The sequence below is a fragment of the Solihabitans fulvus genome, assembly GCF_008386585.1.
Lineage (GTDB): Bacteria > Actinomycetota > Actinomycetes > Mycobacteriales > Pseudonocardiaceae > Solihabitans > Solihabitans fulvus.
The window spans coordinates 1-105,189 of record NZ_VUOB01000031.1; the positions used below are offsets into that span (position 1 = coordinate 1).

A 105,189-nucleotide genomic window follows, 5' to 3' on the forward strand; every position below is an offset into this window, starting at 1 on the left:
CCGCAAACTTCACGGCCTTGGGTCTAGCACCGGGTGACGGCCGGCCGGGCGCGCGGCCTGCCGCCGATCAGCTCGGCCGGCTCACCCCGACGCGGCGCAGCGAGCCGATGGCGATCACCTAGCTGTTGCTGCCCTTTCACCTTCTCAACGCCCTTCGCTGACCGCTCGGCCCAACCGGGCCCGCGATCGTTGACAGGTGTGACGCCCCACACTAACTTCTCTGGTTCATCTACATGACAGTTGTTCATACATATGAACGTGGGGTTGTCATGCCACTGAACCGCAGAGATCTACTTCGCTACGGCGCGCTCGCCACCGCGGCGACCGCGCTCCCGTTGGGCGGCAACTCGGTCGTGTTCGGCGCGCCGGCGGTCAGCGACTTCGCGAAGATCGTCGCCGCCTACCGCGAGCTCCAGATCGGGCAGAAGCTGTTCTCGCCGAAGCGAAACCAGGCGGTGGCCGCCCTCGACCAGGTCGCGGTCGGCTACGACTCGGCCATGAACGTCGCGGCCGACCAGCTCTGGCCGGACCTGCCGGTCGGGCCGGGCAGCACCTACTTCCCGCTGATGTACTACCGGCTGCGGACGATCGCGGTCGACTGGGCGACCCCTGGTTCGGCGCTGTCCGGCCGGCCGGACCAGCCGCAGCGGATCATCACCGCGCTGAACACGCTGTACCGCTTGCAGTACAACGAGAACACGGCCGAACTCGGGAACTGGTACGTCTACGAGATCGGCGTGCCCTACTGGCTGCTGCAAATCCTCGTCTGCCTCGGCGACGCGCTGCCCGCCGCCGACCTGCAACGCCTCCTACGGCCGGTGCTGCGGTTCGTCGCCGACCCCAACCAGCGCACCGCCACGCGCGGCCTGGTGGAGACCGGCGCGAACCGGGCGGACAAGTCGCTGATCGCCGTGGTGTCCGGGGCGCTGGCCGGCGACGCGGCCAGGATCGCCACCGGCCTCGCCGCAGTGACCGACACGGTCGGCGGCGGCGCGGCCAGCCTGGTCGCCAGGGTGACCACAGGCGACGGCTACCACACGGACGGCTCCTTCATCCAGCACGGCACCGTGCCCTACTCGGGGCACTACGGCCTGGTGCTGCTGACCGCCGCCGCCGGCCTGATGCACGTCACCAACGGCACGGCGACGCCGCTGCCCGCCGACGTGCGGCAGCGGTTCTACGACACGGTCACCGATGTGTACGCGCCGTTCCTGTTCGCCGGCTCGATGATGGAGCCGGTGCGCGGCCGCATGCTGTCCCGGCAGGGCGAGACCGGGCACGACGCCGGCCACCAGTTCATCGCGGCCACGGTCCTGTTGTCCCGCAACGCACCCGAGCCGGTGCGCGGCACGCTCGCCGGCCTGGCGGCCAAGTGGATCCGCGAGGGCACCTGGGCGCCGTACCTGGACGTCTCCGGGGTGCAGCGCTTCTCCGGCGGTCTCCAGATGGTCGGCGTGCCCGAGGTCGAGTACGCCGAACAGCTGCTCGCCTCCCGTCCCCGGCGGCCGGCCACGACTGCCGTGCACCGGCCGTTCCCGCAGCAGGATCGGATGGTGCACGTCACCGAGGACTGGTCGGCGGCGCTGGGGCTCAGCTCGACGCGGATCTGCCGCTATGAGGCCATCAACGGCCAGAACCTGCACGGCTGGTACGTCGGCGACGGCTCGCTCTACACGTTCCTGCCCGGCGACCAGGGCCACTACAGCGACGCGTACTGGCCGACCGTGGACGCGACGCTGCTGCCCGGCACGACCGAGAAGGACGCCGCCCCGCCCGCGTTCCCGGCCAACCCGCCGCCGGCTACCACCTCGTTCGCCGGCGGCGCGCGCTGGGACGACGGGCACGGCGCGTACGGCCTCGACTTCGTGTCCCAGGACGGCACGTTGCGCGCGAAGAAGTCGTGGTTCTTCACGCCGGACGCGGTGGTCTGCCTCGGCGCCGGCATCACCGACGCGTCCGGTGCGCGGGTCCGGACCACGATCGAGAACCGCAACCTCGGCGAGAACGGGTCGGCCGCGCTGATCGCCGACGGCCGCCGGTACACGACACTGGGCCAGAGCGTGACCCTGCCGCGCGCCGACTGGCTGCACCTGGCCGGCATCGGGGGCTACGTGTTGCTCGGCGACGCGCCCGTGACGGTGCGGCGCGAGGACCGCACCGGCACCTGGCTCGGCATCGACATCGGCGCGAACACGCACGGCACCAACGTCCCCTACACCCGGCGGTTCCAGCAGATCGTGCTGGACCACGGGCCGAACCCCGCCGGCGCGACCTACGCGTACGCGGTGCTGCCCGGCGCGACGGCCTGGCAGACGCGACACGGCTGCGAACGGTGGCGCGTGTTGGCCAACACCCCAGGGGTGCAGGCCGTGCGGCTCGGCGACGACGAGGACTCCGGCACCGTCGCGGCGACCTTCTTCGCGGCGGGATCCGTTGGGCCGGTGGGTGTTTCCGCGCCCGCGACCGTGCTGTGGGGCGAGACCGAGCGCGGGTGGCGGCTCGCCGTCGCCGATCCCACCCAGACGCTGGACACCATCAGGGTGACCGTGGACCGGCCGCGCCGGCGGCTCGCGCAGTCGGATCCCACGGTCACCGTGGTCGCCACCGAGCCGAAGCTGGTGCTGGACATCAAGGTCGCGGGCTCGCTCGGCGCGACCCACACGGTCACCGTCCGCTGACCGGAGTCGGCGGACGGTGACAGGGCAGCCCGATCCGGGGCGGGCGAGAGATATCCCCGCCCCGGGTCGGGGATCAGGACGTCGGGGATCAGGACAGGACCAGGGCCGCGTCGTCGATCAGGAAGCTGGTCTGGAGGTTGTCGTCCTCGGTTCCGGTGAAGCCGATCGTCACCGTCTGGCCCGCGTAGTAGGACAGGTCGAAGGTCCGCTGCGCGTACCCGGTGTTCGCGTCCAGGTTCGACCAGGTCGCCAGGGTGGCGCCGTTCACCGTGAGGGCCAGGGTGTCGTACGCCTGCGTGGCGGTGGTCTCGGCCGTGAAAATGTTGAGCCAGAACGACAACGTGGCGCTCCGGCACGCCGAGCCGATGCTCACCTGTTGACTGAGCGTGTCGGTGTGCCGGGAGCCGACGCCGTCCAACCAGGCCGCGTAGGACCCGCTGTGCGCCGTCCTGCCCCACGTCGCCGGCTGCGCGATCACGTTGGCGCTCGCCGACCACGGCGCGGTGCCGCTCTCGAAGCCGGGATTGCCGAGCGCCTGTCCGGCGACGCAGCCCGGCGGCGGCACCGGGACGCTGGTCTGGCAGCCGTTGATCTGGTTACTCCAGGTCGACTGCACCGGGAACTTGCCGGTGTCCAGGGGATACGAGGTGATCGCACCGGGACCACTGCGGATCCACGAGCACTTGTCGCCGTTCTCGCCCCCTGACGTGTCGACCCAGCCGGAGTTCGGGATCGGGTCGGTGACCGACTCGGCGTACTCGTGCCCGACGACGATGCTGAAGCCGTCCAGCGCGCCGCCGAGCCAGTTCGTGCCGCAGCCGCCGTTGCCGTCGGGCATGTACGGCTCGTTGCCGACCGAGATGTCGCCGTACTGGGTGGACCAGTTGTTGTGCCAGGCGCAGAAGCCCGCGCCGGGGAAGCCGCCGGGGTGCGTGCCCTGCGGGCTGAACACGTGGTACTGCACGCCGACGTTCGAGGCGGCCGTGGTGTTGCCGAAGTGCGCGGCCGCGGCCGTCGCCTCGGCCGCGATCTGGTCGTCGGTGGCCTGGTACGGCGCCGAAACGCTGGTGTCGAGCCAGATCCCCGCGTAGACCGAGCCGTCGAAGTGGATGTGCGTGCCGGCCGACCCGCAGCTGACCGCGCCGCTGGCGACTCCCTGGCAGTACTGCTCCATCACCCTGGACCAGCCGTCCTGACCGCCGCCGAGGCCGCGGAAGAAGCTCTGAAGGTAGGGGATGACGCCCTGCGGGTCGCTGCTCCACTGCGATCCCCAGAACACCAGGTATGCCTTGGGGGAACGCTGGATCGGGCCGCCGCCGTAGACCAGCGGTCCGGCCGCGGCAGGACGGGCGGCCGCGGCGCTGCCCGGCGTCGGCATGACGATCTTCCTGCCGTGCTGGTGAATCCGCGTGGTGTAGTCGTGGTAGTCGGTGCTGTCGCCGGTTTGTGGTGCCGGCGCGGCGAGGGCGCCGCCGGCACCGAGTAGGGTGGCGAAGGCGATCGAGGCCGCGAGGAACACGGCTCGCGGTCTGTGGGCGATACGCATCAGGGCTCCTTCCGGAGGGTTGCGATCGAGCCGAGACACTGCTCCGCGCGACTTCCTCCGGACCACTCCCACCTGCCGATAATGTTGTGTTAGGGCTTGCACGCCCCGGGAATCACTTGGTCTCGTCCGCCGCCGAACGGCCGTTGCGGACGCGGAGCGTCGGCTACCGTGACCCCATGAGCCGTGCCCGCCTGAGCGCGCTGGTCCGGGGCGGGCACGGGCGCCCGGCCGTGCTGGTCGAGGCGATCATCCTGCTGGTTGGAACGCTGGTCTTCACGTACTTCCACGCCGCCGCAGGGAAGAGCGCGAGCGCCGCAGGCGCCAACGCCGGGACACTTCAGTCGGTGGAACGCGCCCTCCACCTCGACATCGAGCGGACGGCGAACGCGTGGCTCGCCGGGCATCCGGCGCTGATCCCGCCCGCGGTGTACTGCTACCGCCTGTACTACGCGGCACTCCTCGGGGTGCTGCTGTGGGTTTTCGTTCGCCACGCCGAGGTCTATCTGAGGGTCCGGCGCACGCTGGTCGCGATGTCCCTGCTCGTGCTGCCGGTGTTCTGGGCGGTGCCCATGTCGCCACCGCGGTTCGCCCTGCCGGGGATCGTCGACATCGTCGCCGAACACGACCTCTGGGGCCGCCACGACACCCGGGACCTCGGCAACGGGCAGAACAACTTCTCGGCCATGCCCAGCATGCACGTGGGGTGGTCGCTGTGGTGCGCGTACGCGGTGTGGTCGGCGCTGCGGGCCGCGCACCCCAGGGCCGCGCTGCTGGCCTGGCTGTTTCCGCTCGTCATGACCGCGGTGGTGATCACCACCGGCAACCACTACGTGCTCGACGTCGTCGGCAGCGCCGTGCTGCTCGCGCTCGCCGTCGGGGTGTCACGTCTCAAAGTCCTTCGGCGGAGCGAGACTCAGGGCGATCTTCGCGCCAGCCAGCGCGGGTAGGCCGGATTGCGGGTGGAGGCCGCCGCGTAGGCGTCGGCGGCGTGCCGCGCCATGACCTCGCCGTGGCCGGCCAGCGGGCCGTCGCGGTGCCAGGCGAGCAGATGCCGGTACCACAAGGGATCCCCGGCGATCGGGCGGACGGCGACGCCGGGCACCTCGTCGAAGGTCGGCTGGCAGAGGCTGATCGCGTGCCCGCAGCGCACGATCTCGGCCACCAGCCTGCCCTCCGCCTCGTACGGCACGTGCATGGGCAGGCCGGTGCGGTTGAACGCCGTCGCCCAGTACTCCCTGGTGCGGTCGTTGTCCGGGTGTGGCAGCGCCCAGTCGTCCTCGGCCAGGTCGGCGAGGTGCACCTCGTCGAGCGCGGCGAGCGGGTGTTTGTCCGGCAGCAGCACGAAAACCGGTTCGGTGACGATCGGGCGCAGCACCACGTCGGCGTGCGGCGGCAGGTCGTAGCCGGGGGTGTCGCCGACGACGGCGGCCTCCAGCCGGCCCGCCGCGATGTCCTCGACCAGCGGCAGCGGCGAGCCCTCGGCGCGCGAGGTGACCTCGGCGTCGGGGAACACCGAGCGGAGCGCCGCGATCAGGCCGCCGAGCAGCGGCGCGTTGATCGACCCGAGCCGGAGCCGTTGGGCGGTGGCGCGTCCGGTGCCGGCAGCGACGCGCGTTGAACGCAACAGCTCGTCCATGGTCGGCAGCACGGCGCGCGCCCTGGTGAGAACCAGCTCGCCGAAGTGCGTCGGCGTGACGCCGCTGGCGTGCCGCTCGAACAGCTCGCCGCCGAGCATCGCCTCGATGCGGCGGAGCTGCGCGGTCAGGCCAGGTTGGGACAGCCGCATCGCGGCGGCGGCCTTGCCGAGGCTGCCGCTCTCCGCGATCGCGCAGATGATGCGAAGGTGCCGAACCTCCAGTTGCATAACCCGATGTTATGTACAGCTGAGAGTTCTTCGGTAGGGGTTGGCCACCAGAAGCTGTGCGGACCAAAACCGGACCACGCCGCTGCTCGCGGCCGTGTTGGGAGGTCACGTGGCCAGCAGGACCCGCACCGCGTCACTCGGTGCCAGCCTGATTCTGGGGCTCATCGCCGTCGCAGGCTGCGGCGGCGCGCACGGCGGAGCGGCGGACAGCCAGGCGGCCGGCACGCACCGGGGCGGGACGCTGCACGTGCTGTCCACCATCGACCTCGAACACCTCGATCCCGCCCGCGCCTACGTCACCTCGACGCAGGACGTCGTCAGGCTGGTCTACCGCACGCTGACCACCTACGCGGCCGCGCCCGGCCGGGCAGGCTCGTCGATCGTGCCCGACCTCGCCACCGACACCGGCACGCCGAGCGACGGCGCGAAGACCTGGACGTTCCACCTCAAGGAGGGCCTGAAGTACGAGGACGGCAGGGCCATCACGGCCGCCGACATCAGGTACGGCGTGGAGCGCACCTTCGCACCGGAGCTGCCCGAGGGGCCGCCGTATGCGCGGACCTGGCTGGCCGGCGGCGCGAGCTACCAGGGGCCGTACAAGGGCGGGGACCTCGCCGCCATCGCGACCCCGGACGACCGGACCATCGTGTTCACGCTGAACCGGCCGGTCGCGGACTTCGGCTCCGCCGCCGCGCTGCCGATGTTCGCGCCGGTGCCCAAGGACAAGGACACCGGCGTCGGCTACGACAGCAGGCCGTTCTCCTCCGGCCCGTACAAGATCGACACGTTCGAGCCGAAGAAGCAACTCACCCTGGTGCGCAACGAGTCCTGGGACCAGAAGACCGACGACGTCCGCAAGGCGCTGCCGGACCGGATCGAGATCGACCTCAACCTGGACGGCTCGGTCGTGGACCAGCGGATGATCGCCGCGCAGGGCGAGGACGCGAACGCGGTGGCGTTCGAGCCGATCGGCCCCGCCTCGGTCGCCCAGGTGCAGACCGATCCGACGCTGCGGGCGCGGCTGATCACCGGCGAGTCGGAGAACACCCGCTTCCTGTCGCTGAATACCAGGCGCGGGCAGCTCGGCAACGTCAAGGTGCGCCAGGCCATCGCCTACGCCATCGACAAGGACGCGCTGCGGCTGACCAGGGGCGGCCCGATCGCCGGGGACCTCGCGACCACCATCCTGCCGCCGTCGGTGGCTGGCCACGTCGACGGCGACCCCTATCCCAGCAAGGACGGCAAGGGAGATCCCGACAAGGCCAGGCAGCTGCTGGCCGAGGCCGGCGTCGCAGGCGGGATCGACCTCACCCTGGACGCGCCGGCCACCAACGGCGGCAAGGCCCAGGCGGAGGCGATCCAGTCGTCGCTGGCCAAGGTCGGCATCCGGGTGGCGGTCAACGAGGTGAGCGGCTCGTCCTACTGGTCGACGGTGGGCAACACCGCGCAGGAGCACGACATGGTGATCGACGGGTGGACCCCGGACTGGCCCGGCGCGTCCACCTACCTGCCGATCGTGCTCGACGGCAGGGCGATCACCAAGCAGGGCAACAACAACCGGGCCCAGTACGACTCTTCCGCCGTGAACAGCCGGTTCGACCAGATCGCCGCGCTGCCCGACGCGAACGCGGCGAACGCGGCGTACGGCCAGCTCGACGGGCAGATCATGGCGGACGCGCCGGTGGTGCCGTTCCTGTGGGACAAGGCGGCGATCCTGGTCGGCCCCAACGTGGTGGGGGCGTATGGGCACGTCGGCTACGTCGGCCGCCTCGACCTCGTGTCGCTCGGGTTGAGGGGGTAGGACGTGCGCGCTCCCTCGACGCGCGCCGCCCCGCTGCGCGCGCTGCTGCTCCGCACCCGATCCGTCGGCACCCGATCCGTGCTCGCAAACCGGGCCACCACGGTCAGCCTCGTCGCGATCCTGGTGCTGCTCGTCGCAGCGCTGGCCGCCCCGGTGCTCACCGCGCTGGCCGGGACCTCGCCGACGGCGTTCGACACCGGCGCGCTTGACGCGAACCTCGGCGGCCTGCCAAGGGGCGGGTTCGGCGGCATCAGCTCGGCGCACTGGCTCGGCGTCGAGCCGGGCAGCGGGCGCGACCTGTTCGCCAGGATCCTCTACGGCACCAGGGTTTCGCTGCTGATCGCGCTCGCAGCCACCGCCGTCTCGGTCGTGCTCGGCACGGTGCTCGGGCTGGTCGCCGGCTTCTTCGGCGGCTGGGCGGACGCGGTGATCGGCAGGGTGATGGACCTGCTGATGTCCTTTCCCAGTCTGATCTTCATGATCGCGCTGATGTCGGTGGCCCCCGCCGCCAACCGGGAGCTGCTGCTGGTCGCGGTGCTCGGGTTCTTCGGCTGGCCCTACGCCGGCCGGATCGTGCGCGGCCAGGCGATGTCGCTGAGCCGCAGGGAGTTCGTCGAGGCCGCGCGGGCGCTCGGCGCCAACCGCAGGACCCTGCTGTTCGGCGAGGTGCTGCCCAATCTGGCCGGGCCCGTCCTGGTGGTCGCCACGCTGTCCATCCCGGCCTGCGTGGCCACCGAGGCCGGGCTGTCCTTCCTCGGGGTCGGCGTGCGTCCGCCGACGCCGTCCTGGGGGCAGCTCATCGCCCAGGCGGTGCCCTGGTACGCGGCGGATCCGCTGTACTTCCTGCTGCCGGGCGCGCTGCTGTTCGGCACGGTGCTGGCGTTCAACGTGCTCGGCGACGCGGTCCGCGACGCGCTGGATCCGAGGGGTGGCGGCAGGTGATCTGGTACACCCTCCGGCGGCTCGGCGTCGCCGCCCTGCTGCTGCTGGTGATCTGCGCGCTCACCTTCGTGATCTTCTACGTGATGCCGGACGACCCCGCCCAGCAGGCCTGCGGCAAGGCGTGCGGCCCCGAGCGGATCGCACAGATCCGCGACACCCTCGGCCTCGACCGGCCGCTCTACCACCAGTTCGGCTCGTACCTGGTCGGCGTCTTCGCCGGCCGCACCTACGGCACCGGCGCGCTGTCCGTCCACTGTGGATTCCCGTGCCTCGGCTTCAGCTTCCAGACCAACGAACCGGTGTGGCGGCTGCTGGTCACCAGGCTGCCGGTGAGCGTGTCGATCGCGATCGGCGCCGCCGTGCTCTGGCTGGTGGTCGGCGTGACCGCCGGGGTGATCTCGGCGCTGCGCAGGGGATCGCTGTGGGACCGGGCCGCGATGGCGGCCGCGCTCGGCGGCATCTCGCTGCCGATCTACCTGACCGCGCTGCTGTTCCAGTACGTGCTGGTGATCAAGCTCGGCTGGCTGCCGCACCCGCACGCGGTGTCGCTGTTCGTCGACCCGCTCGCCTGGGTCCAGTCGATGATCATGCCGTGGACCACGCTCGCGCTGCTCTACGCCGGCCTGTACGCGCGGTTGGCGCGCGGCGAGATGGTGGAGAGCCTCGGCCGCGACTTCGTCCGCACGGCCCGCGCCAAGGGCCTGCCGGAACGCACCGTGGTGCTGCGGCACGCCCTGCGGCCGGCGATGACGCCGGTGGTGACGGTGTTCGGCATGGACCTCGGCGCGCTGCTCGGCGGCGCGCTGATCACCGAGTCCGTCTACGGCCTGCCCGGCGTGGGAAAGCTCGCCTCCGACGCGATCAACAGCGCCGACCAGCCGGTCATCCTCGGCGTGACGCTGTTCGCCGCTGGCTTCATCGTGCTCGCCAACGTGGCCGTCGACCTGGTCTACGCGCTGCTCGACCCGAGAGTGAGGCACGCGACGTGAGTCTGCTCGAAGTGTCCGAGCTGAGCGTGGTGTTCGGCAACGGCGTGCGCGCCGTCGACCGGCTCTCCTTCGACCTTGACCGGGGCTCGACCCTCTGCGTCGTCGGCGAGTCCGGCAGCGGCAAGTCGGTGACCAGCCTCGCGATCCTTGGCCTGTTGCCCGGCGCGGAGGTGTCCGGCCGGATCACCTTCGACGGCGTGAACCTGGTGGCCGCGCGGCCCGCCGAGTTGCGGGCGCTGCGCGGCGAGCGGATCGCGATCGTCTTCCAGGACGCGCTGTCCGCGCTGAATCCCTACTATCAGGTGGGTTTCCAAATCGCCGAGGCCTACCGCGCGCACCGCCGCGTGCCCATGGCGCAGGCGCGCCGGGTCGCGGTGCGCATGCTGGAGCGGGTCGGCATCCCGGACCCGGAGCGCCGCGCGCGCGAGTACCCGCACCAGTTCTCCGGCGGCATGCGGCAGCGCGTCATGATCGCGATGGCGCTGTGCCTGGAACCCGAGCTGCTGATCGCCGACGAGCCGACCACCGCGCTCGACGTGACCGTGCAGGCGCAGATCCTCGGCCTGCTCGACGAGCTGCGGCGGGAGACCGGCACCTCGGTCCTGTTCGTCACGCACGACATGGGCGTCGTCGCCGGCCTTGCCGACGAGGTGCTGGTGATGCGCGGCGGGCGCGCGGTCGAGCGCGGGCCGGTGGACCGGGTCTTCGCCGAACCCGCCGAGCCGTACACGCGGGCACTGCTGGCCTGCGTGCCGAGGATCGACCGGCCGGTGCCTGACCGGCTGGCCACCGTCCCACCCATGGAGGCGACGCGGTGACCGTCCTGTTGGAGGCGCGCGACCTGGTGATGGAGTTTCCGGTGCGGCACGCCCTGACCCGCAGGGTGGTCGGGCGGGTCGCCGCGGTGAACGGGGTGTCCCTGCGGATCCGCAGCGGCGAGACGCTGGGGCTGGTCGGCGAGTCCGGCTGCGGCAAGTCGACCACCGGCAGGCTGCTCACCCGCCTGCTGACGCCGACCTCGGGCTCCGTGCACTTCGCCGGGCGCGACCTGGCCACGCTGTCCGAGCGCGCGCTTCGGCCGGTCCGCAGAGAGTTGCAGATCATCTTCCAGGATCCGTTCTCCTCGCTGAACCCGCGTAAGACCGTGCGGCAGATCCTGTCCGCGCCCTACCGCTACCAGCGGGTCGCGGAACGAGAGCCGGTCGAGCGACAGCTGGCCAGGGTCGGGCTGCTGCCGGAGCACGCGGACCGCTACCCGCACGAGTTCTCCGGTGGGCAGGCGCAGCGGATCGGCATCGCCAGGGCGCTGGCGCTGCGGCCGCGCCTGGTGGTCTGCGACGAGCCCGTGTCGGCGCTGGACGTCTCGGTGCAGGCCCAGATCCTCAACCTGCTCAAGGATCTCCAGGAGGAGCTGGCGCTGAGCTACCTGTTCGTCGCGCACGATCTCGGCGCGGTGCGGCAGCTCTGCGACCGGATCGCGGTGATGTACCTCGGCACGGTGGTGGAGACGGCCGACCGCGACACGCTGTTCGCCGGTCCGGCGCATCCTTACACCAAGGCGCTGCTGGCCGCAGTGCCGATCCCGGACCCCGCACGGGAACGCGCGCGTCCCCGCGTGCCGTTGACCGGCGACCTACCGAGCCCGCTCGACCCGCCCACCGGCTGCCCGTTCAACACCCGCTGCCCGAAGGCGGCGGACCGCTGCCGGGTGGAACGCCCCGTGCTGCGCGCGCACGCGACCGGCCACGACGTGGCCTGCCACTACCCCGAGGAGACGACCAGGTGAACCCCCGCCCCGGTTTCACGGCCACCGACCACGTCTTCACCGTTCCGCTCGACCACGCCGAGCCGGCGGGCCCGACCATCGAGGTGTTCGGGCGCGAACTGGTCGACCCGGCGCGAACGGCGGACCGGCTGCCGTGGCTGGTCTACCTCCAGGGCGGGCCAGGTGGGAAGTCGCCCCGGCCGCTGCTGGTGGACGGCTGGCTCACCAGGGCCCTGCGCACGCACCGGGTGCTGCTGCTCGACCAGCGCGGCACCGGCCGCTCCACGCCGGTCACGGCCTGGCTGGCGGCCTCCCTCGGCTCGGCGGAACGCCTGGCGGAGCACCTCGCCGCGTTCCGTGCCGACGCGATCGTGGCGGACTGCGAGCACATCCGCCGGCAGCTGTGCGGCGACGAGCCGTGGGAGACGTTGGGCCAGAGCTACGGCGGCTTCGTGACGCTGACCTACCTGTCGCTGGCCCCCGAGGGGCTGCGCGCCTGCTACGTCGCCGGCGGGCTACCCGATCTGCACGCCACGGCGGAGGACGTCTACGCGCGGACCTATCCGAGGGTCCGGGACAGGACCGAGGAGTTCTACGGCCGGTATCCGGCGGACGCGGCCGGGCTCCGCGCGATCGCCGATCACGTCGAGGAGCGGGAGGTGTTGCTGCCCAACGGGGATCGGCTCACCGCCCGCAGGCTGCGCACGCTCGGCATGGCGTTCGGCATGGGCACCGGGTTGGAGCGGGTGCACTGGCTGCTGGACGAGGCGTGGGACGGCGGTCAGCTGTCCGACTCGTTCCGCCACCAGGTGATGACCTTGACCGGGTTCGTGGACAACCCGCTGTACGCGGTGCTCCAGGAGGCGTGTTTCGCGCAGGGCGGCAAGCCGACGGCGTGGGCGGCCGACCGGGTGCTGGCCGAGTTCCCCGAGTTCGCCGAGGACGCGGACCCGTTGCTGTGCACCGGCGAGATGATCTACCCGTGGATGTTCCGCGAGATCGCCGGGCTGCGGCCGTTCGCCGGTGCGGCCGACCTGCTGGCCGCCCGCGCCGACTGGCCCGCGCTCTACGATCCGGCCCGGCTGGCCGAGAACCGGGTTCCGGTCGCCGCCGTGGTGTACCACGACGACATGTACGTGGACGCGGATCTCTCGCTGCGCACCGCCCGCGCGGTCGGCAACGTGCGCGCGTGGGTCACCAACGCCTGGGAGCACGACGGGATCTCCGCGTCCGGTGGCGAGGTGCTCGACCGGCTCATCCGCCTCGCCGCAGGGCAGCTGTGACGGCGTTCGCCGTGGCGTGCCGCCCGCTCGATCCGTTGCGACTCAGCAGAGCACGGCCTTCGCCCACCGGCCGAGCGACCGGTCAGCGGGTGTGCCGCAGGACGCGGAACATCTCGCGCCCCTCGGACGGATCCTCGGTGCCGCGCAGGCAGTTCGTCAGCGCGCGACGGAGCTCCCCGGTGTCGACACCCGTGCCGATGAGCACGAGCCGAGTCTCGCGCGGCTCGTCCGGTGACCACCGCGAGCGCTGGAACGACAGGTAGCTGCCGACGGTGTGCAGCGTGAACTTCTGCCGATACCCCTTGGCGTCGAAGTGCACGAAGCCCTTCGCCCGGTACAGGCCGGTCGGCCGCCCGTCGAGGAAGTCCATGAACCGGCCGGGATCCATCGGCCGGTCCGAGGAGAACGCGACGCTCAGGTAGGAGCTGTGCAGATGCGGCTCGTGGTCGCAGGGCCCGTCGTGGTGCGCGTGGTCGGCGGAACCGTCGTGGTACTCCGGCAGCGTGTCGAAGGACAGCTGGCGGTCGTCCGCGCCGCCGGCCGGCCGGGGCTCCCGGTCGAACAGCAGCGCGGGATCGACGCGGCCGTGCGAGGTCGGCACGACCGGGACGCCCCCGCTCAGCCGCCCGACGAGCTCGAGAACGCGGCGGCGCTCGGCCTCGTCGAGGCGGTCGTTCTTGTTGAGCACCACCAGGTCCGCCTGCCGCAGGTCCCGGTCCAGCTCGGGATGCGCCGCCCTGGCGCGGTCGAACTCCGCGCCGTCCACGACCTCGACGAGTCCGCCGTAGCTGATCCTTCGGTTGTCACTGGCCAGGATCAGGCGGATCACACCCGCCGGCTCGGCGAGCCCGCTGGCCTCGACGACGATCACGTCGATGCGCCGCGCCGGCTCGGCGAGGCGGTCGAGGAGCACGTCCAGGTCGGCGGAGTCGACGGCGCAGCACAGGCAGCCGTTGCCGAGCGAGACCATCGAGTCGACCTGCCCGGCGACCAGCATCGCGTCGATGTTGATGCTGCCGAAGTCGTTGACGACGACGCCGATCCTGGCGCCCGAGCTGGTGGCGAGCAGGTGATTGAGCAGCGTGGTCTTGCCGGAGCCCAGAAACCCGGCCACCACGACGACCGGAATCCGCCGCTTCGCCACCGTCGAACCTCCACCGATCCCGGGCACCATCGACGCACATCCTAGTGGCGCGGGGGGTGACGATTACTCACCGTGTCATCACCGGTAGTAGTCATTCGGCGAGATGTCGGGCCCGCCCCGTCGACTCGACAAATCGGGTCGACCACGAGCGACTGCGCCCGGAATCGTCCCCCATCAGGGCTTTCCGCCGATTACCGAGACGATGAACAGCGTGCGACGACCGATACACGGTGTGTCGCAGATCACCCTTGACAGATCTCAAACCGGCCACATTTTTCTACTCTCTCACGCTCCGTGATAACGGTCGGTGTCACCCACGCGAAGGACAACCATCGGACCCCGGTGAAGGGATACCCCATGGCTGCGGATCGAGGGCTCTCCCGACGCGGGTTGCTGATCGCCGTCCTCGCCGGCGCCGCGGGTGTCGCGGGCACCAGGCTGTCGGCACTGGCCGCACCGCTGGCCGCGCCGACCGTCCCGAGCGGACAGGCCGCCAGGACCGTCACGCTGATCGGCCACGCGGACCGGGCAGGACACGGCAGCATCACGGTGGTCGACACCGACTCGAACACACCGACCGGCTCGATTCCGTTGCGCACCAGGCCAAACGCGATCACCACCTCGCCGGACGGCAGGACGGCGTTCGTGGCGACCCAGTTCGCGCCGGGGCTGACCGTCATCGACACCCGAGGCAACACCATCAGCCGCGTCGACGCGGTCGGCGGCTTCACGAACTCCATCGTGTTCACCCCGGACGGCGCACACGCCTATGTGGCCTCGGGATCGCGGGCCGCGGACGGGGTGACCGGCGGCGTCGCCGTCGTGGACACGGCGACCGGCGCCGTGGTCGCCAGGATCGCGGCCGGCCTGCTGCCGCACCAGCTCGCGATCACCCCGGACGGCCGTCGGGTCTTCGTCGCCGACGAGCGCGGCAGCGACATCTCGGTGGTCGACACGGCCACCAACGCGGTGATCGGCACGGTGCGGACGGGTCGGGCGCCGCTGCGGATCGCGATGGACAGCAAGGGTTCGCGGCTCTTCGTCGCGTCCTTCAACTCGCTCGCCTCCTACGACCCGACGACCTTCGCCAGCACCGGCAACACGGTGCTCGCGGGATACCCCGGCGGCCTCGCCCTCGGCCAGAGCGGCGCGCTGGCCTTCGTCAGCCTCTACACCGGCAGGAAGACCCCGGCCAGGCTCACCGTGGTGAACACCGCGGCGAACCGGGTGCTCACGCAGGTGGACAACGGCAACGCGCGCGGCCAGCTGGCGATCGCGCCGCGCGGCGACAAGGTCTTCGTCGTCAACCCCGTCGACGCGCAGGTCTCGGTGGTCGACACCGCCACGACCACCCAGATCACCACACTCCCCTCCCCCGCCGCGACGACGCCGACGTGCGTCGCGGTCACCCAGATCACCTGACCGGCGCGGTCCGACCGAAGGGAGTTCCGATGCCCACCAGTCTTTCCATGGCCGTCGGCACGCTCGACTACACCCCGGTGGCCCCGCCGTGGCCGAGCCTGTGGATGGGCGGCTACGGCGCCGTCCCACGCGGCAACCAGGGCGACGTGGCCCGCAGGCTGCGCGCCCACTGCGTGGCGCTCAACGACGGCGTGTCCACCAAGGTGCTGTTGCGGGTGGACGTGGTCGGCGTCCCGCGCGACCTGCACCAGGCGATCAGGGACCAGGTCCTCGGCATGATCAGCAACTCCGCCGACTTCATGATGGTCTCCAGCCACACCCACTCCGGGCCGTTCATCGGCGACATCAGCCCCGACCCGTACATCCTGATGGGGCTGCAACCGGCCGACATCGACGCGATCAACGGGTCGACCCAGATCTTCATGGACGACCTCGTCGGGCTGGTGCAGAGCACGTTGGCGCAGGACCTGACGCCGGTCACCCTCGGGTACGCGGAGGGCAACGTGCAGATCGGCTACAACAGGGCCGAGCTGCCAACCGTGCTCACCGACGTGCCGGTTCTGTTGGCGCGCAACGCATCCACCAACGCGCCGCTCGCCGTCCTGTTCGGCTACAACTGCCATCCGGTCGCCAGAGGCTACGACGAGACCTTCGACAGCGACTACGCCGGCTTCGCCGCAGAGGCCATCTCGGCCGCGCTCGGCGTGCCCGCGCTGTTCCTCCAGGGCACCGCGGGAGACCAGGACCCGCTCACCCCGCACCAACCGCAACAGGTCGTCAGCCTCGGCCAGCAGTTGGCCGACACCGTGCTGAACCTGGTCAGCCACGGCGGTTTCACCGCGGTCACCGGGCCGATCAGCACCCAGCTCACCGAGATCAACCTGCCGCTGGCCGTCGACCTCGGTAACCCCGCCGCGGTGGTCCAGCTGCGCGACAAGTTCCGCCAGCGGCTCGACACGCTGCCGCCGGACGACTACGCCTACCGGCACGCCTCGGTGATGCTCGACCAGATCGCCGGCAACGGCCTGACGCAGACGTTCCCGATGCCCATCCAACTGTGGAAGCTGGGCGGCCTCAACCTCTTCGGGCTCGCACACGAGGTGCTCAGCGAGTACCACGTGAAGCTCAAGGCGTTGGCGGCCGGCCCGATGTGGATCGCCGCCTACGCCAACGAGGTGTGCGGCTACGTCGCGGGCGACGCGACCATCTGGGCGGGCGGGACCAAACACTTCGGCTACGAGGCGGGCTGGACGGACGACGTGACCATCGGCGGCGACGGCACCTGGCCGATGTTCTACGGCTTCCCCGTGCCCTTCAAGGCGTCGCCGAACGGCGTGACACCGCCCGCGCCGAACACCGTCGAGCGGGTCATCGTCGACACCTGCGCCGCCCTGCTGCACGGCTGATCAAGCACGACAGACCGCGGCCCGACAAGGTTTCCGGAGTTGAGCGAGATGGCAGGACCAGGAACTCTCCAGGCGCCGTACGGGCTCGCCCCGCTGTTCACCGTGCACTCGGGCGGCGACCTCTGGATGTACGAGCACGACGATCCGGCGGGCGGCAGCTTCAACTGGGGCGACCAGCAGCCCATCGGCTCCGGCTGGACCGGCCGCACCCTCGCCGGCCCGAGCGGCTACCTGATCAGCATCACCACCGGGGGAAGCATGCGGCTGCTGCACTTCAACGGGTCCAACTGGGACGACATGGGCGGCGGCGCCCAGTACCGCACCATCGCCAGCGGTTGGTCCTACACTTCGGCGCAGACCCGCAACCGCATCAGCATCGACGAGGACGGCGTCATCTACACGCTGGACACCACCGGCGCGCTCAAGGCCTCCTACTACAACGTGGCCACGCAGAACTGGGACGTGGTCGGCGCGTTGTTGGCCAGCGGGCTGACCCAGTACAACAGCATCGTCGCCAGCAGCAGGGGCGCGGTGTACGCGAGAACCCCCGCAGGCGCGCTGTACCGCTACTACATCAACTTCTGGACCAACCCGGCCGTGCCGGTGCTGGTGCAGCCGACCGCGGCGATCGGCAGCGGCTGGAACGGCTTCAAGTCGCTGAGCTCGCCGGGCGGCGACCTGCTCTACGGCGTCTCCAGCTACGACGGCAACCTCTACTGGTACAGCTACGACCCGAGCAGCAACTCCTGGGCGGCGAACTACGGCTACTACATCGGCCAGGGCTGGGGCAGCGAGCGCGACGTGGTCCTCCAGACCAACGCCTGCACCAGGTTCGACACCGCGACCACGGTCAGCAGCACGGGCCCGACCGACGGCGGCGCCGTGGTCCGCAGGCTCAACGCGGTCAAGAAGAACTGACCACCAACGCACATCGCACCCGGCGCCCGCAGGAACCCCCACACACCAGCCGGCTCGGGTGCGCGGGGAGAATCGGCCGGTGCAGTTCGGCATCCTTGGCCCACTCGAGGTGCGGTCGGCCGCCGGTGTGGCGATCCCGGTCGGCGGGCCGAGGCCGCGCGCGCTGCTGGTGCTGCTGGCGCTGCACCAGGGCCGCGTGGTGCGGGCGGCGCAACTCGTCGCGGGCCAGTACGGCGAGGATCCGCCCGCCGGGGCGACCAACGCCGTGCAGGCGCACGTGTCGCGGCTGCGGCGCGGCCTGCCGGCCGGCCTGATCGAGTTCCACGGCGGCGGCTACCGGCTCAACGCCGACCCCGAGGCCGTCGACGCCACGCGCTTCGAGCGGCTGGCCGAGGACGGGCGGCGGCTGCTCGTCGCCGGCAGGCCCTCGGAGGCTGCCACCGCGCTGCGGGAGGCGCTCGGGCTGTGGCGCGGTCCCGCGCTGGTCGACCTGCCGCACGGCCAAAACCAGGCCGCGCGGCTGGAAGACCTGCGACTGGCGGCGACGGAGGACCTCGCGGAGGCGCGGCTCGCGCTGCCCGAGGTCAGCCCCGTCGCCGACCTGCGCGAGCTGGTCGCGGCGCACCCGCTGCGGGAGCGCGCGCGGGGGCTGCTGCTGCGCGCCCTGCACGCGGCCGGCCGGCCCGCCGAGGCGTTGGCGGAGTTCGACGACCTCAGGCGGCTGCTGGCCGACGAGCTCGGCGCGGACCCGTCGCCCGAGCTGGCCGCGATCCACCTGGCGATCCTGCGGGCGGAGCGGCCCGCGCCGCCGGGCCGCCGAGGCCCGACTACCCGGCTCACCAGCTTCACCGGTCGGGACCGCGAACTGGCGCGGCTGGCCGAGCTGCGGGACACCCGGCTGGTCACCATCGTCGGGCCGGGCGGCGTCGGCAAGACCCGGCTGGCCGTCGAGTCGGTCGGGCCGAGGGAAGCGTGCTTCGTCGACCTGTCCACCGTCGACACCGGAACCCAGGTGCCACAGGCGGTGCTCGACGCGCTCGGGCTGCGCGAGCCGGGTTTCCGGTTCCCCGCGACCGATCCCGTCCGTCGCCTGGTGGCCGCGCTGACCCAGGATCTGCTGCTGGTGCTGGACAACTGCGAGCACGTCGTCGCGTCGGTCGCCCGGCTCGCGGCCACGCTACTGGCCGAGTGCCCGAGGCTGGCCATCCTCGCCACCAGCCGGGAGCCGCTCGGCCTGACCGGCGAGACGCTGCTGCCGCTCGGTCCGCTGGACACCGCGCCGCCCGACGCCCCGGCGCGGGACGCCGTGACCTACCCCGCCGTGCGGTTGTTCGCCGACCGCGCGGCGGCGGTGCGGCCCGGCTTCGTCGTCGACCGGGACACCGCGGGCGCGGTGGCCGGGATCTGCGCGGCGCTCGACGGGCTGCCGCTGGCCATCGAGCTGGCCGCGGCGCGGCTGCGGCAGTTCACCGTCGGCGACCTCGCCGTCAGACTGGACGGGGACGACCGCTTCCGGCTGCTGTCGCGCGGCGACCGGACGGCCGCGGCCCGGCACCGCACCCTGGCCGCGGCGGTGGCCTGGAGCTGGGACCTGCTCGGCCCGGCGGAGCGGACCCTGGCCGCGCGGTTCGCGGTGTTCGCCGGCGGCGCCCCGCTGGACACCGTCGCGGCGGTCTGCGCCGTGCCCGACACCGAGGACGTGCTCGCCGACCTGGTGGACCGGTCCCTGGTGCAGACCGACGGCCGCCGCTACCGGATGCTGGAGACGATCCGGCTGTTCTGCGCGGAGCGGCTGGCCGAGGCGGGCGAGTCGGTGTCGCTGCGCCGTGCGCACGCCGGCCACCACCTCGACCTGGCCAGACGGGCGGACCGACAGTTGCGCGGGGCGGGCCAGCTCGACTGGCTCGCGCGGTTGTCGGCCGAGCACGAGAACCTGCTGGCCGCGCTGCGCTGGGCGGCGCGCGAGGACCGGGCCACGGCGGGCAGGCTGATCGCGGCGCTGTCCGCGTACTGGTGGCTGAGCGGCCGGCGCAGCGAGGTCGGCGCGATCGCCGCCGAGCTGCTCGACGACGTGCCGGCCGAACTGGAGCGTTGGCGTCCAGAAACGTTCGGCGGGTCGACAACGCTCCCGGACACCGCACTGGCCGAGGAGTACGTCAGCTGCGTGGTGCACGCCGTGCCGAGGGCGGCGCCCGAGCACGTGGCCAGGGCGAGCCGCTTCCTCCGAGAGATCGGCCCGACACTGCGGCACCCGTTCGGCGCGGCCGTGTGGGGCATGGCCTTCGGGCCGTGGGGGCCGACCCCGGCGGACCAGCCGCCGCTGGCCACCGATCCGTGGAACGAGGCCCTCGGCCTGCTGAGCCGGGGCCTGCACTGGCTGCTCGGCGGGCGGCTCGCCGACGGCGAACGGGAGCTGCGCGACGTGCTGGCGCGCTTCCGCGACCTCGGCGACCTGTGGGGCACCGCGCAGGCGCTGGACTGGTTGGCGCACGCGGCGGGGTGGCGGGGCGAGTGGGGCAGCGCCGACGAGCTGTGGTCCGGTGCGCTGGCGAACTTCGAGCGGCTCGGCGCAGGCGAGGAGTGCGTCGACGTGCTGTGTCGCCGGGCCGAGTGCGCGACGCGACGCGGTGACCTCGACGGCGCGGCCGAGGACTACCGCAGGGCCGCCGAGCTGAGCGCCTCGGCCGGCCGTGCCGGGGCGCCGCCCTCGGTTCAGCTCGGCCTCGGCGAACTGGCCCGGCGACGCGGCGCCACCCGAGAGGCCGCCGCCCTGCTCGGCGGCGCGCTGGAGTCCGCGCAGGCCGGCGACTTCGGCTCCGTGGGAGTCAGGGTGCGGGCGTTGGTCGCGCTCGGCCGGCTTTCCGGTGCGGCCGACCGATTCCGCGACGCGCTGGTCGAGGCGCGACGGTCGCCGTTGAGCTCGGACCTCGCCGTCGCGGTGGAGGGCGCCGCCGACGCGGCCCTGCTGACCGGCCGGGCCGAACGCGCCGCGTGGCTGCTGGGCGTCGCGGTCGCGCTGCGCGGCACGACAGTGGCCGGCCAGCTCGACGTGGCACGGACCGCCGAGCTGGCCAGCGACCTCCTCGGCGCGTCCGCGTCCGCCGAGGCCTTCGCCATGGGCGCGGCGCTGACGCCGGACGAGGCGCTGACCAGCCTCGACGCGGTGTCGCGGGAACCGACGCTGACAACCCCCGACCCGCCGCAGGGCTGACTGTCAGCCAGTCATCGACGGATCGTCAGCGGTGCGGGCGAGGGTCTCCGGCATGAAGAACACCACCGTCCTCATCTCGGGCGCGAGCATCGCCGGCCCGGCGCTCGCGTACTGGCTCAGCCGCACAGGCCACACGGTCACGGTCGTGGAGAGGGCGTCGACGCCGCGGCCCGGCGGCCAGGCCGTCGACTTCAAGGGCGCGGCCCACCGCACGGTCCTGGCGCGGATGGGCATCCTGGACGAGGTGCTGCGGCGGCAGACCGGCGGGCGCGACCAGACCATCATCGACGCGGCGGGCAGGCCGCTCGCGGTCATCCCGGCCGAGTTCACCGGTGGGGAGATCGAGATCCGGCGCGGCGACCTGGCCGAGCTGCTGCACGACCGGACGGCGCAGACCTGCGAGTACGTCTACGGCGACGCCATCACCTCGCTGACCGAGACGGCCGACGGCGTGCGGGTGACGTTCGAGCGCGGTGCGCCGCGCACGGTCGACCTCGTCGTCGGCGCGGACGGCATCCACTCGGGGGTCCGGCGGCTGGCCTTCGGGCCGGAGTCCGACCACGTGCGCTTCCTCGGCCACTACTACGCGCTCGTCGAACTCGGCGACGTCGGCGGCGACGCCGTCATGTACAACGAGCCGGGCAGGATGGTCGCGCTCGGCGGACCTAAGGCGCCGGCCTTCTTCGTGTTCGCCTCGCGGCGGCTCGACTATGACCGTTACGACGGCGAGCAGCAGAAAGCCTTGCTGCGCAACGCTTATCGGGGCGGCGGCTGGCGGCTGCCGGAGCTGATGTCCAGGATCGGCGAGGCGGGCGAGGTGTATCTCGACTCGATCAGCAGGGTCCGGACGAGCCGGCTCGCCACGGGCCGGGTCGCGCTGCTCGGCGACGCCGCGCACGGCAACACGCTCGGCGGGTTCGGCACCGGGCTGGCCGTGGTCGGCGCGTACGTGCTGGCCGGCGAGCTGGTCGCGGCGGGCGGCGACCACCGCGTGGCCTTCCCACGGTACGAGGAGAAGCTGCGCGGCTACGCGAGGATGGCCGGCAGGGGCAACGCGGGCCCGTTCCTCGCGCCGGGCGGTCGGCTGCGGATCCGGCTGCGGGACCTGACGTTCCGGTCCGATGTCCTGTTGCGCCTCATGCTGCGGATGGCCGACCGGGTCGCCAACGACATCGACCTCGACGAGTACCCGGGCCTCACCGAAGCGCGCTCCTCGCCCGTGGACTGAGGGTGGCGGCGGCGAGGCGACCGACCTCGACGAGTGGCGCGGCTGGTGGCGCCCGCGTTCACCGCGCGTCGCGCCGCCGAGTTCCGGCCGAGGATGGAGTCCATCGTCGAGCGGCTGCTCGACGAGCTGCCAGGACACGCCGAGGACGGCGTCGTCGACCTGCTGCCGCACTTCGCCCGGCCGCTGCCGATGGAGGTGATCTGCGAGATCGGCGGCGTGCCGATCGGCAGGGGCGCCCGCGTCACCGCCGCGATCGTGTCCGCCAACCGGGATCCGCGCGCGTTCGCCGACCCCGACCGGCTCGACGTCAGTCGGACGCCGGTCTCCCCCGGCCACCTCGGTTTCGCGCACGGGGCGCACTTCTGCCTCGGCGCCGCGCTGGCCAGGGTGCAGACCGAGGTCGCCCTCGGCGCGCTGCTGCGCCGCCACCCCGACCTGGCACTCGCGGTCACCCGCAGGACGTCCCGCGCGCCCCCGACGGCGGCACCTGGCGACTCGCGGCCCTCCTCGTGACGCTCTGAGGTGGGTAGATGAGGCCTCTCGGGACGCTCTGGCGGTAGCGTCGGGCAGCGTGCGGGATCAGTTCGAGGCGTCGTTGCCGCAGCGGTGGCGGGCGCTGCTGGTGGTGTGTTCGCTGGCGGCGCTGAGTCCGGTGTTCTTCCTCGCCGCCCCGACCGGCCTGCCGGTGGGGGCCGGCCGCGCGCTGGTGGCCGCGCTGGTGCTGGCGCAGGCCGGGGCGATGTGGTGGATGGGCGTGCGCCCCGAACTCGTCACCGCCGTCGTGCTCAGCGCCGGCACCGGGATCCAGCTGCTGTGCCCCGCGATCGGGCCCGGCGTGACGCTGGTGGTGCTGTGCACGTTCGCGTGGCTGCGCCCGGCGCGGGTGTCGATGTGGGGACTGGCCGGCGCGGTGCTGCTCGGCACGGCGGCCACCGCGTCCACGGGTCACTGGGTCGCCGCCGCGCTGTCCGTGGTCGGGGCGCTGCTCGCGTGGAGCTGGGGCGCGTTGGGGCGGGCCAGGTCGGCCCGCCGGCAGGCCGAGGCGCGGCGGGCGGTGTTGGAGGAGCGGGCGCGCATCGCCCGCGAGCTACATGACGTGCTCGCGCACACCGTGTCGGTGATGGTGATCCAGGCGTCCGCCGCCGACGACGTGTTCGACCTCGACCCGGCCAAGGCGCGGAAGGCGTTGCGGGACCTGGAGTCCAGCGGCCGGGAGGCGCTGGCCGAGCTGCGGCGGTTCCTGCTGACGGTCCGGTCCGTCGACGACGAGCGGGCCGGCGAGCCGCAGCCCGGCCTGTCCGAGCTGGACCGGCTGGCCCGGTCGGTGTCCACGGCGGGCCTGGACGTGGTGGTGCGCCTGGACAGTCCGGAACCGCTCGGCCGAGGCGTCGAACTCTCGGCGTACCGGATCGTGCAGGAGTCGCTGACCAACACGTTGCGGCACGCGCGCGCGAGCCGGGCCGAGGTGGTCGTGCGGGTCGCCGACGGCCACCTGCTGGTCGAGGTCAGGGACAACGGTCGCGGCGGCGGCCGGCTCGCGGATCACGGTGCCGGGCATGGCATCCTCGGCATGCGCGAGCGCGCGACCATGCTCGGCGGAACGCTCGACGCCGGGCCGGACCCGGCCGGCGGGTTCCTGGTCCGCGCCCTGCTGCCGACGGCCCAGCGCACCACACCAGAGGACTCCACGTGACCACCACCGTGCTGATCGCCGACGACCAGGTCCTGGTGCGCGGCGGCTTCCGCATGATCATCGAGGCACGGGACGATCTCGAGGTCGTCGGCGAGGCCGGCGACGGCGAGGAGGCCGTCCGGCTCGCCGAGCAGTGCCGGCCGGACGTGGTGCTGATGGACGTGCGGATGCCCGGCACGGACGGGATCGCGGCGACGCGTCGGCTCACCGCGTCGGCGAACCCGCCGAAGGTGATCATCCTGACCACCTTCGACCTGGACGAGCCGCTGTACGACGCGCTGCGGGCCGGCGCGAGCGGCTTCCTGCTCAAGGACGTCCGGCCCGCCGAGCTCGTCGACGCGATCCGGGTGGTGGCGCGCGGCGAGGCGCTGCTCGCGCCGACGGTGACCCGCAGGCTGCTCGACCGGTTCGTGCGAACGCTGCCGGCCGCCGCCCCGGTTCGCCCCGCCGGGTTGGCTGAGCTGACCGACCGCGAGACGGAGGTGCTCGGGCTGGTCGCGCGCGCCGCGTCCAACGCCGAGATCGCCGCCCAGCTGGTGGTGAGCGAGGCGACGGTGAAGACGCACGTGTCGGCCATCCTGCGCAAGCTCGGCGTCCGCGACCGCGTGCACGCCGTGGTGTTGGCCTACGACCTCGGACTGGTGCGCCCGCGCGACTCATCCTGAAGTCGTAGCCGAAAGATCGGTCGGCCGCCCGAGGCGACGGGGCGGGTCCGGCTCCTAGCGTCGGTGCCCATGACGGCACAGCGGGACTCCACGACGCGGGACGCCACAACCCAGACGGCACACGACAAAGCGGTGCGGCTGGTGCTGATCCTGTTGTTCGGCAACCTCGGCCTGAGCATCGTGTTCGCCGCGCTGACGCTGGTGTTCCGGGACAGCGTGCTCGACCACCAGGTCGCGACCACCGGCCAGGCCAGGGACCAGCTGGCGTTGACGTTGTGGACCAGGCCGATCCCGATTCTCCTTGTGTCGCTTGGCTATCTGTGGGTCGCGCGGCAGCTGCGGCGGGGCGTCCGCAGCGCGTATCTGCGGGTGCGGACGATCTCCGCCGTCGGCGTGCTTGCGGTCGGGTACCTGCTGCTCACCGGCGCGTATCCGGGGTGGCTGCGCGCGGTGCAGGTCGGGCAGCTGGCGCTGCTGGCCGCGCTCGTGTTCGCGGTCAACCGGCGGGTGCTGCGAGCCGGCTTCGCGAAGTCCTCGGCCGGGCCCCGCCGCGCCGGCAACCGGTGGGCGGCGCTGACCCTGGTGGCGGTGGCTCCCTCGGTCGCCGAGCTCACCCTCGGCACGGTGCCGATGCGGATGCTGTGGCTGGTGCTGTTGTACGTGCCGATCTACGGGGCCGGGGTGCTGCTGGTCCGCGAGCTGGTCCGGCGGGCAGGCGGCGGCTGGCTCAGCGTGCTGCTGCTCGGCCTGGCCTACGGCCTGGTCGAGGAGGGCCTCGCGTTGCAGAGCCTGACCAGCCCGCGGCTGTACGGCGCGGCGGGCTGGGTGCCCCGGCTGTTCGGCGTCAACACCGCATACACCGAGCTGAACCTGCCCTACCACGCGGTGTTCAGCGTCGCGATTCCCATCGCGCTGGTCGAGTTGTTGTTCCCCAGCACCGGAAAGGCGCCCTATCTGCGGGCGGGCGGCGTGGTCGGCGCCGGGATCGTCGCGCTGCTCGGGGCCGGCCTGGTCCGCGTGTCGGTGCCGCCTGCCGCCGACCCCGGCTACCTGTTGCCGCTGCCCGCCTTCCTCGCCATCCTCGCGTCGATCGCGGTGCTCGGGGTGCTGGCCCTGCGGGTGCTGCCCGGCGTGGTGTCGGCGGCGCGGCCGGGGAACCCGCCCCGGCCGCTCGCGGTGGGGCTGTCCTGCGGCGCCGCCGCGCTCGGCTTCCTCGGCCTGCTGTTCCCGTTCGGCGGGGCGACGCAGCCCGCGTTCACGCACGGCGACCGGGCGCTGCTGCCGATGCTGGCCGCCGCCGTCCTCGCCGGGTGCGCCGGGTTCGCGCTGCGGCGCTGGGCCGCGACGACGGGGTGGACTGGCCGGCACCGGCTCGCGGCGATCACCGGGGCGCTGGTCGCGCACACCGCGTTCGGGGTGGTCGCGCAGACCCACACCGCGCTGGACCGGATCAGCCTGGTCGCGCTCGGTGTCGCCACCGTGGTGCTGCTCGGCCTGCTCGACCGCCGGTTGCGGGCCGAGGGGCCGGCATCGACCGAACAGTCCGCTTCGCGGAGCTGACCGCACCGAACGGCTCTTGACCTTTGTGGGGAGCGTCGCCTACCTTGCGCATAAGTGCTCTGTATCACTCCATAGCAGTCAGTTTTGCGCAGCGTGACTGCACGATTCGTCACCTCTGCCACCGTGACGTCCCCACCAAGGAGCATCTGTGCGACAACGACCACCTGGCGGCCTGCGCGCCGCCGTCACCGTCGGCGTGGCCATCGCGGCGCTGACCGTCTCCGCCGCTGCCGCGATCTCCCCCGCGACCGCCGCGACCCGCCCCGACGGCGGCCCGGTCAAGCCCGTGGCCACCAACGACCCCGGCGGCAAGCTGGCCAGGACCCCACCGATGGGCTTCAACGACTGGGCCGGCTTCGAGTGCAACAGCCAGATGAACGAGAAGCTGTTCACCGACACCGCCGACCAGATCGTCAAGCTGGGCCTGGACAAGCTGGGCTACAACTACGTCAACATCGACGACTGCTGGATGCAGCACGACCGTGACGCGGCCGGCAACCTCCAGGTCGACGCGGCCCGCTTCCCGCACGGCATGAAGTGGCTCGGCGACTACATCCACGGCAAGGGCCTGAAGTTCGGCACCTACGAGGACGCCGGCTACAAGACCTGCCAGGGCGCAGCCGGCAGCTACGGCCACTTCCAGGCCGACGCGAACCTCTACGCCTCCTGGGGCATCGACTACCTCAAGCTCGACTACTGCTACCAGCCGATGGACGCCTTCCCGGGCAAGACCGCCAGCCAGGTCGCGCAGATCGTCTACCACCAGGCCAGCGAGGCGCTGCTGAACACCGGCAGGCCGATGGTGTTCTCCGAGTCGGCGCCGGCCTACGTGTGCTGCACCGGCTCCGACTTCACCGACGAACTGGCCTGGCTGCCTAACGAGGGCCAGCTCTGGCGCTTCGGCAGCGACATCTACGACGCCTGGCCGAGCGTGCTCCAGAACTACGGCGAGGCCAACACTCCCGGCCTGCCCGCGCACGGCGGTCCGGGGCACTGGAACGACGCCGACATGCTGGAGATCGGCAACGGCGGCATGACCACGACCGAGTACCAGTCGCAGTTCACCCTCTGGGCGGAGATGGCCTCGCCGCTGCTGCTGTCGACCAACCTGGCGAAGCTGTCCGCCGAGCAGCTCGCCGTGGTCACCAACCCGGACGTGATCGCGGTCGACCAGGACAAGCTGGGCGTGCAGGGCTCGATCGTTCAGTCCGGCAACGGTTACGACGTGCTGAGCCGGCCGCTGTCCGGCGGCGACGTCGCGGTGGTGCTGTTCAACAAGGGCGACACCGCGCAGACCATCACCACCACGGGCCAGGCGGTCGGGCTGACCACCGGAGCGCCGTTCGCGCTCAAGGACCTGGTGACCAAGCGGACCACCGCGTCGGACGGGATCATCTCGGCCAACGTCGCCCCGCACGGCACCGCGATGTACCGGATCAGCCGGCACGCGCAGAAGAACACCGAGCCGTCCGTCGCCGTGACGGTCAGCAGCCCGGCCCCCGCGGCCGGCAAGAGCACGCCGGTCACCGTGACCGTGGCCGACAACGGTCCCCGGTCGGTCGAGCGGGTCGCCGTCACGCTCACCGGGCCGGACGGCTGGTCGGTCAAGGAGAAGGTCGTCGACCTCGGCCGGATCGACTCGGACCGCAGCAAGGCGGCGACCTTCGCCGTCACCGTCCCGCCGCCACCGCCGGGCAAGGCCGCGAGCACGCTCACCGCGAGCGTCTCCTACCGGTGGGCAGGCGACGGCCGCGACACGGTGCGCGGTCAGGAAACCCTGATCACCAACACGCCGTACGCCTCGCTCGCGCAGGCCGCGAACAACGTGGCCATCACCGACGAGTCGAACACCGCGCCAGGCAACTTCGACGGTGACAACGACAGCTACTCGGCGCAGGCGCTGGCCAAGGCCGGTGCCACACCGGGCGCGACGGTGGCGCACGCCGGCGTGAACTTCACCTGGCCGGCCGCCGCGATCGGCAGCAACGACAACGTGAAGGCCGACGGCCAGATCGTCACGCTGTCCGGGCACGGCGCGAGGCTCGCGTTCCTCGGCGCCGAGGCCGGCTCGACCGACGGCACGGTGACGGTGACCTACACCGACGGCACGTCGAGCACCGGCTCGATCGGCTTCCCGAACTGGTGCTGCGCCGACCAGCACGGCCACGGCGCCGAGCCGGCGATCACCACCGACCACCGCAACACGAGGAGCGGCCCGGCCAACTTCGGCACCTCCTACGACGTGTTCTACAAGTCGATGGCGATCGACCCGACCAAGACCGTCGCGACGGTGACCCTGCCGGTCGCGCCGGAGATCCACGTGTTCGCCGTCAGCATCGCGTCCTGACCAGCTGACTCCGCCGCACCGCCCGTGCGGGAAACCGTTGCCACGGCACGGTTTCCCGCACGGGCGCGGGCTACTCGCCGACGCCGATCGCGTCCGTCGGCCTGGTCCGCAGCGCCAGCGCGGCCGGCAGCGCCGTAGCCACCAGAGCCAGCGCGGCGGCCACGGCGACGACGGACAGGTAGCTCGGCAGCGGCACGTACGGCGTCGGCATGCCGGTCATCCCCGTGCTGTACGCCCACAGGGTCGCCAGCGCGACCGCCGTGCCGAGCACCGTCGCGATCAGCGCGACCGTGCCGGCCTCCCACGCGAGCATCCGCAGCACCTGCCGCCGCGTGGTGCCGACCAGCCGGAGCAGACCGAACTCCCGCGAGCGCCCCAGCGTCGACATGGTCAGCGAGTTCACCACGGAGATCGCGGCGAAGCCGACGATCAGCCCGAGCGCCACGTAGTTGACCGCGGTGCCGCCGTCGGAACTCGCGCTGACGGCCGTGATCCGGTCGAGCACGGCGACGCCGGGCTCGCCGCGCAGCGCCCCCACCAGCGTGGCCCGGTCCACGGTCGGCGCGGCGACCAGGACGGAGTCGTTCAGCGGCACGTCGACGTGCCTGGCGACGAGGTCGTGCGCGAGCGTCAGGTCGCCGAACCCGAGCCCCCTGCCATAGACCGCGACGACCCGCAGGGTCACCGGGGTCCCGTCGGCGAGCGACAGCGGGACGTCGTCGCCGAGCCCCGGGCCGAGACCCTCGCGCACGGCGACGGTGTCCTCGGCCAGCCGGTCGATCGATCCGGCGCGCACGTCGAGGTCAAGGGTCTGCGACAGGCCGGCCGGGGTGACGGCCTGCGCGCTGTGCGAGGTGACGCCGGTCCACACGGTCGTATGCAGCACCTCGGTGACCGCGCGCACCCCGGGCAGCCACCGCACGTCCTCGGCCGCCCCCGACCCGATCCTCGTGCCGAGCACGTAGTCGGCGCGGTTGCCGGCCAACGCCTCGGCGCCGCGCGCGTGCGCCATCGTGGTCTGCGCGAACAGCAGCGTGCACGCCATGCCCACCATCAGGCTCAGCGACGTGACGACACCGGCCAGCCTGCGCGCGTCGGTGCGGAGGTTCGCGGCGGCGAGCCAGCCGCCGATCCGCGACAGCCGCAGCGCAGGACCAAGCGCCGCAACGGTTCCGCGCGCGATCGGCGGGCCGAGCAGCGCCACCGCCGTGATCCACACCAGCGTGGTCACCGGGGTCAGCGGGCCGGAGCCCCTCTCCGTCCTGATCGTCGACAGCAGCACCGTCATCACCACGCCGCCGGCCAGCGCCACCGCCCCGGCCGCGAGCCGGAGCACCGGAACCCTCGGCGGGGTCATGGCGGCGTCGCCGAGCGCCTCGACCGGGCGGATCGCGGCGATCCTCCTCGCGGACACCCGCGCCGCGGCCCAGGCCGCCGCCAGGGTGGCAGCCACGGCGACCAGCGGCGGGAACGGGCCGACCACCAGCGGCAGGTTCACCGGGATCGCGCCGAGGCCGGCGAACGTGTCGCGCAGCCAGAACGCGAGGCCGATCCCGGCGGCCGCGCCGAGCGTGCCGGCGACCGCGCTGACGACCAGCGCCTCGCCGCCGATCATGGCGCGGATCTGCCGAGGCGTCGCGGCGATGGCGCGCAACAGGGCCAGTTCGCGCTGCCGCCGCTGTCCGGAGAGCGCGAAGGTGCCGGCCACGACGAGGACCGCCACCAGCAGCGAGGTGCCGCCGAGGGCAGCGCCCATGCTGATCAGCCTGGTCCGCGCGGTGTCCGCGCCGGGGAACTCGACCCTGCCCCGCTCGTCGCCGGTGAACACCGAGGCTGCGGTGCCGCGCAGCGCGTCGACGACGGCGGGCGCGACGCCGGCCGGATACACGCCGATCGCGCTGTACTGCCCGTCGTGCCCGGCGAGCCTGCGCGCCTCGGCGGTGCCGAAGAACACCGTCGACTGGTGCGGCAGGCTCTGCGCGGTCACGCCGACGACCCGGTAGACGCCCGTCCCCGCGGGGGTCCGCAGTGGTGTCGTCGCGCCGACGGCCAACCGCGCCGCCGCGTCGACGACGATCTCCCCGTCGGCCTCCGGCGCGCGGCCCGAGGCGAGCGTGAAGGGAGTGAGCGCGGCGGACTCCCAGCCGTGGCCCCACGATTCGGCGCCCGGGGCGGCGCCGACGGCCGCGGGGAGGTCGACCTCGGTGACGACCGACCGCACCCCCGGCACGGCCCGGAGCCGGTCCGCGACCGAGGCGGCCACCCAGGCGCGGTCGCCCAGCGGCTTGGTCTTGGTCTTCGTCGAGGTCGAGGACTTCCGCTCCTCGGCGCGGACGTCCTGGTCGCCGGAGACGATGACCGGGGCGCCGACATAGCGTTCCGGCTCGACGACGCCGCGCAGCCCGGTGTCCATCAGCATGCCGCAGGAGCTGACGAGCGCGGCCGCGCAGAACAGGCCGACGAACGCCCCGACGAAGCCGGCCTTGCGGTGCCGGAGCGTGCTCAGCGCGAGACCCAGCATCATCGGACCCACGCACCCAACCGCGTCATGCGGTCCGCGACGGCGACCGGCGACGGCGCGGCCATGGTGTCGACGATGTGGCCGTCCGCCAGGAACAGCACGGTGTCCGCGTAGGAGGCGGCGACCGGGTCGTGCGTCACCATCACCACGGTCTGGCCCAGCTGGTCGACGGTTTCCCGCAGCAGCGTCAGCACGTCCCGCGCCGTCATCGTGTCAAGGGCGCCGGTCGGCTCGTCCCCGAACACCACCTCGGGGCGGGTCACCAACGCCCTGGCGATCGCGACCCGCTGCTGCTGGCCGCCGGAGAGCTGCGCTGGCCGGTGGTCGGCCCGGTCGGCGAGCCCGACCCTGGCGAGGATGCCGGCCAGCCACGGCCGGTCGACGGGTGTGCCGGCGAGCCGCAGCGGCAGGGTGATGTTCTGCGTGACGGTCAACGAGGGCACCAGGTTGAACGCCTGGAAGACGAACCCGATCCGCGCCCTGCGCAGCACCGTCAGCTGCGTCTCGCTCATGGTGGCCAGTTCCGTGCCGCCGAGCCGGACCGACCCCGCGGTCGGCCGGTCCAGCCCGGCCGCGCAGTGCAGGAACGTGCTCTTGCCCGAGCCGGACGGCCCCATCACGGCGGTGAAGCCGCCCCGTGGCAGCCCGATCGAGACCTCCCGCAGGGCCGCGACCGCGTTCCTGCCCTTGCCGTACACCTTGCTCACCACGTCCATGGTGACCGCGTCTGTCATGCCGTTCACTCTGCTGACCTGCGGCTTCGCCCGACACAGACGCCGTCATCGATCACCCGTGACCTCGTCATGGGTGATCGATGACGGCGCGGGGCGGCAATGGTACGAATGGCCGGTGATCCGCCTACTGATCGCCGAGGACCAGCACATCGTGCGAGGCGCCCTGGTGGCGCTGCTCAACCTGGAGGACGACCTGGAGGTCGTCGCCGAGACCGGCTCCGGGGCCGACGTGCCGCCGCTGGCGCTGGCGCACACCCCGGACGTGGCGGTCCTGGACATCGACATGCCGGGCATGGACGGGCTGTCCGCCGCGGCCGCCCTGCGCGAGCGGCTGCCGGCCTGCCGCGTGCTGTTGCTGACCGGGCACGGGAAACCGGGTCACCTGCGCAGGGCGTTGGCCGCACAGGTGAACGGGTTCCTGTTGAAGACGGCGCCGCTGGACGACCTGACGGCCGCGATCCGAACCGTCGCGGCGGGCGGCCGGGTGCTCGACCCGAGCCTCGCCGTCACCGCGTGGGACCTCGCCGACAACCCGCTCACCCCGCGCGAGAAGGACGTGCTCACGTTGACCGCGGGCGGCGCAGAGGCTCCGGAGATCGCCGCCGAGCTGTTCCTGTCGGCCGGCACAGTCCGCAACCACCTGACGGCGATCGTCGGGAAGCTCAACGCCCGCAACCGAACCGACGCGGTCCGCATCGCCAGGGAGGCCGGCTGGATCTAGGGGGCGGCCCGTGTAAGACACCTCCTAGGCCGTATCCCCCAGTTCACTCTCCTGCTGCGCGGGGGATTCCATCGGTTGCCGTGCCGCGACTTCCGCCGACAGCCGGAACCAGCCGTCCCCGTCGGCCCGCGCGACGAGCGTCCCGCCGAGCGCCGCGAGCCGGGTGGTCAGGTTGCCGATGCCGGCACCCGGCGCGCTCGTCCCGCCGGACGCCCCGTCGTTCTCGACAGTCAGCCGCACCGAGCCGGGCAGGGCCGAGACCGCGATGCGGCAGTGCCTGGCCGCGCTGTGCCGCAACACGTTCGTCACCGCCTCGCGCAGGACGACGCTCAGCACGGTGTCCACCGGCTCGGCGATCGGGTCGGCCGGCGACTCCACCTTGACCGCGACCCCGGCGGCAGCCAGCACCGACCGGACGGAGTCCAGCTCGACCCGCAGTGACATGGTCGAATCGCCACCGGTCACCGTCCGCATGTCGGACCTGGCGCGCTCGGCCATCAGCAGCACGTCGTCGAGTTCGGCCCGTGCCCTTGCTTGATCCCTGCCGAACAAGCGCTTGGCCAACTCGCACTTGAGCAGGATCGCGGCGAGGGTGTGGCCGAGCAGGTCGTGCAGGTCGCGGGCCGCCCGCAGCCGCTCCTGGACCACCGCAGCCCGCGCCAGCCGCTCGCCGGCCGCCTGCAACTCGTCGACGAGCTGGGCGAGCCGGACGAGCCCGTAGACGATCAGCCCGGTCACCAACGCGCTGACGGTCGAGTTGAGGATGACCGGAACGCCCTCGCCGAACGCCCAGGCCAGCGCGCCGAGGCTGAGCATCAGCACGGCGACCAGGAGCCACGACGCGATCGCCGGCAGGGCGACGAGCAGCGACCCGGCGAGACCGCCCGCGATGCCGCCCCACGCCTTGCCGAGCCACAGGATCGGCAGGTAGCTCAGCGCCGCCTGGGCGATCAGCGCGGCGACCCACCAGCTCGGCCGCCCGGCCGACGGCCGGCGCGCCCACCTGACCTGGAGGACGCAGATCGCGGCCAGGAACGCCACGGCGACCGGCAGTTGCCGGAGCTGGACCTGCGACAGCACCCTGACGGAGAACGCCGCCAGCACCACCACGAGCACGCCGACGGACTGCCGGTACGCGGCCGCGCCGACCCGCGACACCGACTCCGAGGGTGGTGGGTCCGCCGCGATGGTGACCTCGACCGCGAAGCGGCCGCCCGGCTGGAGTCCGGCCGTCAGCCGGCCGCCGGCCTCGGCCACCCGCGCCGCCAGCTCCTCCAGCGCGCCGATGCCGTCCGCCGCGGTCGGCACGCCGTCGTTGGTGACCAGCAGCACGAGCTGGCCGTTCCGCTCGGCGGTCTCGATCTCGCAGTACCGGGCCGTGCCGCGCCGCACCACGTCGGTGACGGCCTCGCGGAGCACCGTCGCCAGCAGCGCCTCGGCCGGACCGAGGGGTTCGGTGTGGCCGACGCGCACCCGCGCCTCGATCCCGGCGGCCGACAGCAGCGCGCGGGCGCTGGTCGCCTCCGGCGCCAACGACAGGCTGCGGAACTCGGCGGCGGCCCGGCGGGCGACCGCGAGGGATTCCCTGGTGACCCGCAGGATCTCGTCGATCGCGCCTGGTCGGTCCGGCGGCTGCGCGGTGATCGCGGCCAGGCCGTCGCCGAGACCCCTGGTCAGCTCGGCGGCGATCCGCAGGCGCTCCTCGGCCACGGCGGACATGGCCAGCGCGAGCCGCGCGGTCGACACCTCCGCGACGCGGTCCGCCAGCGTGGTGAGGCTGTAGACGACGAGCGCGATCAGGGCCGCCGTGATCGCGACGTCGGCGGCGCCGGGGGTGAACCCAGCGCGCACCACCGCGACCGTGACGGCACCGCCGACCACCAGCACGGCGAGCGGGGCCGCGTCCAGGAGCAGCAGCGCGGCGGCCGGAAAACCCAGCAGGGAGGCCGACATGCCGAACGGCAGCACCGCCAGACCGGCCAGCGCCGTCTGGGCGAGGACCGGCCATGGGCCGAGGCGTCGGCGCGATCCCGGCCGCAGGTGGAGGAGGTGCAGCGCGATGGTCGACACCGTGCACGCGACGGCGCCGAGGGCGGTGCCGCCCCCGCGCGGGCCGCCGAGCGCGGCGAGCGAGTAGATGCCGGCGAAGCTCGCGAGCACGAGGCCGACGATGACCCGCGCGGTCCTCGGCGCCAGGCCGATCCTGGTCGGCGACGCGCTCGTCCGGAACACCACGCCCCCCGATCAGCCGGCCACCGCACACCGCGCGAGGTGCGGTGCCGCCGCCGTCCCCCGGGCCGCGTCTGGGTGGGAGCCTATATAGGCGCGGTCAGTGGTTCGTCGGCGGTCGCTCGGACCATGGCAGCGTCGGTGGGCCGCGGACCGGCTCCCGCACAACGCCTCGCCGACCACTTCGTCGGCACGGCGGTAGATGCCGCGTCGAAGCGGGAATCCGTACAACCAGAACCGCCGACCCACCAACAGCCGCTCGAACCACAGCGGCATCAGCACGCCGTGCACCGACTCCTGCACAACACCACACCGACCACATCGCCGACACAACACCGAATGCCGCGTCGAAGCGGAAATCCATGGAACCAGGACCATCGACCCACCAGCAACCGCTCGAACCACGGCAGCATCAGCACGCCGTGGACTCGCTCCTGCACAACACCTCACCGACTACTTCGTCGGCACGGCACCGGATTCGGCTGGTGTGCGGTCCTCGGGCGCGATCAGCGTTGCGACCGCGGCACAGAGCAGCCGAACGCTTCGCGCGAACTTCTCGTCCGCGTCGAATGCCAGGCCGGCGGCGATGGTCCGAGGGAACCTCCGGTACAGCTCGGCCGCCTCCTTCGCGCTGACCGTCGGGGTGACCGACTCGCTCTGCTCCTGCAACACGAATCCCGTGACGTGGCTGAGGATCGTGTCGGCGGCGATGCCCCGGTCCTCGTCCGGCACCCCGGCGTCGGACAGGGTCAGCAGCAGCCGTTCCATCAGCGACAGGGCGCCGACGCTGAGCACCGTCGGACTGTGCGCGAGCAGCAGCGCGGCGCCGGGGTGCGGCTGGATGCTCCGCCGCAGCGAGGAGGCCTGGGCCTCGAGCCTGGCCCGCCAGTCGCGCGGGTCGGGCAGGGCGGCGAGCGCGGCGGTGCCGGCGTCGTACGCCTGCCTGGCCACCCGGTCCGCCATGAGCTGGAGCAGGGCGTTCTTGTTCTTCACGTGGTAGTAGAGGCTGCCGGCCTGCGCGTCGAGCCGCTCGGCCACCTGTCGCATGGACAGCGCGTGATAGCCGCCCTCGGCGAAGATCTCCATGCCCGCGTCGATGATGCGCTCTGCGGTCAGCTTCACCACCCAAGCGTATCGAGTCGAACACTGTTTGAAATACCGACTCCGTCTGGTCTAGTGTCCCCGCGAGCGAAATCGACCAAGGTTATGCACGGGTGGGGGCTATGGAAGCGCTGGTGTTCAATCTGACCACGGCGGCACTGTTGGTGGTGATGTTCAAGGCCGGTGTGGCGCTGGTTGGCCCGGACACCGTGCAGCAGCGGCGGATCCCCTGGTTCGCGGTCGGCCTGACGGTCGTGGCGATCGCCGGGGTCGTGCTCCAGCTCTGCTGGGGCGGTGCCATGGACGCCCTCGACAGCGACCCGAGCAAGGCCGGCTGGTGGCGCGTCCTGACCTCGGTGTTCATGCAGAACGGCGGCGTCTTCGGGACGGCCTACAACCTCGCGACGATCGCCGTGATCGCCGCGCTGGCGGAGTGGTTCTGGGGCGGCTGGCTGATGCTGGCGCTCTTCCTCGCAGGCGATCTCCTGCCGCAGACCATCGGCTCGCTGTTCGGCGAGACCGCCAGCACCGACCCGCGCAACTTCGCCGGCAGCTCGGGGTCGACGTACTTCCTCGCCGCGACCCTGGCTGGCGCCCTGCTGCTGCGCAACCGAGGGCGCGGGTCCGTGCTGCTCGCGCTCGCCGTGCCGGCGCTCGGTCTGGCGATGTGGTTCGCCCAGGAGAACGGGCACGGGCTGGTGTCGGTGTACGGGTTCGTGCTCGGCCTGATCGTCTGGGCGCTGGGCCGCCGCGTCATCCGGCCCGACCGCGACCTCACGCAGGCCCCTCGGACGACCGTCGGCACGCTGACCGCCGTCGTCCGCAAGCGCTGACCCGTCGCGGGCGGCCCGCGCGCGGCGCGGGCACGTACCGCTCGGAACCGGCTCGCCGCCGTCAGTCGGCGAGCCGGTGCAGGATGACGATGCCGTTGACGGCCGGCCGGTCCAGTCGTTGGCCGTCGGTGTCGATGTACTCGTCGAGGATCTCGAGGATGCGCCGGTCCAGCTCGACGACCTCCTCGGGCGAGAGGTGCAGCGCGAACCGTTCGTAGAGCTGGACGGAGGCGGGGCCCGCCTCGCGCAGCTCGTCCTGGAACGCGGCGATGGGCGCGAACGCGGCGTCCGCGTCCGCGTCGGCCAGCGGGCCGTCCAGCCACCACGTGTTGCCCCTTGCCCGGTAGGGCTTCTCCAGGGCGCCGCTGTCTCCGGTGCGCACGGTGGCCTGTTCCAGCAGGCCGGCATCGACGAGCTGGCGAACGTGGTAGAGCACGGTTCCCGGGTCGCGGTCGAGCCGGTCCGCCAGTTGCTTGTTGGTCAACTCGCGCTCGCGGCACAGCCGCAGGATGCGCAGGCGCAGCGGATGCCCGAGCGCCTTGGTCTCGCGGACGGTCGCCGCCCTGCGTTTCCCCTTGGGCTCGGCGGGCTCGCGGTCGGCCTGGTCGTCCATGACCGCAGGCTACGACACCGATGGACTGACCACATCGATGGAGTTTTCTCCATCGATGTGCAATTCTCCATTCATGACGGAGGACGACTTAGCCACGAGCGGGGTCCGCGACGCGGCCCGCACCGAACGACCGACGCTCGGCCGCGACTACTGGCGGCTGTGGACCTCGGCGAGCCTGTCGAGCCTGGCCGACGGGATCCTCAAGGTCGCGCTGCCGCTGGTGGCGATCGGCTTCACCAGGTCCCCCACGGCGATCGCGGGACTGGCCTTCGCGTTCACGCTGCCGTGGCTGCTGTTCGCCCTGCCGGCCGGCGCGTTCGCCGACCGGCTCGACCGACGCAGGACGATGGTCGCCGCCGAGCTCGTCAGGGCGGGGCTGCTCGCCGGGCTCGTGCTGGCCGTGCTGTTCGACGCGGGCTCGATCGCCGCCCTGTACGTCGTGGCGTTCTGCGTCGGGACGGCCGAGACGGTCTACGACACCTCGGCGCAGGCGCTCGCGCCACAGCTCGTGCCTCGAGCCCGCCTTGCACGGGCCAACGGCTGGCTCTACGCGGCCGAACTGACCGCCAACCAGTTCATCGGCCCGCCGCTGGCCGGCGTCCTGGTCACGGTCGGCACGCTGGCCGCGTTCGTCACGCCGGTCGCCCTGTGGATCGTCGCGCTCGGCGCGTTGTTGTTGGTGCGGGGGCGTTTCCGGGTGCCGCGCGACCGGAGCGCCACGCTGCGCGCCGACATCGCCGAGGGCCTGCGGTTCCTGTGGCGGCACCGGCTGCTGCGCACCTTCGCCGCCATGGTCGGCGTCTTCAACTTCACCACGAACGCGACCTGGGCCGTCCTCGTCCTGTACGCCGTCGGCCCGACCTCCGCCATGCGGTTGACCGAGCGCTCCTTCGGCGTGCTGCTGACGGCCGTCGCCGTGGGTGGTGTGGTCGGCTCGGTCATCGCGGAACCGGCCGAACGAGCGCTTGGTCGAGCCCGACTCCTCGGGGTGTCCTTCCTCGCCGGCGCCGCGCTGGTCGGCCTTCCCGCGCTCACCGCGAACCCGATCCTGGTCGGCGTCGCGTTCTTCGTCGGCTCGGCGGGCATCATCGTCTCGAACATCGTCATGGTGTCGCTGCGGCAACGGGTCACGCCCGACCGGCTGCTCGGCCGCGTCAACAGCGGCTACCGGCTGGTGGCCTGGGGCAGCAGGCCGCTCGGCGCCGCGGCCGGCGGCCTGCTGGCGCAGCTTCTCGGGCTGCGCGCGGTGTTCGCCGTCATGGGAGTCCTGGCGCTCGCCGTGCTCCTGTGGATGGCGACGGTGACCGACCGGGCCATGGACGCCGCCGAGCGGGAGGCCGGCCATCGTTGAACCGCGCCCGACCTGCCGGACGCGGCGGCCGGTGGTTGTCTGTCCTGGTGGAACTGGAGTCGGTGACCGACGAGCTGTACCAGGGGCCGAGGGACGCGTTCATCCCGGTTCGCGCGGAGCGTGCGCGGCAGGCGAGGGTGGACGGGGATCGCGCGCTGGCCGACGCGATCGCGGCGCTGCGCAAGCCGACCGTCGCGGCCTGGCTGGTCAACCGGGTCGCGCGCCGGCATCCCGAGGACCTCGACCGCCTGGTGGCGCTCGCGGACTCCCTGCGGCGCGCGCACCAGAACCTTGCCGGCGACCAGATCCGGGCGCTGTCGAGGGAGCGCGCTGCACTGCTGCGGGTGCTCGGCGGCCACGCCGCCGCAGCGGGCGAGCAGGCCGGGGTCCCGGTGACCGACCAGGTCGCGGCGCAGGTCCAGGAGACCTTCGCGGCCGTCCTCCAGCAGCCCGACGCGGCGGACGCGATCCGGGCCGGTCGGCTGGCGACCGCGCTGAAACCCGCTTCGGCCCTTGGCTTTCCCGTTCTCTCGATCGTCGCCGGGACCGACGTCCCCGAGCCGCAGCCGCCGCGACGAAAGGCGACGCCGCAGGCCGAACTGGACCGGCGACGGAAGGACGAACGTGACCGTGCTGCGGCGATCTCCACGGCCCGCCACCAGGTCCGGCAGGCCGAGGAGGCGCGAACGCTGGCGGCGCGGGAGCTGGCCGAGGCACGCGCGGCCGTGTCGCGGGCCGACAGCACGGTCGCAGAGTCGCAGGAGCGACTGCGGCAGGCGCGGGACGCGCGTCAACTGGCCGAACAGGACGCCACGGCGGCCACGCGGGCCTTCGACACCGCAGACCAGGCGGTCACCGCGGCCGAGCAGGCGTTGGCAGCACTGGAGAGGCCGCCGGGGTGACCCGCCGCGCCCACGCCCAGCACGCAGGACTGAGGCGTGGCACGCGGCGAACCCGAGGCGCGGGGTGGTGTCAGTAGACGAGGATGTCCCAGTGGCTGCCCTCGTCGCAGTACAGGTTCCCGGACGCCGCCTGCCACTGCGGGTAGCCGTCGCCGCGGTACCCGATGTAGCTGAAGGTGCGATGGATGTAGCCGTCGATGCACGAGTTGTGCGAGATGTCGACCTTGTAGCCGTTGAAGTGGCTGTAGGTGCCGGAGGCGTGCCCGACCTCGGTACCGCCGGTGATGTTGATGGCGCAGCCGGACGCGCGCTTCAGGGTGATGATCGTGCTCACGGTGCCGGAGTTGATCTGGTCGAACGAGGTGCACGTCGAGTTGTAGCGGTTCGTGCAGCCGCCGCTGGAACTCCAGGTGATGCCCGCGCCACTGAACTGGCTGGCCGCCGCCGACTGGGACATCTTGTAGCCGCTCGCGCCGGCCACCGGGGTCACGACGGCGAGGCCGGCGAGGGCGATGCCGGCGGCGACGAGGATTCTGCGCAGGATCATTCGTTCTCCATGGGCAGGGGGCCGAACGGCGGACTGGGCTGGTCGCTTGGGTCCGCCGTTTGTGGTCGGCCAATATTCGCCGCCGGAGGAAAATAATTCACCATCGCCGGGTGAAGTTGGTCTGAACGTCGATTCGCGTTGGACCGTCCGGCGGCAGCGGTGTCATCACGGTGTGGTCGCGCCCACGACTCCCCTGAGCAGCGCCTTGGTGTCGGGCTCGCAGGCGTTGGCCGGGTACTTGGGTCCCTTGACGAAGGCCATCACCACGAGGTTGACGTCCCGAACATACAGCCCGCAGTTGGAGTCGCTGGAGTCGCGCGGGATGATCCACTGGCCTTCCTCGGCGAACCCGATGTCCTGCTCCCTCTTGCTGCCTGGGCCCATGTAGTAGCCCTCGTAGCTCGCCTTCGCCTGTTCGGCCCCGGTACCGGTGCCCTGGCCGGTGCGATACCGCCGCCAGTAGACGTCGATGCTGTTGCCGGACGGGTCCTCCCAGACGCATCTGGTCTGCCCCTTCTCCGGTTGGGCCGCCTCGTACGGCGGCTTGGTGTCCGAGGTCAGACTCAGCCTGGCGGTGATGTCCTTGCACGCCGGCAGATCGTGCACGTACTTGTCGGCCACGGCGGACAGCGGCGTCGATCCCGGTGTCGGCACGCCCCCCGCGCGGTACGGCTGCGGCAGCGGGTGCTCGAACAGCTTGTCCCTGTTGAACAACGTGAGGACCGCGCCGACCGCGCCGGCCACCAGCACGAGGACGACTCCGAGCGCGAGCGGGGCCCGCCTGCGCGGAGGCCCGGCCGGCACGATGATCCCCTGCGGGGCACCGCCCTGCGCCGGGGCCGCGCCGACCGGAACCGGGGTGACCGGCGTCGGAGTGACGGCATGCGCCGGAGTGACGGCAAGCGCAGGGCCGAGGAGGGCGATCGGCGCCGGCCCGGCCGCCGTCGCTGCGCGGCCCTCGGGAGTCGGGCCCGGACCGACGTCGGCGACGGTCGAGTCGTGCACGGCGCCGCCGATGAGGCTGGCGAGTTCGGCGTGCTGGTCCGCGAGGAGCTGGTGCACCTCGCTCGGCCACGGCTGGGGCGTCGGGGCGATCCGGCCGATCAGCTCGAGCAGGTCCTGCGGCGTCGGGCGCGCCCCGGGATCCTTGGCCAGGCACGGTTCCACGATCTCGCGCAGCCGGGGCGTGAGCGCGCTCAGGTCGGGTTCGGTGTGCACCACGTTGTACAGCAGCTGCGGCGTCGACCTGCCGCCGAACGGCGCGTTCCCGGTGCCGGCGACCGCCAGCGTCGCGCCGAGCGAGAACACGTCGCTCGCCGGGGTCAGCTCGTGGCCCTCCGCCTGCTCCGGCGACATGAACGCGGGCGAGCCGATCAGCGCGCTCGCGTGGGTGAGTTCGGTGCTGTCCGCGCTCTCCGCCGCCCGCGCGATGCCGAAGTCGATCACCCGAACGCCGTCGGCCGCGAGCATCACGTTGGAGGGCTTGAGGTCCCGGTGCACCAGGCCAACCCGATGCAGGTCGAGCAACGCCTGCGCCAGCCCGGCCGCCACGTGCAGCACCGACTCGACCGGCAGCGCCCCGACGGCGTCCACCGCCTCGCGCAGCGACGGTCCCGGCACGAACACGGAGGCCAGCCACGGCGTCTCGGCCGTGGCGTCGGCGTCCATCACCGGCGCGGTGTACGCACCCGACACCATGCGCGTGGCCTCCACCTCGCGGCGGAACCGCGCGCGAAACCCGGGGTCCCTGGCGAGTTCCGCGTGCAGAAGCTTGACAGCGACGAGCCGACCGTCCGGGGACACGCACAGCAGGACGCGGCCCATCCCGCCCTCGCCGAGCACCGCGACCGCGTGATACCGGCCGACAACGGTCGGGTCCAACGGTCCCAACGACCTCACCGAGCACTCCTCCAACCAAGCGGGCGGGGACCGTCTCTGCCCCGACTCCACGCGCGTCCGTTCGAGCGGACCGGCGACCCGCCGGAGAGACCCTAGTCGCGACCGATGAAATCCGGGTGAAACGACCACAGCGGCGGACAAAGCGGGCCGATCACGTCCCGAGCGCGCGGAGCGGCACACCTGGTCGACGCGAAGGTTCCCACCCGACTGCGAAACTGGGCGGCACGCCCGCCCCGACCAGCCAGGAGGTGCTTCGTGTCAGCGTCGCCCCGACACGCGCGGGATCACCACCCAGCCTGGCCGCGACTCGACGGCCGCCTCGACACCGACGAGACCTCGCTGCGCTGGGCCGCCGACGACTTCGGGCACCTGGTGCACCGACGACCCCGCGCGGTGCTGCGGCCGGGCTCGGTCGCCGACATCGCCGCCGTCCTGCGGCACTGCGCGACCCATGACATCCCGGTGGCCGCGCGCGCCGAGGGCCACTCCACCGGCGGCCAGGCGCAGGCGCTGGACGGCGTCGTCATCGACCTGAGCGGGCTGCGGACCGTGCACGAGGTCGGCGCCGACTTCGTCAGCGTGGACGCGGGCGCGCGGTGGAGCCAGGTGCTCGCCGAGACGCTGCCGCTCGGGCTGACTCCCCCGGTGCTCACCGACTACCTGGAACTGTCCGTCGGCGGCACGCTGTCGGTCGGCGGGCTCGGCGGCGCCAGCCACCACCACGGCGCCCAGACCGACAACGTCCTCGACCTGACCGTCAGCACACCGGACGGCGAACTCCTCGACTGCTCGCCGACCAACAACGCGGCTCTGTTCAACAGGATCCGCGCCGGCCGGGGCAGGCACGGCGTCATCCTCCGGGCCACGGTGCGCCTGGTTCCCGCGCCGACCCACGCGAGACGCCACCAGCTGTACTACACCGACCTCGCCGTGTTCCTCGACGACCAGCGTCGCCTGGTGGCCGATGGCCGCTTCGACTACCTGGAAGGCCAACTCAAGCGCGACGACCGCGGCGACCGGCGCTACCTGATCGAGGCGACCACGTTCCGCAGCCGCGACGGCGGCGACGACGTGCGGCTCGACGACCTGCGGCACGAGCGGGACACGGCGGAGGTCGAGGACCTGACCTACTGGGACTTCCTGAACCGGCTGGCCGACGGCGAGGCGCACCTGCGGTCCACCGGCGAATGGCTGCACGCCCATCCCTGGAGCAACCTGCTGCTCCCCGACTCCGCCGTCGAGACCGTCCTCACCGGCGAGACCGCGCGACGGTCCGTCGACGACGTCGGCCCGAGCGGGCTCGTGCTGCTCTACCCGATCCCGCGACAACGCCTCACCACGCCGATGCTCGACCTGCCCGACGGCGACCCGGTCTTCCTGTTCGCGTTGCTTCGCCACGCGGCCACCGACGACCATGCCACCGTGCGGCGCATGCAGGACGCGAATCGCGCGCTGCGCAGCCAGGTCACCGCCAACGGCGGCACGGTCTACCTCGTCGGGCCGGGGTGAGCCCTTGTTAGTTGTTGGCCTTGTAGTTGGCCACCGCCTTGAGGATCTCCAGCGGCACCTTCCCGGCGAGACCCTTCGGCCCCATGGCCGGGTCCCACCACTTCATGAAGTTCTCGATCTTGGTGACGTTGCCCGCGCCGAAGACCTCGCCGATCTTCTTCATCGGCCACTTGTTGATCTCGTCGACGTACTTCATCAGGTCTTCGTGGTTGGTGTAGCCGTTGCGGGTGAACGGATTGGGCACCGGATCGCCGGCGCGCGGCGGCACCGGCGGTAGCGGCCGGTTCGGGGGCGGCGGCAGCGGGCCGTTCGGGCCGTGCGGCTGCGGCCCACCGGCATGCGGCGCATGCGGCGGCAATGGCGGCAACGGTCGGTTCGGGGGTGGCGGCAACGGGCCGTTCGGGCCGTGTGGCTGGTTGCGCGCCGGGTTCTTCGGGGGAATCGGCGGCGGCTGGTTGCGCGCCGGGTTCTTCGGCGGGATGGGTGGCGGCTGGTTGCGCGCCGGGTTCTTCGGCGGGATCGGCGGCGGCGCAACAGGATGCGGGGCCGGAGCGTGCGGCCCAACCGGAGGCGGCGGCAACGGCCGCGTCGGCACCGGAGGACGCGGCGCATTCGCACCCGCCGGAGCCGTCCCGGGATTGCCCCGCGCCGGATTCTTGGGCGGAATCGGCGGCGGCGCAACAGGACCGCCGGCCGGCGGGTGCACGGGCGGCGGGGGCGCGACGCCCGCGCCGTTGTCCGGATGCGTGCCGTTGGTCGGGGTGTGCGCGCCGGAGCCGCTCGGCGACGTCGTGTGCGGGGTGTTCGGCGGGGTGTGCGGGGTGTTCGGCGGGGTGTGCGGGGTGTTCGGCGGCGTGTGCGGGGTGTTCGGCGGCGTGTGCACCGGCGAGCCCGGCCCGTGCGACCCGCCTCCCCCCGGGGCCAGCTTGGTCTTCGAGAAGCGGTCCAGCTTCTTGCTCAGGTCCTCGGCCATCTTCCCGAGCTTCTGGAGCCGGCTGCTGTTGCGCCCCAACGCGGTCAGCACCTTGGCGATCTTCGCGGCGCAGCTCGCGCCGACGGCCGCCGCCCGGCCGATCGCGAAGCCGATGAACCCCGCGATGGACGCGCCGAAGGTCGGAATGGCGGCGGCTGCCGCGATGATCGCGCCTTCGATGAGTTCGGCGATCAGCGTCGAGATGAGGTACACCACGATGCCGCGGATCGCGCCGACCAACGAGCCGGACACCGCCATGACGGTCGCGCTGCCCTCGACCACCTTGCCGAGCGCGCCGATCTCGCCCGACAGCTGGTCCATGCTCCTGTGGAAGGCGTCCGCGGCTGGCCCTTGCCAGTCCTTGAACTCCGCCAACGCGGCCGCGTGGTCCTTGCCGAGGGTGTCGAGGTCCTTCGCCGTCGCCGTGAGCTTGTCGGCGTTGGCCTGGATCTCGGTCGGGTTGCCCATCACGGTGTTGACGAAGTCACGCAGGAAGCTGACGTGCTCGATCAGCCAGCCGATGCCCGCGGCCAGGATGCCGGCGAGCGGGTCCATCACGAACGACACGGTGTCCAGCACGACGGTGGTCGCGGCCAGCGCGATGCCGGCCGCCTTCCAGCCCTCGCTGGCCGCGTCGTTCTTGATCGCGTTGACCAGACCGTTGTAGGTGTCGACGACACCGGCCCCGGTCGACCAGTTGCTGCTGTCGACATCGACGCTGACGCCCATGCCTCACCCCTTGAACAGCAGGGAGTTCTGCTGGTCGTGCTGCTCGTAGGTGGCCGCGGTGCTGCGGGCGGTGTCGGCGGCGCTGGTGACGTTGGTGGCCGCGCCGGTCAGGGTGCCCTTCGTGTTGTTGCAGGAGACCCTGCACGCGATGGAGAAGACCTGGCCGACCAACCCGAAGGCGCTGACGCCGAAGTTGACCGAGCCCACCGCGTCCGCGGCGCTCCTGATGCCGTTGGACCGATCGTCCAACCCCTTGGCGAACGCGCGCAGCGAGTCGCCGCTCACCTGGAATCCGTCGCTCATTCGAAGTTCAACTCGATCTCGTCGTTCTCGTCCTCGTGCCTGGCCGGTGCGCGTCGCGCGGCGGTCGCCTTCGCCGGGACCAGCGAGCTGACCGGGGGCGGGACCTGTGCCGCGGCAACGGCTCCACTGGGTTCTGGATCCGGTGGCGGGGGCAGGAACGAGCCGACGAAGGCCATGGTGTCCTGGCTGGCCCCGGTGGCGGCCAACGCCTCGGCGACCCGTGTCGCGGCCTGGCGTTGCGCCGTGCCGACGGTCTGCATGATCAGGCTGCCCAGCTTGGTCGGCGGGTGCTCGGCGGCGCGCTGGCTCAGCGAGATGTTCGTGAGGCCGCCGTTGGGGCCGACCGTGACGGTGACGGCGCCGTCCGGCGAGGCTGCGGTGACCGTCGACGCGGCAACGCCCTCCTTCAGTTGCTCCGCGCGCAGTTTCGCCGCGTCGACGCGTTTCTGGAGGTCACCAAGCCACTGCTGGGGATCCAGCGCTCTCTCACTGTCCACGCGGCGCAGTGTTCCCGGCGGAAACGCGGCGACTCAAGCCAGAAGTTGATCACTGATGCCATCCTGACGCCGAAACACCGATCGTTGACTCCGCGTTGACGCGCGCGCGGCGCGCGGAGCCGAGCGGCGGCCGCGCGTATGAATCGCGTAAAAACCGCAGCTCCTAGCGTTTGGATCGCGTCAGGTTCGCTGCGGCGCGACCCGCCGCCCCTACCGTGCCGAGATGTCGAGTCGGCCGAGAAAGGGAGTGGCGGCACTGTGTCCGAGCGCGACGCCGATCTGCTGCGCCTGATCGGCAGGCGGTACGTGATCGACGTGCTCGACGCGCTCGACGCGGGCCCGCACACCCAGGCCTCGCTGCGCAGCCGGCTGCACGCCCGCCGGGGCCCGCTCGCCGCCGCCCTGCGCGCGCTCGCCGCGTACGGCGCCGTGCAACGGCTCGACCGGCACGGCAGCTGGGACGCCCGCGACACGGCCCCGGTCGTCTACCGACTCACCCCCGACGGCAGCGACCTGGTGCGCCGGCTGTCGCGGCTGGACGTGTGGACGAGGTTCTACGAGCACTACCTCCACCAGCAGCCCTAACGGTTGTCCCGTATCCCGTAACAGGGTGAATGGGAGAGCCTGCTGCGCTCGCTCAGTCGTCGGCGGCCTGTACTGCGGCGGCGATCGGCTCAAGCCCCGAGATCAGCTCGTCGAGCTCGGCCGCGCTGAGCATGTCGTACGCCCGTGCCGCCAGTTCGTCGGTGAGGGCCTCGATCCGCTGCTTGGTGTCCTGGCCGGCGTCGGTGAATCCGCCCGCGTCATCCACGAGGCCGCGGCGGCGCAGTCCGTCGACGACAGCGGCCAGCTGCGCGGTGGGCAGGTGATGGATCCGGCCGAACTCCTGCGCCTTCATGCCGAGGGAGAGGGCGAGTAGGACGTGGGCCTCGATGCCGCCGATGCCGTGGGTGAGCAGAGCGGCGGTGTGGCCGTCCCCTCGGTGCTCGCGCAGCAGTGTCGCGGCGTGCCAGAGCCTGGCCACCGGCTCCTCGGGCACGTCGAGGGCCCGGAGCCCGGCGTAGAGGGCTCGGCCTTCGGTCGGTGCGCTGACCGCTGCGTGGGTGGCGAGGTCGGCGACCCGTGCCAGGTCGGGGGAGTCGGCGAGGTCCCCGATCGCCTGCCGCAGCGCGGTGGCGCTGCCCCGCTCGCGCACGGTGATCGCCTCCCGCGGGGTGATCTTGCCCCACACCCAGGGGATGTGGCGCGCCACTTCGCCGTCGGCGAAGTTGTAGAACACCGCGTGCACCACCTCGGCCGGCACCAGCCCCAGCGGCGCGGCCCGGCCGGCGAAATATCCGTCCCAGTAGTTGCGCATGCCCAGGGCCAGGAACGCCTCGGTCACCACGTCGGAGAAGGTGATGGTGGCGATGGGCTCGAGGAGCTCGAACATGCGGCGGATCTTGGCCTGTGGGTGCGACATCGGTCAGCCTCTCCCGTGGTCGTGCCGGCGCCCGGGTGGCGCTGTCTCACTCAAGCGACGAACGACGCGGCTCGGATTCGACAATTCCGGCCGATTCTGCCAGGCAGCGTCGAGGGGACTCGGCCGCCGTCACACCACCATGCGTCGTGCGTCACACGATCGCACCTGGCACACCCTTACCCCCTAGGGGTATAAATACAACCAGCCAGTCGATCTCCACCACACACCAGGAAGAAACTCCCATGACTCAGAGCGTTTACACCGTCACCGGCATGACCTGCGGCCACTGCGTCACCTCCGTCACCGAGGAGGTCAGCGCCCTCGACGGCGTCCAGCACGTCGACGTGGACCTGCCCACCGGCACCCTCACCATCACCAGCGACACCCCGCCGACCACCGACGACGTCCGCGCGGCCGTCACCGAGGCCGGCTACGAACTCGCCAACGCCTGAACCACCAGACCACGCACCGGCACACCCACAGGGAGCAACACATGAAGACCGCCACCAAGGTGTCCGCCTACGGACTCGCACTGGCGATCGTCTTCGGCGGGGCCTGGGCCGCCGGTGCCGCCGCCGGCCCGGTCGGCGGCACGTCCGCGCCGACCGGGCACGACCACTCCGCCGCTGCACAGGGCCACGAGGGCATGAACGACCAGCCCACCGGCGACATCCCGCCAGGGCTGTCGGTGTCGCAGCACGGCTACACCCTGAACCTGGACTCGAACGAGGCCACACCGGGCACGCAGCAGCAGTTCCGGTTCCACATCACCGGACCCGACTCGAAACCGGTGACCCGCTACGCCGTCGAACACGACAAGCGGCTGCACTTCGTGGTGGCCCGTCGCGACGGCTCCGGCTACCAGCACCTGCACCCCGAGCTGGCCGAAGACGGGACCTGGAGCGTCCCACTGACCCTGCCGGCGGCGGGCAGCTACCGCGTGTTCGCCGACTTCACCCCCGAGGGCGGGCCGCAGACCACGCTCGGCGCGGACATCCAAGCACCCGGCGCCTACGAACCGCAGCAACACCGAGCAGGCACTCGCGTGTCCACTGTGGACGGATACACTGTGCGGCTCGACGGCGACCTCACCACGGGAAAGCCCTCGTCGGTGACCGCGACGGTCACCCGCGACGGCCAACCGGTGCGCGACCTCCAGCCCTACCTCGGCGCCTACGGCCACCTCGTCGCGCTGCGCTCGGCCGACCTGGCCTACCTGCACGTGCACCCGCAGGGTCAGCCCGGCGACGGCGTCACCGCGGCGGGCCCGGCGATCGGCTTCGCCGTCGAGGTGCCGACTGCCGGCCAGTACCGGCTGTTCCTGGACTTCCAACACGACGGGCAGGTACGCACCGCCGAGTTCACCCTCGACGCGTCCTGACCACCACCTCCGGACCTTCCCGGCTCACCGATCCCAGGAGGCGCTCAGCATGAGCACCACAGCGAGAACAGCACACGATGTGCGCGCCGATGCGACGACACAGCAGGTCGAGCTGGCCATCGGCGGGATGACCTGTGCCTCCTGCGCGGCCCGCATCGAACGCAAGCTGAACAAGGTCGACGGCGTCACCGCCACCGTCAACTACGCCACCGAGAAGGCCAAGGTCAGCTTCCCCGACGGCCTCTCCCCCGCCGATCTCGTCAAGGTCATCGAGGCCACCGGCTACACCGCCGAACTGCCCGCGCCACCCACCGCCGACACCGCCGACGAGGCGTCGGCCGAGCAGGACCCGACGCGCACGCTGCGCCAGCGGCTGATCGCCTCGACGCTGCTGGCCGTTCCGGTGATCGCGCTGGCGATGGTCCCGGCACTCCAGTTCACCTACTGGCAGTGGCTGTCCCTCGCGTTGGCCGCGCCCGTGGTGACCTGGGGCGCGTGGCCGTTCCACCGGGCCACCTGGACCAACCTGCGGCACGGCGCAGCCACCATGGACACGCTGATCTCCATCGGCGTCGGCGCGGCCTTCCTGTGGTCGCTCTACGCCCTGTTCCTCGGCTCCGCTGGCGTTGCCGGCATGCGGCACGGCTTCGACCTCAGCGTGCGTCGGATCAGCGGCGACGGCAACATCTACCTCGAGGTCGCCGCCGGGGTCACCGTGTTCATCCTCGCCGGCCGGTACTTCGAGGCCCGTTCCAAGCGCCGCGCTGGTGCCGCGCTGCGCGCGCTGCTCGAACTGGGCGCCAAGGACGTCGCGGTGCTGCACGACGGCCGCGAGGTGCGCGTGCCGATCGACCAGCTCGCCGTCGGCGACCTGTTCGTGGTGCGGCCCGGCGAGAAGATCGCCACCGACGGCGTTGTCGCCGAGGGCACCTCTGCGGTGGATGCCAGCATGCTCACCGGCGAGTCCGTGCCCGTCGAGGTGCGGCCGGGCGACGCCGTGGTCGGCGCGACTGTCAACGCGGGCGGCCGGCTGGTCGTGCGGGCCACCAGGATCGGCGCGGACACGCAGCTCGCGCAGATGGCCACGCTCGTCGAGGACGCCCAGAACGGCAAGGCCGCCGCGCAGCGCCTCGCCGACCGGATCTCCGCGATCTTCGTGCCCATCGTCATCGCCCTCGCCGTCGGCACGCTGGCCTTCTGGCTCGGCGCCGGCACCGGCGCCAGTGCGGCCTTCACCGCCGCCGTCGCCGTGCTGATCATCGCCTGCCCCTGTGCCCTCGGGCTGGCCACGCCGACGGCGCTGCTGGTCGGCACCGGACGCGGGGCCCAGCTCGGCATCCTGATCAAGGGCCCTGAGGTGCTGGAGTCGACCCGCCGCGTGGACACCATCGTGCTGGACAAGACCGGCACCGTCACCACCGGGCAGATGAGCCTCACCGCCGTGCACACCGCCGACGGCGTCACCGAGGACGAGGCGCTTCGGCTGGCCGGCGCACTCGAACACGCCTCGGAGCACCCGATCGCCAGGGCGATCGCCACCGCGGCCGCCGACCGCACCGGTGAACTGCCGGCCGTGGAGGACTTCCAGAACATCGAGGGGCTCGGCGTGCAGGGCGTCGTCGACGGGCACGCCGTGCTGGTCGGGCGGGCCCGGCTGCTGACGGACTGGAGCGTGCACCTCGACGACGACCTGGCCGCCGCGAAGCGGGAGGCCGAGAGCAAGGGCCGCACCGCGGTCCTGGTGGCCTGGGACGGCACGGCCCGCGCCGTGCTGGTGGTCGCCGACACGGTGAAGCCCACCTCCGCCGAGGCCATTCGCGGGCTGCGGCAGCTCGGGCTGCGGCCGGTGCTGCTCACCGGCGACAACGAGGCCGCCGCACGGGCCGTCGCCGCCGAGGTCGGCATCGACGAGGTGATCGCCGAGGTCATGCCGAGGGACAAGGTCGACGTGATCACCCGGTTGCAGGGCGAGGGCCGCGTCGTGGCGATGGTCGGCGACGGGGTCAACGACGCCGCCGCGCTCGCCATGGCCGATCTCGGCCTGGCCATGGGCACCGGCACCGATGTCGCCATCGAGGCGAGCGACGTCACCCTGGTGCGCGGCGACCTGCGCGCGGCCGTCGACGCCATCCGGTTGGCCCGCCGCACGCTGAACACCATCAAGGGCAACCTTTTCTGGGCGTTCGCCTACAACGTGGCCGCGCTCCCGCTCGCCGCGTTGGGGCTGCTCAACCCGATGATCGCCGGCTTCACCATGGCGTTCTCCTCGGTGTTCGTGGTCAGCAACAGCCTGCGGCTGCGGCGATTCACAAGCTCGGCCTCCGCGACTGCGGCAAGGTAGTTCCAGGATGTCGGTCTCGAACGAGGATTGGATCCAGGGGCATGCGATTCGCGGAGGACTACCCGGTCGGCAGCAGCTTCGAACTCGGCTCGCACATCGTGACAGCGGAGGAGATCACCCGGTTCGCGACACAGTACGACCCACAGCCGTACCACCTCAGCGAGGCGGAGGGACAGCAGTCGGCGTTCGGCGGCCTGATCGCGAGCGGGTGGAACACCGCGGCGATCTGGATGAGCCTGTACGTGCGGGCGATGCTGGAGGACTCCTCGGTCGAAGGGTCGCCCGGGGTCGACGAGCTGCGGTGGCTGACACCGGTGCGTCCCGGTGACGAGCTGTTTGGCCACGTGGAGGTCGCGGGGATGGTGCCGTCGCTGACGCGGCGGGACGTGCTGACGTTGCGGAAGAAGGGGTGGTTGACGCGCGGCGACGGCGAGACCGTCATGAGTCTCGTCCTGCACAGTCGGTTCACGCGTCGCCCCTCGGCCAACTGACCGGTTCCGCGCGGGGTCGTCGGCCGGGTCGCCAACCGGCCCGGCCGACGGCCGTTTCGCCGTCGATCCCACGATGTGCGCACACCGCCGACGGCGACACCGGTTACCCGAAGGGGGTATATGCTGATCACGGAGTGTTCCTGTCCCGACGGTGCGCGTTTCAGGAGTCTCATGTATGGCTATGCCAACGAGAAAGAGGACCACCTCCGTCGTCTCCGCCGAATCGAGGGCCAGGTCCGCGGCCTGCAACGGATGATCGAGGACGACAAGTACTGCATCGACATCCTCACGCAGATCTCCGCGGCCACCAAGGCGTTGCAGGCGGTCTCCCTCGCCCTGCTCGACGAGCACCTCAAGCACTGCGTCACGCAGGCGATCAGCGAGGGCGGCGAGGCCGCCGAGGTCAAGATCCGCGAGGCGAGCAACGCCATCGCGCGGCTCGTTCGTTCGTAGTTCACCGCGCCCTTCGCCGCGACCATCCAGCACCCCCTCGGCATCCGAGTGATGTCCGCGCTCTCCCTCATGCACCCGTCGCCACGAGATACCCCCGTAGGGTAATCTGCTCGACACGCTCTGGTCTCGACGGCACGATCACTTCCGCCAGCTCACCGCGGAATCTCCCGATCTTGACGCCGGCACCAGCATCGACATCCAATACCCCACCCCGGTATGGAGTAGGACATGACAAGCAACGGACCGACCCCCAGCCCGACCCGCTGGCTGGCGTTGGTGTTCATCGCGGCGGCCCAGGCCATGGTCATCATGGACACCTCGATCATCGGCGTGGCCCTGCCGAGGATCCAGGCCGATCTCGGCTTCTCCCAGGAGAACCTCTCCTGGGTGTTCAACGCCTACGTCGTCGCCTTCGGCGGGCTGCTCCTGCTCGGCGGCAAGCTCGCCGACCTGTTCGGCGCCAAGAAGCTGTTCCTCACCGGTTGGACCGTCCTTGGTGTCGGGTCCCTCATCGCCGGCATGGCCAACCACGTGTGGGTCGAGCTGGTCGGGCGTGCCGCGCAGGGCGTCGGCGCCGCGCTCATCGCGCCGGCCGCGCTGACGCTGCTGATGATGCTCTTCGGGCACAACCCGAAGGAGCTCGGCAAGGCGCTCGCGCTGTACGGCGCGGCGGCTCCCGCAGGCGGCACCGCCGGCGTCTTCCTCGGCGGCGTGATCACCCAGTACATCAGCTGGCCCTGGGTCTTCTACATCAACATCCCGATCGCTCTGATCACCCTCGTATTCGCGCCCCGGCTGATGCCGAGCGCGTCGGGCCAGCGCGGCTCCGTCGACGTCCTCGGCGCGCTCACCGTCACCGCGGGGCTGGCCACCGCCGTCTACGCGATCGTCCGCGCCCCGGAGGTCGGCTGGGGTTCCGCGAAGACCTGGGGCGCGCTCGCCGTCGCGGTGGTGCTGCTCGGCGCGTTCCTCGGCATCCAGGCCAAGCGGCGCCAGCCGTTGATGCGGTTGGGCATCCTCCGCGCGCCGAACCTCGCCGCGGCGAACCTCGCCCAGCTACTGCTCGGCGGGGCGTGGATTCCGATGTGGTTCTTCCTCAACCTCTACCTCCAGCAGGTGCTCGGCCTCAGCGCCTTCCCCAGCGGCGCGGCGCTGCTGCCGATGACCGTGGCCATCATGGTCATGATGATCGTGGTGTCTCCCAAGGTGATGGCCCGCTTCGGCCCGAAGACCGGCGTCGTCGCCGGCCTGCTGGTGCTGGCCGCCGGGCTCGTCGTGCTGTCCCTGGCCCGGCCGACCGGCAACTTCCTCGTCGACGTGTTGCCCGCCTCGCTCATCGCCGCGGTCGGCATGGGGTTGGCGTTCATCCCGTCGCTCGGCACCGCGCTGTCCAGCGCGCCGCCGGAGGAGGGCGGCCTGGCCTCGGGCATCGTCAACACCAGCTACCAGGTCGGCTCCGCGCTCGGCCTCGCCGCGATGACGGCGCTGGCGGCCGCCAGGGGCGCCGGACAGCTCGGCGACCACACGGCGCTCACGCACGGCTTCTCCGCCGCGTTCGTCGGCGCGGCCGTGATCGCCGTCGTCGGCGCGCTGCTCGCGGCCCTCATGCTGCGCATCCCCCGCCCCGGCAAGGTTTCCGCCGAGTCGACGTCCGACAGCGGCGTGCGCGCCTAGCAGCGGCCGACGCGACACTCCGGGTGTGGGCGGGAGGCAACCAAGGCCCCGCTCACACCCGGACTCCACGGCAGAAGCGCCGATGCGCGACGTGATCGTCGGGCCGTGCTCATTCGCGCGGCGACGCGGACCCGGCGCCGGGTCAGGCGCAGCGGGCGAGTGCCTGCTCGAAGTCGCGCCACAGATCGTCCCGGTGTTCGAGGCCGACGGCCACCCGGACGGTTCCCGGCCCGATTCCGGCCGCCCGCAACGAAACCTCGTCGAGCTCGCGGTGTGAGGTGCTCGCCGGATGCAGCACGAGGGTCTCGACGCCGCCGAGGGACACGGCCAGCGAGGCCAGCTCGACGGAGCTGATGAACATCTGGCCGGCCCCCCGGCCACCGGCGAGGTCGAACGCCAGCACGCCGCCGTAGCCCGCCAGCAACCGCTTGGCCACCAGGTGGTCGGGGTGGTCGGACAGGCCGGGCCAGTGCACCGCCCGCACGGCGGGATGCGCGGCCAGCCGGTGCGCGAGGAACTCCGCGTTCGCGCAGTGCGCGCGCATGCGCAGCGGCAGGGTCTGCAACCCGCGAATGGTCAGCCACGCCGCGAACGGGTCCGCGCTCGCGCCGAGCTCGACCGCGCGGGACCACGTCGCCAGGTGCTGCTCCTCGGTTGCGAAGACGGCGACGCCGCCAAGCACGTCCGAGTGGCCGCCGAGGTACTTGGTCGTCGAGTGGACGACGACGTCGGCCCCGTGCTCCAACGGCCGGCACAGCAGCGGGGACGCGAACGAGTTGTCCACCACCGAGATCAGGCCGTGCGCCCTGCCCACGTCGATGAGCGCGGGCAGGTCGCAGACCTGGGTCATCGGGTTGGCGATCGTCTCCAGGTACAGCACGCGGGACCGGGGCCGCAGCGCCCGCCGCACCTCGTCGGGATCCTGGCCGCCGACGTGGCTTACCTCGATGCCGAACCGCTCGGCCAGCTCGCCGAACAGCGCGAACGTTCCCCCGTAGAGGCAGCGTTGCGCGATGACGTGGTCCCCCGATCGCAGCAGCGACAACAGGACCGAGCTGATCGCGCCCATGCCGGACGCCGTCGCCAGCGCCGCCGCCCCGCCCTCGAGCGCGGCGACCGTGTTCTCCAGCGCCCGCACGGTGGGGTTGCCCCTGCGGGTGTAGACGAAGGCACCGTCCGGCCCGCTCATCGCCTCCGCGAGCGCGGCCGGATCGTCGAACGCGAAGCTGGAGGTCTGGTACAGCGGCACCGACAGCGGCCGGCAGCCCACCAGCTCGGCGGCGGCCACGTGCACGGCTCGGGTTTCCTGGTGCAGGGCACGGATCGGCGACCGCACGGCGTCATCGGCGGCTGGTCTCGACGGCATTGCCTCTCCCAAGGTCCGGTCAGTCCGGTCAGGCGGTCGACGCGACCTGGAACGACTCGGCGAGCCGCCCCGGCCGAAGTCCCGCACGGCGCGCGTTGTCCCCCAGCCACCGGCGAAGCTGCTCCTCGAGGTCGGCGAGGTGCGCGGTCTGCGAGGCGTGTTCGCGCAGGGCGGCCAGCTTCAGCTCGAACACGTCGGTCACGTCGACGTGGTGATTGGGCCGAGGACCACCGAAGATCCAGAGCTGCGGCACGGCAAAGGCTTCCAGGCCCTCGTTGTCGAGAAGTTCCCGATGGGCCAGCGGATTGCGCGCCTCGGGGTAGGCGACGCGCAGCGCCGCCTCGCCGGTCACCCGGTGGTCGGGGTGACTGTCCGGCATCCGCTCCCAGTTGATTTCCGGGCTTGGCATCACCATCCGCTGCGGCCGGACCTGGCGGACGACCCTGGCGAGGTCGCGGCGCAGCGGCCCGGACAGCTCCAGTTCCCCGTCTGGGTAGCCGAGGAACCGCACGTCCTCGACGCCGACGACCTTCGCCGCCGCCGTCTGCTCGGCGCGCCGGACCGCGGCGACGTGCGCGCGGGAAACGCCGCCCGCCGACCAGCCCGCGTCGCCGTCGGTGACGACGCAGTAGGTCGTCTCGACGCCCTCGGCCGCCCATCGGGCGACAGTTCCCGAAGCCAGGTAGTCGACGTCGTCGGGATGCGCGGCGACGACCAGTGCCTTTCGCGTGATCATCGGGTCGGAATCCATTGTCACAGATACCCCTACGCTATGACGTTCATCAAAGCAACCTCGGTAAGTCGGGACTTCTGCGGCACGCCCGCCGTTCGGACCAGCCGACAATGTGGCATTGCGCCCAAGACCCGAGTGCGATCTGCCGTAATGTCTGTCCCAGAACGAAACCGCTGCACCGCAACGCCTGCGAGCTACCTGCGAGAACTGTGCTTGCACGGAGTACCATACTCCCCTAGGGTAGCGAGAAGGCAAGGTCCACGACCTGCTCCGCCCTCTGGGGAGTTACTGGGCGGCACATCGCAGGTCGAGTGCGTCATTTCGACTGTGCTCAGGAAGGCTCGTTCATGGCGGGAGATCCAAGCTTAGATTTCCAGCAGAGAATGATCCGCGACGCGGCGACGGCACTGCACGCGATCACGGTCTCCATCGGTCGCAGGCTCGGCATTTACCAGCAGCTGGCTGGACAGGGACACCTGAGCGTCGACGAACTCGTGCGGCGCACCGGAACCACCGAGCGCTACCTCAGAGAATGGCTGCACGCCCAGGTCAGCGCCGGTTACCTCGAGCACGATCCCGTGGCCGACACCTATCTGCTGCCCGACGCGCACGCGCCGGTGCTGACCGACGAGGACTCCCCCGCGTTCGGCGCCGGGTTCTTCCCCGTCCTGCAACACCTCTACGCGACCGAGGACCGGCTGGTCGACGCGTTCCAGCACGGCGACGGGGTCGCGTGGCACGCGCACAACCCCGCCTTCGACTCGGCGCTGGCCAGGTTCTTCCTGCCGAGCTACCGCGCCAACATCGTGCGCAACTGGCTGCCCGCCCTCGACGGCGTCGTGGACACGCTCGCCTCGGGCGGCACGGTCGCCGACATCGGGTGCGGCGAGGGATACTCGACGCTGCTCATGGCGGAGGCCTTCCCGCGCGCCACCTTCCACGGCTTCGACTACTCCGCCGAGCCGATCGCGCGGGCCAAGGCGATGGCCGACGAACGCGGGCTGTCCGGGCGGGTGCAGTTCGACACCGCGATGGCCGACAGCGACACCGGCCGCCGCTACGACCTCGTCACGTTCTTCAACTGCCTGCACGACATGGGCGACCCGGTGGCCGCCGCGCGGCAGGTGCGCGACAGCCTCGCGCCCGGCGGCACCTGGATGTTGGTCGAACCCAACGCTTCTGCGGACCTCGACGCGAACCGCCACCCGGCGGGACGCCTGTTCATGAGCCTGTCCGTGGTGATGTGCCTCCCCGCCGCCGCCGCGCAGCAGGGTCCCTACGCCCTCGGCAACCACGCCGGCGAGGACGTGCTGGAGGACATCGCCCGGCAGGCGGGCTTCACGCACTGGCGACGCGCGGCGGAGACGCCCTTCAGCGCCGTCTACGAGATTCGCCCCTGACCGACAATCCCTGCCGGCACACCGACGACGAACTCGCGACCGCACAGCCACTGACCACCTGGGGGACACATGTCTGCCGTCGATTCAGCGGTAACCGACCGGTTCATCGAGATCCTGGACCGGTTGGGCGAGAAGTCCATCGAGGACTACTACAACCCGTACCAGATGTTCGTCTGGCCCGACGAACTGCCGGAGGACATGTTCTGGATGAGCCAGGACCTTGTCTCCGCGCACGGCACCGACCTGGCCGAGGAGCTCGGCCCGTCCGGCATGAGGTCGCTGTCCAAATGGGAGAGCATCAACTTCTACAGCCTCAACGTGCACGGCATCCGCGAGCTGCTCACCGAGGTCATCTCCCGCATCCACATGCCGGGTTTCGAGGTGCCCTCGGACTTCTTCCACCACTTCATCGGTGAGGAGAACGAGCACATGTGGTTCTTCGCCGAGTTCTGCCGGCGCTACGGGAAGAAGATCTACCAGTCGGGCGCGCCGAAGCTGAGCCGCGTCGAGGACACCGACGTGGAGAACTTCCTGGTGTTCGCGCGGATCCTGCTGTTCGAGGAGATGGTTGACCACTACAACCTCGCGATGAGCGAGGACGAGTCCCTGCACGAGACAATCCGCCAGGTCAACCGGATCCACCACCAGGACGAGTCGAGGCACATCGCCTTCGGCCGAGAACTAGTGTCGCTGCTGTACGGCACGCTCCGGGACCGGCTCGACGAGGCCCGGCTCCGCGAGATCGAGGGCTACCTGAAGCGCTACCTCGTCTACAGCATCCAGTCCTTCTACAACCCCTACGTGTACCGCGACGCCGGCATCGCCGACTCGCTCGGATTCCGCGGCCGGCTGCTCGCCGACGAACGCCGGCGGCCGTTCGAGCGCAGGGCGGTCCGCAAACCGTTGTCGTTCCTGGTCAGGACGGGAATCTTCGCCGACGACGTGCTGCCGACGGTGTGAGCGGACCCGCCCCTGGCCCATCCGACCGGAGGAAGCCATGAGCACACCCGATGTCGCCGCCGAACCCGACGGGCTCACGGTCCTGCACCCCGAGGCCGCTGGGCTGCTTCGCCTACTGGACGGGATCTTCGAGGGTTGGGGCACCGCACGCGGCGCGCTCTCGATGATCATGCCGGCCGTGCTGCCCGCGACGCAGCTAGCGCACCTCGACGTCTACGAGAACTTTCCGCACCAGGCTTTCCTGGTCAGCACGCTGGACCTGGCCGGGGACGGCGCGAGCGCGTTCGACGCGGCGGCGGGCTCCTTCCCCACCGCCGCACTGCGGCCGGCCGCCTTGGCGCTGCCGTCGGCCGCCTGTTATCCCGTCTACCTGCACTACACGGGCGACACGATCCCGCAGGACACCACCGTCACCGTGCTGGGGCGCTGCTTCCGCAACGAGGACCACTACAGCGAGCTACGCAGGATCATCGGCTTCCACATGCGCGAGATCGTGGCGATCGGCAGCAGGGAGCACGTCGAGCAGCACCTCGAACACTTCGGCGAGCTGATCAGCCGGTTCGCCGAGGCGCTCGACCTGCCGCTGCGCAGGGAGGCCGCCACGGACCCATTCTTCGACGGCGACGGACCGAGGGCGCTGCTGCAACGGCTGGCCCCGGTCAAGCACGAGTTCCTCGTCGGCGAACTCGCCATCTCGTCCGTCAACGCGCACCGCAACTTCTTCGGCGAGAAGTGCCGCATCAGCACCGCCGACGGCGACCTCGCCTTCTCCAGCTGCGTCGCCTTCGGGCTCGAACGCTGGCTGTCCGTGCTGGAGGCCCGCTTCGGCGGCTGGGACGCCGCGGTCGACGCCGTGCTGACGGCCAGCGCCGAACTGTGACACGGCCGCCGGGCCACCGACTCCGCCGAGACCAAGCGCAACTATCCGAGGAGGAGCTGCAACGTGACGAGCAGACTTGACCCCGTCAGGGAATGGATCCTCGCCAGACATCCGGAGCTCGACGACCTCGACTCCCACCTCGACCTCATCGAGAACCGGCTCATCGACTCCCTGACGTTCATCGAGTTCGTCTTCCTGATCGAACAGCACAGCGGCGAGTCCATTCCCATGGACACCATCCAGGTCGACGACTTCAGGACGCTGAACAGCATCGGGAAGCGGTACTTCCAGCTGACCGACTAGCCTCGCGCGGTCTAGTGGGTGGTGGCGGGCGGAGACACGCCCGCCACCACCCGTCGCCGTGCTCAGCCGTAGATCACCAGCTCGGCGGTCCGCACGCCGGCCAGCAGGTACCGCGCGGGATCGGCGGGACGGCCGGTGTACAGCCGAATGAGCGTCGGCAGGTCGGTGATCAGCTCGACCGACGACCGTCCACAGTCGACACCACCGAGCTCGAAGTGCCGGTCGGGGAGGACCACGTGCACCGCAGGCTTCTTCTTCACCCGGTCGGACAGCGCGAGGATCGCCAGCGCCTCCTCGACACCCGCGCTCCCGTACGGGTCGGGCAGGCCGAGCGCGTCCCGCACGTCCCCACCGTGCACCCACTCGCCCAACGCGATGATGTCCAGGTCTCCGCCCGCGGCGGCGATCGCGGGCGCCGCAGCGGTGTAGCCGCTGGCGAGTTCGGCCAGGACGCGCGACACCGGCCAGTGCCGTCGGTCGAGCACGTCCTGCTGGTTGCGTTCCGGACTGAAGTCGTGCAGCTGGTCGGTCGCGATGCGGCTCAGCGCGGCGCCGCAGTGCGCGAGGACGTCGCGCACCGACCAGCCGCAGCACGAGGTGAGGCGCTCGAAGTCCGTCTCGGGGATGTCCAGCAACAGCGGCAGCAAGCTGTCCCGCTCGGCGACCAGCAACCGGTTGGCCGCGTCGGGATCTCTGGAAAACTCAGCCAGGTCGACCATGCCCACGTCTCCACATGTGGTTTCCCCTACCGTCGCCCGGTCACGCGATCTCGTAGCCCGCGCCCTGCACGGCCGCGCGGACCGCCGAGGGGTCCACCGTGTCCTCGGCGGTCACGGTGACCTCGCCGGTGGAGATGTCGACGTCCACGTCGCGCACGCCGGACACGCTCTCGACCGCGGTCGTCACCTTGTTCATGCAGCCGCTGCACGTCATGCCCTTGACGGCGTAGGTGGTCGTGCTCATCGCCCTCTGCTCCCCTCACGTCCGCTGGCCGGGTGTCGGCCGCAGTCCGCCCAATAAACCACACCCCCGTACGGTATCCATCCAAAGGAAAGGTCAGTCATGGAAGCAGTCTCGTACACGGCACAGTGGACCGCCGCCGCCCGCGCCCTCGAGTCGGAGCGCCAGGACCGCCTGTTCGACGACCCGTACGCGCGCACCTTGGCCGGCACCGAGGGCTTCTCCTTGCTGGACCGCTACGTCGGCGCCGGCACGCTGACGTTCCTCGCCATCCGGACCAACTACATCGACGGCAAGGCGCTGCGCCTCGCCCACGAGCGCGCCATCCGCCAGGTCGTCTTCGTGGCCGCCGGGATGGACACCAGGGCGTACCGACTTCCCTGGCCCGACACGATGACCGTCTTCGAACTCGACCGTCCCGCGCTGCTCGACGCCAAGGCGGAGCTGCTCGCGGCGAGCGGGGACCCCGGTCGCTGCGACCGGCGGGCCGTCCCCGTCGACCTCGCCGGCGAGTGGGCCGACGACCTCCGCGCGGCCGGGATGCGGCCCGACCAGCCGACGCTCTGGGTGATGGAGGGACTGCTGTTCTTCCTGCCGGAACAGGCCGTGTGCCGGCTCCTCGCCACCATGCGCGCCCTGTCGACGGCCGACAGCGTCCTGATCGGCGACGTCGCCAGCCGCGCGTCGCTGACCAACCCGCTCGCCGGCAAGTTCCTGCGCGCCCTCGCGGCGGACGGCGCGCCGTGGCAGTTCGGCACCGACGACCCCGCAGGGTTCCTGGCCGACTGCGGCTGGGCGGTGACCGACCTCAAGCAGCCCGGCGAGGAGGGCGCCGCCTTCGGCCGCTGGCCCTACCCCGTGCCGCCGTCCGAGGTGCCCAACGTGCCGCGGTCCTTCCTGTTCACGGCCGACCCCTCGGCCGGTCGCGATTCGGCCTGACGCGGCGGCCCGGGGAGTATCGGGAACGCGCTGACCGAGCCGGCCGCGATAGCCTGCCGCCGTGACGCCGACGACGCAGCTCGCCAGAATGGTCGCGTTCGAACTGGAGTTCGCCCGCCGCCAGGCGACCAGGGTGTTGGCCGTGCCGGGCGGCTTCGCCGTGCGCCACGCGGACTTTCCCGTGTCGCACAACAACAACCGGCTGCTCGTCACCTCGGCCGCCGACCCGGCCGAGCTGCTCGACGCGGCGGACAGCGTGCTGTCGGACGTGCCGCACCGCATGGTCACCGTCTACGACGACGACCTCGGCGCGGCGTTCGCGGGCGCCGCCGTGGCCGCCGGCTACGAGCACATCCCGCTCGTGGCGATGGCCCACGCCGGCGACGACCCGCCGGCGCCCGCCGTGCCGGTCGAGGCCCTCGACCTGGCCACGCTGATCCCGTCGCTGCGTCGCGACTGGCGGCTCGCGCTGCCCACCGTCCCCGAGGACACGATCGACCAGCTCGCGCGGCGGGTCGCCGTCCGGCTGACCGGCGCCGACGAGGTCCGGTTCCTCGGCGTGGTCGGCGATTCCGGTCACGTGCTGGCCAGGACCGACCTGTACCTCGAGGACGGCATCGGCCAGATCGAAAACGTCATGACCTCGCCGGAGCATCGCGGCCAGGGTTACGGCCGCGCGGTCGTGCGCGAGGCACTGCGCCGGGCGCGCGCCGCCGGGTGCGAGCTGATCTACCTGGTCGCCGACGAGTCGGACTGGCCGGCGCAGTGGTACGGCCGCCTCGGCTTCTCGACCGTCGGACGGGTGCACGAGTTCATTCGGGAGCCGGCCGTGTAGCCGCGCGGTCGGTTGGCGACGAGGCCACCCGGCGGCGGATCAGTGGTTGCCGCTGTAGTTGTCCGGCCCCACCACGTCGACGGCCCGGTGGGCGGCCGCGTCAACCCACTGCTCGACGTCCGGGTCCACGCCGAGGTTGATGTAGAGCGCCAGCGCGTGGATCAGGTACCGGTGGTTGTTGGTGACGTACCCCGCCTGCGTGGCGCGGCTGATGTCCTCGTTGTCGTTGCAGATCTGGGAGCCTGGGCCGTCCTTCGGGCACCAGATGCCCCACGCGTTGGAGTAGGCCTGCTTGAGCTGGTCGTGCGCGGAGGCCGCGGTCTGCGTGTCCGCCAGCGGCGCGACCACCACCGACACCAGGATCTTGTTGGCCTCGTCGATGTACTCCCCCGAGATCTCGCTCCCGCAGTTGACGCTGCGCAGGACGCTCTGCACGCTGTCGGACTCGAACTCGTTGACGCAGTTGTGCACGCCGCTGCCGCGCAACGTGTAGCGGACGTTCTTCGAGTCGGTGAACGACTCCGGGAGCTGCGCCGCGGCCGTCAGCGGGGTGCGGTCGGCGGTCTCCCGATCCAGGCTGGCCGGGTCAAAGGTCGGGGTGGTCGGCCGGGCCGCCCGCGTCGTCGGCGTCGTCGGCGGCGCGGAGGGCTCCCGCGTGGTGGACCGCACGACCGGATCGTAGGTCTGTCCGACGGCCGGCTGCTGTGCCTCGGTCGACGAACCCGAGCGGAACGGCCCCAGGTGCCACGGCACGAGCACCATCACCAACAGCGCCACACACACGACCGCGGCCACCGCTCCCCACGCCGCCAGGTGCTTGTTCCCGGCGGCCCTCGGCGGCGGTCCGCCAATCGGTGGCGGCATGGAGTACTGGATCGGCGGCGCGTCGGCAGGCGTCGACGGCGTGGCAACGAGCGTCGGCGGCGGCGCGGCGAGCATCGACGGCGTGGCGACGAGCGGCGGCGGCGAGTCGAGCAGGGCCCGCGCCTCCTGGATGGTCGGGCGCCGGTCCGGGTCCTTGTCCAGCAGCTTCGTGATCAGCGGGGCGAGGGCACCCGCCTGGCTCGGCGGCGCGGCCTGCTCGAACAGGACCGCGTGCAGCGTCGCGACGGGGTTGTCGCGGCGGAACGGCGAGACGCCTTCGACGGCGTGGTACAGCGTCACCCCGAGCGAGTAGAGATCGCACGGCGGGCCGCCGTGCTCGCCCCTCGCCCGCTCCGGCGCGACGTACTCCATCGAGCCGATGAACGCCCCGGTGACGGTGATCGCGGTGTCGGACTGGTGCACGGCGATGCCGAAGTCGGCCAGCAGCACATCCCCGTTGTCGGCGAGCAACACGTTGGCCGGCTTGACATCCCGGTGCACGATCCCGGCGTCGTGGGCCGCGCCGAGCGCGGTCAGCAGCGCCGCCGCGATCCGCGCCGCGGCGTCACCGGGCAGCGGCCCGTGCTCGCCGACCTGCTGGGCCAGGGAGCGTCCCGTGACGAACTGCATGACGATCCACGGGGCCTCGTCCTCGATCACAACGTCGTACACCGTCACGATGTTGGGATGGTCGCGCAGCCGCACCGCGTTGCGGGCCTCCCGCTTCGCGCGGGACAGCCGCTCCTCCTGCTCAGCGTCGGAGACGGCGGGCGGCAGCCAGACCTCCTTGACCGCGACGTCGATGTCCAGGTCCTCGTCGTGGGCGTGCCACACCTGGCCGAACCCGCCGGACCCCACGGTCTCGATGAGCCGATACCGGCCGCCCACCACTCGACCCGGCTGTGTGTTGCGCGCCATCGTCCCCTCGCCGTTCTGGGCCCGACAGACGCCTGCTCGAACGGGCTGAGGCTACGAGGGTAGCGACGGCCGATGAAATTCCGATGACATCGCCCGGCCGACCGGCCGGCACCGCCGCAACGGCGTCCCGTTCCGGCCTCCCGGCGGTCGCCCGGCTCAGCGCACGAGCTCCTCGGCGAGCAGGTCGAGCAGCAGCCCGTCGCGCCACACCCCGGACTGGTCCCGCGAGTACTTCCACAGCACACCAACGGGTTTGAAGCCGACCTTGCGGTAGCAGGCGATCGCGGCCAGGTTCGCCGCCTCGGGGTCGATCACGAGCCGGTGGAACCCGTGGTCCGCGCAGCTCGACTGGCGTCGTCACGCGCACATCATGACACCGCGAAGCGCCGGGCGAACCTCGGTTTCGAGCAGGCGAGACCGCCCTAGCCCAGCAACGTCCCCAGGTCGTCCAGTGTGGACAGCACCGCGGATTCGTCGCCTCGGACGGGAAGCAGGCAGCGGTCGACGCCCGATTCGGCGAACTGGTCGAGCAGGCCCCGGTCGTTGGGCACCCCGAACAAGGTGACCGGCACGCGGCGTCCGGCGCGGTCGCGCAGCCGGTCGATGCGCTCACGCAGTTCATCGACCGTGGCGAGCGGGCCGCACTGGGGCAGCCATTCGTCGCCGTAGTCGAGGACGCGGTCCTCGGCGCCAGGGCCGTTGCCGCCGACCAGCACCGGCACGGGACGCGTCGGCTTGGGCCACGACCAGATGGGGTCGAAGTCGATGAACTCGCCGTGGTACTCGGCTTCGTCCTCAGTCCAGATCGTCCGGATGGCCCGCACGTTCTCGGCCATCAGCGCCATGCGGGTGCGCGGGTCGACGCCGTGGTTCGCCATTTCCTCGCGGTTCCAGCCGGCACCCACGCCGAAGAGCATCCGCCCGCCGGACAGGTCGTCGACACTCGCGACCGCCTTGGCCGTGATGAGCGGATCGCGTTGCGGCACAAGACACACGGCCGTGCCGAGCATGATCCGGGAGGTGGCCACGGCGTCCGCGGCGAGCGCGACGAACGGGTCGTAGGTCCGGGCGTAGCCCGCAGCCGACTGGCCGTCGCCGCGCTTGCTGCTGACCGGAATGTGCGTGTGCTCGGGGTAGAAGAGCGACTCGAAGCCGCGTTCCTCGACGGCCCGACCCAACGCGCCGGGCCGCACTCCGTAGCCGTTGAACATGATCACACCAAGATCCATTACGGCATTGTGCACTCCGTGATCCGATCCGCACAGCCATTTCCGCTTGGTTGAGGAGAGGCCTTAGGCCTCCCCCGTCCCGACGACGATGTCCCGCAGCCGGCCGCAGAACTGGTCGATCTCCTCGACGGTGTTGTAGTAGTGCACGGACGCGCGCAGGGCCTGGCCGAGCTGCCGCGACTCCATCGCGACGCACGCCGCGTTCGCCAGGCAGACCCAGACGTTGATCCGCAGCGCGCTCAGGGCGGCGCGCAGCCGCTCCGAGGTGTGGCCGTGCACCAGGAACCCGACGATGCCGCACAGGTCGTTGCGCTCGTCGACGCGGTCGAGCAGCTGCACGCCGGGCACGGCCGCCAGGGCGAGCCGCAGGTGGTCGGCCAGCCTTGCCGTCCTTGCCCAGGTTCTGGCCGGGTCGAGGGCGAGGGCGTAGTTGACCGCGACACCCAGCCCGAGCTTTGCGGCCGCGTTCACCTCCCACGTCTCGAAGCGTTGCGCGCCCGACGCCAGCTCGTAGCGCGTCCCGCCGAGCCAGCGCGCGCCGTCCAGGCCGACCATCGCGGGGTCGACCCGGTCGAGCGCGCTTGGTTTCGCGTACAGGAAGCCGGTTCCCCGCGGGCCGCGCAGGTACTTCCGCCCGCACGCGGAAAGGAAGTCGCAGCCGATCTCGGCGACGTCGATCGGGAGGTGGCCGGCGGACTGGCAGGCGTCGACCAGGTACAGCGCCCCGAACTCCCTTGCCACGGCGCCGATCTCGGCGATCGGGTTCACAATCCCGGTGTGGCTTGGCACATGCGTCACCACGACGGCCCTGACCCGCTCGTCGAGCGTGGCGCGCAGCGCCTCGGCGCTGACCCTGCCGAACTCGTCCTGCGGCAGGATCTCCACGGTGGCCCCGCTGCGCTCGGCGACGCGCAGCAGCGACAGGTAGTTGCTGCCGTACTCCTCCGCCGAGGCCAGGATGCGGTCGCCGGGACGGAACGGGATGGCGTAGAACGCGCGGCTCCACGCCTGGGTGGCGCTCTCCGTGATCGCCACGTCGTCGGGTCGGCAGCCGATCAGCCGCGCGATCGCCCGGTACGGCTCGCGCAGTGCGGCCTCGTTCCGCTCGGCGGCCTCGTATCCGCCCATGGTCGCCTCGAGCCGGAGCTGCTCGGTCATCGCGTCGACGACGGGCGCCGGCATCAGCGCGGCGCCGGCGTTGTTCAGGTGTGTCACCAGTTCGGCCCCGGGTGTCTCCCGGCGCAGGAGGTCCACGTCGAGCTCGGTGTCGGTCTGTGCGCCGATCATGTGCGTCCCCGCCCTTCCGCAGCCGGAACGCCGTCAGCAGTAGACCGGGCGGAGGACGCGCTCGGCCTCCCGCAACGCCCGCAACACCTCGGCCCTGTCTTCGCCCCTGGCCAGCACCAGGGCGAAGTAGGAGGCCGGATTCTCCGGGTACTTGACCACCAGGTGGTCGCCGGGCCGCGACATCCAGCGGATCCCGATGACTCCCGGCATGCGTTCCACCTCCTCGACGCCCTCGAACCGCTCGATCCGCCCGGTTCGCTCGGCCATCAGCGGAGTGAACCCGGCGTGCCCGCGCCGCCCCTGCGGACCGCGCGGGCGTTCGCCGAGGACGGCGCGCAGGTATTCGAGCGGCCCCCACACGCCGGTGGACTCGCGAATCGACTCCTGCACGTAGGCGGTGGTGCCGCCGAGCCGCCCGTTCACCTCGATGATCTTGGGCCCGGCGTCGGTCACCCTCAGCTCCACGTGCGCCGCGCCCACGGTGGCGCCGAGGGCCCGCAACGCGTTGACCGCAGTGTCCACCACGTCCCGCTGGACGGCCTGCGGCAGGACGGAGGGTGTCACGTAGGTGGTCTCGAAGAAGTGGTGCTCCGCGAACGGGACCGGCTTGTCGTGGATGGCGAGCGCCTCGAAGACTCCGTCGCCGTACACGAGATCGATGGCCACCTCCTCGCCGGTCACGTACTCCTGCACCAGGACGCCGCGCAGGTTGGGGTAGAAGAAGATGTGCCCGAGGTTGGGCGCGGAGAACTGGCCGTCGGTGAACTCCCGCACCCGGTAGAGATCGTTGACCAGGGTAAACGCCGCGTCCAGTTCGGCATCGTCGCGCACCTTGATGACGCCTTGGCTGGACGCGCCGGACTGGGGCTTGACCACCAGCGGGTAGCCGAGTTGCCTCGCGGCGGCGCGCGCCTGGTCGAGCGTTGTCGCCAGCAGCGTCACTGGGGTGCCGACGCCGGCCTCGGCGAGGATCCGCCCGGTCAGGAACTTGTCGCGCATTGCGCGCGCCGCCTCAGGAGAGTTGCCCGGCAGCCCGAGTTCCTTGGCCAGCCGGGCGGCCACGTGCAGGCTGCCCTCGTGGAAGGTGGCCACCGCGTGCACCTCGCCGTGCTCCGCGATGTAGCCGAGGACGGCGTCGAGCACGGCGTCCTCGTCGAGTTCGTCGACGGGCAGGTGGCAGTCGAACGCGGCGGGGTCGCGCGGCGGCGCGGCGGCCACGAGCACCACCTTCAGCCCCATCTTCCTTGGCGTGTGCAGCAGATCGGGGTTCAGTGACGACGAGATCATCACCAGCGTCTTCTGGTCAGTCATGGGTGCTCCCGGTCGGACTGTCGTGCGGCCCCGACTCGTGCCGGACGCCGAGGAACGCGGCGAGCACCGCCGCCGCGCTGACGAGCAGGCAGAGTCGCCAGACGTCGGGGCCGAACGCGTGCCAGCCCAGCGTGCCGAGCACGGGGCCGACCGCGAAGGCCGCGCCGATCACCGCCCCGAAGGCACCGAGGTAGCGGCCCCGCTGGTGGTCCGGCGTGATCTTCGCCGGATAGGCGAACAGGGTCGGCGCGCCGAGGATCTCGCCGGCCGACCAGACCAGGGTGGCCACGACCAGTCCAGCAACGCCGCCCGTGACCGAGTAGAGGCCCATGCCGACGCCGATCAACGCGCAGTGCAGCATGATCGTCGGGCGGGCCGGCCAGTTCTGCGTGACGGTGGTCAGCGGCAGCTCGAACAGGGCCACGACGGCGCCGTTGATCGCGATGAGCACGCCGTAGGTGGCGGTGGACAGCCCGAGCGCGCGCACCTGGAGCGGCAGCGTGGACAGCTGCTGCACGTAGACGGCCGAGGACAGCAGGGCGGCGGCCAGGAACAGCATGAACCGCCAGTCGGCGAACAGGCTCGCCCTGGCCGGCGACGGACTTTCCGCTTCCGTGCCAACGGTTTTCGGGGTTTTCGGCGGTCGCCCGGCGGCCCGGTCCGCCGGGAGGACGACGAGCGCGAGCGCGGCGATCGTGACCGTCACGACGCCCTCGATCCAGAACAGCGCGCCGAAGCTGAACTGCACGATGAGGGCGCCAAGCAACGGGCCCGCCGTGGCGCCGAGGTTGCCGGCGAGCCGCTGCATCGCGAACACCATCACGTAGCGGCCCCGGGACGTGTGGTCGGCGAAGGAGGCGGCCGACGCGGGGCGGAACGCCTGGTTGCCGACGCCGATGAGCACGACCAGCGCCAGGATCCCCTGGTAGTTCCCGACATAGAGCACGACCACCGTCAGCGCGCCCGTGACGACACTCGACGCGGCGATGGTGAGCCGGGCGCCGATCCGGTCGACGAGCCAGCCGCCGACGACGCCACCGACCGCGCCGCCCGCGCCGTGCAGACCAAGCGCGAGTCCGGCCTGACCGGCCGAGTAGCCCAGGTGCGCCAGGTACAGCACCAGGAACACCTGGAGGAACGCGGCGCTCCGGTTGACCAGAGTGCCAAGGAGCAGGGCGCGCACCGGCGCGGAGGTCTCGCGCAACGTCCGCAGGACCCCGGTGCCGGCCTCGGTGTCGGTGCTGCGCGACATCGTCAGATCGGCTGCTTCTCGGGCACCGGGTGGCCGGCGATCTCGATGGTGTCGGCCAGGCCGTCCAACGCGCGTCGGCAGGTGTCCTGGTCGTCGGCGACCGCGAAACCCGCCGCGGCGCGGCCGAACACGAACGCCCCCGGCGGGCGGAGCAGCGTGTCCCCCTGCCCCGCGAGCGGCCGGACCTCGCTGATGTGCGGCGGCAGACCTGCCGGGTCGACGCGCACCCGCTCGACCACCAGATCCCGTGCCGGGTAGTAGAAGCGGACCGCCGCGGTGCGCGCCCTGCGCGGCCGGAGGTCCGGCATCCTCCGCGCCGCGAGGTCGGCCGCGGCGAGCGCGAGGTCGATGCCGGTCGCGAGCAGCCCGACGTACGGGATGAGGTCGCCGCCAAGGCGGCCGTTCACCTCCACGATGCGGGGGCCGTGCCGCGTCAACCGCACTTCGGTGTGCGTCACACCGTGGTCGAAACCCAGTGCGGAATGCGCTGCCCGCACGAGCTCCGTCAACTCCCGGTCGCGCAGCAGCGGATCCTCGGCCGAGATGACGTGCCCGGTCTCCTCGAAGGTCGGCGCGAGATCGAACTGCTTGTGCGACACGAAGACGGGCCGCACCTCGCCTTTCCAGACGACCGAGTCGATCGCGATCTCCGGGCCGTCCAGGTATTCCTCGACCAGCACGTCCTCGTCGAACCGGGGGACGTCGTCGAAATGCGCCGCCTTGGTGAAGGCGAAACGCTCGACCAACTGGCCGGGACCGTCGACCTTCGCAACGCCCTCGCTGCCGGCCAGCGCCCGAGGCTTGAGCACCACCGGATAGCCGATGCGCTCGGCGGCCCGCTGCGCGCCGGCCAGGTCGGTGACGCCGATCGACTGCGGCCCCAGGTCGCCCGCCTCGGTCATCAACTGCCTGGACAGCCGCTTGTCCCGGCACGCCAACACCGACCGCGCCGACGTCGTTGGCAGGCCCAACGCCTCGGCGATCGTGGCGCCGGCCACGATCCGCAGTTCGTCGTAGCAGAGGATGCCGGCCAGCGGCCGGGTCTCGCGCAGTGTCCTGACCGCCGCGATCGCGGCGTCGACGTCGAGGGCGTCCACGAAGGTCTGCCCGGCCAGGTAGGGCGTCGCCCAGTCGGCCGGCGAAGAGGACAGCAGCCACAGCCGGAATCGCCGACTCACCGAACGCAGTATCCATTCCCGGTACGCCTGGAAACCGCTTCCGACCAACAGAAGCGTCGCAGAACTGTCGGTGGTCCACACGTCATCGACCATCAACGCCGAACCTTCCAGATAGTCATTACCACTACCGCAGCTGGCGAATACTCGGTCGGTTTGGCGCGAAAGAAACGCGTTCGGTGCGTTCGTCACTCTAGGTTCGGCAATGTGGGCCAACAAGGGGCCAGCTGGAGCATTCGCCTGCGCACCGCGGCCGCGCACCGGCGAGCGGCGGATCGTTCGAACCCGATCGGACCCGGCAGGAAGTCGGTCCTGGCGACAGCAACGTGATCGCGGTCCGGCTGAACCCGTGTCATCCGGATTTCATCGACCACCGTTAGCGTCGGCGTGCTGCATCGCACCGACGTCGGGGAGACCTTTCGTGACACTGCGGTCGCCTGGCCAGAAGCTGCTCGGTCTCGGCGCCATCGCCATCGCGGCACTGCTGTCCGTGGTGCTCGCGCTGACCGGCGGCCCGATCCTACTGGCCGGCTCGCCGGTCGCGGTCGACGCGAAACTGGTGAGCGGCAAGGCACTCGACGGTCTCGGCGCGCTCGCCGACGTCAAGTTGACCGGCGAGGTCTACACCGACGACGGCGTCCCGCTGCACGTCGACATCGTCACGCTCGCCACCGGCGACACCTCCGCGATCGTCACCGATCCCGGCGGCGGCGCCGCGGAGTTCCTGGTCACCAAGAACTCCGCGTCAGTCAAGGCCAACAACACCTGGTGGCTGGACACGATCCCGGCCTTCGCGCAGACACTCGCCGACAAGTGGGTGAAGGCGGACGACTCGATGGGCTTCCCGGTCGGGATGCTCGGCGCGCTCGGCGGCCGGCAGCTCGCCGACACGATCCGCAAGGGCACCACGGGAAAGCCGTGGACCGCGCAGTCGGTCACCTACCGGGACGGCACCCCGGCGCTCGCGCTGACCACCGCCAGCGGCGGCTGGACCGTCTACGTGTCGACCACCGACCAGCCCGCCGTGCTCGGCATCAGCGGTCCGCTCGCGGCCGGGCCCGTGAAGCTTCGCGCGCAGCTGCCGACGAGTGCCGGCGGGTACTCCCGCACCGATCTTCGCGTCGCCCCGGCCGACGACCCGTGCAAGAAGACCGCCAACAGCAAGGTCGAGGAGGCCAAGCCGCAGGCCGTCGCCGCACCAGCGCCGCCGGAACCGCCGTCGGTCGCGCACGGACCTCGCGTCTCCATATCCATCCCGCCGATTCCGACCTGCGTGGACGTGCCGGCCTGCGCGGTCACGATCATCGTGAACAACGGCGGCGACCGACCGGCCACCGGGACGGTGCAGTACAGCGCGTCCAGCGGTGGCGGCGGGGCCTCGCCGGTGGCCGCGCCGCCCGGCGGCTCCGCGTCGCTGTCGTTCATGGCGACCAACCCGGCGGCGTCGTGCACACAGACCTGCGACCGCCAGTACACCGTCGAGGCGATGTACCTCGACATGTCGGCAGGCTCCGACCTCGACACCGGCAAGAGCCTGCACGACAGGGGCATCGACCCGAACCGGCCGATCGCCGACGAACCCGGCGTCTCCGGGCCGGAGATCAACAAGCTCGTCAACGGCCTCGCCGGCACGCTCCCCCAGGCGTCCGGGCTGGTGAACCAGGGGGCCAGCAAAGAGAACCAGGTCATCTACCAGCGGACCAAGGCCGCGCACCGCAAGCGGGTCGTGAAGATCGTCGAGGACCTGCTCCAGCACGGCGCGGCGTTCACCACACCGCCGGGCGGCAAGCACCCGATCGCCGAGATCCTGGACGCCAGCGACGCCGCGACCACCGACGACGACCGGGCGTCCTGGGTCGGCGCGCTGAGCCTGCTTGCCGGGCTCGTCTACGATCCGAACCGGCAGCCCGGCACGGTGTCCGTGCAGAACGGCTTCGTCGTCGACGACCAGTACCAGCGGATCTACGCGGTGGCCAGCGTCGCCGGCCAGGAAACCAACAAGAAGAGCCAGCCCAACGTGCCGCTGCCGACCAACCAAGACCTCTTCAGATCGCTCAACACGCAGTTGCAGCGGGCCGTCGACAGCCTGTCCGCCGCCACGCTGAAGCCGACCTACGCACGGGTGGCCTACCTCGGCTTCGGCCCGAACGCCGGCCCGCTCTCGTCGTGGTCGCTGACCCAGTTGCTCGACCACTTCGCCGCGCAGGCGTCGGCCTCGGTCCCCTCGCCGCGATCGCTGCTGACCGACAAGTCCGGCAAGCTCAGGATCGGCGAGCTGGTCGTGGCCAACGAGCGAAGCAGGGACGTCAAGGCCGATCCAAGGTATGGCGGCGCGTACGTCCTCGACAACCCCATCCTGCGCAGGATGACCGTTGTCGCGCAACCGAACGCGCCGCCGACCACGCCGCCCCCGGTCACCAGCCTGTACCGGTCCGACGTCAACCGCCAGCACGCCAGGGGCGGCGACCTGCCGGACCCGACCGACCTGAGCATTAGGCCGTCGGTCAGCGGCGGGCACCAGGGCGGCACGGGCGCCGCCGAGAAGACGGAGTACCCGCTGAGCTGGGGCGAGGCCGAGATCGCCGAGGCCGAGCGGCAGGTCATGGCGAACAACCAGCCGGTCGGCGGCCAGCCGTTGCTGATCCCGAACGAGTACGGGACGCCGGAATGGGGTTGGCACTACAAGGGAGTCGCCACGGTCAACGGCACGCCGGTGGACCTGGACATGTTCGTCTTCGCCGACGGCGGCTTGCGAACCTCGTACCCTGACGGGAAGTCGACGGTCAACACCAACTTCGCGAACGGCAAACCGATCACCGACCCCACCATAGTGTTCACGAACCCGTCGCCGCCGGCGCAGAAGCCGCCGGGCACGCTCAAGCGGGAGACCGCGCTGCCGAAGTTCGACCGCTCGACCGAGAGCTGGACGCACGTCGGGAAGGACAAGGGCGGCAACACGAAGAAGGTCGTCAGGGACAAGAACGGCCAGGACACCGAGACCATGGTGACCCCGGCTCCCACACAGACGAACTGCCCGTAGAGGAGCACTCCGTGACCGAGTGGCGCGCCGCATCGGTCGAGCTGACCCGGCGGTTGACCGGCCGGCTGGCCGACCACGTGCTGGTCTCGGCGCGGTCCCTCCTCGCGGCGGACGAGCGGGACGTCATGGCCGGCATGCTCGTGCACACCCTTGCCCTGTTCGGCATACCCGTCGACCAGCACGAGCTGGACCTGCTGAGCGTCGTGGCCGGCCGGCCGGACGAGCCGGTCGGCGGCGTCGTGCTGGAGCCGGACGCCGGACGCCTGCGCTACCGGTTCGAGCCCCGCACCCCGGGACCGCCCGACCGGGATCTCGACCACCGCCACGTGCTCACGTGGGCGGCCGGCAACCCGACGACGGCCCGGCGAGTGCTGCTGGCCTGGCGCGAGCCCGAGGACGGCGCGCCGATGCCGCCGGGCTGGATCTACCTGTTGGAGATCGCAGAGCCCGGCGAGGTCGCCGGCGTGCAGGCAGCGGTGCAGCTGACCCCGGGCGCGGTCGGGGTCGAGGTGATGGCGACGGGCGAGCACCTGCCGCCCTACCAAGCCGCCGTTCTCGCCGCCGGACGCCAGATCTGGCCCTGACCGCCGCACGCGATACGGTCCGCGCCACCGCGGCCAGATCACCAGAGGCCATATCGCGACAGCCTGACGAGAACACCGCAGCCTTCGTGCTGATCGCGTTCCAAACCACCATCACAGACGCTGCCCGGTAAGCTGCACGCACTTGCACACTGCGAATACCTCCAACAAGGCATACTGCGGGCAATTCGAGAAAGGAACTTCTCGAGGCATGCTGGCAACGGCCCCGGCGACACAAACGCACGTATAAAAATCTCCAGGCAAGGCGAGATCAACAAGTGCCAAGCCGAAAGATCATGTTGTCCATCCAGCCTCCGACCAACCCGACTCGCACCTTCCAAACCCATCAGAACGCGCCTACTGTGGCAGTGTGAGCGCACTGAGAGGGTGACAAGATGTCCGAGAAGTACGGGCTCTTCATCACACTGGACGGCCCCAGCGGAGTCGGCAAGACAACGGTAAGCGCATTGCTCGCGGAGAAGCTTGCCCCGCACTCGTCAGGCATCGTGCTCACGACCACCCCGTCAAAATCCAACATTGGAGAACTTGCCCGTCGCTCGACCTATGATCTCCACGGCCTGGCACTTACTTGCCTCGTTGCAGCGGATCGCTATCACCACGAACAGACTACGGTGCGCCCCGCCCTTGAGGCGGGCAAGGTCGTCGTCTGTGATCGGTACGCTCCAACCTCGCTTGTGCTTGATCCGCAGGATGGCGTTGACATCGCTTTTGTGCGCAGTCTCTACAGATGCATCCGTCTGCCAGACATCGCCTTCATCCTGATCGGCGACCCCGCCCTCTGTGCAGAGCGTACTGCCAGACGCGGGACCTACAGCCGCTTTCAACCCACGAGTCCAGCCGACAGCACGCGCGAAGTCGAGGGCTTCAAGGCCGTCACCGCGGAGCTGGTGGCCGATGGCTACCCCATCCATCTCCACAACGTCCACGACGCCACCGCCGACCATGTGGCTGATGTCTTACTCAAGGTGATCTTCGAAGCGAACGAGGGCGGGCTATGAGGGTGGCGTTGCTCTATCCCGAGGTCTACGATATGGCGCGCTTCAAAGAACACCGACGTGAGTTCCCTCCCTTTGGCGTGCTCTACCTCGCGGCGGTCGTCGAACAAGCGGGCCACGAGGCAGCGATTCACAAGGTGACACCCCAGACGACCGAGCTGGATCTCACGAGCTTCGACGCCGTAGGGTTCAGCCTAGCGAGCTCAGCCACCTACGGCTTCATGCGCGAGGCGCGGGAACGCTCGTGCATTCGAAGTGACGCGCTGGTGATGGTTGGCGGTGTGCACTGCAACTTCTACCCTGAGCAGAGCCTCACGGACTTCCGGGCGCACGTGGCGAGCGACGGAGAGTCCGAAGAGACCATCCTCGCCATCCTGGAGCGGGCTCACTCCAAGCAGTTCCTGGGCGTTGCCGGAGTGCTGTGGCGTGATGGCTGGGAGCTGAAGCGCGAGCCCTCACGGCCGCTGCTGAAGAGCATCGACCATCTGCCATTGCCCGCCCGTCACTTGTTGCCTCAGGACGACTTCGTGATCTCCGATCGACTGGCCGGTACAGACACCCGGATGGCGCACGTCATGTTCAGCCGAGGCTGTCCCTTCCCGTGCAGCTTCTGTGCCGCCGGACAGACCCGTATCCAGTACCGCAGCGGCGCCAGCGCGAGGAGAGAACTCATCCACCTCAAGGACTCCTACGGCATCGAAGGCTTCGCCATCGTGGACGACAACTTCATCGTCAGCAAGCAGAAGGTCAGTGACATCTGCGAGCAGATCGAAGATCTCGGGCTCAAGTGGTCGGCGCTGTCGCGTGTGGACACCATCGACGAGGCGCTGCTCAGCAAGATGGCTCGGTCTGGCTGCATCGAGGTGAAGTACGGCATGGAGTCGGGCAGCGAACTGCTACTAAAGACGATGCGCAAGAACACCAAGCGGGAGCAGATCAAGCGAGCCGTTCACGCAGCCGTCGATGCAGGCATCGAGGCCAAGGTGTTCATCATCCACGGCTTCCCCGGCGAGAACATGGAGACCACCAGGGAGACCATCGAGCTACTTGGCGAACTGGGTTCGACACTTTCGCGTGTCTCACTCTTCCGGTTTGTACCGCTCCCCGGTACCCAGGTCTACGACAAGGCCGAGACATACGGGGTGCGTGGTACCCATCTCCAAGCAGACTGGGACGGCAACTGGTCAAAATTCCACATCCACCACAACGAGCGCCAGTGGTGGGGCAGTGATGATGACTGGCAGGAGACGGAAGAGTCGTATCTGGCGCTCAGGGATTTCGTGGAAAGCAATTGGAACGCGCAGGGTTGACAGAACCAGTGGATCTTACATGTGTTAGCATCACCGCATGGTTGCCGCCCAATTCCCGGTGTCTGCTTCACATACGCTCAACGATACCGATGCGCGGTACCTCTGGAACTGGCTCCTCCGGTGTCAAGGCCTGGCCAGCGAGACCAAGCTAAACTCAGTACTGGAAGTCGCCGGCGCAAGCCTTGGACTCCACGCTGCCCGGCTACCATCGCCGTTCGCCACGGTTCTGGCCCGAAGTGTCGATCCAACGGTCGCTATGAGTCTGTTCTCGTCCCGTACCCGCAGCGACGTGACGACCGTTCGCTGTATGCGCAAGACCCTACACACGTTGCCGCTGCCACTCGCAGCAACAGCGCACGGAGCCACACGTCACTTCCGCGAACGTGATGCGCTCCGGGCCATCACCAACGCGGGGATCAGTCTTGACAGCATCTCCCGCGTAACCGGCGCAATCTCAAGACTTTTGGAGCAGAACGGACCGCTATTCCACCGTACCATTGAGACCCGACTGGCCAGCGCCAGAACAACGACGGTCACAGTGCGCCTAGCCCTCAAACTCGCCTGGGAATGCGGCCTTCTGACGTACTTCAACGACACCACGGGCTGGAACCGCGAACACCGCAAGTTTGCGGTTACCACTGTGTTGTATCCCCAGCTTGACATGCAGATGGATCGCGCTATAGCCGTCGGCGAACTTGTGCGAGCCTACTTTGATCGCTACGGCCCGGCCAGCCTGAAAGATGTGATGTGGTGGTCAGGACTCTCCCAATCTGCGATCACCGCAGCGATGGCTGAATCGTCCCGCGCATGGGTAAACGTGCAGACCCCCTGGAGCCCTTCACCGCAGTATATGCATAGTGACCGACTGGAAGCCTTCTATGCTATCGCGCCAACTAAACAAAAGACTGGCCTTAACTTCTTGGCCCACGAAGACGTGGCACTCAAGGCGTATTTTGAGACGCGACAGCGCTATCTCGGCGCTCTGCCTGCGAACAGAGCTTTCAACCAGATCGGAGAGGTGCTGCCAACCATCGTATATGAGGGCCAGGTCGTCGGGACGTGGGCTTGGGATGCTACACAGAAGGCGATGATCTGCTCGCTGACCCGAGGGTTAACATCGCCGGAACTGCGGCGAGAGATCCGGAGGGAAGCTGCCAAACTCACCGGAGCGTTGCGACTGGGTTGGTCGGGCACACCAGCTCGGCAGCCAGCGAGCGGTCGACTGACCGAGACGATCTAGAACGGCGGCCCTTCTGGTTCCAACTGCGGTTCTTCGGGTTCTGGAGCCTCCGCGCCGAGCGTTAGCGCACTCTCCGCTCCTTGAATGAGATCAGCGTAGGTAATGACTTCAATCCGTGAGAGGTGCGCGTTATATGTCCGCAGCGTTTCCGCGATATCCTTGGCGTCGACCTTCTCAGCGTACTGCGGATGACCGATGACAACAGTGGCAAAGGCGCGCCGGCACTCAATGCCAAGCGCCCCCTTGATGACATGCCGATGCTCATCCAATTCGCGCAAGTAGTTGGCGACCTGACCAACAGCTTCATTCACCTGCGGACCAACCACATGGTGGTTGCGATACTTAATGACGAGGTCGCCGATGTTGGCAGTCTTGAGTTCAACGACATGCAGCGCACCATCGGCTCGAATGAGCGGTATATCGAGCTGATCGAGCACCGTCAGCGAACGACGACTCGCTTTGGCGATGAAGCGGCCGCCGAACATCCACCAGCCATCGGCCAGGATGCCCTGGAGGACGTTCTCCCCTGTCGACGGATCACTTACCGCAGCCTTGAGTCTGGCGATGACGTCCCGCTGTCGCGCAGTCTGGATACCGTCGAGCAGCACTCGACTGGCTTCATGGTGTGCGAGAACCTCCGCAGAGTTGGGAGCATCCGCTAGCGCCTGGGCGATCTGCACGAGTTGCGAAGCGTCAGCCTCACCAGCTTGCACCTTCTCAACGACCGAGGCCAATGGGCTATCATTACTGATGCGATGATATACGCCGGCTTCTTCAAGCTGACCGTTCAGGAACGCGGCGAAAGCGGCGACCTCATTTTGTTCGCAGTACCAGGTGTTCTCTGGCTTCTCGTCAAAAGCGAAGCCTGGACCATCGGACTTCACGGCCCAGGACTGCACCCGGAGCTCACGTCGCTTGATCTCGCCCGTCGTCTGATTACCGAAGAGCCACAGAGTTGCTGTCTTGTACGCCTGCGGCCCCTTCTTCACGACGACCGTCTGAATGTCGAAGCATCCAGTAGGCAATGGACCGCTCGTGATCCGCAACTCCAAAGCGGCTGCAACACTCTGCGTGTCCCGCTGGGCGACCATGCCGCGCACCACCTGTCTGGTACAACGTGCTCTATTGGATTGACGCCACTCCGCAGCGAGCACCATAGCCCGCATACAGTATGCCCGTACATCGCCCATCACGTTGTCGACGTTACGAGTGCAGCCTTAGGGCGAGCCGATCGCGTGAAGACCGGCGCATACAGCGCAGATCTGCCACTAGAGGTCAACTGAGCTAGCGTCCTAAGATCAAACTACTGCCGGCAACCGCAAACTGTACCGCAATGGTTTCTCGTCGCCGCAATTGGGGGCTCGTTGATGTTACTGAGCTGGGCTTTTGCGTTCTAGCATCGGCGTGACTTGCCGCCTGTCTCGCGAGTGCTAAAGTACCTCGCACCCTTCATCCTCCAGCCCGCGCGAGGTCCGCACATGCTTCCGTTGAAGCAGGCATCATCACTCGACGATCTGCAACGCTACGTTGCAGAGATGGAAGAAGAACGCGGCTTCACCGGCAGCACGGTGCTAGAACAGGGTCTCAAACTCGGCGAAGAAGTCGGCGAACTCTTCAAAGCCATTCGAAAACACCAACACATGTCAATCGACAGCACGTCGATCATCGGCAGCGTGGACGAAGAACTCGCCGATGTGCTGATCTACATCTGCGCCATCGCCAACCGCATGGGCATCAGCCTGGACGAGGCGCTGCGCAAGAAGGAAGCGATCAACGAGACGCGGGTGTGGGCGTAGAGAACGGAGGGGCTCGCCGTCAGTCACGCCGCGTAAGTCATCGTGGACGAACTTGTGCCTGCCCTTGTCCACCATCTTCCGTTGCGCTACCGCGTTGCCGAGTAGTGGTGGATGCACTCTCAAGGGCACTGCCACGTCCACCAGCTCGCTTGGCTTCGTGTCGGGGATAGGCACCCGGGGCGGCGAGTGCAACATCCCCAGCCTGGCAGCCTCCCAAGGTAGGTCACCCCCGACAACCTCCCAACACGAGTCAACAGCGTCCCACGCCCGAGGCCGGCACCCAGTCGTCCGAGGCTGCGGTGTCGAGGGCGGGCACAGACCATCGCGCAGTTACACGAAGACGCACTTGACGCCGTCGTCCGCGCCTCCGCGGCGCGCGACCACCGGCGTCGGTCCGTGGTCAGCCGTGCTGCGGGGGCGTCACCAGTGCCTGCAACAGGCCGCGCAGGGACTCCTGCTGGTCGGTGGTGAGCGCGCGAGGTGCGAAGGGTGGCGCTGTCCGTCTTCCCTCTCGTGCTGGTCGTCTTCAGCCTCACCACCGGCGAGTTCGTGATCGCCGGCATCCTGCCCGACGTCGCCGGCGACCTCGCGGTGTCGATCCCGGCGGCCGGCCTGCTGGTCACCGCCTACGCGGTCGGCATGATCGTCGGCGGCCCGGTGGTCACGTTGTTCATGGCCCGCCTGGCCCGCAAGCCGCTCATCGTCGGCCTCATTCTCGTGTCCGTGCTCGGCAACGTGGGCTCGGCGATCGCGCCCGGCTACGCGGTGCTCCTGGTGGCGCGCTGCGTCGCCGGCCTGGCCGTGGCCACGACCGGGTCAGTGCTGGCGGACCTGCGGGTGTTCGCGAACCGGCGGCTCCAGTTGGCGATCGCCCTCACCGCGCTCGGCAACGTCCTCGGCGGGCGACTAGCCGACCGGGCCCTGATGCCCGCGCTGACCGGCCTGCTCGCCGCCCTGGCCGGCATCCTGGCCCTGGCCTGGCTGGTCGGCGAGAGCCCTGCGCCCGCAGCGATCCTGACCTTCACGCTCGGGACCCTGGCGTTCGCGATCGTCCCCGGCATGCAGACCCGCGTGCTGACCGCTGCCGACACGGCTCCCACGCTCGCGGTCAACGCCGCAGGCTTCCAGCTCGCCGCCGCGTTCGCCGGCTGGCTCGGCGGCCGGGTCATCGACGGCCGAGACCTCGGGTCGATCTACCCGGCCGCCGCGCGCATCCCCCGCGCAGGTGATGCGCGCGGCGACCGCCGCGATCTCCTTTCGGCAGGCGGAGTCGCCGGCATCTCGGCGTCCACAAGCGACAATCCACTCGACACTGTCACGATCGTCCACTTGCGCAGGTGTCACATCAGCCACAGCTATTTACAAGCATCACTCCCGTCACGCACACTCCGGGAACAGCGCGGAACCCCTCGGCGCGATCGGCGTCGACCCGCCAACGGACGACGGAGGTGGCACCATGCGCGGTGGCACGGCACGGGCGGTCCGATACCTGTGCGTCGCGGCGGCGCTGGCCACCGTCGGCTGGGCCGGCACGCGGGACGGGCAGCACGCCGCCGACGCGGCCGCGCCGCCGCAACGGCTGGTCGCGGAGGCGTCCGGCGGGCAGGTGTCCGGGATGGACGTGTCGGCCTGGCAGGGCAACGTCGACTGGGACGCCGCTTGGCGCAACGGCGCCAGGTTCGCCTACGTCAAGGCCACCGAGGGCACCACCTACACCAACCCCTACTTCGCCCAGCAGTACAACGGGTCCTACGACGTCGGCATGATCCGGGGCGCCTACCACTTCGCGCTGCCCGACCGCGCCACCGCGGCGGACCAGGCCGACTTCTTCGTCGCCAACGGCGGCGGCTGGTCGCCCGACGGTCGCACGCTGCCGCCGATGCTCGACATCGAGTACAACCCATATGCCGGTGGCACCTGCTACGGCCTGTCCCAGCCGGACATGACGGCGTGGATCAGGCAGTTCTCCGACCGGATGCACGAGAAGACCGGCCGCTGGCCGATGATCTACACGACGACGGACTGGTGGACCACCTGCACCGGCGACCAGCAGGGCTTCGCCGCCACCAACCCGCTCTACATCGCGCGCTACGCCAGCACGGCGGGGCCGCTGCCGGGCGACTGGCAGTACTACACCCTGTGGCAGTACTCCGACTCCGGCCCGCTGCCCGGCGACCAGGCCGTGTTCAACGGCGCGGTGGACCGGTTGCGGGCGCTGGCCGGCACGGCGGACACGCCGCCGACCACGACCACCCCGCCGGCGCCGCCGCCGACGACCACAGCACCACCAACGACCACCACTCCCCCGGCGACGACCACGTCCCGGCTCGCGCCGTCCAGCAGGACGACCGCGACGACCACGCCACCGCCATCATCCCGTTCGACCACCACGAAACCGGCCGCGCCCACGCCGAAACCCACGACCTCGTCGGCGCACCCCACCTCGGCGTCGGTCCGGCCCGACGCCGGCAGGGCCGCGCAACCGCCAAAGCCCCCGGCCCGGCCCGCCACCCCGGCCGCCACGAGGACCCCTGCCCTGGTCCCGGTGCCGAGCAACAACCCGGCCCCCGCCGTCGCCGTGGTGCCGGGCACGACCACGACCACAACCACCACCGCGCCTACCCTGGTCGCCGCGCCGACGGTGCCGGCCGAGGCGCAGACGTCGTTGGCCAACACCGGATCCCAGCCCGCGCGGCTGGTGATCCTCGGCCTCAGCCTGATTTTGCTCGGGGTCTGCCTGGTGATCATGTTGCGCACGCCGACGCGCCGCCGAGGGTGAGCCCCGGTTTCCCCTGGCCGGAAACAACTATCCGGAACCAACTAGCCAGAATCGACTAACCGGAATCGACTAGGGCGTCGACCGGGCGGCCCGCCACTCCGGCGCGAGCACCGACCAGATCTCCAGGTCGTGCCGCACGCCGCCCCGGCGCGGGTTGCTCTCCCGCAGCACACCGTCCCTGCGCATCCCCAGCCGCCGGGCCACGCTGATGCTTGGCTGGTTCTGCGCCGAGACCTGCCACTCCACGCGGTGGATGCCACGCTCCTCCACGGCCCAGTCGATGATCACGCGCGCGGCCCTGGTCGCCAGTCCCCTGCCCGCCGCCGCCGGCTCCAGCCAACAGCCCGCCTCGGCGTTGCCGCGCTCGACGTCCATCACCCGGAACAGGACGCCGCCGACCAGCGTGCCGTTCAGCCACGTTCCGTAGATCCGCCCGGTGTCGGCGATGGCCTTCTCCGCGTACCCCACCAGGAACGCGCGGGCCGACGCCAGATCCGTGACGGCGTCCGACAGACCGATGTGTTGTCCGATGAACTCCCGTCCCCGGTCCATGTGCGCCAGGAACTCCCCGGCCCGCCACGGTTCGAGCGGACGCAGCTCCGCGCCGTCGTCGCCAAGGGACATCGAGAACATCGCGACCATCCATGATCGAAGTCACCGAACCACGGGAGACTCCCAGGAACGGTGGCCTCGGCGCAAGCCGTTTCGCCGCGGCCGCTCCCGACGGCGGCGCCGAGGACCGCTCATGGCAGGTCCCCGGCGCCAGATCGGGTGGGCAGTCCGCGCGTCAGCTCACGTTGACGGCGGTGTCGTCGATGACGAACGAGGTCTGCTTGGTGTAGTCCTCCGCGCCGGTGAACTTCAGCGTGACGGTCTGCCCGGCGTAGGCGGCCAGGCTGAAGCTCCGCTTGGCGTAACCGGTGTTGTGGTCAAGGTTGGAATAGGTCGCCAGGGTCGAGAGCACCGTGCCGGAACCGTTGAGCACCTGGACCTTGAGCGTGTCGTACGCGGTGGAGGTCGTCGTCTCCGCGGTGTCGACGTGCAGCCAGAAGTTGAAGTCGTAGGTGCTGCACCCGGCCGGCAGGGCGACCGACTGCGACAGCGTGTCGGTGTGGGTGGTGCCGTAGCCGTCCAGCCAGGCGTCCCAGCTGCCGGTGTGCGCGGGCTCGTTGCTGCTGTTGTTGACCACGCCGGACGACGCGGACCACGGCGCGGCGGTGCCGGTCTCGAAACCGGGGTTGCCCAACGGTTGGGACACGGGGCAGCCGCTGGGAGTGCCGGTCGCCTCGTTGCTCTGCGCGCCCTCGCCGAGGGCGTTCACGGCGGTCACCTTGTAGTAGTACGCCTGGCCGTTGGTGAGACCCGTGTCCGTGCAGGAGAGCACGGCGCCGAGTCCGCTACAACCGCCCGAGGTCAGCAGCGTCTCGCCGCCGCTCGCCGTGCCCCGGTAGACCTTGTAGGAGGTGATGGACACGCCCCCGTTGTTGGCCGGGGCCGTCCAGTTCAGGGCGACCTGGCCGTTGCCGGCGTTCGCGGTCAAGCCCGTCGGCGCACCGGGTGGCGTCCCTGCGATCGGCGAGGCGGTGATCGTCACGGTCGACGTGGCCGTGTTGGCCGGCGCGGAACTGTCGGTGACCGTCAGCGTCGCGGTGAACGTCCCGGCGGAGTTGTAGGTGTGGCTGGGGTTCTGCTGCGTGCTCGCCGCCGAACCGTCACCGAAGTTCCAGCTGTAGGAGTACGGCGGGGAGCCGCCCGTCGCGGTGCCGGTGAAGGCGACCGTCAACGGGACCTGGCCGGACACCGGCGTCGCGGCGGCGGTGACCGCGAGCGGGTTGCCGACGGCGTTGACCGTGGTCGTCACGGTCGACGTGGCCGTCTTCGCCGGCGTGGAACTGTCGGTGACCGTCAGCGTCGCGGTGAACGTCGCGGCGGAGTTGTAGGTGTGGCTCGGGTTCTGCTGCGTGCTCGCCGCCGAACCGTCACCGAAGTTCCAGCTGTAGGAGTACGGACCCTGGCCGCCGGTGGCCGAACCGGTGAAGGACACGCCCAGCGGTGCGTTGCCCGTGGACGGGGTGCCGTTGGCCGTGGCCGACAGTGGTGCGGTGCCCTGGGTCCAGAGGTCCCCGAGCGGGTCACCGAGGCCCGACTGGTCGGCGGTCGTCATGGGGAACGTCGCGAGGCCGATGCTGTTGTTCGGGTCGATGGCGCCGGGGTGCACGTTCTCCATCACGCGTTCCATCGCGGCGAGCACGTTGTCCGTGGTGTAGGCGACGTGGCTGACGTAGTGCTGCTTCAGGTAGGTCGGCGAGGCCACGATGACGGTCGGCACGCGGTAGGTGTTGCTGACGTGGTCCGGGCCGTTGCTGCCGTTCTGGGTGTCGTCCTCGGTCACCACGATGAGCGTGTTGTCCTTGTAGGACGCGTTGTTCATGATCGAGTCCACAACCGACTTGGTCGCCGCGTCGTTCTTCGGGATGTCCTGGTACGTGCCAGGGTGGTCGTTGAAGAGTTCGACATAGGAGTAGGTCGGCAGGCCGTTGGACGCCACGAAGTTCATGTAGTCGTTCGCGATCACCTGGTCGTCGTCGTTCTGGCCGCAGCAGGTGTAGTGGTTGTAGTTGAGCTCTTCCGGGATGCTCGTGCCCGGCCGGTTGACCGGCAGCGCCTCGATGGCGTTGGTGGCCGGGTTGCGCCAGTAACCGCTGCCGGTGTTGAGCATCCAGTAGAAGTCGCCGTTCATGATGAACGGGAAGGTGCCGCTCGAGTTCTTCAGGAAACGGTCGAACTGCGTCCCGCTGGCGGCAGGGTAGGACTGCTGCTGCGAGTGGGAGGCGGACTGGGCCGAGAACAGCCACCAGTGGTTGGGGCCGCTCGGGGGCTGGGTGCCCGTGCTGTAGCTGTCCAACAGCGCGTAGTTCTTGGCGAGCGTGTGGAGGTTGGGCACGGAGCTCACGTGGTTCGTGCCCTGCACGACGCCGTTGCAGCCCGCCTGGATCGTGCTGGCGCAGTCGCCGAGGTAGTCGTCGAAGGTGTGGTTCTCCCGGTACAACACCACGACGTGGGTGAACGGCGGGAAGTAGGGGGCGGTCGGGCTGGCCGACGCCACCTTCGACTGCGCCGACGTGGTCGCCCACTGGTTGTCGAGGTGGAAGTTCTTCGGCTGCGGGAACTGCGTGAACTCGACGCCCTTCTTGGCGAAGGTCGCGCCGGTGCAGTCGTAATCGTCGGCCTTGTACGATTGCGGGCGATCACCCTGGGGAAGATCCTTAGCGTCCTCGGGGTCAGCGCTGGCGTCCCAGTTCTTGATCGTGCATGAGCCGACGCCCGTCGCCGGGCGAGCTGCCGCCGCTTCGGCCTGGTCAGAGGCGTCCTCGTGGCCGATGAGCAGGCTCGCGATAACCGCGCCGATCGCTAATGCTGGCTTCCATCGCATCATCGAAAACTCCTTCGACAGAGCCGCAGGGCGTGGTACGTGACGACCACCGACACCCATTAGGCCCGAGGCCCCGGACCCACCTCAAGTATTCGAGTCCACCGTTCACTTATCATTCGTTGACGGTTGACCAATGCGGGCGCGCGTATTTCGTGGAAGCCCACGAAAAGGACTCTTCGGAATTGGGTAAGATTGTCGGGGATGCGAACGCGCCGCACCACTGCGCCGGGTGGCGGTAGACGCGGCCCCGCCGCGTGCGTAGGACGGGAGCGTGACCCCGCGAAGCACACGCCGGACGTTCCTGACCGCCACGACCGCACTCGGCGCTGCCGTCATTGCGGGCGGCGCGGTCCCGGCCGGCGCGGCCGAGCTCGGCGATCGCGGACCGGGCGGACCGGTCCGCCCGCAGCAGCCGGACCAGGAGCTGCGGGCGATCCTCAGGGAGCTCGACGAGCGGCGGATCGAGGCAATCGTCCGGCAGCTTGCCTCGTTCGGCACGCGGCACACGGCGTCCTCGCAGACCGACCCGAACCGGGGCATCGGCGCCGCGCGCGACTGGCTTTTCGGGCAGTTCCAACAGATCGCGGCGACCTCGGGCGGGCGGATGACCGTCGAGCTCCAGACCTACGTGCAGCCGCCAGCCGACCGGATCCCGGTGCCGACGACGATCACGAACGTCGTCGCGACCCTGCGCGGCGCGACCGATCCGACGCGCGTCTACGTCGTGTCGGGGCACTACGACTCGCGGTGCACCGATGTCCTCGACTTCACCAGCGACGCGCCGGGCGCCGACGACGACGCGACCGGCGTCGCCGTGGCGATGGAGCTGGCGCGGCTGTTCGCCACCCGCCCGCCCGCCGCGACCGTCGTGTTCACCGCCGTGGCCGGCGAGGAACAGGGCCTCTATGGCTCGCGGTTCCAGTCCAAGCAGTACAAGGCGGCCGGCACGGACGTCCAGGCGATGTTCACCAACGACATCATCGGCGCGAGCCGCGCGGACGACGGCACGCACGATCCGTTCGCGATCCGGTTGTTCGCCGAGGGAGTGCCGACCGCGGAGACCCCCGCCGAGGCGTCGCTGCGCCGCAGCATCGGCGGCGAGAACGACTCCCCGCCGCGCCAGCTGGCCAGGTTCGTGCGGTCGGTCGCGGCGAACGAGGCGACCGGCATGGACGTCCGGATCGTCTACCGCCGCGACCGGTACCTGCGCGGCGGCGACCACATCGGCTACCTCGAGCAGGGCTATCCGGCCGCGCGGTTCACCGAGCCGCACGAGAATTACGCGCACCAGCACCAGAACGTCCGCGTGGAGAACGGCCTCCAGTTCGGCGACCTGCCGGAGTTCTGCGACTTCGCGTTCACTGCGCGGGTCGGCCGGGTGAACGCGGCGGCGCTGTGGTCCCTCGCGAGCGCGCCGGGCACGCCGAAGGGCGCGCAGCTCCGCACGGCCGTGCTGGCCAACGACTCGGATCTGTTGTGGGACGCGGTGCCCGGCGCGGTGGGCTACGAGGTGCTGTGGCGCGAGACGACCGCGCCGGACTGGACGCACGTCATCGACGTCGGCACCGCCCTGGCCGCGAAGGTGAACCTGTCCAAGGACAACGTCTTCTTCGGGGTTCGCGCGGTCGGCCCGAACGGCCACCGCAGCCCGGTCGCCTTCCCGTCCCCGACCAACTAAAGAACGGTTTCGGCCCGCGCGCGGTGTCCTGCTGGCACACTGGCCGCCATGATCGAGACCGCATCGCTCGCAGGTTTCTGGGCCGCCCATGGCATCTGGAGCGTGTCCGATGGTGAGACGTTGATCCCGATGCTCGGCTACGAGCAGCCCGACGGCGAGCGCGGCATGACCCGCTTCGTGCTCGACGACCTCGGGGACGGCGCGCGTGCCGCCCAGGAAGCGTTGGAGGCCAACGCGGACGGCGCGCACCGCGCGGTGGCCGTGGTGGACGCCTACCTGCACCTGGAGGAGGGAAAGACCGACGCGTTGATCATCGACGCGGTCAGGTACGGTCTGACCCCGGGGACGATCAGGCTGGCCGTGCCGTACCGCCCGAAGACCGACTCGACCGAGTTCGCCGTCCTGCGGCCGCAGATCATCGAGATCAACGGGTTCGACAGCCAGGACTTCGAGGCCGTGGCGGACGCGTTCTTCTCCGGCGTCGACTCGCACGAGCAGGCCGCCGCCGTGTGGAACGCCCACCTCGACCCGTCGGCCTGACCGCCACCAGGGCGCCGAGCGGTCACAGCGCGGGCGGCCCCTGGTTGACGCGCCGCAGCACGGGCGCGAGCTGGTGGAGTTCGGCGCTGGTGATGAGCTGGCGCTCGTCCCACCAGGTCGCGCCCGCGTCGGCCAACGGCTGGATCAGGTCGCGTGCCTTGGCCGGGTCGCCGGGGCTGATCCCGCCGAGCACGATCTCGAACGGACTGTCCTGCCGGTCCTCCCGATGCCGGCGCACGTAGTCGACCAGCTCGCGGACCTGTTCGACCGGCGGGGCCTGGCCGTGCCGCACGTCGGCGAACAGCGGGACGGCCCCGTCCCACCGGGCGGCCCGGCGCATCGGCCTGCGGTTCGGCCAGAACCCGCCGACCCAGACCGGCGGACGGGGACGCTGCACCGACGCCGGCAACAGGGTCACGTCGTCGGCCACGAAGTGCGGCCCGTGATGGTGCACCGGCTCGCCGGACCAATAGCGTTGCAGCAGCCCCAAACCCTCGTCCAGGCGCTCGGCCAGCACGACCGGGTCGGTCGGCTCGCCGAAGCTGCCGAACTCGTCCGCGATCGGCCCGCCGAGGCCGGCGCCGAAGATCACCCGGCCGCCGCTGAGCGAGTCGAGGGTGGCCACCTGGCGGGCCAGCTGTTCCGGCCGCCGCCTGGCCACCGGAGTGACCAGCGTGCCGAGCCTGATCCGGGAGGTCGCCAGCGCGGCGGCGGTCAGCAGCATCCACGGATCCCCGAACGGCTGGCCCCGACGAACCTGTTTGTCGTGCACGACGTGGTCCCAGATGAACAGCGCGTCCCAACCGGCGGCCTCGGCCTCCACGGCCACCCGCGCGACCGTCCTGGCGTCGGCGAAGTCGCCGAAGTTCGGGATGTTGATCGAGAAGCGCATCCCGGCATCGTGCCCCGCAGTGACGCGGCCGGGCAATGGGATTAAGCCTCCTCGTCGAGGAACTCCGCCAGCATCGGCAGCAGCAGGTCCACGCGCTTGGTGGCGTTCATGTGCGTGGTGTTCGGGAGCACGGCCAGGTGCGAGCCGGGGATCAGCTCCTTCATCAGCGCGCCGTGCTCGATGGTGACGAAGTCGTGGTCGCCGATGATCAGCAGCGTCGGCGCGGTGATGCCGGCCAGCTGCTCGTCCGACCAGCCCTTCAGGTCGGCGTTCGAGCTGGACAGCGTGCCGAGGAACTCGTCGAAGTGCTCCGGGTGCGGCGACAGCCGCTGGTAGGCGTCGCGGAAGTCGGCGAAGTCCTGCGGCGTCGGCATCCTGGTCGACGTGGCGAACTTGGCGGGATCCATCAGGTCCCCGTGCATGCCGTCCGGCCGGACGCTGCCCGAGACCGGGATGATCGACCGGACCCTCGTCGGGTGGTTGACGGCGAGTTCCAGCGCTACCGCGGCGCCCATGCTGTGCCCGAGGACGTGCGCCCGGTCGATGCCGAGGTGGTCGAGCAGCGCGACGACGTCACCGGCCAGCGCGGCCGGGGTGATGGCCCGCTCGATGTCGGCCGTCCGGCCGTGCCCCTGGAGCTCGACGCCGATGACGAGGTGGGTGCGCGCGAGCGTCGGGATCAGGCCGGCGAAGTTCAGGTCGATCGTGAGCATCCCGCCGTGCAGCAGCACCAGCGGCGTGCCCCGGCCGTGCAGCTCGTAGTACATGTGCAGGCCGTTGACGTCGGCGTACCCGCTCCGGCCGGTGGCCTCGGTGCCGGTGGTGTCGCTGCCCGTGGTGCTGCCGTGGGTCATGACGTGATCCTCTCATCGATCCGAACGTCCTGCTGACGCTCGCGACTGTCGGTGCCGTCATGACCACGTCGATCGGCCGGACCCGGAATCGACACGGCCGCGAAAAAATCTTGAGAATTCGCGCGCGGGACGCGAGTGCCCTGGTGCGGCGCCGGGCACTCGCGTCCCGCACCCCGTCAGACCACGTCCGGGGTGTCCGTGAGGCCGTAGTAGATCCGGGGCGCGCCGTCGAGGCGGACGGTGACGTGGCCGGCGTTCACGGTCAGCGACCGCTCCCGGCCGATGCAGTCCACCTCGCACACCGTCGAACCGGCGGCGACCAGCGTCAGGTCGGTCTTGGTCGGCCAGTCGTCGACCCACACCTCCGGCGCGGCGAAGTAGTCCGAGGCGGTGCTGTGGTTCGGGTTGAGCACGTAGCCGTCCTTGCGGCTCCAGAGGATCGACACCGGGCCGCTCGGCGTGCTGAACAGCAGGCCCTTCAGGTCCGGGTCAGGCAGGGTCAGCCAGCGGACGAAGGTCGCCTCGTCCAGGATCCGCGCGGCGGTCGCGTACGCCAGCAGGGACGGCTTCGCGCTGGTGTCGCGGTTCATCAGCCCGTAGTGGTACTCGGGATCGGCCGGGTTGGCGATCTGCGGCTTGCCGAGCACGCTGTCGTGCAGCTGGTACCAGTTCACGCAGCGCACGCCCTCCGCCCTGGCGAGCGCCAGGGTGAGCAGGACGTTCTCCGCGGCGTGCCGGTAGGTGTCGTGCCACCAGCTGTTCGGCATCGTGCACGCGTAGGACTCGGTCAGCCACAGCTCCTTCTGCCCGTACTCGGCGATCACCTGGCCCGCCTTGCGCAGGCTGCCGAGGAAGTTCCAGTACGTGCCGTTGGTGCCCATGGTCCAGTCAGAAGGCGCCGGCGCGTAGTCGGGGGTGAAGTTGCCCCGGCCGGGGTGGAAGGCGAACCCGTCGATGAGGTCCCAGCCGCCGACCTCGTGGAACTTCGTCGTCCACACGTAGTCCATGCCGGACAGGCCGCAGTTGAGCACCTTCGTCGACGCGCCTGCCGCGGTGAGCCGGTCGCGGACCGGGCGAAGGCCGTCCGACACGTAGGAGGCGGCGGTCTGGTCGGTCAGGAAAGGCCGGTTCAGCTCGTTGCCGACCTCGAAGTGGCGGGCGCCGGAACTGATCGCGAGCTGCGTGTTGGTGTCGGCCCACGCGGCGATCGCCGCCGGGGTGCCGCCGAGCGGAATGCCGTGCAGCTCGACGTTGTGCGCGATGCCGGCGGCGTCCAGGGTCGACACCGGCAGCCCGGGCGCCCCGTCGTAGGCGATGCGCACCCACCTGATGCCGAGCAGCTGGAGCAGGCCGAGCACGGCGTCCGCGTTGGGTTGCAGCAGCCAGGGATAGTTGGCGAGGCCGAACATGCTCGCGTCGCCGGCCCGGTAGTCGTAGCTGGGCAGCACGGTCAGGTTGGTGCGGGCGAACGCCTCGTCGCCGCCCGAGGTGACCGAGGTCTCGGTGAACGCCATGCCGCTGGCCGGGGAGGTCACGGTGAAGGTGAAGTCCTGGACCGCGCCGGCGGCGACCGTGCTGTCGACGGTGCGGCTCGCCAGCACCTGGCCGTCGAAGTCCTTTGCCCACCAGGAGATCCGCACGTAGCGGGCGGTGCTGCCGCCGTTGACGACCTGGGTGTGCAGGTCCATCGGCTGGCCCGCGCTGTGCCACAGGTTGAACGGCTGGTCGGTCCACATCTCCACGCCGAGCGGCTGGGCCGCGCCGATCGCGCCGGCCGCCGGTGGCCGCATGGCACCGAGCACCAGGTCCGCGTCGGTGCTGGCGCCGCCCGAGGTGGCCGTCCCCGGCGCGTGCACCCAGGAGGCGGTGGTCCAGTCCGGGCGCGAGCCGGCGAGCCGGACGAACGCCTTGGTGTCGGGCCAGGTGTCCTGGTACACCACGCCGGCGTTGGTCTCGTAGGGCACGCCGCCGCCGGTGTCGCGGTTCCACCTGGTGAGCGCGGTGGCGGTCTCGGGCGCGGACGGGGTCAGCACGGTTCGGCCGATCATGAAACCGGCCGGCAGCAGCGTGGCCGGCCCGGTGACGTCCCAGTGCAGGTGCGCGTGGTGCGGCGTCACGTCGAACCGGCCGCGCACGGTGATTCCGTTGGCCGCAGCGGGCAGCGTGTAGTCGAGCTGGATCGCGGGGCGGCCGTCGGGCAGCGTGACGAGCGTCGGCGTCGCGCCGGTGGTCGGCTGGGATCCCGCGACGCTGTCCTTGATCATGAACCGGGCCAGCCTGATCCGGTCGACGCCTGCCCCGTCCCGGACGGTGACGCTGCCGTCGGCGGCCGCGGTCAGCGTGATGCCGTCGGCGGAGATGGTGACCGGGGTCGACGCGGCCTGCGCGACGCCAACGGGTAGCAGCGAGCCGGCCACGCCGGCGAGTGTCGTGCCGAGGAACAGGCGACGGGAGACGCCATGCTCGGCGGTGGGGTCGTCAGACATCGGATTCCCTTTCCTGACAGGGGGACCACGGGTTCGTGCGGTGCTGCTGGTGCGGTTCACGGGGTTCGGTCGACGGTCAGCGCGGGTCCGGTCCGAGGAACCAGGCCGCGGTGTCGGGTGGGATGGATCCGTTCGCGCCCAACGGTCCCGAGGCGAGCAGCGGCGTCGCCGCCGACGGGGGCGCGATGCTGTCGGCGCTGCTGTTGAGCCACACCTCGATATCGGGGTGGCCCTCGGCGGCGCAGCGGTAGGCGAGCACGTCGGCCGGGCTGTCGAGCCAGGTGAGGGTGCCTCGGCCGAGCTGGGGCGAGGCTCGCCGGATCTCCAGCGCCCGCCGGTGCAGCGACAGCGTCGAGTCCGCGTCGGCGGCCTGGGCCTCGGCCGTCAGGCCGGCCCACCGCGTCGGCATCGGCAGCCAGGTGTCGGCCCCGCCGAAACCGTAGGGCGGCGCGTCGCCGGACCACGGGATCGGCACCCGCACGCCGTCCCTGCCACGGACCGTGTGGCCGCTGTTCTCCCACGTCGGGTCCCGCAGCGCCTCGACCGGCAGGTCGTCGACGTTGTCCAGGCCGAGTTCGTCGCCCTGGTACAGGTAGACCGATCCCGGCAGCGACAGCTGGACGAGCGCGGCGGCGCGGGCCCTGCGGCGGCCGAGCTCGATGTCGCCGTCGCCGTAGCGGGTGACGGGCCGGGGAATGTCGTGGTTGGTCAGCACCCACGAGCACGGTGCGCCGACGTCGGCCATCGCGCGCAGCGACCCGTCGATCGCGGCGCGGTAGGCGGCCGCGCCCCACTCGGCCTCGACGAGCTTGAAGTTGAAGGTCAGGTGCAGCTCGTCTGGCCGGACGTAGCGCGCGAGCCGCTCGTCGGACTCCACCCACACCTCGCCGACGGCCATGGTGCCCGGGTAGGTGTCGAGCACGCGGCGGAAGCCCCGCAGGTGCTCGTGCACGCCGTCCTGGTCAAGGCGCGGGTCCTCGGCGACGCGGGGCTGGCCCGGCTCGGGGAAGATGGTCATGTCTCGCAACGGGTTCGGCTTGGCCATGCCGTGCGCCACGTCGACGCGGAGGCCGTCGACGCCCCGGTTGAGCCAGAACCGGAGCACGCGGTCGTACTCGGCGACGACCTCGGGGTTCTCCCAGTTCAGGTCGGGCTGTTGCGGCGTGAACAGGTGCAGGTACCACTGGCCGTCGGGCACCCGCGCCCACGCCGATCCGCCGAAGCAGGCCACCCAGTTGTTGGGCGGCTCGTCGCCGCCGGGACCCCTGCCGTCGCAGAAGATGAACCGCTCGCGGGCCGGGCTGCCCGGCGCGGCGGTCAGGGCCTCGACGAACCACGGGTGCTGGTCGGAGACGTGGTTGGGGATCACGTCGATGGTGACCTTCAGCCCGCGCTCGTGCGCGGCCGCGGTCATCGCGTCGAAGTCCGCGAGGGTGCCGAACTCGGGATCAACGTCGGTGTGGTCGGCGACGTCGTAGCCGCCGTCGACCATGGGCGAACGGTAGAACGCGCCGAGCCAGACCGCGTCGACGCCGAGGTCGACCAGGTGGTCAAGGCGGCTGGTCAGGCCGGGCAGGTCCCCGATGCCGTCGCCGTTGCCGTCCGCGAAGCTGCGCGGATAGACCGTGTAGTAGACGGCGTCCCGCCACCAGTCGGGTCGGTCGGCACGCAGCGCGGCAGCGGTGGCCAGCGCGTCCTGTGTCCGGGCAGCCGGATCGGTCATGATGAAGCCACTCCTGGGGTGATCGCGGTCGAACTCGGTCGGTGGGGTGGTGCCTGGGCCGTCGCTACCCGGTGATCCCGGTGTGCGCGAGTCCCTGGATGAACTGGCGCTGCGCGATGACGAAGACGATGAGCATCGGGACGGCCGTGAGCGACGAGGCGGCGAGCTGAACGTTCCACATCGCGCCGCCGTAGGAGTCCACGTACTGGGTCAGCGCCTGGGGAAGCGTGAACTTGTCCGGAGTGGACAGATACACGATCGGTTCGAGGTAGAGGTTCCAGCTCTGGAGGAACGTGAAGATCGTGACCGCCGCGAGCGCCGGCCGGGACAGCGGCAGCGCGACGCGCCAGAACATGCCGAAGCGGCCGAGGCCGTCGAGGCAGGCTGCCTGCTCGAGCTCGTCGGGCAGGGCGATGAAGAACTGCCGCATGATGAAGGTCGCCAACACGCTGGGGGCGCCGAGGACGGGCACCAGGATCAGCGGCCAGTGGGTGTCGACCAGGTGCAGCGACCGGAACAGCTGGAACAGCGGGACGATGGTGGCCTCGCTCGGCACCAGCAGCCCGGCGAGGATCACCAGGAACAGCACGTTGGCGCCCCGGAAGCGAATGCGGGCGAACGCGTAGCCGGCCAGCGCGGACACCGCCACGGTTCCCACGGTGACGATCGCGGCGATGTAGAGGCTGTTGAGGTACTGGCGGGCGAACGGTTGCAGCGTGAAGACGTCCCGGTACGCCGACAGCTGCCAGGTGCCGGGGAGCAGCGAGGGCGGGTAGCCGAAGATGTCGCCGATCGGCTTGAACGACGAGGTCACCATCCACCAGGCCGGGAAGACGAACGGCAGGCACAGCACGCACAACAGCCCGTAGAGCACCACCTTGGCGCGGGCCGAGAGGCTAGACCTCATACATGACCCACTTCCTGCGCATCCGCCACTGCACCAGGGTCAGCGCCAGGACGATGCCGAACAGCAGCACCGCCAGCGTCGCGCCGTAGCCGAAATGGTGGAACTGGAACGCCTGCTGGTAGAGGTAGTAGACGAGCACGTTGGTGGCGTTGCCCGGCCCGCCCTGGGTGAGCACCGAGACCTGGGCGAACATCTGGAGCGAGCCGGCGATCGTGATGATCGAGGCGAGCAGGATGGTCGGGCTGATCATCGGCATGGTGATCCGCCAGAACCTGGTCCACGCGCCCGCGCCGTCCAGCTGGGCCGCCTCGTGCAGCTGCGGCGGAACGCCCTGCATCGCGGCGAGGAACAGCACCATGTTCAGTCCGACGTTCTTGAACACCTGCACCAGGATGATAGAGACGATGGACGTCCCGCCCTGGCGGAGCCAGTTCGGCCCGTCGATGCCGATCGCGTGCAGGATCCCGTTGACGCCGCCGTTGTCCTGGAGCAGGAAGCCCCAGACGATGCTCCACGCGACGACCGACACCACCACCGGCGAGAAGAACAGAAGCCGGAAGAAGGCGATGCCGCGGATCTTCTGGTTGAGCAGCACGGCGAGCAGCAGCGCCAGCGCCAGGTCGAGCACGACCAGCCCGGCGCTGAAGAAGGCGGTGGCCCGCAGCACCGACGGCGTGTTGGGGTCCTCGGCGAGCTGACGGTAGTTGTCCAGCCCGACGAAGTGGAACGTGCCGGCCAGCACGTTCCACTCGTGCAGGCTGTAGTAGAACACCATGCCGAGCGGAACCAGCACGAACACGATGCTGCCCAACACCTGTGGGGCGATGAACAGGTAGCCTGCGAGGCTGTCGACCCGGCGGGCCGTCCACCATCGCCTGCGCGGCCGGCCGGCGACTCCTGGCACCTCGTCGCGCGGCGGAGGGTGAGCTGACATGACGCCTACCTGTTCAGTAGCGGTTGGATCTTGGCGCACACACCCGACAGGACCTTCGTGACATCGGCGTCGGCCTGCCACAGGGGGTCGAGGGCGGCGCGCACGGTCTGGTCGATCTCGGCGAAGTTGGTGTGGCTGTCCTGGGGCACGCCGTTGGTGATGCCGTTGACGACGACGTTCTGGAGCTGCGCTGGCGACAGCAGCGGATTCGCCTTGGCCAGGGTGTCGGCGGTGAGCTGCGACCTGCGCGGCGGCGGGAAGAACTCGGCCAGCTTCAGGGAGTTCGCGGGACCGGTCATGAACGCGAGGAAGTCCGTTGCCTGGCCGACGTTCCTGCTGCTGCTGAACACCCCGACGCCGGCCTGACCGAACACGCCGTAGGCGCCGGCCGGCCCGGACGGCAGCGGCACGAGGTCCCATTTGAACTTGTCCGCGAGCAACGAGGCCCGGCTGATCTGGGTGATCGTCATGGCCGAGTCGCCCGCGAAGAAGTCCGCGGTCGTGCCGGGCCCCGGCATCGCCTTGTCCGCGAAGACCGCCTTGTGCAGGAACGACATCGCCGAGGCCATCGCCGGTTTGTCGAAGCCGCAGGACTTCCCGTCGCCGCCCCACGCCTGCGCGCCCCAGCCGTCCCACACAGTGGCGAGCTGGTACCAGTTCTTGTAGTCGAAGTCCCGCACCACCAGGCCGGCCTTGCCGGTGCCCGCGGCGGTCGCGGCGGCCATCGACGCCAGCGCGGTCCAGTCCCACCGGCCCGCGGCGATCAGCTCGGCAGGCGTCTGCTGCCCCGCCTTGGCGAGCAGATCGGTGTTGACGAACACGCCGAAGGGCGAGGTGGAGAACGGGTAGGCGTAGAGCGTGCCGCCGCCGCTCCACACCTTGGTGGCGTTGGGCAGCAGGTCCCCGTACTGGTAGTCGGCGTTGCGCGACAGGGTGTCCGTCAGCGGTGCGAGCGCACCCGAGGAGACGAAGTCCGGCGCCGCGCCGCCCAGGATCCAGGCGAGGTCGGGGGCCTGTCCGCCGGCGATCTGGGTGGTCAGCGTCGCGGTGTAGCTGTCCTGCGGGATGGAGTCGAACTTCACCGAGACCTGGGGGTGGCCGGCGTGATAGTCCGCCGCGATTCCGTTGAGCAGCGCCAACTGCTTGGGATTGGAGCTGAACAGCGCGAAGCGCAGCGTGGTCGGCCCGCCGCTCGCCGGGGTGTCGCCGCTGCCGCAGGCGGCCAGCGTCGTGGTGAGCGCGACCGCGGCGGCGAGCGCGCGAAGGACAGTGGTCCGTCGCATGGTTGGTTCTCCTTGCGTTCTGCGTCTGGTGCCCTGCCGTGCTGGGACTGGTCAGTAGCCGGTGATCTCCGGCCAGTGCAGTTCGACGCCGTCGGCATGGAGTCGCTCCTGGAAGTCGTTGAGCAGCACCGGGTCGTTGCGGACCGCGCGCGGGGTGGTGCGCTCGCGCAGGCAGTACGCGGCGAGCGCGCCGGCGACCTCGCCGATGTTCCACTCGACGGGGTGTAACCGGTAGCAGCCGTTGGTGATGTGCGTGGTGCCGATGTTCTTGCTGGCCGGCAACAGGTTCTGCACGCGCTGCGGGACGAGCGCGCCGAGCGGGATCTCGAACGGGCAGGCGGCGACGTCGATGTAGTTGTCGCCGCCCGTGGAGGGATGCAGGTCGATGCGGTACATGCCGACGCCGACGCTGTCGTCGTAGCGCACCGCGCCGTGCTCGCCGCGGATCGCCATCGACAGGTCCTGTTCGACGATCGTGCGTTCGGCCCTGATGCGGCGGGACTCCCGGACGTAGGGCGCCTGGGCGAGGCCGCCGGGGTTGCCGACGATGTCCGCGCGCAGCCGCAGGTTCGGGAAGCCGGTGCCGCCGTCGGGTCGCGGCGCCTCGTGCTGCATCCAGTACAGCGCCGACAGGGACAGCTCCCTCGCCTCGGCCAGGCGCGCCCGCGGGTCGGGGACGTCGATGACCGGGGCCTCGAAGTAGTCGATCATTGGCCAGTTCACGAGCGTGATGTCGCTGGCGTAGGAGCCCTCGACGAAGTTTCGGCGCGCCGCGATCCGCCGGAACAGCCACAGGTCCGTGGCGCCAGCCTCGGTGCGCTGGTCGTTGACCGTGTGCGGGTCGTCGTCGGGGTTCGGCGAGAAGACCCTGGTGTCGGTCGCCAGGGTGCGCGGATCCGGCGCCTGCCAGGACAGCAGCTTCGCGCCCCAGAACTCCGGCTCGCGGTCGCGCCAGAACGCGTAGGTGGCCGGCTTGTCGATGCGGTGGTCACCGTCGACGTGGTCGACCGCGAAGCAGTAGGAGACCGCCTGCATGTTCGCCGGCTGCGGCACGGCGGGGGCGTGCGGCTCGCCGGTCTCGGCTTGGGACTCGAAGCCGGTCACGTACTCCACGCCGGCCAGCGGCAGCAGGTCGCCCGTCTCGGTGGCGTCCAGCACGTAGGGGGCGGCGACGGTGACGTCCCCGCCGCCGTCGCGGTGCCGCAGCCGGACCGAGGTCACCCGGTCGCCGTCGGTGTCGGCGCCGACCGGCTCGTACGGTTGCAGCACGGTCAGCCTGCCCGACGCCCGGTGCGGCGCAAGCATCGCCTCGATCACAGCGAGCGCGACGCGGGGCTCGTGGCACAGGCGGCTGACCCGGCCGGCGCCGGGATTGAGCTGCCGCCAGGATCTCGCCCGCTCGGTCAGCGGGTAGCGCTCGCGGTAGTAGGCGCGAATGCCCTCGCGCAGCGCGCGGTAGCTGGCGGTGCCGCCGAACTGCTCGATCCACCAGTGCTCGTCCGGTGGCACGGCCTGGCTGGTGAGCTGGCCGCCGAGCCAGTCGTACTGCTCCGTGAGGATGACCGTCGTCGCGGGCTCCCGCAGGGCGGCCAGCGCGGCGGCGACTCCCCCGAGGCCGCCCCCGACGACCAGGACATCGGCGGTCAGGACGTTGGCGGTCAGGACCGAGCTTCTCACGGTGTGCTCCTCGGTGCGGCCAGGGTCGCGCCAGCCACGATCCGGCAGGGCAGTAGTCGGGTGCGGGGTCCCCGGTCGCCGCCGAGAATCCGGGCGAGCAGGTCGACGGCCTGCGCCCCCATCTCCTCGCGGGGGATCCGGAACCCCGTGAAGTCCGGTGTGGCGCGGGCGGTGCGCGGCGGGCTGCCGCCCAGCTCGACGAGCGAGACGTCCTCGGGTATCCGCACCCCGCGCCTGCCGCACTCCTCGACCAGCGCCGCGGTGTCGTCGGGATCCTCGACGAACATCGCGGTCGCCCCGTGCTCCACCAGGCTGTCGAGCACTTCGCCGGCGTCGCGTCCCTTGGCGCGCAGGCGAACCGACCGGACGCCCGCGTCGGCGACGCCGGCCGCGAAGCCAGCCCAGCGGTCGGCCGATGACTCCGGACCAGCGCCCTCGCCGACGAACGCCACCGTGCGGTGGCCGAGCCCGCCCGTCCGCCGGACGAGCTCGGCCACCGCCGACACGTAGTCCGCGCCGACCGCCGCGACCGGGCCGGCGGCCACGTCGTCGCGGCGGCCGACGGACACGAACGGGAAGCCCTCGGCGACCAACCGCGCCAACTCGGCCCGGTCCACCCGCCGTCCCAACACCACACAGCCGTCGGCCAGCCGGAGCCTGCTGCCCGCGTGGAAGATCTTCCGACCGCCGTCGACGACCGGGGAACTGGTGAACAGCACCAGGTCGTAGCCGAGCTGTTCCGCGCGCCGCTCGATGCCGGCCAGGAACGGGTGGTAGAAGTCGAGGTCCTCGCTGGGAAACACCGACTCGTAGGTGAACACGCCGAAGATCCGGTTGTCCTGCGAGATCAGGCTCCGCGCGATCGGGTTGGCCACGTAGCCCGTGCTCTGGATCGCGGCCAGGACGCGGTCGCGAGTCTCCTGCGGGATGCGGATCTCACCGTCGTCGCGGTTGTTCAGCACCATCGACACCGTCGCCTGACTCACCCCGGTCATGCGGGCGATGTCCTGCTGCGTGGTGCGCCGCTTCTCCTTGCCCATGCCCTCTGCTCACCTGCTTATTCCTATTATCACTGCGGTGTGAGCAGGAGCATGAGTGATTTCGCGAACCCATGTCAAGAGATCGAACCAGATTCTTCTTAGATAATAGCTATTATCAGTCGACCGTCCCAGTCGGACACTGCCGCGCGGACGCGCACGGCGACAGCAGGGCGACGCGCCGTCACCCCCGGCCGGCTACCCGTCCGTGCCGATGTGCACGGTCCGCAACACCGGTGAGGCGAGGATGTCGCGCTGACAGAACCGGTCGGTCACCCACTGCTTGCGGGAGAACAGGTCGAGCTGGTCGTTCGCGTGCGGCGAGGTGGGGTCCGCGGACTGGGAGTAGGTCAGCAGCGTCCGCGCGTCCGGGCACTGGGTTCCGTTGAACGCCACCACGTGCAGGTAGCTCGTGCTGTTCTGGCCGAGGTGGGCGCCGATGGCGTCGTAGCCGTTGGCCGGGTCCCACTGGCTCGCGATCACGTTGAACGAACCGGTTTCGCCGCGCCCGCCGCCGATCGGCACGCGCCGCTGGCCGACCTGCACGTACTGGTGCTCGCCGAGGGGCGCGTCCAGCGGGATGCCGGCCGCCCGCAGTTCGTCGACGGCGTCGGCCAGCGCCTTGGGCAGCAACGGGTTGGCCGTGTCCAGGGTGTTCGGGGTGCGCACCGGATCGTTGACGTCGAACGGGGTCAGCCACAGGCCCGCCGCGCGCGCCACCCTCGTCCAGTACCGGCTGAACAGCAGGGCGCCCCGGCTGTCGATGTTGCCGTGCCGGTCCCAGCCGGCCAGCGCCTGACAGGCCGCGCCGACGTCCACGGTCGTCCCCGAGGAGTCGACGGCGTGACCGCCCGGCAGGTTCCGGCACATCGCGACCGTGCCGTCCACCGCGAGCTCGGCCGCGTACATCCGGTTGGACAGCACCAGGTCCTGCGCCGACTGTCGGGTGAACGGCTCCCTCGCCAGCTGGTCGGTGATCTCCGTGAGGGTGTCGCGGGTGCGCACGTTCCGCTCGGTCGCCGAGGGGCCGAGCACCCGGGGGTAGCTCGCGGACGGCGCCGTGGCGTTGGCCAGCCAGTAGCTCTCGTTGGAGTTGGCGAGGTAGTCCGCGCGTTGCTGCACCGGCAGGTTGCTCGGACCGAAGATCCCCGGCTGCACGGCGTCGCGGTCGGTCGCCCACGCGCAGTCCGAGCGCGACCCGTCGAGCACCGCCAGTCCCGACTTGGGGAAGGTCTGCTGGCCGAGCGCGGTATCGCAGCGCCGCGCCTGCTCGTCGGTCACGTTCGCCACCACGGTCATGCCGGAGAAGATCGTGTCTCCCTTGGCGTCGGCGGCGAGAATGTTGAACATCGGGCTGCCCTGGGTGGTGCGCAACGCGGAGCGCAGGTCCGCGACATCGCGGGCATGGGCGGTCTCGAACAGCCAGTTGAGCATGCGCATGTTCTGCGCGTTGGGGTCAGCCAGCGCGTAGGCGCGCTCGGTGGTCCACTGCACCGGCAGGCCGCGGAAGCTGGTCACCACCGGGCCGCGATCGGTCCACCACTGGGTGTGGGTCTCCGGGCGCACGGTGCCGTCCGGCTGCGCCACGTCGACCGTGATGTCGCGGCGCCGCATGGGTTCCGGACGGCCGTCGACCAGATAGCTGGTGGGCGTGCCGGGCACCAGCTTCAGTTCGAACAGCGTGAACGGGGTGGCCGCGTCGGCGATCGTGCCGCTCCACGCCAGCGTCCCGGTGTGGCCGAGGGTGATCATCGGCAGGCCGAGGAGGGACGCCCCGCTGACGTCGAGCCGTCCCGGGATGGTCAGCTGCGCCTGGGTGAATCGGAAGTCGCCGCCCCACGGCAGGTGCGGGTTGCCGATGGAGATCCCCCTGCCGTTCGCCGTGGCGTCCCGGCCGAGCGCGACGGCGTTGCTGCCCGGCCCGGACAGGTCGGGGGCAGACACCGGCACGGCGGCGTGCGGGTCGGCCTGCGGGGTGTCCTCGGTCGGCGGTTGCGCGGCGATGCCATCCGGCGTGCCCGACTGGCCGAGCGCGAGGCCCCATGCGTAGGCCCGCCGGTAGACGTCCAGCTCGGTCATGGGGCGCAGCCACGCGGCGCCGGCGCAGCTGGTGTGGCCGCCCTCGGCGAGGACGGCGTTGTAGCCGGCCGCGTAGCCGCGCACCATCGCCCGGACACCGGGCTCCGGGCCGAGCGGCGCGGGCTGGTCGACAAGGCGGTCGACCACGTGGCTGTCGTTGAGCCCGGTGAAGTACAGGTCGCTGGCCAGGTTTGTGCTCGCCAGGCTCAGTGTGTTGGTCGGCGCGGCGTCCTTGCCGAAGAAGCGGGACCTGCGGCCGTCCAGCCCCAGCATGCCCTCCCCGATGGCGCACAGGTTGTCGCCCGCCGCCGCGTAGCCCTGGCCGTAGCCGAGGCTCGCGTAGTCGTGCGCGACGATGTGCGCAATGCCGAACTCTGTGTAGCGGATCGTCGCGGACAGGCCGCGCGCGTGGTCCTCGGCCGCCTGCGCCGAACCGAACGGCACCGAGCCGAACGACACGGCGACGAGCGCGGCCGCCACGGCCACCGCCGTCCGGGCGGGTCGACGGCGTAAGCCCTTGTGGGACACGAGAATCGCCTCCAGTGATCGAATGCGGTCCTCGTCGACGCTGCCGTACCCGGCCGGCGGCCACAGCCGGGCAGGCAGCAGTCTTCGTGGTGAGGCCAGCCCTACCCTCACCACGAAGACGGCCCTGCCCTTGCTACATCACTCCTCGGTGGCCGGCCGGCTCCCGTACCGGGGATTGGTGGAGTGCCACTCGAAACTCCCGCCCATCCACGACCGCAGCCCCCGCAGGAACCGCTGAAGCTCGACGGACGGCACGGCCTGTAGGTCGCGGTGCGCCGCCTGGAAGTCGCGGACGACGTCGTTGTGCAGGCCGACGGTGATCTCGGTGGCCTCCTCGATCGAGCAGCCTCGGTCGGCGGCGATCTGTAGCACCATGTTGCACGGCGGGTTCTCGTCCGCCAGGTCCTTGGTCACGGAGTGGAGGTCGTTCACGAGCACGGCCGCGGTCCCCGCCTGGATGGCGGCGCTGCGGACTCGCGGCTCGTAGAACACGTTCGCGTCGAGTTCGTAGCCACCGAGGACATCGATCAGCGTCATCGAGGTGTAGAAGCTGTCGTGTTGCCTCGCGGCCAGGTACTCCCACGCGGGCGGGGACTTGTCGGCGTGCTTCCACGCCGCGTAGGCGGTCCAGCTCACGAACATCGCGAACGTCGAGTAGCAGACTCGCTGCACCTGGGCCGGCGTGCCGTAGCGCGACAGGTGGTCGACACCCGAGCGCAGCGCGACGAGCACGCGGTCGTTCGCCAGCGTCTCGTCCAGCTCGCGGGTGAACTCCCCCATCGGCGGGACGGGATCCATGGCCGCCATCGCCAACGACAGCCGGGGCGGCAGCTCGGCCGGCACTGCCCCGAGCGCCGTGTCGTCCGCGTACAGGTCGTCGGCGGCCCACCACGCCGCGTTGAGCTTCGCCGAGATCAGCAGCCGGTCCGGGTCGTCGCAGTCGGGATGGGCGAGCGTGACCAGCTGTCCGAACCTGGCGGCGCGGAGCTGGTCCAGCTCGTCCTCCTCGAATCCGCATTCCTCGCCCCACGCTACCAGCCGCTCGTCGACCACGACGCCGAGCGAGTCGTCTGTCCGCTCGGTGATCGGGCAGTACAGGGGTGGCGCACTCCCGTCGCCCCACGGCCTTTCCGCGTACGCGGGATCCCCCCCGACCTCGCTCGGGGGCTGTGTCGACTGGTCCGCCCGAGCCTCGTTGACCCCAGCTTCGTTGACCCGAGCCTCGTTGAGCTGCGCCGCGATGCGGGCGGCCGAGGTGCCCAGGCCGCTCGGCCCGGTCAGCACGGCGGGCACGGCGGCGTCCGACGGAAGGACGGGACGAGGTATGGGGAGGGTGTCCGGCATCGCTGCTCCTCTGCGTCTCCACGGTGTCGGAAACGATTGGTTGGCGCCGATCTGTTGCCGTGTGGGAGAAAAAGCCGAAATGGTCAGACGCGGTCGGCGGCGATGAGCAGGTAGTGGAAGCTGCCCTCGCGGTACGCGGTGAGGAAGGGGCCCTCGATCCCGGTGGCCACCGAGGACCTGGCGCGCAGCTCCCAGTAGGGGATCGTCAGGGCGGTCAGGTCGACGACGGAGATCGGCACGAGGTTGTTCTCCGTCATCGCCTGGAAGTACTCGCTGCGCCGGTGGATGTTGCAGGTGTAGTGCTGGTCGATCTGGCTGACCGCCTTGGACCGGCCACCGGTCACATCGTTGTAGCAGCCGGTGATGGTGACGTAGCGGCCGCCGAACTCCAGCTGCCTGGCGTGTTCCGCGAACAGCTCGCGCAGGTCCACGTACATGGTGCTCTCGTTGTTCCAGATGCCCCGGTATCCGCCGGTCTCGAACCCGGTGTCCAGCATGTTGCGGAAGTGGTAGCGCACCCTGTCGGACAGACCGCGCAACGCCGCCTGCCGGTTGGCGAACTCGACCTGCTGCTCGGAGATCGAGACCCCGTCCACCTGACAGCCGAAGCGTTCGCCGGCCATGATGCTCGTGCCGCCTCGGCCGCATCCGGCGTCCAGCAGCCGATCGCCGGGAGAGACCGCGCCGAGGTGGTCGAGCAGGACCTCGGACTGGGCGGTCTCCAGCCGGTGCATCTCCGCGATGATCCGCTCGTTTTCGGTCTCCTGCGGGCCTTCCAGCACGGACGGGTCGACCTCGCCGATCCCGTAGTGATGGTGGTAGAGCCCGTCGACATCGCCGAGCAGCAGGTTGACCGGGTCCTTCTCGTTGTTCCAGTAGGCCGCGACGGACTTCTGGTATTCGCTGCGCAGGACGTTGCCGGAGGCGGAGCGGGTCGAGGTCACTGGCGGTTCCCTTCAGCTGGTCGTGTCGCCGGCGCGGCGGAATCGCCCGTCGTGCGGCCGTTCGGCCACGACATGGCTTTCCTGGCGTGGTCACGGTTCGGGGGCCGTGCGCCAAGGAGAACGTTCCCTGCCACCGGGGTGGACGTGCTGTTCGAGACCATCCTCCGCAGCCCGCGATGCGGCAATGGGCCGCCCAGCTTGCTCGCGCACAGATTTCACCGAGGGTCATCGTCGGCTGCTCGATTGAGTTAGTCGCACACTGTGTCGCTTGATGCATTCGGACCTTCGCCGACCCAGAGTCGTTGTGCCGGGTAGCAGTCGCGATCGTCGTGGACCCGCCCTGCTGGGCCAACATGGGGCTTCGGCGCACCGAAGAGTGAAGCAGGGCGCCGCCCGGCCAGTTCGTTTTCCGCCGCAGCTTCCGCCAGATAGACCCGGCCGGACGCGGTGTCGCCCTCCATCCGGATCATGCCGGAGCGCGCCGTTTGCACTAAATAGCCCCAGAAATCCCGAAAGATCAACCGGCGAACGGCGGGAAGCCGAAGCGGCCCAACACAACGAAGGCGGCCATGGCGAACAGAACGACGTTCACCACGATGGCCGACGCCTCGCGGCGGCGAAGGTGCGTGATGGCCGCGCCGACCATCAGCAGCAGCCAACCGACGGCGGCCAGCGGCACCAGCACCGGGGCGATGTCGAGCACGGCCGGCAGGATCAGCCCCACCGCGGCCAGGACCTTGAGGGCGCCGATGGCCTTGACGGCGCCTGCGCCGAAGTCCTCGACCCAGGCCCAGCCCGAGCCGGCCAGCTTCTCCTTGGGTTGCGTCAACAGCATTGCGCCGCCGCCAAGGGAGGCGATGGCCAGCAGTCCAGCGGTGATCCACAGTGCGATGTTCATGACGGTCCGACGACGCAGCCGTTACCTGAGGTGTGAGTGAAGGTGAGTCCAC

Annotated in this window: 85 protein-coding genes and 3 pseudogenes; 46 read left to right on the forward strand and 42 right to left on the reverse strand. The window is 70.7% G+C overall.

The window, feature by feature from the left end:
• The first annotated feature begins 269 nt into the window (after positions 1 to 269).
• Complete coding sequence (locus tag F0L68_RS18445; RefSeq protein WP_149850848.1) at positions 270 to 2,678, forward strand: polysaccharide lyase 8 family protein; 2,409 nt, start codon at positions 270 to 272, stop codon at positions 2,676 to 2,678.
• An 88-nt stretch (positions 2,679 to 2,766) separates the two neighbouring features.
• Here F0L68_RS18445 and F0L68_RS18450 read toward each other — a convergent pair whose 3' ends face one another.
• Positions 2,767 to 4,224, reverse strand: coding sequence for a hypothetical protein (locus F0L68_RS18450; RefSeq protein ID WP_149850849.1), 1,458 nt, complete (start codon positions 4,222 to 4,224; stop codon positions 2,767 to 2,769).
• A 176-nt stretch (positions 4,225 to 4,400) separates the two neighbouring features.
• Here F0L68_RS18450 and F0L68_RS18455 point away from each other — a divergent pair, with 176 nt between their 5' ends.
• Positions 4,401 to 5,171: a phosphatase PAP2 family protein gene (locus F0L68_RS18455; RefSeq protein WP_149850850.1), complete on the forward strand. Its 771-nt coding sequence runs from the start codon at positions 4,401 to 4,403 to the stop codon at positions 5,169 to 5,171.
• Here F0L68_RS18455 and F0L68_RS18460 read toward each other — a convergent pair.
• Positions 5,138 to 6,088, reverse strand: a complete 951-nt coding sequence (locus F0L68_RS18460) for a LysR family transcriptional regulator (protein ID WP_149850851.1) — start codon at positions 6,086 to 6,088, stop codon at positions 5,138 to 5,140. The genes F0L68_RS18455 and F0L68_RS18460 overlap by 34 nt on opposite strands.
• Before the next feature lie 109 nt (positions 6,089 to 6,197).
• Here F0L68_RS18460 and F0L68_RS18465 point away from each other — a divergent pair, with 109 nt between their 5' ends.
• From F0L68_RS18465 to F0L68_RS18490, 6 genes are read left to right on the forward strand one after another with little or no spacing between them, the layout of a single operon-like run.
• The gene (locus F0L68_RS18465) at positions 6,198 to 7,889 is read left to right on the forward strand and encodes an ABC transporter substrate-binding protein (RefSeq protein ID WP_188316656.1); all 1,692 of its coding nucleotides are present in this window, start codon (positions 6,198 to 6,200) and stop codon (positions 7,887 to 7,889) included.
• A 3-nt stretch (positions 7,890 to 7,892) separates the two neighbouring features.
• Complete coding sequence (locus F0L68_RS18470) at positions 7,893 to 8,831, forward strand: ABC transporter permease (RefSeq protein ID WP_149850853.1); 939 nt, start codon at positions 7,893 to 7,895, stop codon at positions 8,829 to 8,831.
• On the forward strand, positions 8,828 to 9,820 hold the full coding sequence (locus F0L68_RS18475; RefSeq protein ID WP_149850854.1) for an ABC transporter permease: 993 nt from the start codon (positions 8,828 to 8,830) through the stop codon (positions 9,818 to 9,820). Before F0L68_RS18470 ends, F0L68_RS18475 begins: the two co-directional genes overlap by 4 nt.
• Positions 9,817 to 10,638 carry an ABC transporter ATP-binding protein gene (locus F0L68_RS18480; RefSeq protein ID WP_149850855.1) on the forward strand — a complete coding sequence of 274 codons (822 nt, stop codon included), beginning with the start codon at positions 9,817 to 9,819 and terminating at the stop codon, positions 10,636 to 10,638. Before F0L68_RS18475 ends, F0L68_RS18480 begins: the two co-directional genes overlap by 4 nt.
• A complete protein-coding gene (locus F0L68_RS18485; protein ID WP_276313863.1) occupies positions 10,635 to 11,606 on the forward strand; it encodes an ABC transporter ATP-binding protein in 972 nt (323 codons plus the stop codon). The genes F0L68_RS18480 and F0L68_RS18485 overlap by 4 nt, the downstream gene beginning before the upstream one ends.
• Positions 11,603 to 12,868, forward strand: coding sequence for an alpha/beta fold hydrolase (locus F0L68_RS18490; protein ID WP_149850856.1), 1,266 nt, complete (start codon positions 11,603 to 11,605; stop codon positions 12,866 to 12,868). Before F0L68_RS18485 ends, F0L68_RS18490 begins: the two co-directional genes overlap by 4 nt.
• An 82-nt stretch (positions 12,869 to 12,950) precedes the next feature.
• Here F0L68_RS18490 and F0L68_RS18495 read toward each other — a convergent pair whose 3' ends face one another.
• Positions 12,951 to 14,012, reverse strand: a complete 1,062-nt coding sequence (locus tag F0L68_RS18495; RefSeq protein ID WP_149850920.1) for a CobW family GTP-binding protein — start codon at positions 14,010 to 14,012, stop codon at positions 12,951 to 12,953.
• A 357-nt stretch (positions 14,013 to 14,369) separates the two neighbouring features.
• On the opposite strand from F0L68_RS18495, the gene F0L68_RS18500 reads away from it, so the two are divergent.
• The 10 genes from F0L68_RS18500 to F0L68_RS18545 all read left to right on the forward strand — a co-directional run bounded on the left by F0L68_RS18500 (position 14,370) and on the right by F0L68_RS18545 (position 28,462).
• The gene (locus F0L68_RS18500; protein WP_149850857.1) at positions 14,370 to 15,434 is read left to right on the forward strand and encodes a YncE family protein; all 1,065 of its coding nucleotides are present in this window, start codon (positions 14,370 to 14,372) and stop codon (positions 15,432 to 15,434) included.
• A gap of 29 nt (positions 15,435 to 15,463) precedes the next feature.
• Positions 15,464 to 16,840, forward strand: coding sequence for a hypothetical protein (locus tag F0L68_RS18505; protein ID WP_149850858.1), 1,377 nt, complete (start codon positions 15,464 to 15,466; stop codon positions 16,838 to 16,840).
• Positions 16,841 to 16,888: 48 nt separating this feature from the next.
• Positions 16,889 to 17,758 (forward strand): tachylectin-related carbohydrate-binding protein, encoded by an 870-nt coding sequence (locus tag F0L68_RS18510; RefSeq protein ID WP_223198924.1) that lies wholly within the window; start codon positions 16,889 to 16,891, stop codon positions 17,756 to 17,758.
• Positions 17,759 to 17,837: 79 nt separating this feature from the next.
• Positions 17,838 to 20,969 (forward strand): AfsR/SARP family transcriptional regulator, encoded by a 3,132-nt coding sequence (locus tag F0L68_RS18515; protein WP_149850860.1) that lies wholly within the window; start codon positions 17,838 to 17,840, stop codon positions 20,967 to 20,969.
• A gap of 52 nt (positions 20,970 to 21,021) precedes the next feature.
• Positions 21,022 to 22,197 carry an FAD-dependent monooxygenase gene (locus F0L68_RS18520; RefSeq protein ID WP_149850861.1) on the forward strand — a complete coding sequence of 392 codons (1,176 nt, stop codon included), beginning with the start codon at positions 21,022 to 21,024 and terminating at the stop codon, positions 22,195 to 22,197.
• Positions 22,198 to 22,230: 33 nt separating this feature from the next.
• On the forward strand, positions 22,231 to 22,710 hold the full coding sequence (locus F0L68_RS18525) for a cytochrome P450 (RefSeq protein WP_438672294.1): 480 nt from the start codon (positions 22,231 to 22,233) through the stop codon (positions 22,708 to 22,710).
• 58 nt (positions 22,711 to 22,768) lie between these two features.
• The gene (locus F0L68_RS18530; RefSeq protein WP_188316657.1) at positions 22,769 to 23,890 is read left to right on the forward strand and encodes a sensor histidine kinase; all 1,122 of its coding nucleotides are present in this window, start codon (positions 22,769 to 22,771) and stop codon (positions 23,888 to 23,890) included.
• Positions 23,887 to 24,555: a response regulator gene (locus tag F0L68_RS18535; RefSeq protein WP_149850862.1), complete on the forward strand. Its 669-nt coding sequence runs from the start codon at positions 23,887 to 23,889 to the stop codon at positions 24,553 to 24,555. Before F0L68_RS18530 ends, F0L68_RS18535 begins: the two co-directional genes overlap by 4 nt.
• Positions 24,556 to 24,624: 69 nt before the next feature.
• Positions 24,625 to 26,115, forward strand: a complete 1,491-nt coding sequence (locus tag F0L68_RS18540; RefSeq protein ID WP_149850863.1) for an AF_0692 family protein — start codon at positions 24,625 to 24,627, stop codon at positions 26,113 to 26,115.
• Positions 26,116 to 26,263: 148 nt separating this feature from the next.
• Positions 26,264 to 28,462 carry a beta-sandwich domain-containing protein gene (locus F0L68_RS18545; protein WP_149850864.1) on the forward strand — a complete coding sequence of 733 codons (2,199 nt, stop codon included), beginning with the start codon at positions 26,264 to 26,266 and terminating at the stop codon, positions 28,460 to 28,462.
• 70 nt (positions 28,463 to 28,532) lie between these two features.
• Here F0L68_RS18545 and F0L68_RS18550 read toward each other — a convergent pair whose 3' ends face one another.
• Both F0L68_RS18550 and F0L68_RS18555 read right to left on the reverse strand, forming a co-directional pair.
• The gene (locus F0L68_RS18550; protein WP_223198925.1) at positions 28,533 to 30,986 is read right to left on the reverse strand and encodes an ABC transporter permease; all 2,454 of its coding nucleotides are present in this window, start codon (positions 30,984 to 30,986) and stop codon (positions 28,533 to 28,535) included.
• The gene (locus tag F0L68_RS18555) at positions 30,983 to 31,717 is read right to left on the reverse strand and encodes an ABC transporter ATP-binding protein (RefSeq protein WP_223198912.1); all 735 of its coding nucleotides are present in this window, start codon (positions 31,715 to 31,717) and stop codon (positions 30,983 to 30,985) included. Before F0L68_RS18555 ends, F0L68_RS18550 begins: the two co-directional genes overlap by 4 nt.
• Positions 31,718 to 31,832: 115 nt before the next feature.
• Between F0L68_RS18555 and F0L68_RS18560 the strand changes: the two genes are divergently transcribed.
• On the forward strand, positions 31,833 to 32,438 hold the full coding sequence (locus tag F0L68_RS18560) for a response regulator transcription factor (protein WP_223198913.1): 606 nt from the start codon (positions 31,833 to 31,835) through the stop codon (positions 32,436 to 32,438).
• 24 nt (positions 32,439 to 32,462) lie between these two features.
• On the opposite strand, the gene F0L68_RS18565 is transcribed toward F0L68_RS18560, so the two are convergent.
• Together F0L68_RS18565 and F0L68_RS18570 are read right to left on the reverse strand one after the other, a co-directional pair.
• Positions 32,463 to 34,673, reverse strand: a complete 2,211-nt coding sequence (locus F0L68_RS18565) for a sensor histidine kinase (RefSeq protein WP_223198914.1) — start codon at positions 34,671 to 34,673, stop codon at positions 32,463 to 32,465.
• Positions 34,674 to 35,120: 447 nt separating this feature from the next.
• Complete coding sequence (locus F0L68_RS18570; RefSeq protein ID WP_149850866.1) at positions 35,121 to 35,789, reverse strand: TetR/AcrR family transcriptional regulator; 669 nt, start codon at positions 35,787 to 35,789, stop codon at positions 35,121 to 35,123.
• Positions 35,790 to 35,881: 92 nt separating this feature from the next.
• On the opposite strand from F0L68_RS18570, the gene F0L68_RS18575 reads away from it, so the two are divergent.
• Positions 35,882 to 36,601, forward strand: coding sequence for a hypothetical protein (locus F0L68_RS18575; RefSeq protein WP_223198915.1), 720 nt, complete (start codon positions 35,882 to 35,884; stop codon positions 36,599 to 36,601).
• Positions 36,602 to 36,662: 61 nt separating this feature from the next.
• On the opposite strand, the gene F0L68_RS18580 is transcribed toward F0L68_RS18575, so the two are convergent.
• Positions 36,663 to 37,214: a winged helix-turn-helix domain-containing protein gene (locus F0L68_RS18580; RefSeq protein WP_149850867.1), complete on the reverse strand. Its 552-nt coding sequence runs from the start codon at positions 37,212 to 37,214 to the stop codon at positions 36,663 to 36,665.
• 73 nt (positions 37,215 to 37,287) lie between these two features.
• Here F0L68_RS18580 and F0L68_RS18585 point away from each other — a divergent pair, with 73 nt between their 5' ends.
• Entirely contained in the window at positions 37,288 to 38,565 is a 1,278-nt protein-coding gene (locus F0L68_RS18585) for an MFS transporter (protein ID WP_223198916.1), read from the forward strand.
• A gap of 47 nt (positions 38,566 to 38,612) precedes the next feature.
• A complete protein-coding gene (locus F0L68_RS18590; protein ID WP_149850869.1) occupies positions 38,613 to 39,467 on the forward strand; it encodes a hypothetical protein in 855 nt (284 codons plus the stop codon).
• A 70-nt stretch (positions 39,468 to 39,537) separates the two neighbouring features.
• On the opposite strand, the gene F0L68_RS18595 is transcribed toward F0L68_RS18590, so the two are convergent.
• Both F0L68_RS18595 and F0L68_RS18600 read right to left on the reverse strand, forming a co-directional pair.
• Complete coding sequence (locus tag F0L68_RS18595) at positions 39,538 to 40,014, reverse strand: hypothetical protein (RefSeq protein ID WP_149850870.1); 477 nt, start codon at positions 40,012 to 40,014, stop codon at positions 39,538 to 39,540.
• Between the two features lie 165 nt (positions 40,015 to 40,179).
• Positions 40,180 to 41,913 carry a serine/threonine-protein kinase gene (locus F0L68_RS18600; protein WP_223198917.1) on the reverse strand — a complete coding sequence of 578 codons (1,734 nt, stop codon included), beginning with the start codon at positions 41,911 to 41,913 and terminating at the stop codon, positions 40,180 to 40,182.
• Positions 41,914 to 42,168: 255 nt separating this feature from the next.
• Here F0L68_RS18600 and F0L68_RS18605 point away from each other — a divergent pair, with 255 nt between their 5' ends.
• The gene (locus tag F0L68_RS18605; protein ID WP_149850871.1) at positions 42,169 to 43,422 is read left to right on the forward strand and encodes an FAD-binding protein; all 1,254 of its coding nucleotides are present in this window, start codon (positions 42,169 to 42,171) and stop codon (positions 43,420 to 43,422) included.
• Between the two features lie 7 nt (positions 43,423 to 43,429).
• Here the strand turns inward: F0L68_RS18605 and F0L68_RS18610 are convergent, their stop codons facing one another.
• Genes F0L68_RS18610 through F0L68_RS18620 form a run of 3 tightly spaced genes read right to left on the reverse strand, consistent with a single transcriptional unit; the run spans position 43,430 to position 45,924 of the window.
• Positions 43,430 to 45,124, reverse strand: a complete 1,695-nt coding sequence (locus tag F0L68_RS18610) for a WXG100 family type VII secretion target (RefSeq protein ID WP_149850872.1) — start codon at positions 45,122 to 45,124, stop codon at positions 43,430 to 43,432.
• A gap of 3 nt (positions 45,125 to 45,127) precedes the next feature.
• Positions 45,128 to 45,427, reverse strand: coding sequence for a type VII secretion target (locus F0L68_RS18615; RefSeq protein WP_149850873.1), 300 nt, complete (start codon positions 45,425 to 45,427; stop codon positions 45,128 to 45,130).
• Positions 45,424 to 45,924: a YbaB/EbfC family nucleoid-associated protein gene (locus F0L68_RS18620; protein WP_188316658.1), complete on the reverse strand. Its 501-nt coding sequence runs from the start codon at positions 45,922 to 45,924 to the stop codon at positions 45,424 to 45,426. The genes F0L68_RS18615 and F0L68_RS18620 overlap by 4 nt, the downstream gene beginning before the upstream one ends.
• 258 nt (positions 45,925 to 46,182) lie before the next feature.
• Between F0L68_RS18620 and F0L68_RS18625 the strand changes: the two genes are divergently transcribed.
• On the forward strand, positions 46,183 to 46,509 hold the full coding sequence (locus F0L68_RS18625; RefSeq protein ID WP_149850875.1) for a hypothetical protein: 327 nt from the start codon (positions 46,183 to 46,185) through the stop codon (positions 46,507 to 46,509).
• Between the two features lie 52 nt (positions 46,510 to 46,561).
• Here the strand turns inward: F0L68_RS18625 and F0L68_RS18630 are convergent, their stop codons facing one another.
• Positions 46,562 to 47,386, reverse strand: a complete 825-nt coding sequence (locus tag F0L68_RS18630; protein ID WP_149850876.1) for an SCO6745 family protein — start codon at positions 47,384 to 47,386, stop codon at positions 46,562 to 46,564.
• Positions 47,387 to 47,628: 242 nt separating this feature from the next.
• Here F0L68_RS18630 and F0L68_RS18635 point away from each other — a divergent pair, with 242 nt between their 5' ends.
• From F0L68_RS18635 to F0L68_RS18660, 6 genes are all read left to right on the forward strand, one after another.
• Positions 47,629 to 47,838: a heavy-metal-associated domain-containing protein gene (locus tag F0L68_RS18635; protein ID WP_149850877.1), complete on the forward strand. Its 210-nt coding sequence runs from the start codon at positions 47,629 to 47,631 to the stop codon at positions 47,836 to 47,838.
• Between the two features lie 41 nt (positions 47,839 to 47,879).
• Positions 47,880 to 48,767 (forward strand): DUF8832 domain-containing protein, encoded by an 888-nt coding sequence (locus F0L68_RS18640; RefSeq protein WP_149850878.1) that lies wholly within the window; start codon positions 47,880 to 47,882, stop codon positions 48,765 to 48,767.
• Between the two features lie 49 nt (positions 48,768 to 48,816).
• Positions 48,817 to 51,108 (forward strand): heavy metal translocating P-type ATPase, encoded by a 2,292-nt coding sequence (locus tag F0L68_RS18645; RefSeq protein ID WP_149850879.1) that lies wholly within the window; start codon positions 48,817 to 48,819, stop codon positions 51,106 to 51,108.
• A gap of 41 nt (positions 51,109 to 51,149) precedes the next feature.
• Complete coding sequence (locus F0L68_RS18650; protein WP_149850880.1) at positions 51,150 to 51,599, forward strand: MaoC/PaaZ C-terminal domain-containing protein; 450 nt, start codon at positions 51,150 to 51,152, stop codon at positions 51,597 to 51,599.
• A 171-nt stretch (positions 51,600 to 51,770) separates the two neighbouring features.
• Entirely contained in the window at positions 51,771 to 52,052 is a 282-nt protein-coding gene (locus F0L68_RS18655) for a metal-sensitive transcriptional regulator (RefSeq protein ID WP_149850881.1), read from the forward strand.
• Positions 52,053 to 52,280: 228 nt separating this feature from the next.
• A complete protein-coding gene (locus tag F0L68_RS18660; RefSeq protein WP_149850882.1) occupies positions 52,281 to 53,726 on the forward strand; it encodes an MFS transporter in 1,446 nt (481 codons plus the stop codon).
• Between the two features lie 142 nt (positions 53,727 to 53,868).
• Here F0L68_RS18660 and F0L68_RS18665 read toward each other — a convergent pair whose 3' ends face one another.
• Together F0L68_RS18665 and F0L68_RS18670 are read right to left on the reverse strand one after the other, a co-directional pair.
• Positions 53,869 to 55,092, reverse strand: coding sequence for a trans-sulfuration enzyme family protein (locus F0L68_RS18665; RefSeq protein WP_149850883.1), 1,224 nt, complete (start codon positions 55,090 to 55,092; stop codon positions 53,869 to 53,871).
• 28 nt (positions 55,093 to 55,120) lie between these two features.
• Complete coding sequence (locus F0L68_RS18670) at positions 55,121 to 55,828, reverse strand: PIG-L deacetylase family protein (protein ID WP_149850884.1); 708 nt, start codon at positions 55,826 to 55,828, stop codon at positions 55,121 to 55,123.
• Between the two features lie 380 nt (positions 55,829 to 56,208).
• On the opposite strand from F0L68_RS18670, the gene F0L68_RS18675 reads away from it, so the two are divergent.
• From F0L68_RS18675 to F0L68_RS18690, 4 genes are all read left to right on the forward strand, one after another.
• Positions 56,209 to 57,225, forward strand: coding sequence for a class I SAM-dependent methyltransferase (locus F0L68_RS18675; RefSeq protein WP_223198919.1), 1,017 nt, complete (start codon positions 56,209 to 56,211; stop codon positions 57,223 to 57,225).
• Between the two features lie 69 nt (positions 57,226 to 57,294).
• On the forward strand, positions 57,295 to 58,185 hold the full coding sequence (locus F0L68_RS18680) for a diiron oxygenase (protein ID WP_149850885.1): 891 nt from the start codon (positions 57,295 to 57,297) through the stop codon (positions 58,183 to 58,185).
• Positions 58,186 to 58,222: 37 nt separating this feature from the next.
• Complete coding sequence (locus F0L68_RS18685) at positions 58,223 to 59,065, forward strand: class-II aminoacyl-tRNA synthetase family protein (protein ID WP_149850886.1); 843 nt, start codon at positions 58,223 to 58,225, stop codon at positions 59,063 to 59,065.
• A 63-nt stretch (positions 59,066 to 59,128) separates the two neighbouring features.
• Complete coding sequence (locus F0L68_RS18690) at positions 59,129 to 59,368, forward strand: phosphopantetheine-binding protein (RefSeq protein WP_149850887.1); 240 nt, start codon at positions 59,129 to 59,131, stop codon at positions 59,366 to 59,368.
• Between the two features lie 62 nt (positions 59,369 to 59,430).
• On the opposite strand, the gene F0L68_RS18695 is transcribed toward F0L68_RS18690, so the two are convergent.
• On the reverse strand, positions 59,431 to 60,087 hold the full coding sequence (locus F0L68_RS18695; protein ID WP_149850888.1) for a maleylpyruvate isomerase family mycothiol-dependent enzyme: 657 nt from the start codon (positions 60,085 to 60,087) through the stop codon (positions 59,431 to 59,433).
• Between the two features lie 40 nt (positions 60,088 to 60,127).
• Complete coding sequence (locus F0L68_RS18700) at positions 60,128 to 60,331, reverse strand: heavy-metal-associated domain-containing protein (protein WP_149850889.1); 204 nt, start codon at positions 60,329 to 60,331, stop codon at positions 60,128 to 60,130.
• 99 nt (positions 60,332 to 60,430) lie between these two features.
• Here F0L68_RS18700 and F0L68_RS18705 point away from each other — a divergent pair, with 99 nt between their 5' ends.
• Both F0L68_RS18705 and F0L68_RS18710 read left to right on the forward strand, forming a co-directional pair.
• Positions 60,431 to 61,267, forward strand: coding sequence for a class I SAM-dependent methyltransferase (locus F0L68_RS18705; RefSeq protein WP_149850890.1), 837 nt, complete (start codon positions 60,431 to 60,433; stop codon positions 61,265 to 61,267).
• Between the two features lie 61 nt (positions 61,268 to 61,328).
• A complete protein-coding gene (locus F0L68_RS18710) occupies positions 61,329 to 62,102 on the forward strand; it encodes a GNAT family N-acetyltransferase (protein WP_149850891.1) in 774 nt (257 codons plus the stop codon).
• Between the two features lie 39 nt (positions 62,103 to 62,141).
• Here the strand turns inward: F0L68_RS18710 and F0L68_RS18715 are convergent, their stop codons facing one another.
• From F0L68_RS18715 to F0L68_RS18745, 7 genes and pseudogenes are all read right to left on the reverse strand, one after another.
• On the reverse strand, positions 62,142 to 63,884 hold the full coding sequence (locus F0L68_RS18715) for a serine/threonine-protein kinase (protein WP_149850892.1): 1,743 nt from the start codon (positions 63,882 to 63,884) through the stop codon (positions 62,142 to 62,144).
• A 156-nt stretch (positions 63,885 to 64,040) separates the two neighbouring features.
• Positions 64,041 to 64,223: pseudogene (locus F0L68_RS18720) on the reverse strand (GNAT family N-acetyltransferase); the annotation flags it as partial.
• 83 nt (positions 64,224 to 64,306) lie between these two features.
• Positions 64,307 to 65,113 (reverse strand): LLM class F420-dependent oxidoreductase, encoded by an 807-nt coding sequence (locus F0L68_RS18725; RefSeq protein WP_149850893.1) that lies wholly within the window; start codon positions 65,111 to 65,113, stop codon positions 64,307 to 64,309.
• Between the two features lie 63 nt (positions 65,114 to 65,176).
• Complete coding sequence (locus tag F0L68_RS18730) at positions 65,177 to 66,400, reverse strand: aminotransferase class V-fold PLP-dependent enzyme (protein WP_149850894.1); 1,224 nt, start codon at positions 66,398 to 66,400, stop codon at positions 65,177 to 65,179.
• A 33-nt stretch (positions 66,401 to 66,433) separates the two neighbouring features.
• Positions 66,434 to 67,711, reverse strand: a complete 1,278-nt coding sequence (locus F0L68_RS18735; RefSeq protein ID WP_149850895.1) for an ATP-grasp domain-containing protein — start codon at positions 67,709 to 67,711, stop codon at positions 66,434 to 66,436.
• Positions 67,704 to 68,963, reverse strand: a complete 1,260-nt coding sequence (locus F0L68_RS18740; RefSeq protein ID WP_149850896.1) for an MFS transporter — start codon at positions 68,961 to 68,963, stop codon at positions 67,704 to 67,706. Before F0L68_RS18740 ends, F0L68_RS18735 begins: the two co-directional genes overlap by 8 nt.
• 2 nt (positions 68,964 to 68,965) lie before the next feature.
• Positions 68,966 to 70,141, reverse strand: coding sequence for an ATP-grasp domain-containing protein (locus F0L68_RS18745; RefSeq protein WP_188316659.1), 1,176 nt, complete (start codon positions 70,139 to 70,141; stop codon positions 68,966 to 68,968).
• Between the two features lie 418 nt (positions 70,142 to 70,559).
• On the opposite strand from F0L68_RS18745, the gene F0L68_RS18750 reads away from it, so the two are divergent.
• From F0L68_RS18750 to F0L68_RS18770, 5 genes are all read left to right on the forward strand, one after another.
• On the forward strand, positions 70,560 to 73,178 hold the full coding sequence (locus F0L68_RS18750) for a hypothetical protein (RefSeq protein ID WP_149850898.1): 2,619 nt from the start codon (positions 70,560 to 70,562) through the stop codon (positions 73,176 to 73,178).
• Between the two features lie 11 nt (positions 73,179 to 73,189).
• Positions 73,190 to 73,762 carry a hypothetical protein gene (locus F0L68_RS18755; RefSeq protein WP_149850899.1) on the forward strand — a complete coding sequence of 191 codons (573 nt, stop codon included), beginning with the start codon at positions 73,190 to 73,192 and terminating at the stop codon, positions 73,760 to 73,762.
• A gap of 392 nt (positions 73,763 to 74,154) precedes the next feature.
• On the forward strand, positions 74,155 to 74,778 hold the full coding sequence (tmk, locus tag F0L68_RS18760; protein ID WP_149850900.1) for a dTMP kinase: 624 nt from the start codon (positions 74,155 to 74,157) through the stop codon (positions 74,776 to 74,778).
• Positions 74,775 to 76,085, forward strand: coding sequence for a B12-binding domain-containing radical SAM protein (locus tag F0L68_RS18765; protein WP_149850901.1), 1,311 nt, complete (start codon positions 74,775 to 74,777; stop codon positions 76,083 to 76,085). The genes tmk and F0L68_RS18765 overlap by 4 nt, the downstream gene beginning before the upstream one ends.
• A gap of 37 nt (positions 76,086 to 76,122) precedes the next feature.
• Positions 76,123 to 77,325, forward strand: a complete 1,203-nt coding sequence (locus tag F0L68_RS18770; RefSeq protein WP_149850902.1) for a DNA glycosylase AlkZ-like family protein — start codon at positions 76,123 to 76,125, stop codon at positions 77,323 to 77,325.
• Here the strand turns inward: F0L68_RS18770 and F0L68_RS18775 are convergent.
• The gene (locus F0L68_RS18775) at positions 77,322 to 78,416 is read right to left on the reverse strand and encodes a Shedu anti-phage system protein SduA domain-containing protein (RefSeq protein ID WP_223198926.1); all 1,095 of its coding nucleotides are present in this window, start codon (positions 78,414 to 78,416) and stop codon (positions 77,322 to 77,324) included. The two genes, F0L68_RS18770 and F0L68_RS18775, sit on opposite strands and share 4 nt — an antisense overlap.
• Positions 78,417 to 78,803: 387 nt before the next feature.
• Here F0L68_RS18775 and F0L68_RS18780 point away from each other — a divergent pair, with 387 nt between their 5' ends.
• Both F0L68_RS18780 and F0L68_RS43575 read left to right on the forward strand, forming a co-directional pair.
• Positions 78,804 to 79,121, forward strand: a complete 318-nt coding sequence (locus F0L68_RS18780; RefSeq protein ID WP_149850904.1) for a MazG nucleotide pyrophosphohydrolase domain-containing protein — start codon at positions 78,804 to 78,806, stop codon at positions 79,119 to 79,121.
• Positions 79,122 to 79,670: 549 nt separating this feature from the next.
• A pseudogene (locus tag F0L68_RS43575) lies at positions 79,671 to 79,961 on the forward strand (MFS transporter); the annotation flags it as partial.
• On the opposite strand, the gene F0L68_RS43580 reads toward F0L68_RS43575, so the two are convergent.
• Complete coding sequence (locus tag F0L68_RS43580) at positions 79,880 to 80,290, reverse strand: hypothetical protein (protein WP_223198921.1); 411 nt, start codon at positions 80,288 to 80,290, stop codon at positions 79,880 to 79,882. The pseudogene F0L68_RS43575 and the gene F0L68_RS43580 sit on opposite strands and share 82 nt — an antisense overlap.
• A gap of 287 nt (positions 80,291 to 80,577) precedes the next feature.
• Between F0L68_RS43580 and F0L68_RS18790 the strand changes: the two are divergent.
• A pseudogene (locus F0L68_RS18790) lies at positions 80,578 to 81,342 on the forward strand (lysozyme); the annotation flags it as partial.
• A gap of 627 nt (positions 81,343 to 81,969) precedes the next feature.
• On the opposite strand, the gene F0L68_RS18795 reads toward F0L68_RS18790, so the two are convergent.
• Together F0L68_RS18795 and F0L68_RS43585 are read right to left on the reverse strand one after the other, a co-directional pair.
• A complete protein-coding gene (locus F0L68_RS18795; protein WP_149850905.1) occupies positions 81,970 to 82,533 on the reverse strand; it encodes a GNAT family N-acetyltransferase in 564 nt (187 codons plus the stop codon).
• A 154-nt stretch (positions 82,534 to 82,687) separates the two neighbouring features.
• Positions 82,688 to 85,336 (reverse strand): PKD domain-containing protein, encoded by a 2,649-nt coding sequence (locus tag F0L68_RS43585; protein ID WP_276313864.1) that lies wholly within the window; start codon positions 85,334 to 85,336, stop codon positions 82,688 to 82,690.
• A 268-nt stretch (positions 85,337 to 85,604) separates the two neighbouring features.
• Between F0L68_RS43585 and F0L68_RS18805 the strand changes: the two genes are divergently transcribed.
• Positions 85,605 to 87,011, forward strand: coding sequence for a M20/M25/M40 family metallo-hydrolase (locus F0L68_RS18805; RefSeq protein WP_149850907.1), 1,407 nt, complete (start codon positions 85,605 to 85,607; stop codon positions 87,009 to 87,011).
• Between the two features lie 48 nt (positions 87,012 to 87,059).
• Positions 87,060 to 87,551, forward strand: coding sequence for a hypothetical protein (locus F0L68_RS18810; RefSeq protein ID WP_149850908.1), 492 nt, complete (start codon positions 87,060 to 87,062; stop codon positions 87,549 to 87,551).
• 22 nt (positions 87,552 to 87,573) lie between these two features.
• Here the strand turns inward: F0L68_RS18810 and F0L68_RS18815 are convergent, their stop codons facing one another.
• The 13 genes from F0L68_RS18815 to F0L68_RS18875 form a co-directional block, all read right to left on the reverse strand.
• Positions 87,574 to 88,443: an LLM class flavin-dependent oxidoreductase gene (locus tag F0L68_RS18815; protein ID WP_149850909.1), complete on the reverse strand. Its 870-nt coding sequence runs from the start codon at positions 88,441 to 88,443 to the stop codon at positions 87,574 to 87,576.
• Positions 88,444 to 88,484: 41 nt separating this feature from the next.
• Positions 88,485 to 89,297, reverse strand: a complete 813-nt coding sequence (locus tag F0L68_RS18820) for an alpha/beta fold hydrolase (protein WP_149850910.1) — start codon at positions 89,295 to 89,297, stop codon at positions 88,485 to 88,487.
• A 176-nt stretch (positions 89,298 to 89,473) separates the two neighbouring features.
• Positions 89,474 to 91,783 carry a hypothetical protein gene (locus tag F0L68_RS18825; RefSeq protein WP_188316662.1) on the reverse strand — a complete coding sequence of 770 codons (2,310 nt, stop codon included), beginning with the start codon at positions 91,781 to 91,783 and terminating at the stop codon, positions 89,474 to 89,476.
• A 76-nt stretch (positions 91,784 to 91,859) separates the two neighbouring features.
• Complete coding sequence (locus F0L68_RS18830) at positions 91,860 to 93,506, reverse strand: glycoside hydrolase family 13 protein (RefSeq protein WP_149850911.1); 1,647 nt, start codon at positions 93,504 to 93,506, stop codon at positions 91,860 to 91,862.
• Positions 93,507 to 93,570: 64 nt separating this feature from the next.
• Positions 93,571 to 94,413, reverse strand: a complete 843-nt coding sequence (locus F0L68_RS18835) for a carbohydrate ABC transporter permease (RefSeq protein WP_149850912.1) — start codon at positions 94,411 to 94,413, stop codon at positions 93,571 to 93,573.
• The gene (locus tag F0L68_RS18840) at positions 94,403 to 95,347 is read right to left on the reverse strand and encodes a carbohydrate ABC transporter permease (protein ID WP_149850913.1); all 945 of its coding nucleotides are present in this window, start codon (positions 95,345 to 95,347) and stop codon (positions 94,403 to 94,405) included. Before F0L68_RS18840 ends, F0L68_RS18835 begins: the two co-directional genes overlap by 11 nt.
• A gap of 5 nt (positions 95,348 to 95,352) precedes the next feature.
• Positions 95,353 to 96,630, reverse strand: a complete 1,278-nt coding sequence (locus F0L68_RS18845; RefSeq protein WP_149850914.1) for an ABC transporter substrate-binding protein — start codon at positions 96,628 to 96,630, stop codon at positions 95,353 to 95,355.
• Between the two features lie 51 nt (positions 96,631 to 96,681).
• The gene (locus tag F0L68_RS18850) at positions 96,682 to 98,307 is read right to left on the reverse strand and encodes an FAD-dependent oxidoreductase (RefSeq protein WP_223198922.1); all 1,626 of its coding nucleotides are present in this window, start codon (positions 98,305 to 98,307) and stop codon (positions 96,682 to 96,684) included.
• Positions 98,304 to 99,347, reverse strand: a complete 1,044-nt coding sequence (locus F0L68_RS18855) for a LacI family DNA-binding transcriptional regulator (RefSeq protein ID WP_223198923.1) — start codon at positions 99,345 to 99,347, stop codon at positions 98,304 to 98,306. The genes F0L68_RS18850 and F0L68_RS18855 overlap by 4 nt, the downstream gene beginning before the upstream one ends.
• A 195-nt stretch (positions 99,348 to 99,542) precedes the next feature.
• Positions 99,543 to 101,951, reverse strand: coding sequence for a penicillin acylase family protein (locus F0L68_RS18860; protein ID WP_149850915.1), 2,409 nt, complete (start codon positions 101,949 to 101,951; stop codon positions 99,543 to 99,545).
• A gap of 138 nt (positions 101,952 to 102,089) precedes the next feature.
• Positions 102,090 to 103,295, reverse strand: coding sequence for a family 2 encapsulin nanocompartment cargo protein terpene cyclase (locus F0L68_RS18865; RefSeq protein ID WP_149850916.1), 1,206 nt, complete (start codon positions 103,293 to 103,295; stop codon positions 102,090 to 102,092).
• 83 nt (positions 103,296 to 103,378) lie between these two features.
• A complete protein-coding gene (locus F0L68_RS18870; RefSeq protein ID WP_149850917.1) occupies positions 103,379 to 104,239 on the reverse strand; it encodes a geranyl diphosphate 2-C-methyltransferase in 861 nt (286 codons plus the stop codon).
• A gap of 517 nt (positions 104,240 to 104,756) precedes the next feature.
• Complete coding sequence (locus F0L68_RS18875) at positions 104,757 to 105,137, reverse strand: DoxX family protein (RefSeq protein ID WP_149850918.1); 381 nt, start codon at positions 105,135 to 105,137, stop codon at positions 104,757 to 104,759.
• Between the last annotated feature and the right edge of the window lie 52 nt (positions 105,138 to 105,189).

Coding starts and splice junctions, on each gene's coding strand:
- F0L68_RS18445 (WP_149850848.1), top strand. CDS start 270: ATGCCACTGAACCGCAGAGATCTACTTCGCTACGGCGCGCTCGCCACC.
- F0L68_RS18450 (WP_149850849.1), bottom strand. CDS start 4,224: ATGCGTATCGCCCACAGACCGCGAGCCGTGTTCCTCGCGGCCTCGATC.
- F0L68_RS18455 (WP_149850850.1), top strand. CDS start 4,401: ATGAGCCGTGCCCGCCTGAGCGCGCTGGTCCGGGGCGGGCACGGGCGC.
- F0L68_RS18460 (WP_149850851.1), bottom strand. CDS start 6,088: ATGCAACTGGAGGTTCGGCACCTTCGCATCATCTGCGCGATCGCGGAG.
- F0L68_RS18500 (WP_149850857.1), top strand. CDS start 14,370: ATGGCTGCGGATCGAGGGCTCTCCCGACGCGGGTTGCTGATCGCCGTC.
- F0L68_RS18505 (WP_149850858.1), top strand. CDS start 15,464: ATGCCCACCAGTCTTTCCATGGCCGTCGGCACGCTCGACTACACCCCG.
- F0L68_RS18510 (WP_223198924.1), top strand. CDS start 16,889: ATGGCAGGACCAGGAACTCTCCAGGCGCCGTACGGGCTCGCCCCGCTG.
- F0L68_RS18520 (WP_149850861.1), top strand. CDS start 21,022: ATGAAGAACACCACCGTCCTCATCTCGGGCGCGAGCATCGCCGGCCCG.
- F0L68_RS18540 (WP_149850863.1), top strand. CDS start 24,625: ATGACGGCACAGCGGGACTCCACGACGCGGGACGCCACAACCCAGACG.
- F0L68_RS18550 (WP_223198925.1), bottom strand. CDS start 30,986: ATGATGCTGGGTCTCGCGCTGAGCACGCTCCGGCACCGCAAGGCCGGC.
- F0L68_RS18555 (WP_223198912.1), bottom strand. CDS start 31,717: ATGACAGACGCGGTCACCATGGACGTGGTGAGCAAGGTGTACGGCAAG.
- F0L68_RS18580 (WP_149850867.1), bottom strand. CDS start 37,214: ATGGACGACCAGGCCGACCGCGAGCCCGCCGAGCCCAAGGGGAAACGC.
- F0L68_RS18585 (WP_223198916.1), top strand. CDS start 37,288: ATGACGGAGGACGACTTAGCCACGAGCGGGGTCCGCGACGCGGCCCGC.
- F0L68_RS18595 (WP_149850870.1), bottom strand. CDS start 40,014: ATGATCCTGCGCAGAATCCTCGTCGCCGCCGGCATCGCCCTCGCCGGC.
- F0L68_RS18610 (WP_149850872.1), bottom strand. CDS start 45,124: ATGGGCGTCAGCGTCGATGTCGACAGCAGCAACTGGTCGACCGGGGCC.
- F0L68_RS18615 (WP_149850873.1), bottom strand. CDS start 45,427: ATGAGCGACGGATTCCAGGTGAGCGGCGACTCGCTGCGCGCGTTCGCC.
- F0L68_RS18630 (WP_149850876.1), bottom strand. CDS start 47,386: ATGTCGCACCCACAGGCCAAGATCCGCCGCATGTTCGAGCTCCTCGAG.
- F0L68_RS18635 (WP_149850877.1), top strand. CDS start 47,629: ATGACTCAGAGCGTTTACACCGTCACCGGCATGACCTGCGGCCACTGC.
- F0L68_RS18640 (WP_149850878.1), top strand. CDS start 47,880: ATGAAGACCGCCACCAAGGTGTCCGCCTACGGACTCGCACTGGCGATC.
- F0L68_RS18645 (WP_149850879.1), top strand. CDS start 48,817: ATGAGCACCACAGCGAGAACAGCACACGATGTGCGCGCCGATGCGACG.
- F0L68_RS18650 (WP_149850880.1), top strand. CDS start 51,150: ATGCGATTCGCGGAGGACTACCCGGTCGGCAGCAGCTTCGAACTCGGC.
- F0L68_RS18655 (WP_149850881.1), top strand. CDS start 51,771: ATGTATGGCTATGCCAACGAGAAAGAGGACCACCTCCGTCGTCTCCGC.
- F0L68_RS18660 (WP_149850882.1), top strand. CDS start 52,281: ATGACAAGCAACGGACCGACCCCCAGCCCGACCCGCTGGCTGGCGTTG.
- F0L68_RS18665 (WP_149850883.1), bottom strand. CDS start 55,092: ATGCCGTCGAGACCAGCCGCCGATGACGCCGTGCGGTCGCCGATCCGT.
- F0L68_RS18670 (WP_149850884.1), bottom strand. CDS start 55,828: ATGATCACGCGAAAGGCACTGGTCGTCGCCGCGCATCCCGACGACGTC.
- F0L68_RS18675 (WP_223198919.1), top strand. CDS start 56,209: ATGATCCGCGACGCGGCGACGGCACTGCACGCGATCACGGTCTCCATC.
- F0L68_RS18680 (WP_149850885.1), top strand. CDS start 57,295: ATGTCTGCCGTCGATTCAGCGGTAACCGACCGGTTCATCGAGATCCTG.
- F0L68_RS18685 (WP_149850886.1), top strand. CDS start 58,223: ATGAGCACACCCGATGTCGCCGCCGAACCCGACGGGCTCACGGTCCTG.
- F0L68_RS18695 (WP_149850888.1), bottom strand. CDS start 60,087: ATGGTCGACCTGGCTGAGTTTTCCAGAGATCCCGACGCGGCCAACCGG.
- F0L68_RS18700 (WP_149850889.1), bottom strand. CDS start 60,331: ATGAGCACGACCACCTACGCCGTCAAGGGCATGACGTGCAGCGGCTGC.
- F0L68_RS18705 (WP_149850890.1), top strand. CDS start 60,431: ATGGAAGCAGTCTCGTACACGGCACAGTGGACCGCCGCCGCCCGCGCC.
- F0L68_RS18715 (WP_149850892.1), bottom strand. CDS start 63,884: ATGGCGCGCAACACACAGCCGGGTCGAGTGGTGGGCGGCCGGTATCGG.
- F0L68_RS18725 (WP_149850893.1), bottom strand. CDS start 65,113: ATGGATCTTGGTGTGATCATGTTCAACGGCTACGGAGTGCGGCCCGGC.
- F0L68_RS18730 (WP_149850894.1), bottom strand. CDS start 66,400: ATGATCGGCGCACAGACCGACACCGAGCTCGACGTGGACCTCCTGCGC.
- F0L68_RS18735 (WP_149850895.1), bottom strand. CDS start 67,711: ATGACTGACCAGAAGACGCTGGTGATGATCTCGTCGTCACTGAACCCC.
- F0L68_RS18740 (WP_149850896.1), bottom strand. CDS start 68,963: ATGTCGCGCAGCACCGACACCGAGGCCGGCACCGGGGTCCTGCGGACG.
- tmk (WP_149850900.1), top strand. CDS start 74,155: ATGTCCGAGAAGTACGGGCTCTTCATCACACTGGACGGCCCCAGCGGA.
- F0L68_RS18765 (WP_149850901.1), top strand. CDS start 74,775: ATGAGGGTGGCGTTGCTCTATCCCGAGGTCTACGATATGGCGCGCTTC.
- F0L68_RS18770 (WP_149850902.1), top strand. CDS start 76,123: ATGGTTGCCGCCCAATTCCCGGTGTCTGCTTCACATACGCTCAACGAT.
- F0L68_RS18775 (WP_223198926.1), bottom strand. CDS start 78,416: ATGGTCGCCCAGCGGGACACGCAGAGTGTTGCAGCCGCTTTGGAGTTG.
- F0L68_RS18780 (WP_149850904.1), top strand. CDS start 78,804: ATGCTTCCGTTGAAGCAGGCATCATCACTCGACGATCTGCAACGCTAC.
- F0L68_RS43580 (WP_223198921.1), bottom strand. CDS start 80,290: ATGACCCGGCCGCCGAGCCAGCCGGCGAACGCGGCGGCGAGCTGGAAG.
- F0L68_RS18795 (WP_149850905.1), bottom strand. CDS start 82,533: ATGTTCTCGATGTCCCTTGGCGACGACGGCGCGGAGCTGCGTCCGCTC.
- F0L68_RS43585 (WP_276313864.1), bottom strand. CDS start 85,336: ATGATGCGATGGAAGCCAGCATTAGCGATCGGCGCGGTTATCGCGAGC.
- F0L68_RS18810 (WP_149850908.1), top strand. CDS start 87,060: ATGATCGAGACCGCATCGCTCGCAGGTTTCTGGGCCGCCCATGGCATC.
- F0L68_RS18815 (WP_149850909.1), bottom strand. CDS start 88,443: ATGCGCTTCTCGATCAACATCCCGAACTTCGGCGACTTCGCCGACGCC.
- F0L68_RS18820 (WP_149850910.1), bottom strand. CDS start 89,297: ATGACCCACGGCAGCACCACGGGCAGCGACACCACCGGCACCGAGGCC.
- F0L68_RS18825 (WP_188316662.1), bottom strand. CDS start 91,783: ATGTCTGACGACCCCACCGCCGAGCATGGCGTCTCCCGTCGCCTGTTC.
- F0L68_RS18830 (WP_149850911.1), bottom strand. CDS start 93,506: ATGACCGATCCGGCTGCCCGGACACAGGACGCGCTGGCCACCGCTGCC.
- F0L68_RS18835 (WP_149850912.1), bottom strand. CDS start 94,413: ATGAGGTCTAGCCTCTCGGCCCGCGCCAAGGTGGTGCTCTACGGGCTG.
- F0L68_RS18840 (WP_149850913.1), bottom strand. CDS start 95,347: ATGTCAGCTCACCCTCCGCCGCGCGACGAGGTGCCAGGAGTCGCCGGC.
- F0L68_RS18845 (WP_149850914.1), bottom strand. CDS start 96,630: ATGCGACGGACCACTGTCCTTCGCGCGCTCGCCGCCGCGGTCGCGCTC.
- F0L68_RS18855 (WP_223198923.1), bottom strand. CDS start 99,347: ATGGGCAAGGAGAAGCGGCGCACCACGCAGCAGGACATCGCCCGCATG.
- F0L68_RS18865 (WP_149850916.1), bottom strand. CDS start 103,295: ATGCCGGACACCCTCCCCATACCTCGTCCCGTCCTTCCGTCGGACGCC.
- F0L68_RS18875 (WP_149850918.1), bottom strand. CDS start 105,137: ATGAACATCGCACTGTGGATCACCGCTGGACTGCTGGCCATCGCCTCC.